Origin of the sequence: Sinorhizobium saheli (genome assembly GCF_001651875.1) — a bacterium.
Taxonomy (GTDB): domain Bacteria; phylum Pseudomonadota; class Alphaproteobacteria; order Rhizobiales; family Rhizobiaceae; genus Sinorhizobium; species Sinorhizobium saheli.
The window spans coordinates 57,672-150,903 of the sequence record NZ_LNQB01000082.1; the positions used below are offsets into that span (position 1 = coordinate 57,672).

The window sequence follows — 93,232 nt, forward strand, 5'->3', positions numbered from 1 at the left end:
CGTGTGCCCAACGCGGCAGGTCGTGCACGGCCCCGTCGAGCGTCGTGCGGTGCGTGACAAGGGCTTCGACCGGCACGAGCCCGTTGGCGATCGAGGCGATCACGTGATCGAAATCCTCGCGCGTCGCATTGCGGCTGGCGACGAGCGTCATCTCGCGCTTGTGGAACTCGGGATCGGAGAAGCGGATCTCCTCCTTGACGACGCTGACGAAGACCAGCGTGCCGCCATGGGCGACGTGGGAGAAGGACCGCTCCATCGAGGCGGCATTGCCGGTGGCGTCGAAGACCACGTCGAAACCCTCCCCGCCGGTCGCTGCCGCGACCGCCGTTTCGACCGCGCCATCGGCAAGGATGCCGCGGGCGAAGCCGAGCGCGCCCTCGGCGAAGGCGAGACGCTCGGCGCTCGTGTCGAGGAGCCGCACCTCGTGGCCGGCGATGCGCGAGAAGATCGCCGTTCCAAGGCCGATCGGCCCGGCGCCGATCACCAGCGAGCGGGCGCCGGCGGCAACGCCGGACCGCCGCACCGCATGGGCGCCGATCGCCAGGAACTCGACCGTCGCGGCCGCCTCGGGCGAGAGGTCGTCAGCCGGATAGAGGTTATTTTCCGGCATGACGATTTCCTCGCAAAAGGCGCCATCGGTATGGACGCCGAGGACCCTTATCGCCGTGCAGCAATTCGGCTTTCCCTGCCGGCAGGCGACGCAGCCGCCGCAGGAAATGTAGGGATTGACGACCACCAGCGTTCCCGGCGCCAGCCGCGTGTCCGGTCCGCCTTCGATCACCGTCGCCGAGATCTCGTGGCCCATCACGCGCGGATATTCGAGGAAGGGGTGCTTGCCCTCGAAGATGTGATAGTCGGTGCCGCAAATGCCGACCCGGCTGACGGTCAGGCGCACCCAGCCGGCGCCAGGGGTCGCCGGGCGTTCGCGGGCGACGAGTTCGAGGCGGCCCGGCTCCGGGCAGACGACGGTTTTCATGCGGCGCTCCGACGTTTCGTGGCGGTTTGATGCAAGCGACTCATCGCGCGCCACGGCGCCTGAGCTGGTCGAAATAGACGATGACGATGATCAGCAGGCCGGTGATGATGCGCTGCCAGAAGGAATTGACGTTCAAGAGGTTGGCACCGTTGTTGATCGTCGCGAGGATGAAGGCGCCGAGGAGCGGCCCGTGAACCGAGCCGACGGCGCCGAAGAGGCTCGTGCCGCCGATGACCGACGAGGCGATCGCCTGCAGCTCCCAGCCCTCGGCCTGCGTGGCATTGCCGATGCCGATGCGCGAGGCGAGCAGCAGGCCGACGAAGGCGGCGCAGGTCGAGGACAGGATATAGGCGAGATAGATCGTGCGGTTGACGTTCACCCCCGAGAGGCGGGCGGCCTCGCTGTTGGAGCCGACGGCGAAGAGATAGCGGCCGAAGCGGCTCAGATGCAGGAAGACGTAGGCAGGAACCGCAACGACGATGACCATCCAGAACAGGCTGGGGATGCCGAGGAAATCCGCGCGCGAGAAGGTGGTGAATGCCTCGTTGGTGATCGAGATGGTCGAGCCGTTGGTGATCAGGAGGCCGATGCCGCGCAGCGACGTCAGGGTCGCGAGCGTGATGATGAAGGGGGGGAGGCCCATGCGGACGATGCCAAAGGCATGGAAGACGCCGATCAGCACGCCCATCAGCAGCGTCGCGAGGAGCGCCAGCCACAGCGGCACGCCGGCGGCAAGGAGCCAGGCGACGACGACGCTGGAGAAGCCGACGACGGCGCCGACGGAGAGATCGATGCCCGCCGTGATGATCACGAAGGTCTGGCCGACGGCGAGGATCGCGGTCATCGCGCCCTGGCGCAGGAGGTTGCTGATGTTGTTGGGCGTCCAGAATGCGTTGGTCGCCAGGCCGAGAAGCAGCCAGAGCACGATCAGCAGCCCGAAGAGCGTCAGGCCGAACAGGATGCTGACGCCTTTCCGCGGTGCCGGCCCCGCACTCTCAATCGTTTCCACACTCATCGCTTTTCTCCCTGCATTCCTTGTTTCCAGTTGCGGCGTTCAGGCGTTGATCGCCTGCGCCAGCACTTCCTCATGACTTGCTGCGCGGTAGTCGTGGCTCGCAACCAGCCGCCCCTGCCGGAACACGTGCAGGCGGTCGGCGAGTTCGTAGACCTCCGGCAGGTAGGAGGAGATCAGGATGATCCCCGCCCCGTTTTCGAGCAGACGGGCGAAGAGCCGATAGATTTCCGCCTTGGTGCCGACGTCGACGCCGACGGTCGGCTCGTCGAAGATGAACAGTCTGGCGCCGTGGCTGAGCCACTTGCCGATGACGATCTTCTGCTGGTTGCCGCCGGACATGGCGGAGGCGAGCACGCGGCGCGACGGGGTCTTGATCTGCAGATCGCGGATCTGGCGGTCGGCATTGGCCGCCTCCTCGGCGCGATTGATCGTCAGGCCGCGCGTCATCCGCCGGAAGACCGGCAGATTGATATTGAGGCCGATCGGCAGGTTGAGGCAGAGGCCCTGGTCGCGGCGGCTCTCCGGCGCGAGCGCGATGCCCAGTTCCATCGCGGTGCGCTCATTGGCGATCGAGACCTTGCGGCCCTGCCAGTAAATCTCGCCGGCGGTCGTCGGATGACGGCCGTAGAGGCCGAGGGCGAACTCGCTGCGCCCGGCGCCGATCAGCCCGTATAGCCCGACGATCTCGCCGGCCCGGACGGTGAGCGACACGTCGCGGAAGCCCGGGCCCGAGAGGCCCCGCGTCTCGACGATCGTCTCACCCGGCGCGAAATGCTCCTTGTGGTAGATCTGCTCGATCGTGCGGTTGATCATCAGGGCGATCAGTTCGGCCTCGTTCGTCTCGGTGATCGGGCGCGTGCCGACATGGGTACCGTCGCGGAGCACCGAGACGCGGTCGGCGAGCTCGAACACTTCCTCGAGCCTGTGGCTGATATAGACGATCGTCACCCCCTGGCTCTGCAGCCTGCGGATGAGGCGGAAGAGCTGCGCGGACTCCTGCCCGGTGAGGTAGGCCGTGGGCTCGTCGAAGATCAGGAACTGCGTGCCGCGCATCGCCGCCCGCGCGGTGGCGACCAGTTGCTGCTGGCCGATCGTCAGGCTGCCGAGCTCGGCATTGGCGGGCAGGTTGAAGCCGAGGTCGTCGAGCACGGCCTGGGCGGCATCGGTCATGGCACGCTTGCGCATGAGGCCGCGGCTGTTCATCTCGTCGCCCAGGAACATATTGGCGGCAACGCTCAGATGCGGGCAAAGCACCACCTCCTGGTGGACCGCATTGATGCCGCGGGCGATCGCCTCGTTGGGGTTGGCGAGCGCGACGGGCGCGCCGCACCAGAGGATTTCCCCCGAGGTCCGCGGGATGACGCCGGTCAGAAGCTTGATCAGCGTCGACTTGCCGGCGCCGTTCTCGCCGACGATCGCGTGAATCTCACCGGAAAGGAAGGTCATGGTCGCAGGCTTCAGCGCCTCGACGGCACCGTAGTTCTTTTTCAGGACCTTGAGTTCCAGAATAGGTTCACCCTTGGGAACCGGATGCCCAACCGCCGTGATTTGCCCATCATGGCGTTGGGTGACCTCGCTAAGCCCTGTCATCATGCCCTCCTCGTCCTGTCTGGATGAGCGGCCGCCTCGAGGGCCGGCCGCTTACCGTGGTGTGCCGCGGCGGCCTTGCGGCCGCCGCGCGCTTTCGCTTCCTCAGTTGACCTTCGGGTTCAGCAGCGCGTCGATCTTCGGCTCGCTCATGTTGGCCTTGGTGACGAGGTTGGCGCCGGTGTCGACATTTGCCTCGACCTTCTCGCCTTTCGAGACCGCGAGCGCCGTCTTCACGCCATCATAGCCCATCCGGTAGGGGTCCTGCACGACGAGACCGGCGAGCACCCCTTCCTTGAGGAAGCCGACGGTCTTTTCGTCGCTGTCGAAGCCGATCACCTTGATCTTGTCGCCGAGCTTGTTCTCGGCGATCGCCTGGCCGACGCCTTGGGCCATGATCAGGTTGGAGGCGAAGACGCCGACGAGATTGGGGTTGGCGGTGATGAGGTCGGTCATGATGTTGAGGCCGGTCGTCGCCTGGCCGTCGGCATATTTGTCGGCAACGACCTTGAGGCCCGGATATTTCGTCTTGATCTGATCGAGGAAACCTTCGCGGCGCTGATCGAGCGATCCGACGCCGGGCAGGTTGGTGATGATCGCGACTTCGCCCTCTTCCTTGCCGGTCGCTTCCTTGATCGCCGCGGCGAGGCCGTCGGCGGCGATGCGGCCGCCCTGGACGTTGTCCGTCGTCAGGAACGACGAGAAGGCCTTCGAATCGGCGGCCGAATCGATACCGATGATCGGCACGGACTTGGCGGCTTCGTCGATCGGCTTGCCGAGCGCCTTGAATTCGGTCGGGGCGATGACGACCGCTGCCGGTGCGCCGGCGACGGCATTTTCAAGAATGCTGATCTGGCCGTTGATGTCGGATTCCGCCTGGGCGCCGAGCTCCGGCACGTTGACGCCGAGATCCTTGCCGGCCGCCCGCGCACCCGCAAGCACGATCTGCCAGTAGAAGGATGTCGTGTCCTTGACGATGATCGGGATGGTGACGTCCTGCGCAAAGGATGTCGCGGGCGCCATGGCCACCAGGAAGGCGGCGCCGGCCAGGGCGTTGAAGGCGCGGCGGGAAAGAATGCGTTTGGCTATGCTCATCGGGTTCTCCTCTCAAGTAACACCTTGTTGTTCCGTTGTGGGGGCCGGTCCGCCAGGTGCCTGCGGTCCGATCCTTATTGAAAAAAGCAGACGGCCGTCGGCGTCAGACCCGCACCGCATCCGCCCCGAGTTCGGGCGCGACGAGCGTGTAGGGCTCGAAGGCTGCGAAATCCTCCGGGGCGATCTTCCGTCCGGTCAGTTCCATGTTCCGCGCGAGGCTCGAAGGCTTGGCGGTGCCGAGCAGGACGGAGGCGACCTGGGGGTTGGCGAGCGGAAATTGCAGCGCCGGCGCGGCGAGCGGCATGCCGCGCTCCGCCGCGATCCGCTCCATCGCCGCCACCTTGGTGCGCACCTCCTCGGTCGCCGGCATGTAGTCGAAATGCGCGCCCTCCACCGGACCGGTCGCCAGGATGCCGGAATTGAACACGCCCCCGACGACGAGCGACGTCTCTTTGCTTGCGCAAAGCGGCAGCAGCTCGGCGACCGCCGAGCGGTCGAGCAGGGTGTAGCGGCCGGCAAGCAGGATGCAGTCGATGTCGGCCTGGCGCATGACGTCGAGGCAGACCGGCACCTCGTTGACGCCGAGGCCGTAGGCGGAAATGACGCCGCCCGACTTCAGCTCCTCCAGCGCCTTCAGGCCGGACTCGAGGAGCTGGCGCAGGTAGACGGCGTTCTTCGCCGCCCCATGGGTATAGCCGCCGATGTCGTGGACGTAGAGGATGTCGATGCGGTTGAGGCCGAGCCGGGCATAGCTCATCTCCACCGAGCGCATGATCCCGTCATAGCCATAGTCGTAGGTGGCATCGAAATTCAGTGCCTTGACGTAGGAATAGTCCGGAACCTCGTCCTCGGGCACCGGATGCAGGAGCCGGCCGACCTTGGTCGAGAGCACGAACGAGTCGCGCGGCTTGTCGCGCAGGAAATCGCCGACCCGCCGCTCGGCGAGTCCGAGCCCGTACCAGGGAGCGGTGTCGAAATAGCGGATCCCCGCCTCCCAGGCAGCATCGAGCGTCGCCATCGCCGCCTCGCGCGGGCATTCGCGATAGAGGCCGCCGAGCCCGGCGGTGCCGAAACTGTATTCGGTCACCGAAAGACTGGTCCGGCCGATCTTCCTCGTCTGCATTCCCTGTCTCCTCCCTGCAAGGATGCGCTTTCCTATTCTAATCGCCCCTCATCCGGCCTGCCGGCCACCTTCTCCCCGTTCTGACGGGGAGAAGGGGACTGGCGGCGCTGCCTCGATCCCTCTCCCCGCCTGCGGGGAAAGGGTCGGTCCCCGGGTTAAACCCGAGGAGAGGGGCAAAGTGACCGAGGCCGCCTGCCTCCGCTTACAAGGTCGCCCCCAGGTGCCAGGGGACGAACTCGTTGTCGCCGTAGCCGAAGAGCTCGCTCTTGGTCTTGCGGCCGGATGCCGTCTCGATGATGAGCTCGAAGATCTCGCGGCCGAGGCCGGCGATCGTCGCCTCGCCGGAGGCGATGACGCCGCAGTCGATGTCCATGTCCTCCTCCATGGCGCGATAGAGCGCCGTATTGCTGGTGAGCTTGATCGACGGTGCGGGTCGGCAGCCGAAGCAGCTGCCGCGTCCGGTGGTGAAGGCGATGACGTTCGCGCCGCCCGCGACCTGGCCGGTGGCCGAGACCGGGTCGTAGCCGGGCGTGTCCATGAAGACGAGGCCGTGCTCGCTCACCCGCTCAGCGTAATTATAGACGGCGGTCAGCGGCGAACGGCCGCCCTTGGCGACGGCACCGAGCGATTTTTCCAGGATCGTCGTCAGCCCGCCGCGTTTGTTGCCCGGCGAAGGATTGTTGTCGAGCGAGGCGCCATGCATCGCCGCATAGGCCTCCCACCAGGAGATCAGGCCGTCGAGCTTCGCCGCCACGCCCTCGCTGACGGCGCGGCTGCGCAAGAGATGCTCGGCGCCGTAGATCTCGGAGGTTTCGGACAGGATCGCCGTGCCGCCGGCGCCGGCGAGAATGTCGACGGCAGCCCCGAGCGCGGGGTTGGCGGTGACGCCGGAAAGCCCGTCGGAGCCGCCGCATTGCAGGCCGACGATGATCTCGCTCACCGGGATCGGCACGCGCCTGGCGGTCGCGACCTCCTGAGCGATCTCGTCGAGGATGCCGAGGGCGCGCTCGACCGAGCGGCGGGAACCGCCGGCCTCCTGGATATTGAAGTGCCGCTTCTCCGCCCCGGATGCGCTCTGGCCGTAGAGCGTCAGCTGATTGACCTCGCAGCCGAGGCCGACCATCAGCACGCCGCCGAAATTGGCATGCCGGGCATAGCCGGCGAGCGTGCGATGAAGGTTCTTAATCCCGTCGCCGGTCGAGGACATGCCGCAGCCCTGGTCGTGCACGATCGGCACGAAGCCGTCGATGCCCTCATAGTTCGGCAGAATGCGGCGGTTGGCCTCGTCGGCGATGGCGCGGCACACCGTGGTGGAACAGTTCACGCTGGCGATGATGCCGATGTAGTTGCGGGTCGCGGCGCGGCCGTCGGCCCGGCGATAGCCGAGAAAGGTGCGCGCCTTGTCGGCCGCGCTTGCGGCCTCCGGCGGAACGGCGGCGCCGACGCCAAGGCGATCCTGATCGAAGGCGAGATTGTGCGAGTGGACGTGCTCGCCGGGGGCGATGTCGGCGGTGGCGCGACCGATCGCCTGGCCATATTTCACCACCGGCTCGCCGGCCTTGATCGGCTTGATCGCCGCCTTGTGGCCGGCATCGATCCGGACTGCCGCCGGCACGCCGCCGGCCATCGGCTCGCCGGGCGCGATCGCCGCGGTGGCAACGACGACGTTGTCCTCAGGCGAAAGAAGGATGGACGACGGTGCCGGCACGGTGAAGCTCCCCCGGGTTGGTTCCCCTGCGCCGCTTGGCGCGATTTCTGTCTTTTATCTACAATAGACAGATGTTCGTCAATGGGTATTATGAAGTCGTCGAGGAGACAAACCGTCGCGATCGGGTTACTGCATGTCTTCGTCCTGAAATCGCGCTCGATCTTGAGGACGAAGACATGCAGTCATTCAAAGTGCTGCAGCGGCCTTTGCGCGTCCAATGAGACGCGCGGCGCTGCAGAAGACCATTGCGACCGGCGAAGCTCCGTCGGCGCCAGGATCAACAACCAACCGCCGGATCGGCCCATGGCGAAGCAGAACACCGTCTTCAAGGATGCCTTCAACCGCTGCCTCAAGCTGCTCGCAGAGACGTCGATGCTGCCTTCGGAGCCGGAACTCGGGCAGGCGCTCGGCGTCAGCCGGACGACCGTCCGCGCCATCCTGACGCGCTCGGAGGAGCTTGGGCTGATCAGCTGGGACAAGCGCCGCAAAACGGTGCTGAGAAGCCCCGGGCCGTCCGACTATTTCCCGACCGAGGAGACCGATTCGCTCGCCGAGAGGATCGAGCGCAGCTTCATGCGCCGGATTCTGGCGGGCGGCGCCGAGCCCGGAATGCAAATCAACGAGCTCGAGCTTGCCCGCGAGATCGGCACCGGGACGACCAGCGTGCGCGAGTTCCTGATCCGCTTCAGCCGGTTCGGCCTGATCGAGAAGCGGCCGAACAGCCATTGGGTGCTGAAGGGCTTCACGCGCGAGTTCGCGCTGGAGCTGACCGAGGTGAGGGAAATGTTCGAGCTGCGCTCGGCCGCCCGCTTCGTCGCGCTCCCTGACGAGGATCCGGCCTGGGACGAGCTCAAGGCGATCGAGGCGGTGCACCGGGCGATCCTCTCCGACATCGACAAGCGCTACAAGGAATTCTCCGAGCTCGACGAGCGCTTCCACCTCCTGGTGCACCGATCCTCGAGCAACCGTTTCATCATCGACTTCTACGACGTCATCGCCATCGTCTTCCACTATCACTACCAGTGGAACAAGGCGCATGCGCGCGAGCGCAATGCCCGCGCCCTGGAAGAGCACCTCGCCTATATCGCCGCCCTCCAGTCGCGCGATCCGCGGCAGGTGGAACAGGCCTGCCGGCGGCACCTGAAATCGGCACGCGAGACGCTGCTGCAGTCGATCCCCTGAAACAGGACGCGGCAGAAGCGGATGCTCTTTCGCCCTTGCTTCCCGTGCCTGTCACGGGCATGAGGCCCTACCGCAACGAAGCGATCAGTAGCCGGATTCCTTTCGCACCTGGCCGGCCTCTCCCAGAAATTCCCGACGCAAGTTTTCCGTTGCGCTGACGAGCAGCGTCACATCGGTGCCGATTGCCATGAAGTCGGCGCCGAGGTCGCGGTAGTCGCGGGCCTGGGCGAGGTCGAGGGTCATGATGCCGCGCGCCTTGCCGGCGCGGTGGATGCGCGCGAAGGCGTCGACGATGGCGGCCCGCACCTCCGGGTGGCCGGAGTTTCCGAGATGGCCCATGTCGGCGGCGAGGTCGGCCGGGCCGATGAACAGGCCGTCGACGCCGTCGAGCGCGGCGATCTCGTCGAGCGCGGCGAGGCCCGCCCGGCTTTCGATCTGCAGGAGGAGGCAGATCTCCTCGTTCGCGGTCTGGAGATAGTCGGCGATGCGGCTGAAGCGCGTGGCCCGCCCGAGCGCCGCACCGACGCCGCGAATGCCGTGCGGCGGGTAACGGACGGCACGGACGAGCTGGCGCGCCTGCTCGACGCCTTCGACCATCGGGATGAGCAAGGTCTGGACGCCGGTGTCGAGCACCTGCTTGATGAGCGCGGTGTCGCCGACGGGCAGGCGGACGATCGGATGGCTGCTGCCGCGCGCGATCGCACCATACTGGGCGGCCAGCAGCGGCAGGTCGTTCGGCGCATGCTCGCCGTCGATCAGCAGCCAGTCGTAACCGCTGTCGGCGACGATCTCGGCCGCATAGGGGCTGGCGAGCGCCACCCAAAGACCGAGCTGGAAGCGGTTTTCGCGGATCGCCGCTTTAAAGGGATTCTTCGGGGCGGGCATGGCGATTTTTCTCCTGAACGCTTGGATTTCGCGCCCGATTGCCCTCATCCGCCTGCCGGCGCCTTCTCCCCGCTCGCGGGGCGAAGAGACGATGCCGCGCTCTCCAAGTCCCCCTCGGCGATTGCAGAAGGAGGAGGAGGAGTGCGCCCCCGTCCCCTCCCTTGCGTGCGGGGAGAGGGCCAGGGTGAGGGGCAATCGCGCCTCAAATCAATCACTCGGCCAACTTCTTAGCCACAATAGAAAAAACCGGCCAGAACTTTCCGACCGGTTTCTTTGATCGCGCAGATGTCCGCTCTGCTCAGGCGATGCCGCCGAGGCAGACATATTTGATTTCCATGAACTCCTCGAGGCCGTATTTCGAGCCCTCGCGGCCGAGGCCGGAGAGTTTTACGCCGCCGAAGGGCGCTTCCGCCGTGGAGATCAGCCCGGTGTTGACGCCGACCATGCCGTATTCCAGCGCCTCGGCGACACGGAAGACCCGTGCCAGATCCTTGGCGTAGAAATAGGAGGCGAGGCCGAACTCGGTATCGTTCGCCTGGTGAATGACGTCCGCTTCATCCTTGAAGCGGAAGAGCGGCGCGACCGGACCGAAGGTTTCCTCGCGCGCCACCGCCATCGCCTGGGTCACGTCCGCGAGCACCGTCGCCTCGTAGAAGGTGCCGCCGAGCGCATGGCGACGGCCGCCCTGGACGACGCGGGCGCCCTTGGAAAGGGCGTCGGCCACATGCTCCTCGACCTTCGCAAGGGCCGGCTGGTCGATCAGCGGCCCGAGGATGACGCCCTCTTCCATGCCGTTGCCGGTCTTCAGCCGGGCGACGGCGGCGGCGAGCTTCTGAGAAAACGCCTCGTAGACGCCGTCCTGGACATAGATGCGGTTGGCGCAGACGCAGGTCTGGCCGTTGTTGCGGAACTTGGCGATCAGCGCACCCTCGACCGCCGCGTCGAGATCGGCATCGTCGAAGACGATGAACGGCGCGTTGCCGCCGAGTTCGAGACCGAGCTTCTTGATGGTCGCGGCGCTCTGGCGGTAGAGTTCGGCGCCGACCTCGGTGGAGCCGGTGAAGGTCAGCTTGCGTACGGTCGGGTTCGAGGTCATCTCGGCGCCGATCTCGCGCGCCGATCCGGTGATCACCGAAAAGAGGCCCTTCGGCATGCCGGCGCGCTCGGCAAGCACGGCAATGGCAATCGCCGAGAAGGGCGTCTGCGCGGCCGGCTTCAGCACCATGGCGCAGCCGGCGGCAAAGGCGGGTCCGGCCTTGCGGGTGATCATCGCGTTCGGGAAGTTCCACGGCGTGATGGCGGCGACGACGCCGATCGGCTGCTTCATCACCAGGATGCGCTTGTCCTTCTGGTGGCCGGGCATGAGGTCGCCATAGACGCGGCGCCCCTCTTCCGCGAACCATTCGATGAAGCTCGCCCCGTAGACGATCTCACCGGTCGCCTCGGCGAGCGGCTTGCCCTGCTCGATCGTCAGGATCTGGCCGAGATCGTCCTTGTTCTCGATCATCAACTCGAACCAGCGGCGGAGAATCGCCGCGCGTTCCTTGGCGGTCCTCGCCGCCCATTTCTTCTGAACCCGCGCGGCCGTCTCGATCGCAGCCTTCGTCTCGGCGGCCCCGAGCTTCGGCACCAGCCCGATCACCTCGCCGGTCGCCGGATTGTTCACCTCGATCGCATTCTTCGGGTCCGCTTCGATCCAGTTATCGCCGACGAGAGCGGCCTGGCGAAACAGCGACGGGTCCTTCAGATTCATGGCTGGGTCCTTCCTCGGGAAAAATCTACAGAACTTATACAACTTTTTTCTGAGACTCGACAATCGTCCCGACGATCATTTCTCATATTTAGAGCGGGAGGCGCTCACATGCACTCGCGCCACCGCCCAATCTGCTGTTTTGCCGCATTTCTACGACGCCAGGTCACTCCACCTGTCTGCAAAATGCTCCAGCACGGCGGGAAGGAAGCGTGCGCCCGGTAGAAAACGCCGCCCCTTCCGCTTCGTTCCGGTTGCCTGAGGCGGAGCCCGCAACGGCCGCTCATCACTTTTGAGAGAGCACGTTCCAAAGCCCTTTCACATTCTGTAGCGTCGCCCGCGAATCCGCGGCCAACCATCGATAGGCGACGCTCAAAGGATTCGCGCGCAAGATAAGGGACTTTCGTTCGTGACAGAAATCAACCACAGAAGAGCCGACCACCCGATTCATTCGATCTTCCTGGAGCGCTGGTCGCCGCGCGCCTTCACCGGCGAGGCGGTCAGCGAAGAGGAACTGCTCGCCCTTTTCGAGGCGGCGCGCTGGGCGCCCTCGGCAAGCAACCTTCAGCCCTGGCGCTTCGTCTATGCGCGCCGCGGCACCGAGCATTTCGCGAAGCTGCTCTCCACCCTGGACGAAGGCAACCAGCGCTGGGCGAAAAACGCGTCGGCACTCGTCATCATTCTCTCCCGGACGCACCGGGTCACGTCGACGGGCGAAATCAGGCCCGCCTATACCCATGCCTTCGACACGGGTGCCGCCTGGTTCGCGCTCGCGCTGCAGACGCAGCTTGCCGGATGGCACGCCCATGCCATGGCCGGCGTCGACAGGGAAAGGGCGATCGAGGTGCTCGGCGTGCCGGAGCACTATCGCGTCGAGGCAGCCGTCGCGATCGGCAGGATCGCCGACCCTTCCACGCTGCCGGATGATCTGCGCGCACGCGAAAAGCCGAGCCAGCGCAAGCCGATCGGCGAATTCGTCTTCGAAGGCGATTTCAAGGGCGAGTGACGCCTTCAACAGGCGAAGAGACGCACAAAGATCGCAGGGCGGGTTCCGCCCTGCCCTTGACGAGCCGGAAGCCGTTCACCGGCTTCCCCGTGCAGGCATCAGATATCGAGGTTGGCGACGCTCAGCGCGTTTTCCTGGATGAAATCGCGGCGCGGCTCCACCTCGTCGCCCATCAGGCGCGAGAACAGGCCGTCCGCATCGGTCGCATCGGAAACCTTGACCTGCAGCAGCGAGCGGACGTTCGGATCGAGCGTCGTCTCCCACAACTGCTCGGCGTTCATCTCGCCGAGGCCCTTGTAGCGCTGCATGGTGAGGCCCTTGCGGCCCGCGGCGAAGATCGCATCGAGGAGGGCGCGCGGGCCGCTGATCTCCTGCGTTCCGTCGCGACGGCGCAGCACCGGCGGTGCGGCGTAGACTTCCTTCAGTCGTGCCGTCATCTGGTCGATGTGGCGGGCGTCGGACGAACCGATCAGCGCCATGTCGAGCACGGAGACTTCCTTGACGCCGCGCACCATGCGCTCGAGCCTCAGGCCGCCCTCCGCCGTCACGGTCGCGGTCCAGCCGCGCTCGGTCTCCTCGGCGATGACGTCGAGCCGCCGGGCCACTTCGGCTGCGATCTTCTGGTATTCGTCGGGCTCGCCGTTGAGCTCGACGTTGAGTGCGCCGGCGATCGCCGCCTGTTCGACGACCGAGCGGTTGTAGCGCGAATGCAGCCCGTCGATCAGCGAACGCATGCGGAGCGCGTCGTTGATGACTTCGCGCAGGTCCTGTCCGGTCCTGACCTCGCCCGAGGCGAGTTCGAGCGACGCCTCCTCGAGGCCCATGGTGATCAGGTAGTCTTCGAGCGCCTTCTCGTCCTTCAGGTACTGCACCGACTTGCCGCGCGCCACCTTGTAGAGCGGCGGCTGGGCGATATAGAGGTGGCCGCGCTCGATGAGCTCCGGCATCTGCCGGAAGAAGAAGGTGAGCAGCAGCGTGCGGATATGGGCGCCGTCGACGTCGGCGTCCGTCATGATGATGATCTTGTGGTAGCGCAGCTTGTCGGCGTTGAACTCGTCCTTGCCGATCGAGGTGCCGAGCGCGGTGATCAGCGTGCCGATTTCCTGGCTCGACAGCATCTTGTCGAAGCGCGCGCGCTCGACGTTGAGGATCTTGCCGCGCAGCGGCAGGATCGCCTGGCTTTCGCGCGAACGGCCCTGCTTGGCCGAGCCGCCTGCCGAATCGCCCTCCACCAGGAAGAGCTCGGACTTGGCCGGATCGCGCTCGGAGCAATCGGCGAGCTTGCCCGGCAGCGACGAGATATCGAGCGCGCCCTTGCGGCGCGTCAGTTCACGCGCCTTGCGCGCCGCTTCGCGCGCCGCCGCCGCCTCGACCACCTTGCCGACGAGGACCTTCGCATCCGCGGGGTTTTCCTCGAGCCAGGTGCCCAGCGCCTCGTTGACGAGGCTTTCGACCACCGGCCGAACCTCGGACGACACCAGCTTGTCCTTGGTCTGGGACGAGAACTTCGGATCCGGCACCTTCACCGACAGCACGGCCGTCAGGCCCTCGCGGCAATCGTCGCCGGTCAGCGACACCTTTTCCTTCTTGGTGATGCCGGAGGTATCGGCATAGGAGGTGATCTGGCGGGTGAGCGCGCCGCGGAAGCCGGCCATGTGCGTGCCGCCGTCGCGCTGCGGGATGTTGTTGGTGAAGCAGAGCACGTTCTCGTGGTAGCTGTCGTTCCACCACATCGCCACCTCGACGGTGATCCCGTCCTTCTCGCCGCGGATCGAAACCGGCTTGTGGACGAGCGGCTTCTTCGCCCGGTCGAGATAGGCGACGAAGGCCTCGAGCCCGCCGTCATACATCATCTCGTCGCGGCGGATGTCCGAATGGCGCTTGTCGGTCAGCACGATGCGGACGCCGGAATTCAGGAAGGCGAGCTCGCGCAGGCGGTGCTCGAGCGTCGCGAAATCGAATTCGATGTTCGAGAAGGTCTGCTCGCTCGGCAGGAAAGTGACCTCGGTGCCCGTCTCGCCGCCGGCATCGCCGGTGATCGTCAGCGGCCCATCGGCGACGCCGTGGGTGAAGCTCATCTCATGCACCTTGCCGGCGCGGCGGATCTTGAGCTTCAACGAGGTCGAGAGCGCGTTGACGACGGAAACGCCGACGCCGTGCAGGCCGCCGGAGACCTTGTAGGAGTTCTGGTCGAATTTGCCGCCGGCGTGAAGCTGGGTCATGATGACTTCCGCCGCCGAGACGCCCTCTTCGCGGTGGATGTCCGTCGGAATGCCGCGGCCGTTGTCCGTCACCGTGCAGGAGCCGTCCGGATTGAGCGTCACGGTGACGAGATCGGCATGGCCGGCCAGAGCCTCGTCGATCGCGTTGTCGACGACCTCGTAGACCATGTGGTGCAGACCGGAGCCGTCATCGGTGTCGCCGATATACATGCCCGGCCGCTTGCGCACGGCATCGAGGCCCTTCAACACCTTGATGGAATCGGCGCCATACTCGGCGCTCACGCCGGCTTCGGTCTGAGAGATGTCGGTCATTCGGCTTCAGGTCTTTCCAGGTTTTTCGGACGTCGTGATTCGTCGCGAATCACAGCGCGAGAGGCCTCGCGGACTATAGAAAATTTGTCCACGGGTTCCAAATCCGGCGCGGAGCGGGTCTTCATCCCCTGTCCTTATCAGGAAATGTGGCTTTTTCCAAAACTTCTTCCAGGGCCCGGATCGTCTCCTCCGAAAGCCCGCGAATCTCGGCGCTCAGGCGATTGGCGAAGGCGGTATGGCCGGGTGGCAGGCCGGACGTGTCGAGCACGACCCGGGGGTCGGAAATATGGGCGATCCGCAGCAGTTCATCCGCCTCGTCCCAGATGACGTTGAAATAGCCGGCGACACGCTGGAGGAAATCGAAGCTCGGCGCGCCGCGCTTGCCGTGCTCGAGCGCCGAAAGATAGGCCGCGGAAACCCCGATCGCCGCCGCCATCTCCTTCTGCGAGACGCCCTTGCGGCGGCGGAGCCTGCGCACCGCCTCGCCGAAGGGGGTCATGTCGCGCTTCCCTTCGCCCGCGCCAGCCGCACATAGAGCGCGCCCTCGCCGCCATGGTTGCGGGCGGCCGGCTCATAGGAGGAGATCAGCGGCCGGAACTCCGGCAGCGAGAACCAGAGCGGCACCGCCCGCTTCAAGGCGCCGTCGCTGCCCATCGACGTTCCCTTGCCGGTGATGACCAGGACATGGCGCAAGCCGCGCTCATGCGCCTTCAAGAGAAACTGCAGGAGCAGGCCGTGCGCCTCGCTCTGGATCATCCCGTGCAGGTCGATCCGCGCTTCGAGCGCCAGCCGGCCCTTGGCGATCTTGCGCTTCACCGGCCGTTCCAGGGGATGATGGCGACGCTCGGCCTTGGCGGTCAGCGCGAAGCCCCGCTCCTGCTTTTCGGGGACGGCGGAGGCCGCGGCAGACGGCTCAGGTGCCGACGGCGCCTGCGGGTCTTCGGCCTGCGCGATCAGGTCCGCAAGGTCGCCGGCCCGCCCCGCCATGGGCCTGGTCGTGCGCGCGACCTTGCCCCAGAGAATGCGGTCCTCCGGCGAAAGCTTCCTGTCCCTAGTCATTTTCGGATCGGGGAGCAGATCGGGCGCCATATCGAGCCGCGGCGCCGCGGGGGATGAAGATGAAGAAATCGGCATCGTTGCGCACCGAACCGGCGCGGTTGCCGGCCTCGTCGCCGGAGCCCGTGAAGATGTCGCCGCGCGCCGGCCCGACGATCGCCGAGCCCGTGTCGAGCGCGAGCATCAGCCGCGCGAAAGGGCGGCCGCCGTCAAGATGGCTGAGGCTTTCGCTGGCGACAAAGAAGGGGACGCCGAAAGTGTGGATCAACCGGTCGACCGCGAGCGAGCGTCCGGGCTCCAGCGGCACCTTGGCGGCAGCCACCGGACCGAGCCCGTCGTCGTCGACCGGCGCCTCGCGGAAGAAGATGAAGGAGCGGTTGTGCCACAGCACCTCGTCCACCTTTTCCGGATGGGCCGCGAGCCAGCCGCGGATGCTCGCCATCGACACGGTCGCGGCATCGATCTTGCCGCGCTCGATCAGGAGCTTTCCGATCGCGGAAAAGCGATGCCCGGTCTTTGCCGCATAGGTGATGCGCCGGAGCGATCCGTCCGGATGGACGAGCCGCGCCGCACCCTGCACATGGATGAAGAAGACGTCGACCTTGGAACGGGCATAGGCGATCTCCAGGCCGCGGCCGGCAAGAAAGCCCTCTTCGATGGCGCGGCGGTCGGGATATTCCTCGATCCGGCCGTCCCGAAGGCGGCCGAAGGCGAAATAGGGATCCATCCCCTCCGGCCGGTTGGTGTCGTCTATATCGACGAGGTCGTCGGGGCGCCGGTAGAAGGGAAAGCGGAATTCGCCGTCCGGGGTCGGCCGGACCTCCACCTCCGGTTCGTAGAATGCGGTGACGAAGCCGGCCGGCCGGTCATCGGGCCGGATCCGGAACGGAACGAACCGTTCCTCGAAGAAGGCGCGGGCCTCCCTTTCGTCCGCGAAGCCGCCGCCCGCCGCCGCAAAAGCCGGCAGGAGGTCGTCCGTCGAAATGCCGAGAGAGCCGGTCCTGTACGGCTTCGCCGTCGTCACCTGCCGGTGACAGCGGCTTAGCGCGGCGATCACCGGCCTCGGATCGTCCGCGTGCCAGCCGGGCAGCTCGGCAAAGGTGACCGGCTCGAGATGAAAGCCCATGGCCGCCCGCTTCCCGGTCAGTTTTCAGATTCGGTGGCGATCAGCTTCCAGTTCGGGTCGCGCGAGCGCAGGTCGCGCGCGAAGGTCCAGAGATCGTTCACTTCGGCGACCGAGTCGGCATCGCCGTCGATGAGCTTGCCGGACTTCTCGTAGGTCGCGGAAATGAGCTGGCTGATGATCCTGACCGTGATGTTTTCCTCGTTGTCCTTGAGCTCCGCATGGACAATGTCGGCCTTCTCGATGCCGACGAAGGTGGATTTGACCACCTCGCCCCGGGCTTCGCGCTCGGTGATGGCCGCCTCGAAGCCTTCATAGACCTCGCGCGACAGCAGCCCCTTCAGCGTCTTGCGGTCGCCGTCGGCAAAGGCCATCACGATCATCTCGTAGGCCATCTTGGCGCCATTCAGGAATTCGCCCGGGTCGAAGCTCGGGTCGGCGTCGCTCAAGGCCCTGAGCTGGCCGTTCAGCGGCGTGCCCGCCTTGGCGAAAGTCTCGATGGCGGCGTAACGGGACTCGTCTTCCGCCGCGCTTTCGCGGCGGGGGAGCTGCACGACCTTGCCTTTATCGCCCGTCTCCGCCCCTTGCGCCACATCCCGCGGCGAATAGGGGTCGAAAGGCGGGCGCTCGTTGCCCGTCCTGCGGCCCAGAACGCTGCGCAACTGCAGGAAGATGACCACGGCGGCGATCAGGAAAAAAAACGTGATGAAGTCGAAAGAGCCCATTTCCACCCGGAACCGCTGCTAGAATTTCTCTTAACGTCCCATATAGTCCGCAAGGATAAACCATTCAAATGGCGATGTCGCACCCTTAAACCTTAGGCCGGGCGATTGCACGAATCTTCTTCCGAGCACCAACGATGCGTTACGTGATCCCGATCCTCATTCTCGGACTGCCGCTTGCGGAAATCGCCGGCTTCGTCGTCGTCGGCCGCGAGATCGGCGTCGCGGCCACTCTTTTGCTGGTATTCCTGAGCGCCATCGTCGGCATCGTGCTGTTGCGCATCCAGGGCTTCGAGGTCATGCGGCGCGTGCAGGAGGCGGCGCGGACGGGGAACGATCCGGGCCTCGACGTTCTCGGCGGCGCGCTGACCTTTCTCGCCGCGATCCTGCTGATCGTGCCCGGTTTCATCAGCGACACGATCGGTCTCCTCCTCTTCCTGCCGCCGCTGAGACGCGCCCTTGCGGATTTGCTGCGCCGGCGGATGACGATCCTGACCGGCGGATCCGGCTTTTACTATTCGGGCGGTGCCGGACGCGAGGCGCGCCGCGGGTCGGTCATCATCGATCTCGACGAGGATGAGTTCTCCAGAAAGCAAAAGGGCGAGGACAAGGACGATTCCTCGCCGCCGGGCCGCATTTCGCACTGATGCATTTCGCCCAAAAGTGTGAAGCGGTTTGGGATTACGGCACGCATGGAAACAAGAACGGAGAATCGCTCGGGGTTTTCCTGATTCCGGCTGCAATCGAGTCTATAATGCGCGTCCGAACGGATGGCCGGGCATCCTCTCCCGCCCGCAACGCCCTGGCTCCATGGGTTGTAAGCCCAGATGCGAAGTGCTAGATGGCGTCACCAATTCGAAGTCCGAGGAAACCCTTATGACGACTGATACCGCATCCAACGGCAACGGCGGCGCCCAGCAGAGCCCGTCGCTCAATATCCTGGCCCAGTATGTCAAGGATCTTTCCTTCGAGAACCCCGGTGCCCCGCGCTCGCTGCAGGCACGCGACCGCGCTCCGTCGATCAACATCAATGTCAACGTCAATGCCAATCCGCTCGCCGAGAACGACTTCGACGTCGTGCTGTCGTTGACTGCCCAGGCGATGGATGGCGACAAGGTCCTGTTCAACGTCGAGCTCGCCTATGGCGGCGTGTTCCGCGTTGCCGGTTTCCCGCAGGAGCACATGCTGCCGCTGCTTTTCATCGAGTGCCCGCGTCTCCTGTTCCCTTTCGCGCGCCAGATCGTCGCCGATGCCACCCGCAATGGCGGCTTCCCGCCGCTGATGATCGACCCGATCGATTTCGCACAGATGTTCGCGCAGCGCATGGCCGAGGAAAAGGTCCGCGCCCAGGTCGCCAACACCAACGACACGGCGAACTGACCCGGACGAACCGGTCATCCTGAGATGCTGAAAACCCGGCCTCGAGAGCCGGGTTTTTGTTTTCGTCGTCTTCCTGCTTTGCGGGATGCGGGCCGTCAGCCGCCGTATTTCGTCCAGATCGCCTTGGCGCCGATCTTCGAGATAAGGGCGGCATGCGCGGCGATCTCGATTTCGGTCAGCCGCGGCTGCAGCGGCCGCTCCCTGCGCATCACGATGATCGGGCCGTCATCGGCTTCGATCGAAAGCCCGCCCGTCTCCGTCATGACGAGGCCGAGCGCCGCCTGGCGGCCGCCGATCATCTCGATATAGACCTCGGCGAGCAGTTCGGAGTCGAGCAGCGCACCGTGCTTGGCGCGATGGGAGTTGTCGATGCCGTAGCGGCGGCAGAGGGCATCGAGCGAATTCGGACCCATCGGGTGCTTGCGCCGGGCAAGCGCCAGCGTGTCGATCACCCGGTCCATGCCGATCGGCGGCAGGCCGAGCCGCTCGAACTCCGCGTTGATGAAGCCGATGTCGAAGGTGGCGTTATGCGCGACCCAGCGCGCGTCGCCAAAGAAATCGACGATCTGCTCGACGACATCGGCGAAGGATGGCTTGTCCTTGAGAAACTCGTTGGTGATCCCGTGCACCGCCAGCGCATCGGGGTGGACCTTCCGCTCCCCGGGATTGATGTAGATATGAAGCGTGCGCCCCGTCGGAAACTGGTTCTCGAGCTCGACACCGCCGATTTCGATCACCCGGTCTTCTCGGCTGTCGAGACCGGTCGTTTCCGTATCGAAGATGATTTCACGCATGCGGGGTTCCTGGGCGAGGATTCACGACGAATCAATCCGAGCTGTTTCCGCGTTGTAATGGCATTTCGATTGCAGTTGAAGCGCGGAAGTTCGCGACCTGCCCTTCATGCCGCTGCCGCGACCTTCGCCCGCTTGCGGTCGGCAGGCGGGGGCAGTCGTCGGCTCTATCCCGCCGCCCGCAACTCATCGACGATCGCGCGAATCTGCTCCCGGGTGACGTCGAAGCTGTCGCTGGTGTCGATGATGTAATCGGCGCGGGCGCGCTTTTCGCTGTCGGGCACCTGGCGGGCGAGGATCATCGCGAATTTCTCGGCGGTCATGCCCGGCCGCTTCATCACCCGCTCGCGCTGTTTCTCCGGGTCGCAGGTCACGACGACGACGCGGTCGACGCGCGCTTCGGCCTTGGTCTCATAGAGCAGCGGGATGTCGAGGAGCACGAAGGGCGCGCCCGCCGCCTTTTGCTGCGCGAGGAACTGGCGCTCCCGCTCGCGCACGAGCGGATGGACGATCCGCTCCAGCTCGCCGAGCCGCTCGGGTGCGGCGACAAGCCGGCGCGACAGCTCCGCGCGATCGATGACGCCGTTCTTCGCCACCCCCGGAAAGGCCGCTTCGACCGGTGCCACCGCTTCGCCGCGATAAAGCTCGTGCACCACCTCATCGGCATCGTTCACCGGCACGCCGAGTTCCCGGAACATCCCGGCGGCGGTCGATTTTCCCATTCCGATGGAGCCCGTCAGCCCGACCACGATCATGGGTGTTTGTCCATGTCGCTGATGATGATCTGTCGAAGCGTTTCGTCGACGGCGGGCCGGCGGCCGAACCATTTCTCGAATCCGGGCACGGCCTGATGCAAGAGCATGCCGAGCCCGTCGACAATCAAGAAGCCCTGCTCTTCCGCCTGGCGCAACAGCGGCGTCTTCAGCGGTACATAGACGATATCGGTCACGACGGCATTCCGCGCCAGGGGCGAGAAATCGATCGCCGGCGCCGGCTCGCCGTCCATGCCGAGAGAGGTGGTGTTGACGAACAGTCCGGCGCCCGACATCACTTCGGCAAGCGCGGCAAGCGGGTGCGCATGCACGGCGGCACCAAAGCGGTCGGCCAGCTCCTGCGCCCGCTCCGGCGTGCGGTTCACCACGTGGATCGCCTTGACGCCGCGGTCGCGGATCGCCTGGATCACGGCGCGGCTGGCGCCGCCGGCCCCGAGGATTACCGCCGTCCCGATGCGGTCCCAGTCCTTCGCGCGCTCGTCGAGATTGGCGACGAAACCGCGGCCGTCGGTGTTCGTCGCGCAGATCTCGCCGTCCTCGAGCCACAGCGTATTGGCCGCCCCAAGCTCGGTGCTCAGCTCATCCGGCCGATCGGAGAGGCGAAAGGCGGCCTCCTTGTGGGGAATGGTGACATTGCCGCCGCAGAAGCCGCTGGAGCCGTCCTTCAACCGCCGCATGAAATCCGGGAAGGCTTCGGGCGTGACCTCATGGGCGCGATAACTCCCGGCAATGCCGAATTGCTTCAGCCAATGGCCGTGGATGAGCGGCGAGCGCGAATGCTTGACCGGATAGCCGGTGACGAAGGCATGGTTAACAAATGTTTCACGTGAATCACGCATCGATCGCACCCAGTTCGCGGAGCTTGGCAAGAAGCGGCAGCATCGGCAGGCCAAGAATGGTGAAATAATCGCCCTCGATCCTGTCAAAGAGCTGGATGCCCTCGCCTTCGAGCTGATAGGCGCCGACGCTTTGAAGCGCCTTCTCGCCCACCCTTTGGAGATGCCGCTCGACGAAGGCCGGGCTCAACGGGCGCACCGTCATCTGCGCCGTGGAGACGTGCCGCCAGACGACCTCGCCGTTGCTCATGAGAACCACGGCGCTGTTCAGGCTGTGCGTCTTGCCGGAGAGCGACAGGAGATGCGCGGCGGCCTCCGCCATGTCCTTCGGCTTGTGATAGACGCGGGGGCCGAGCGACATCGTCTGGTCGGAGCCGATCACCAGCGCCTCGGGAAAATGCCGCGCCACGTCCCCCGCCTTCGCCTCGGCAAGGGCGAGCGCCACGTCGACGGGCGACGCGCCCGATTCCTCGAGCGGCCGTTCGAGTGCCCGCTCGTCCACCTGCGCGGCCCGCGCCTCGAAGGCCAATCCGGCATTGGCGAGCAATGCGCGTCGAAAGGGGCTGGCCGATGCCAGCACGAGCGAGGGTGTCATTTACCGCTCCCGGGGTCGGAATCGCGACGATGTGCGGATTGCATCAACCCGGGCATCGCAATCGATCCTCCTTCAAGTCGAACACGCAGGCGGCGAAATGCCGGCGACAGAGCCTGAACATCTCCCTTCCCTTCGGACCCGCTCTATCTGAGCCGCGGGCGAAGGGCAACGATCGCCGCGGCAGTTTCCTCGATCGAGCGGCGTGTCACGTCGATCAACGGCCAGTTGTTCCGGGCGCAGAGCGTGCGGGCATATTTCAGCTCCTCGGCGATCGCCGCCCGATCCGTATATTCCTCGCCGTGGAAATTCTGGGTCGTTCCGAGCAGGCGATGCTGGCGCACCTGCGACAGGCGCTCGGCCGAGGCGATGAGGCCGACGACCAGCGGTTTCGTCGCCCTGACAAGGCCGTCCGGCAAGGGCACCCCCGGCACGATCGGGATGTTGGCGGTCTTGATGCCGCGATTGGCGAGATAGATGCTCGTCGGCGTCTTCGACGTGCGGCTGACCCCGACGAGGACGACATCGGCCTCGTTGAAATCGGCCGGCATCTGGCCGTCATCATGGTCCATCGTGAAATTCAGCGCCTCGATGCGGGCGAAATACTCGGCGTCCATGACATGCTGCGCACCCGAGCGGCGGCGCGACGGCGAGCCGAGATAGGACTGGAAGAGCTCGATGATCGGATCGAGCACCGAGACGCAGGGAACGCCGATCTCGCGGCACCTCTGGTCGATCAGCCCGGCGAGCTCCCGGTCGACGATCGTGTAGAGCACGATGCCCGGTGCGCCGTCGACCGCATCGAGAACCTGCATCAACTGCTTGCGATTGCGGATCAGCGGGTAGACGTGTTCGAGCGCGTGCGACGCCTGGAATTGCGCGGCCGCCGCGCGGCCGGCGGCGATCAGCGTCTCGCCGGTCGAATCGGAGATGAGGTGCAGGTGGAAGTAGTTTTTGCGGTTCTCCACGCAATTCTCCGCGGGTTGTTGATAAGCCGGGACACAGGACAGCTAACGGCGCCGCCGCCGGTGAGGCAAGTGGAAAAGCGCCGATTTATTCACATCCAGCCCCCAGCCGGAAATCGCCACGCCGCATATGTGGACAAGACTCATGGCGACGACATATTGTCACGCGGATCGACCGGCAATCCACAGGAAGCGCAGCTCCGACCAAGCCGCCAACGCGCTGAGTTCACGGCATTTTCCGGTCTTTCCACATTGCCCGGGCAGGGATGCCTCGTATTCTCCCGGCGTTTCGCCGCGGCTTGTGCATCGCTGAACCAACTGAGGATTGATTTTAATCCTTGATAGCCACCGACTCTAAGAAATAGAAACTCTTATCAATAGGTTTGATTTTAGATTGGGAAAGCGGCGAGTGACCGAAACGCATCGCAAAGTGCTTGAGGTGTTGAACGGCAAGAGCCTCACCCCTCCCCCCATCTGGCTGATGCGCCAGGCGGGACGCTACCTGCCGGAATATCGGGAGACGCGAGCGAAGGCCGGGAGCTTTCTCGATCTCTGCTACACGCCGGACCTCGCGGTGGAAGTGACGCTGCAGCCGATCCGGCGCTACGGCTTCGACGCGGCGATCCTTTTCTCCGACATCCTCGTCATTCCCGATGCCCTCCATCGCAATGTCCGCTTCGAAGAGGGGCTGGGGCCGCGCATGGATCCGATCGACGAGGACGGCATTGCCCGCCTCGGCGCCGATGGCGTGACCGACCACCTGGCCCCGGTCTTCGAGACGGTATCGCGGCTGAGACGGGAATTGCCGGCGGAAACGACGCTTCTCGGCTTCTGCGGCGCGCCCTGGACGGTCGCGACCTACATGATCGCCGGCAAGGGAACGCCGGACCAGGCGCCGGCCCGCCTCTTCGCCTACCGCAACCCCGCGGCTTTCGACCGGTTGCTGGCCCTTCTCGCCGACATCTCCGCCGACTATCTCGTCGAGCAGATCGACGCCGGGGCGGACGCGGTGCAGATCTTCGATTCCTGGGCGGGGGTGCTCGGCGAGGAGGAATTCGCCCGCTATGCGGTCGAGCCCGTCCGCCGGATGATCGCGTCGGTTCGCGCCCGCCGTCCGTCCGCCCGGATCATCGCCTTTGCCAAGGGCGCCGGCCTGCTGTTGAAAGATTACCGCCGCGCGACGGGCGCCGACGCAATCGGCCTCGACTGGTCGGTGCCGCTCTCCTTTGCCGCCGAACTGCAGAAGGACGGGCCCGTCCAGGGCAATCTCGATCCGATGCGGGTCGTCGCCGGCGGTGAGGCGATGGACAGCGCCATCGACCGCATCCTCGACGCGCTCGGCCAGGGACCGCTGATCTTCAATCTCGGCCACGGCATCACGCCTGACGCGGACCCGAAGCATGTCGCAGCACTCGTCGCCCGCGTTCGGACGCGGCGATGAAGGAGGAACGCCAGACCGGGAGCGGCCCCGGCCGGCGCGCGCGGCTTCGGGCCGTCATCGCGCTTTCGCTCTTCGCGGCGCTGCTGATCGGGCTGTTCGTCTGGCAGCCGGACGATCTCCATCTCTGGATCAAGGCGCTCCACATCATCGCGGTGATCTCGTGGATGGCGGCACTTTTCTATATGCCGCGCCTCTTCATCTATCACACCGATGCCGCACCGGGATCGGTGCAGTCGGAGACCTTCAAGGTCATGGAACGGCGCCTGCTCAAGGTGATCATGAATCCGGCGATGATGATCTCCTGGATGCTCGGCCTCTATCTTGCCTGGAGCGTCTATGGCTTCAGCGGCGGCTGGCTGCACGCCAAGCTCTTCTTCGTCGTGCTGCTGACGCTGGTGCATATGCATTTCAGCCGGGCCGTCCGCGCCTTCGAGCGGGACGAGAACCGGCGGGATGCACGCTACTGGAGGCTGATGAACGAGGCCCCGACGCTGCTGATGATCGTCATCGTCATCCTGGTGGTCGTGAAACCGTTTTGATTTCAATCGATTCGCAACTGCAATAGTTGTCGCTAATTTTCTTCGACCCCTTGCGGCGTTTCACGTGAATCGTTATTTTCCCTCATCTCCTTCTTCCCATGGCTTGTGACGAAGTTTTAGAGCCTGCCTCTTCCCCCCTCGCAGCTCCCTTACGAATCACGCCGATCCCCCATACAAAACATGGACCCTTCATGGCTGAAATGAAGCTACAAGAACTCAAGAACAAGACGCCGACCGATCTCCTCGCCTTTGCCGAAGAGCTCGAGGTGGAGAACGCCAGCACGATGCGCAAGCAGGAGCTGATGTTCGCGATCCTCAAAATGCTGGCGATGCAGGACATCGAGATCATCGGTGAAGGCGTCGTCGAAGTCCTCCAGGATGGATTCGGCTTCCTGCGCTCGGCGAACGCAAACTACCTTCCCGGTCCGGACGACATCTACATCTCTCCCTCGCAGATCCGACGCTTCTCGCTGAAGACGGGCGACACGGTCGAAGGACCAATCCGCGGGCCGAAGGAAGGCGAACGCTATTTTGCGCTTCTCAAGGTCAACACGATCAATTTCGACGACCCGGAAAAGATCCGCCACAAGGTTCACTTCGACAATCTGACGCCGCTCTATCCGAACGAACGGTTCAAGATGGAGCTCGAAGTTCCGACCTCGAAGGACCTGTCCGCGCGCGTCATCGATCTCGTCGCGCCGCTCGGCAAAGGCCAGCGCGGGCTGATCGTCGCGCCGCCGCGCACCGGTAAGACGGTGCTGCTGCAGAACATCGCGCATTCGATCACCGCCAACCATCCGGAGTGCTACCTGATCGTCCTCCTGATCGACGAGCGGCCGGAAGAAGTGACCGACATGCAGCGGTCGGTGAAGGGCGAGGTCGTCTCCTCGACCTTCGACGAGCCGGCAACGCGCCACGTCCAGGTGGCCGAAATGGTGATCGAGAAGGCCAAGCGCCTGGTCGAGCACGGGCGCGACGTCGTCATCCTTCTCGACTCGATCACCCGCCTCGGCCGCGCCTACAACACCGTCGTGCCCTCCTCGGGCAAGGTGCTGACCGGCGGTGTCGACGCCAATGCGCTGCAGCGGCCGAAGCGCTTCTTCGGTGCCGCCCGCAACATCGAGGAAGGCGGTTCGCTGACGATCATCGCAACGGCGCTGATCGACACCGGCAGCCGCATGGACGAAGTCATCTTCGAAGAGTTCAAGGGCACCGGCAACTCCGAAATCGTGCTCGACCGCAAGGTCGCCGACAAGCGTATCTTCCCGGCCATGGACATTCTAAAGTCCGGCACGCGCAAGGAGGACCTCCTGGTGCCGCGCCAGGATCTGCAGAAGATCTTCGTGCTGCGCCGCATCCTCGCGCCGATGGGCACGACGGACGCGATCGAGTTCCTGATCGACAAGCTGAAGCAGACGAAGACCAACGGCGACTTCTTCGATTCGATGAATACGTAAGGCGAAAGTGTCACGCAGTTCGGGGGGCCGGTGCCATTGGTGCCGGCCTTTTTTCGTGGAAGCCGCTGAACTGCCCGCAACGTTTGCCATGATTCACGTGAAACACCGGCGCCGCAACGTGCCACGGCGATCCCTTGCGTCGGACAGGGCGCGGTCCTGCCGAGCCAAGCCGTGTCCGGCACTTGAATTCACGGCGGGGCACGTGCATAAGACGCCGCTGCCAGCGCCTTCGATCATGCCCCGTCGACCGTATAACGAGACGGGGTGCGCCGCCGATCGGCGCGGCCTGGCCCTTAGAGCATTTTGCAGTCAGGTGGAATCGGCTGACGTCGCACAAATGCGGCAAAAACAGATGGATAGAGCGGGCGCGAACGCATGTGAGCGCATCCCGCTCCTAACAGAGAGACACGCGCCCCGCGCCTTTCCGCAACCCCGAAGCCCAAGGGACCTGGATGCTGTTCACGGATACGATCTATGCACTGTCTAGCGGCGCCCTGCCGGCCGGCGTCGCCGTGATCCGGCTCAGCGGCCCTGCGGCGGCGGCGGCGGTCGTGCGTCTTTGCGGCGTCTTGCCGCCCGCCCGGGTCGCGACGCTTAGAACGATTCGGACTCGAAACGGTGATCCGCTGGACAGCGGCCTCGTAGTATACTTCCCCGGGCCGGCGTCGTTCACCGGCGAAGATTGCTGCGAACTGCAGGTGCATGGCGGCCGTGCGGTGGTCACCGCAATCCTCAATGAGCTTGCCGATATGGAGGGGCTGCGGCATGCGGAGGCAGGCGAGTTCTCGCGGCGCGCCTTCCAGAACGGCAAGTTGGACCTGGTCGAGGTCGAGGGACTGGCGGACCTGATCGCGGCGGAGACGGAGATGCAGCGCCGCCTGGCGATCGAGCAGTCCGGCGGCGGCCAGTCGGCCCTTTACGCCGGCTGGGCGAAACGTCTCATCCATGCGCGGGCGATGATCGAGGCGGAGCTCGACTTTGCCGACGAGGACGACATTCCCGGCGCCGTCAGCGCCTCGATCTGGCCGGACATGGAAAGGCTGCGCCTGGAGATTGAGGACCATGTCGCCAGGGCCGGCCTCGCCGAGATCATTCGCGATGGCCTGAAGATCGTCATTGCAGGCGAACCCAATGCGGGTAAGTCGAGCCTGCTCAATGCGCTTGCGAAAAGGGACGTCGCCATCGTCACGGAAATTGCCGGGACAACCCGCGACGTTCTCTCCGTCGACCTTTCCTTAGCCGGATTCTCCGTCAAACTGTTCGATACGGCCGGTCTGCGCGAGACGGAGGAAAGGGTCGAACGCGAGGGTATTCGGCGGGCGCGCGAAGTCATCGCCAATGCCGATCTTGTCCTTCTATTATCGGAAAAACCGGAGGGCTTCCATATCGACGAGGCTTTGCCAGAGAAGGCGCCGGTGATCCGGGTCGCAACGAAGCTCGACCGGCCGGCGGCAGACTGGCAACCTCAGGACGCGGACATCTTTCTTTCGACCAGGACGGGAGAAGGCATGACTGAGCTGCTCGAAGTGCTGCAGTCGCAGCTTCCGGATCTGGCCGGAAACACCTCTCTGTCGATGCCGTCGCGGCGTCGGCACGTTGACTGCCTCAGACAGGCGAGCGCCGCGCTGGAGCGAAGCCTTGCGGCCGAAGGCCTGGAGATCCGGGCGGAGCAACTGCGTCTGGCGAGCGATGCGCTGGGCAGGATCACCGGGCGCGTCGATGTCGAGAACCTGCTCGACGTGATATTCTCCGAGTTCTGCATCGGCAAGTGAGCATAGGGCCGGTGAAAGCAACCGGTCGGCATCGTTGCCGCGTTTCGGGGAAATACAACGCTGGCGAGTCGGAGGACACGTTTCACGTGAAACGTTCTTGACTCCGAGCACGGAATTGAGAATCAAGGCGCGAGAAAGCTGGAAGATGTCCATGACGAATTATGATGTCATCGTGATCGGCGGCGGCCATGCCGGCTGCGAAGCCGCTTCGGCCTCGGCCCGGCTCGGCGCGCGCACGGCGCTGGTCACCCATAAGAAGGAAACGATCGGCGTGATGTCCTGTAACCCGGCCATTGGCGGCCTGGGCAAAGGCCATCTGGTGCGGGAGATCGACGCGCTCGACGGTCTGATGGGACGCGTCGCCGACGCCGCCGGCATTCAGTTCCGGCTCCTCAACCGCCGCAAGGGTCCGGCGGTGCGGGGTCCGCGGACGCAGGCGGACCGCAAGCTCTACCGGGAGGCGATGCAGCGCGAGATCGAGGCGATCGACAACCTTACCGTGATCGAAGGCGACGCCTTCGATCTGCTGCTCGAGAGCGAGACGGTGTGCGGCGTCATCATGAAGGACGGCCGGGCCATTCGCGCCGGCGCCGTCGTTCTCACCACCGGCACCTTCCTCAAGGGCCTCATCCACATCGGCGACCGCAAGATACCGGCGGGCCGCGTCGGCGAGGAGCCGTCGCTCGGTCTCTCCGAAACGTTGCGGCGTGCCGGCCTTCGCCTGGGAAGGCTGAAGACCGGCACGCCGGCGCGCCTTGACGGCCGCACGATCGACTGGGCTCGCGTCGGCCGGCAGGGCCCTGACGAGGATCCGGTGCCCTTCTCCTTCATGACCGATGCGATCGTGAACCGGCAGATCGACTGCGGCGTGACGCGAACGACGGAGGCGACGCACAAGATCATCGCCGACAATATCCATCGCTCGGCCATGTATTCGGGTCAGATCGAGGGGGTCGGGCCGCGCTATTGCCCATCGATCGAGGACAAGATCGTGCGCTTCGGTGAGCGCGACGGGCATCAGATCTTCCTGGAGCCGGAAGGTCTGGATGACGATACCGTCTATCCCAACGGCATCTCGACCTCGCTCCCGGAAGAGGTCCAGGACGCCTTCATCCGCACGATCCCCGGCCTCGAGGCGGTGACGATCCTGCAGCCGGGTTATGCGATCGAGTATGACCATGTCGATCCACGAGAGCTGGAGCTCTCGTTGGCGGTGCGGAAAGTGCCTGGCCTCTTTCTTGCGGGGCAGATCAACGGCACCACCGGCTATGAGGAGGCGGGCGCTCAGGGGCTCGTCGCCGGGCTGAACGCGGCCTTGACGGCGATGGGCCGCGAGCCCTTCGTCTTCAGCCGCACCGATTCCTATATCGGCGTGATGATCGATGACCTCACCTCCAGGGGCATCACCGAGCCTTATCGCATGTTCACCTCGCGCGCGGAGTACCGGCTGTCATTGCGCGCCGATAATGCCGACATGCGGCTGACGCCGGGAGGCATCGCTCTCGGGTGCTTGGGCGAGGCTCGTCGCCAGCGCTTCGGGGCATGGAGGGCCAGCTATCAGGCCGGGCGCCAGCTCCTCCAGTCGCTGGCGATCACCCCCAGCGAAGGCAAGCGTTTCGGCTTGCGGCTCAATCAGGATGGCCAGCGGCGCTCGGCTTTCGAGATTCTCTCCTACCCGGATCAGTCGATCGCGGCGCTGACGTCGCTCTGGCCCGAGCTTGAAAAGATCGACCGCAAGGTCGTCGAGGCGCTGGAGATCGACGCCGCCTATGCCGTCTATATGGAGCGTCAGGCGGCGGACATCGCCGGTATGCGTCGGGAGGAAGAGACCGTCATTCCGGTCGACTTCGACTACAGCCTCCTGCCGGGGCTTTCAAACGAGTTGAAGCAGAAGCTGGCGCAGCAGAAGCCCCGCAGTCTCGCCCAGGCGATCAAGGTCGACGGCATGACGCCGGCAGCGGTATCGTTGATCCTGACCTGGTTGCGGCGGCAGGAACGTGGCACGCAGCGTGTGGCGGGATGAAGTTGCAATGAAAACGAGTCTCGTCCAACGGTCTAGCGGATTGCGTGTTTCACGTGAAACGGTCGAAAAACTCGAGCACTTCGCCAGGCTTTTTCAGAAATGGGCAAAGTCGATCAACCTGGTGGCGCCTTCGACGCTCGACGATCTTTGGCAGCGCCACATCGTCGACAGCCTGCAGATCTACCAAATCTCGCCATCGCCGAAGACCTGGGTCGACCTCGGCAGCGGCGGCGGCTTTCCCGGTGTCATAACCGCCATTTGCCTCGCCGAAGCTGCCGACGGCTGGGTGCACCTGGTCGAGAGCAACAACAAGAAGGCGGCCTTTCTTCGTGTCGCCTTGAACGAGACGGGTGCACGCGGTTCCGTTCATCCGATTCGTATAGAGGCGGCACCGTCTCTGATTCCCACCTGCGACGCGATTTCCGCCCGGGCACTCGCGGATCTGAGCCAGTTGCTGGACTATTGCGCGCCTTGGATGCTTGCCGACGGGTCCAAAGCCGTCGCCTATCTTCACAAAGGGCGGGATTATCAACCGGAAATCGATAAAGCCGTTAGCCGCTTTCAATTCGATCTGATAAAACATGCAAGTGTCGTCGAGCCGGATTCGGTTGTGCTCGAGATTGCAAATCTTTCACGTCGGATGAAGTGATAGGCGAGCGAAGCATGTTTGGCCCAAGAAATCGGATCATTACCATTGCCAACCAGAAGGGCGGCGTCGGCAAGACGACGACAGCGATCAACCTTGCGACGGCCTTGGCGGCCATCGGCGAGAAGGTGCTGATCATCGATCTCGATCCGCAGGGAAATGCGAGTACCGGGCTAGGAATCCAGCGCCGCAACCGGCATTTGTCGTCCTATGAGCTGATGATGGGGTCCCATTCGATCGCCGAGATCGCCCAGGACACGGCGGTGCCGAACCTTGCCATCGTCCCCTCGACCATGGACCTGCTCGGCGTCGAGATGGAGATATCGCGTGAGTCTGACCGGGTCTTTCGGCTGCGCAGGGCGCTGGCGGCTGCCGAGGCGCTCGCCTATTCCTACGTCCTGGTCGACTGCCCGCCATCGTTCAACCTGTTGACCATGAACGCCATGGCGGCCGCCCATTCGGTTCTCGTTCCGCTGCAATGTGAGTTCTTTGCGCTGGAAGGCCTCAGCCAATTACTGGAGACGGTCGATCAGGTGCGCCGGACGGTCAATCCGAGCCTCGACATCCAGGGCATTGTTCTCACCATGTTCGACTCGCGCAACAATCTGGCGCAGCAGGTCGTCAGCGATGTTCGCACGCATCTGGGGGACAAGGTCTATCATACCTTGATCCCGCGCAACGTGCGCGTTTCCGAGGCGCCGTCGCATGGCAAACCGGCGATTCTCTATGATTTGAAATGCGCCGGAAGCCAGGCCTACCTGCAATTGGCTTCCGAGGTGATCCAAAGGGAACGGCAGCGCAAGGCGGCCTAGAGCATTCTGCAGTCCGGTGGAGCACCGGACATGGCGGAAAACAAACAGGTAGACGGCGGCGCAGTGCATAGGGCGCGCAACTGTTTCGGTGGCGTAACTAATTGGGTGTGAGATGAACGACGACAGCTCCAAGAGACGTCTTGGTCGCGGCCTGGCGGCCTTGATCGGCGAGATGGATCAGCCATTGCAGACCGGCGCCACGGCCGCCGCCGCGGTCAACCCGGATCGGCGGGTGCCGATCGAATTCGTCTCACGCAATCCACGCAACCCGCGCCGGCAGTTCGATGAAGCGGAACTGCAGGATCTCGCGAGCTCCATCCGCCAGCACGGGATCGTCCAGCCCGTCGTGGTGCGAACAGCCGGCGCCGACCGTTACGAGATCATCGCCGGCGAAAGGCGCTGGCGGGCGGCGCAGCTCGCCGGCTTCACCGAAATTCCGGTGATCGTGCGGGACGTCGACGATCGGACGGCCCTGGAGATCGCCATTGTCGAGAACGTGCAGCGCTCCGACCTCAATCCGCTCGAAGAGGCGCTCGGCTACGAGCAGCTCATCGCGGAGCACGGCTACACCCAGAACGACCTCGGCGACATTATCGGCAAGAGCCGCAGCCATGTCGCCAACAGCCTGCGTCTCCTGAAGCTGCCCGAGCCGGTCCGCGACATGCTCTCCGACGGCAGCCTGTCGGCAGGCCATGCCCGCGCGCTGATTCCCACCTCCGATCCGGTGGCTTTGGCCCGCACGGTGGTCGCCAAGGGACTGTCGGTGCGCGAGGCGGAGCGGCTGGCGCAGAACGACATCAAGGCGCAGAACGACCCCAATTACGCCCAAGGCCGCCGCCGCGAGGAAAAGGACGCCGACACGCTGGCGTTGGAGCGCACGCTGTCGGACAGCCTCGGGCTCGAGGTCACGGTCAGCCACAAGGCCAACGGCGGCCATCTCCGGATCGCCTATAAGACGCTCGATCAGCTGGAGGAGATTTGCCGGCTTCTCGAGCGGCGCTGAGCGATCGTCGGCGTCGCCGAGCGGAAATTGCCCCTCATCCCGCTGCCGCGACCTTCTCCCCGCAGACGGGGCGAAGGGGTTATGCCGCGCCCTCCCGGTCCCCCACTGCCGGCGCCGGGCGAGTGGACCAGCCCCCTCTCCCCGCGTGCGATAAGTGAAGAGGTCGGGGCTTCGCCGCTTGTCGCCCCGCCTGCGGGGCGAAGGTGCCGGCAGGCGGATGAGGCGCAGCGCGGGCTGTGAGGGTCCGTGCCTATATCAACGCCGCGCCGACTGGATCGTGATCGCCAGCAGGTTCTGGATGACCAGGCTTTCTTCAAGGCTCTGGCGGTTGCGGCTTTGGTAAATGGTGGCCTGTAGCCGGCTCAGTTCTTGCCGGATCGCCGGAGCGGTCCAATGTTTCAGGGCGGCTTCGACCACGGGCTTGCGACGGAAATGCAGGCCGCGTCCGAGGCTTGCGACCACCTGGGCGGCCGGCTGGCGGCTTGCGTCCATCTCGGCGCGCATCACGTCAAGTTGCTGAAACTGTCGCAAGCAGGCCTGAAGGACGAGAAACGGCGGCGTCTTCGACGTGGTGATCTTCTTCATGGCGCTGAGCAGCGCGTCGGCGTCGCCCTTCAGCACGGCGTCGACGGCATCGTCGACCGAGATCGCGCTGGCATCGCCGACGATCGCCAGCACGTCTTCCTCGTCGACGACATCCTTGCCGCGGCAGTAGAGGGCGAGCTTGCGGATCTCGTTGCGCGAGGCGATGCGGTCGCCGCCGAGCGCTTCGATGAGGCGTTCGCGCGCCGCAGGGCTAATGCGCAGGCCCGCCTCGGAAAGCTCCTTGTCGACGAGCGCATGCAGGCTGCGGGCGTCGTCGCTGTAGCAGGCAATGGAAGCGACGGCGCGCGACGATTCGCCGACCTTTCTGAGCGCCGCACCCTTTTTGAGGTCGCCCGCCTCGATGATGAGGCGGCTCCCCGTCGGCGGTTCGGCGGAAAGAATCTGCAGCGCTTCGGTAAGCCCCTTCTCGGCGGACGCACCGCGCACCCAGACGAGCTTTTCACCGCCGAAAAGGCCGACGGCATTGACCTCATCGAGCACGCCGCCGGCTCCCTGGAGCGCCGAGGCATCGAGCTTGACGACGGCAAAGGGATCGTCGAGAGGCATGCCGAAGCTATCGGCGAGTGCCGCCGCCCGCTCGGACACGAGGCCCCGATCGGGACCATAGAGCAGGAAAAGCCGGTAGTTCGCCGCAGATCGCTGCAGAAAATTGTCGAACTCGTGCGACTTGACCTCGCTCATCCCACCAACCGGGTCAGCGGCCGAGTGCGGCGGCGATGTCGGCGCCGATGATCTCCGCCAACTCCTTCGCGGCGCGATTTTGCGCGTCGCGGACGGCGCGCACCTTGGCGAACTCCTGGTCCGGGAAGTCGGCGAGCGCGACGGCCGTGCGGGTGCCCGACGCAACGGTCTCACCGGTTGCGGTCTTCGTCAGATTGTAGTCGGCCTTGACGACGGTGCGGCCGGCGCCAGGCTGATCGTCGTCATCGTCGTCGGTCTGGTCAAAGAGCACGCCCATCGTCCTGTGCGAGACGTTGAGCGCCAGGTGGTAGAGCGGGTTGACCGGCTCGCCCGCGCCGCGCGAGGTGATGAAGACGAGAGCGTTGCGCACCTCCTGCTCGACGCGGTCGTCGGGTTCGGAGATCTCGATCGAGGCGAGTGCCGCCGCCGTCGAGCCCGTGGGCCCGTCGGAGTAAAGCGGGCGGACCTGGCAGCCGGAAAGCGCCGTCAGCAGCACCGCACCGGCGACGACGGGCAGGGACCGGAAACGGGGGCCAGCTCTATCAGACGACGACATTGACGATCCTCTGGGGCACGACGATGATTTTTTTCGGGCGGCCGCCGTTGAGCGCCGTCTTCACGGCGTCGAGTGCCAGCACGGCGCTTTCGATCGCACTCTGATCTGCGTCGCGCGCGATTGTCAAATCGGCGCGCTTCTTGCCGTTGATCTGCACCGGCAGCGTGATCTCGTTCTCGACGACGAGGGCGGCGTCGAATTTCGGCCACGGCCTTTCGGCGATGAGGCCTTCGCCGCCGATCGCCCGCCAGCATTCCTCCGCCAGATGCGGCATCATCGGCGCGATCAGGTCGATCAGTATCACGGTTGCGTCCTTGACCGCGGCGGCCACGGCCGGATCGGCCCTGCCGCCGGCCACCTGCGTCAGCGGCGCCGCCAGCGTGTTCACCAGCTCATAGATCCGCGCGACCGCCTTGTTGAAGGCGAGCTTGTCGTAATCGGCCTCGACCGCTTTCAGCGTGCGGTGCGCGGCCTGCGAGACGGCAAGCCCCTCGCCTTCCTTAGCCGGCTTTGCTTCGATGCCCCGCAGGTTCTCCGCCGCCTCGGCGACCAGGCGCCAGACACGCTGGACGAAACGGTGGGCGCCCTCGACGCCGGCCTCCGACCAGATGACGTCGCGATCCGGGGGCGAATCGGACAGAACGAAGAAGCGCGCCGTGTCGGCGCCGTAGGAGCCGATGATGTCATCCGGGTCGACGACGTTCTTCTTCGACTTCGACATCTTCTCGATCGAGCCGATGGCGATCTCCTCGCCCGTCTCGATGTGGACGGCGCGGCGCTGGCCTTCGACTTCCTCGATGCGGATCTCGGCCGGGGTGATCCATTCCCGCTGTGCACCTTCGCCGCGGCTATAGGTCTCGTGCACGACCATGCCCTGCGTGAAGAGGCCCTTGAAGGGCTCGTCCAGCGCCACATGGCCGGCGGCCTTCATCGCCCGGGTGAAGAAGCGCGAATAGAGCAGGTGCAGGATCGCGTGCTCGATGCCGCCGATATACTGGTCGACGGGCAGCCAGTGGTTGGCAGCCTTAGGGTCGGTCGGATTGTCCTCCCAGGGCGCGGTGAAGCGCGCGAAATACCAGGAGGAATCGACGAAGGTGTCCATCGTGTCGGTTTCCCGGCGCGCGTCCTTGCCGCATTGCGGGCAGGCGACGTGCCGCCAGGTCGGGTGCCGGTCGAGCGGATTGCCCGGCTTGTCGAAGGTCACGTCCGGCGGCAGCAGCACCGGCAGGTCGGCCTTCGGCACCGGCAGGACGCCGCAGTCGTCGCAATGGATGACCGGGATCGGGCAGCCCCAGTAGCGCTGGCGGGAGATGCCCCAGTCGCGCAGGCGGAAATTAACCTTGCGTTCGCCGCGCGGCGCGCCGGCGAGCATGTCCCCCTCGAGCCGCGAAGCAACCGCCTCGAAGGCGGCCTCGGTCGAAAGCCCGTCGAGAAAGCGCGATTTGATCATCACCCCGTCGCCGTCATAGGCCTCGTCGCCAATCGTGAAGGTCGCCGCATCGGCGTCCTTCGGCATCACCACCGGAATGACCGGCAGGCCGTATTTGCGGGCGAAATCGAGGTCGCGCTGGTCGCCGGAGGGGCAGCCGAAGATGGCGCCCGTGCCGTATTCCATCAGCACGAAATTGGCGACATAGACCGGCAGCTCCCAGCTGGGATCAAAGGGATGCCTGGCGCGGATGCCGGTGTCGATGCCCTTCTTCTCGGCCGTTTCGAGCGCGGCGAGCGAGGTGCCGGCGCGGCGGCATTCTTCGCAGAAAGCCTCGATCGCGGCATTCTTGGCGGCGGCTTCCCTGGCCAGCGGATGATCGGCCGAAATCGCCAGGAAGGAAGCGCCGAAGAGCGTGTCCGGGCGCGTCGTATAGACGGTCAGCTCGGCCGTTTCGCCGGGCACGGTCGCCGGGTCGAGCTCCCACCGGAGCGACAGGCCCTCGGAGCGGCCGATCCAGTTCTTCTGCATCAGCCGCACCTTTTCCGGCCACTGATCCAGCGTGTCGAGCGCGTCGAGCAGCTCCTGGCTGAAATCGGTGATGCGGAAGAACCATTGCGTCAGTTCGCGCTGTTCCACCAGCGCGCCGGAACGCCAGCCGCGGCCGTCGATCACCTGCTCGTTTGCGAGCACCGTGTTGTCGACCGGGTCCCAGTTGACCTTCGACTGCTTGCGGTAGACGAGGCCCTTTTCCAGGAAATCCAGGAAGAGGTGCTGCTGGCGCTGGTAATAGGCCGGGTCGCAGGTCGCGAATTCGCGGCTCCAGTCGAGCGACAGGCCCATGACCTTGAGCTGCGCCTTCATCGAGGCGATGTTCTGGTAGGTCCAGCCGGCCGGGTGCACGCCGCGTTCCATGGCGGCATTTTCCGCCGGCATGCCGAAAGCGTCCCAGCCCATCGGATGCAGCACGTTGAAGCCGCGCGCACGCTTGTAGCGGGCGACGACGTCGCCCATCGTGTAGTTGCGGACATGGCCCATGTGGATCCGGCCCGACGGATAAGGGAACATCTCCAGCACGTAATATTTTTCGCGCGGGTCGTCGTTCTTGGTCTCGAAGACCTTGCGCGTTTCCCATTCCTGTTGCCAGCGCGGTTCGGCATCACGCGGATTATATCGTTCGGTCGCCATGTCTTTATCGATGTTCCGGAAAATCTGCGGGGGCGCAGCGCACCCTCATGATAGCTGGCGTGACCTTCATCACGAAACGCCCCAAGCGTCAAGTTTTGAAGGACTTGGCGGCAAACTTTGGCGCATTCGCGGCCCTTCGCGCCGCACAGGCTTGGCAAGCATCGCAAGTTTGAATAATCCGCGTGGTGAGTTTGTCGCGAGACGGGAGACGAAGATGGAAGTTGAGGAACGGCTGAATGATGTCTTGAGCCGGATTCGCCTGGGCGAGAAATCGGCGAACCGTCCTGAGCGCGCGGTCAGCCTGGTCGCCGTTTCCAAGACCTTCGATGCCGAGGCGATCCGGCCGGTGATAGCGGCGGGCCAGCGGCTCTTCGGCGAAAATCGCGTGCAGGAGGCGCAGGGCAAGTGGCCCGAACTTAAGCGCGAGACGCCCGACATCGAACTGCATCTGATCGGCCCGCTGCAATCGAACAAGGCCGCCGACGCGGTGGCGCTCTTCGATGTCATCGAGACGATCGACCGGGAAAAGATCGCCCGCGCCGTTGCTGCCGAGATGACGCGCCAGGGTCGCAGGCTCCGCCTCTATGTGCAGGTCAATACCGGGCTGGAGGCGCAGAAGGCGGGCATCGCGCCGGAAGAGGCGGTCGCTTTCGTGACATTCTGCCGCGACGAGCTCAGCCTGGAGATCGAAGGGCTGATGTGCATACCGCCCTTCGACGAAAATCCGGGTCCGCATTTTGCGCTGCTTGCGAAAATCGCCCGCCAATGCGGTCTCGAAAGGCTGTCCATGGGCATGTCGGGCGACTTCGAAACGGCGATCGCCTTCGGCGCCACCAGCGTCCGGGTGGGGTCGGCAATCTTCGGGTCGCGCTGAGCGTTCGCCCGGCTTGCGTCATTACTCTTTCGTCGGGGTTCCACTTTGCCGCCACCGGCCTATCCTCCTTTGCCGAGGAGCCGGGTTTGACCCGGATGGTCAGCGCGGGATGAGGAAGTGCGCGCGGCTTTACCCGCCCGCACCCCGCTCGCTTCTTGGAAGCGATCATGATGATTCCGGGTCGATCCCGGCGAAAATCCTCGTGATCCAGGGAGGAGAACGGATATGGCGAGCCGCTATTCCGAAGTGTATGCCGCATGGAAATCGGATCCGCACGGATTCTGGGCCGAGGCCGCAGCGGCGATAGACTGGTTCGAAAGCCCCCGGCGCATTTTCGAGCCGGAGCGCGGCACCTATGGGCACTGGTTCCCCGATGGCGTCACCAATACCTGCCATAATTGCCTCGACCGGCATGTCGAAGCCGGCCGCGGCGAGCAGGCGGCGTTCATCTACGACAGCCCCGTCACCGGCCGCATCGAGAAGATTTCCTATGCCGCGCTGCTTGCCGACGTCAAGGCAACGGCCGCGGTCTACCGCAAGCTCGGCGTCGGCAAGGGCGACCGCGTCATTATCTACATGCCGATGGTCCCGCAGGCGGTGATCGCGATGCTCGCTGCGGCGCGAATCGGCGCCGTGCATTCGGTCGTCTTCGGCGGCTTCGCGGCCAGCGAGCTCGCGGTGCGCATCGACGATTGCCAGGCGAAACTCGTCGTCTCGGCGAGCTGCGGGCTGGAACCCGGCCGGACCGTCGCCTACAAGCCGCTGCTCGACCAGGCGATCGCGATCGCCAGCCACAAGCCGGCCCATTGCCTGATCTTCCAGCGCGACATGCTCGCCGCCGAGATGGTCCCCGGCCGCGACATCGATTTCGCCGAGGTGCTGGCCGCCGCGAAGGCGGAGGGCGAGGAGGTGCCATGCACGCCGGTTCTCTCCACCGACCCGCTCTATGTGCTCTATACCTCGGGGACCACGGGCCAGCCGAAGGGCGTCGTCCGCGACAATGGCGGCCACATGGTCGCGCTCAAATGGTCGATGGAGCATTTCTTCGGGGTCCGGCCGGGCGAGGTCTTCTGGGCGGCCTCCGACATCGGCTGGGTGGTCGGCCACTCCTATATCGTCTACGGACCGCTCATCAACGGCAACACCTCGATCCTGTTCGAAGGCAAGCCGGTCGGGACGCCCGATCCCGGAACCTACTGGCGGATCATCGCCGAACACGGCGTCGCCGTGATGTTCACGGCACCGACGGCGCTGAGGGCGATCCGCAAGGAGAATCCCGGGGCCGCCTATGTCGCGCCTTACGATCTGTCACGGTTCCGCGCCCTCTATCTTGCCGGCGAGCGCGCCGACCCGGACACGATCCGCTGGGCGGAACAGGCGCTCGGCGTGCCGGTCATCGATCACTGGTGGCAGACGGAAACCGGCTGGCCCGTCGCCGGCAATCCCATGGGCCTCGGGCTCCTCCCGGTGAAATACGGGTCTCCGGCGGTTCCGCTGCCCGGCTACCAGGTGGAGGTAGTCGACGATGGCGGTAATCCGGTCGCGGCGGGGACGCTCGGCAATGTGGTGATCAGGCTGCCGCTTCCGCCCGGGTGCCTGCCGACGCTCTGGAACGCGGACCAGCGCTTCCAGGCGGCCTATCTCGAGGAATACTCCGGCTACTACAAGACGGCAGACGCCGGCTATGTCGACGAGGACGGCTACATCTTCATCATGGCCCGCACCGACGACATCATCAACGTCGCCGGGCACCGGCTGTCGACGGGCGCGATGGAAGAGGTCTGCGCCAGCCATCCGGACGTCGCCGAATGCGCGGTGATCGGCATCGCCGACCCGCTGAAAGGCCAGACGCCGGCCGGCTTCCTGGTCATCAACTCCAACGTTTCCCGTGAAACATCGGAGATCGAGAGGGAGGTCATCGGTCTCGTGCGGGAGCGCATCGGCCCGGTCGCCGCCTTCAGAACGGCAATCTGCGTCCGGCGGCTGCCGAAGACGCGGTCGGGCAAGATCCTGCGTTCGACGATCCAGAAGATCGCCGACCGCCAGCCCTGGAAGATGCCGGCGACGATCGACGATCCGGCCATCCTCGACGAGATCGCCGAGGCGCTTCGCGCCAAGGGGATTGGGATTTAAGCAACCATTTCGAACGGATCACCGGCCCCTCAACCGGCCTGCCGGCCACCTTCTCCCCGCCTGCGGGGCGAAGGGGCAAGCGGCGCCCGCTCAGTTCCTCGCCGTCACCCGCTCGCGGGGAGAGGGTCGTCCTCGGGTTTTGACCCGAGGAGAAAGGCGGTTCGAACCCTCCGGAACCTGGGCCACAGGCAATAAAAAACCCGGATCTCGCGATCCGGGCTTTCGCATCTCTGTGCCGACGCGCCGATCAGTAGTCGTCGTCCTCGTCGTCCTTGCGGTCCGATTTCAGCGACTTCAGCTTGGCGAAGACGGCGTCGGCGTCGATTTCCTTTTCCTCTTCGCGCTCGTAGCCGTAGTCGAGCTTCTCGGTCTCCTGCGCGGATTCGAGCGTCGCCCCCAACTCGGCGGCCGTGGGCAGCGGGCGGCTCTTGGCGGCGCGCTCGACTTCCATGTCGAGGTCGATCTGCGAGCACAGGCCGAGCGTCACTGGGTCCATCGGCGTGAGGTTCGCCGAGTTCCAGTGGGTGCGCTCGCGAATCTGCTCGATCGTCGACTTGGTCGTGCCGACGAGCCGCGAGATCTGCGCGTCCTTCAGTTCCGGATGGTTGCGCACAAGCCAGAGAATGGCATTCGGACGGTCCTGACGCTTGGAGACGGGCGTGTAGCGCGGCCCCTTGCGCTTCGAATCCGGAACGCGAACCTTCGGTTCCGAGAGCTTGAGCTTGTGGTTCGGATTTGCCTCGCCGCGGGCGATCTCGTCGCGCGAAAGCTGACCGGTGGCAATGGGGTCGAGGCCCTTGATGCCCTGCGCCGATTCACCGTCGGCGATCGCCTTGACCTCGAGCGGGTGCAGCTTGCAGAACTGCGCGATCTGGTCGAACGACAGCGCGGTGTTGTCAACGAGCCAGACGGCCGTTGCCTTGGGCATAAGCAGTTGCTGAGCCATGGATATAGTCCTTTTGTCCGTCCGCGCCGGTGTCGCGGGCCGTGGAGTCTACCACTGATTTCCGGGAATTGGGGGTTCTATACCGTTCTTGTCTCGAAATTGCAATTCTTCACTTCCAAATGTGCTTTTGTCTAATTGCGGCGATGCTTTGACCTGTTATGAATCGTCCAAAGGGGGCGGCTGAAGTGCCGTCTCGGCCAGAATGCTCAGGGAGGAAGAACATGGACATCAAGACCTACCCGGTCCTGGAAGCGGCCAAGAAACGCGCGCTCATCGACAACGAGACCTATCTGAAATGGTACCGGGAGAGTGTTGCCGATCCGGAGAAGTTCTGGGGCGAGCACGGCAAGCGGATCGACTGGTTCGAGCCCTTTACCAAGGTCAAGAACACCTCGTTCGAGGGCGATGTCTCGATAAAGTGGTTCGAAGACGGGCTGACCAACGTCTCCTACAATTGCATCGACCGTCATCTGAAGACGCATGGCGACAAGACGGCGATCATCTGGGAAGGTGACAATCCCTATATCGACAAGAAGATCACCTATAACGAGCTTTACGACAAGGTCTGCCGGCTTGCCAACGTCTTGAAGAAGCATGGCGTCAAGAAGGGCGACCGCGTCACCATCTACATGCCGATGATCCCGGAAGCCGCCTATGCGATGCTTGCCTGCGCACGCGTCGGCGCCATCCACTCGGTCGTTTTCGGCGGCTTTTCGCCGGAGGCTCTGGCCGGCCGCATCGTCGATTGCGAATCAACCTTCGTCATCACTTGCGACGAGGGCCTGCGCGGCGGCAAGCCGGTGCCGCTCAAGGAAAACACCGAGAAGGCGATCGATATTGCCGCCCGGCAGCATGTCATGGTCAACAAGGTTCTGGTCGTGCGCCGCACCGGCGGCAAGGTGCCTTGGGCGCCGGGTCGCGACGTCTGGTTCCACCAGGAGATCGTCACCGTCGACGGGCATTGCCCGCCGGAGAAGATGAATGCCGAAGACCCGCTGTTCATCCTCTACACCTCGGGTTCGACCGGCAAGCCGAAGGGTGTCTTGCACACGACGGGCGGTTATCTCGTCTACGCCGCGATGACCCACCAATATGTCTTCGATTACCACGACGGCGACATCTACTGGTGCACGGCCGATGTCGGCTGGGTCACGGGCCACTCCTATATCGTCTACGGGCCGCTCGCCAACGCGGCGACGACGCTGATGTTCGAGGGCGTGCCGAACTTCCCGGATGCCGGCCGCTTCTGGGAAGTGATCGACAAGCACAAGGTCAATATCTTCTACACGGCGCCGACGGCGATTCGCTCGCTGATGGGCGCCGGCGACGACTTCGTCAAGCGTTCGTCGCGTTCGTCCCTGCGGCTGCTCGGCACGGTCGGCGAGCCGATCAATCCGGAAGCCTGGGAATGGTACTACCATGTCGTCGGAGAGGAGCGCTCGCCGATCGTCGACACCTGGTGGCAGACGGAAACGGGCGGCATCCTGATCACGCCGCTGCCGGGTGCGACCGACCTGAAGCCCGGTTCGGCGACCCGGCCCTTCTTCGGCGTCCAGCCGCAGATCGTCGACAGTGAAGGCAATGTCATCGAAGGCGCGGCCGACGGCAATCTCTGCATCATCGACAGCTGGCCGGGGCAGATGCGCACCGTTTATGGCGACCACGAGCGCTTCATCCAGACCTATTTCTCCACCTACAAGGGCAAGTACTTCACCGGCGACGGCTGCCGCCGCGACGAGGACGGCTACTACTGGATCACCGGCCGCGTCGACGACGTGCTGAACGTCTCGGGCCACCGCCTCGGCACGGCGGAAGTCGAATCGGCGCTGGTCTCCCACCACCTCGTTTCCGAAGCCGCGGTCGTCGGTTATCCGCATCCGATCAAGGGACAGGGCATCTACTGCTATGTGTCGCTGATGGCGGGTGAGACCGGCAATGACGAGCTTCGCCAGGAGCTGGTCAAGCATGTGCGCTCGGAGATCGGGCCGATCGCCACGCCGGACAAGATCCAGTTCGCGCCCGGCCTGCCGAAGACGCGCTCCGGCAAGATCATGCGCCGGATTCTGAGGAAGATCGCCGAAGACGATTTCGGCTCGCTCGGCGACACCTCGACGCTCGCCGATCCGGCGGTCGTCGACGACCTGATCGCCAACCGCCAGAACCGCGCGTAAGACGAGGCTCGACGGCGCCGCAGCGCCGTCCCCCTCATCGCCTGCCGGCACCTTCTCCTCTTCTCTCCCCGGGCGCGATCCGCGCGCGGGGAGAAGGGGCTCGCAGCACCCCCGAGCCCCGCCCTCCTGCGAAGGCGCATTGATTCGCTACCGAAACAAGGCCTCTGCCGCCGGCAGCCTCTCAGAAATCGATCGCCCGACCCTTGATCTCCCAGTCGCCGAAACGCGCCGGGTCGAGACCGCCGCGCCCGCCGAGTTCCGTCGGCATGTCTTGCGGCTGCTCGGCGCGCCGCCGCTCCTCCGCTTCCTTGAGCGCGCGAAGGGCGGCCGGAGGCAGCGGGCGCTTGGGGCGATCGGGGGAATTGTCGTTGTCGTTCTGCATCTGGAAGCTGCCGGTTTATGGTGACAATATTGAAGCGGGGACTGTTTATCCCCATCATATAAGTGCTTCCGTGCGAACGGAAAACCTGATTCACGTGAAACGTTTCCGGCGAGACGGGCGGAACAGAAGGCAGTCGCGCCTGGTTTTCCACCGGATCGCCTAAGGGACGACGATACGAACATGGCTGGAGCCCATTCATGAACCTCGTGCGCACCGCAATGCTGCTCGCCTTCATGACCGTCCTCTTCATGGCCGTCGGTTTTGTCATCGGCGGCCGGGGCGGCATGATGATCGCCCTTGTCATCGCCGCGGCGATGAATTTCTTCTCCTACTGGAACGCCGATCGCATGGTGCTCGCCATGTACCGGGCGCAGGAGGTGGATGAGCGGAGCGCCCCGGAATATTACGGCATCGTCCGCGACCTGGCGAAGAATGCCGGCCTGCCGATGCCGCGCGTCTATGTCATCGACAGCCCGCAGCCGAATGCCTTCGCAACCGGCCGCAATCCGGAGAATGCCGCGGTCGCGGCTTCCACCGGTCTCCTGAATTCGCTCTCCTACGAGGAGGTCGCCGGCGTCATGGCGCACGAACTCGCGCATATCCAGCATCGCGATACGCTGACCATGACGATCACGGCGACGCTGGCCGGTGCCATTTCGATGCTCGGCAATTTCGCCTTCTTCTTCGGCGGCAATCGCGACAACAACAATCCGCTCGGCTTCGTCGGCGTGCTGGTCGCGATGATCGTCGCGCCGCTTGCGGCCGCGCTCGTGCAGATGGCGATCAGCCGCACACGCGAATATTCGGCCGACCGGCGCGGGGCCGAGATCTGCGGCAACCCGCTCTGGCTCGCCTCGGCGCTGCGCAAGATCGCCGGCGCCGCCCATGTCGTTCCGAACTATGACGCCGAGCGCAATCCGGCGACTGCGCATATGTTCATCATCAACCCGCTCTCCGGCGAGCGGATGGACAATCTCTTTTCTACCCATCCGAACACCGACAACCGTATCGCGGCGCTGGAGAGAATGGCGGGCGAGATGGCCATGGGCTCGACGGCGCCGGTCCGTCCTGATAATGCCGTGCGCAAATCGCGCTCTGTCCCGAGAACCGGCTGGGGTCGCGGTGGTTCCGAACCGCCGAAAGGCCCCTGGTCCTGATGCCCGAAGACAGAAACGATTCACATCCGAAACGAGCCCGCACACACAAGCCTTCCCGCAGGGGAGGCCAGCGGCCCGCCGCGGCCGGCGCGGCGAAGCCCGGCCTGAAGAGCCGCCAGGCGGCCGCCAAGATCCTCGGCGCCGTCGTCGACCGCAGGACGCCGCTCGACGGAATGCTCGACCAGGAGCATGGCAACCCCGCCTATCGCGAACTCGGCGACGCCGACCGGGCGCTGGTGCGCGCCATCCTCAACTCCGCGCTCCGGCACCTGCCGCGCATCCGCACGGCGATCGATTCACTCCTGCAGACGCCGCTGCCGGAAGGGGCGCGCGCGCTCGAACACGTGCTGACCGTCGCCGCGGCGCAGATCCTCTATCTCGACGTTCCGGACCATTCCGCCGTCGACCTTGCGGTCGAGCAGGCGCAGGCGGACCCGCGCAACCGGCGCTTCGCTAGTCTCGTCAATGCCGTCCTGCGGCGGCTCTCGCGCGAGAAGGAGGCCATTCTCGAGAAGGTCGGCGGCGTTCCGGCGATACCGGCTTGGTTCTTTGAAAGGCTCGTCGCCCATTACGGCCGCGCCGAGGCCGGGCGCATGGCGGAAGCGCAGCTCGTTCCCGCCGCGATCGACCTTTCGGTGAAGTCCGATCCCGGCCACTGGGCCGAGCGCCTCGGCGGCAAGGTCCTGCCGACCGGCTCCGTCCGGCTCGGGGACTTTTCCGGCGCGATTCCGTCGTTGCCGGGCTTTTCCGAAGGCGCGTGGTGGGTGCAGGACGCGGCAGCCTCGATTCCGGCGCGTCTCTTCGGCGATCTCGCCGGCAAGACCGTGGTCGATCTCTGCGCCGCACCTGGCGGCAAGACGGCCCAGCTCGTGCTTTCCGGGGCAAAGGTCACGGCGCTCGATCAGTCGTCGAGCCGGCTGAGGCGGCTCAAAGCCAATCTCGAGCGCCTCGGCCTCGAAGCCCGCACGAAAGAGATCGACATGGCCGATTTCCGGCCGGACGAACTCTTCGACGCGGCGCTGCTCGATGCGCCCTGCTCCTCGACGGGAACGACGCGGCGTCACCCGGACGTGCTCTGGACCAAGGGTCCGGACGATGTCAAGAAGCTTGCGCGGCTGCAGCAGCGGCTGCTCAGCCATGCGCTCTCCGTCGTGAAACCCGGCGGCCTTGTCGTCTTCTCCAATTGCTCGCTCGATCCGCGCGAGGGAGAGGAGGTCGTCGCCCGTATCGTCGCGGGCGGCGGATGCGAGCGCGTCGCGATCGCCGCGGCCGACTGGCCGGGCCTCGAAGGGGCGATCACGCCCCTCGGCGAGTTCCGCACGACGCCGGCCATGCTGCCGCTCGACCCGCCGTTTTCGGGCGGGCTCGACGGTTTTTATGCGGCCGTCCTTCGCCGCCGGTGAACAATCCGCATCGCCTTGCGCGTTTGACGAGAGCGCGACGCGCCCCCGAGTCCTGTCAACAGGCTGTTTTGTCGGGACAATTGACGCTTCCGGGCCGCCGGCCTATCAATGGTGGTAAGGATTGATAGAAGTTTAACAATTTTTCAGGCACGATTCCGGCGCAGCCCGGGCGGTGCCGCTCAAGCGCCTTCAAGGCTCGTTGCAGCGATGAGGAAACCGACGGGCGCCGATGCTGTTTTCCCGTAAACGAAGGCTGCTCTACCTGTACCTGCGCGAAGGCTGGCGCCGCTTTGCGCGCCGGCTTTCGCTCGGCCGGATGACGGCGCTGCGCTTTACCGGCTCGACGCCCGATCGCCTGATCGTCGCCCCAACGGATCTCAGGGCCGTCGACCCCTTTGCCGCCGAGGAGATCCTCGCCGGCCGCTATCCGCTGGCCGGCCGGGTGCTCGATACCGAAGGCGATTCGCCCTTCGAGATCGACTTGCCGTCGCACGAATTCGCCATCCGGCTCCATTCCTTCGGCTGGCTGCGCCACATGCGGGCGATCCATGACGAAGCCGGTCACGTGCGGCTGCGCCAGATCATCGACGACTGGATGGGCGTCCATGGCCGCAGCATAGGCGGCATTCCCTGGGAGGCGGACGTGATCGCCCAGCGCATCATCGCCTGGCTGTCGCATTCGCCGGTGGTGCTGCGCAACGCCGAGCACGGCTTCTATCGCCGCTTCCTCAAGAACCTGGCCTTCCAGGTTCGCTATCTGCGGCACATCGCCGAGACCGTCGCGGACGGGGAGGCGCGGCTGCGGGTCCGCATCGCGCTCGCCATGGCGTCGGTGTCGATGCCGGTCTCGGATTCGGTGATCCGCAACGCGGCGCGTCGCCTCGACCTGGAGCTCGACCGCCAGATCCTGCCGGATGGCGGCCATTTCTCGCGCAGCCCGCGGGCCGGTCTCGAGTTGCTGCTCGATCTGCTGCCGCTGCGCCAGACCTATGTCAATCTCGGTCACGACGTCCCCTCGCGACTGATCTCCTGCATCGACCGGATGTATCCGGCGTTGCGCTTCTTCCGGCACCAGGGCGGCGAGCTTGCGCTCTTCAACGGCGCGACGTCGGTGCCGGCGCACGAGCTCGCCTCGGTGCTGCGCTATGACGAAACGGCGGGCGAGCCGTTCCGCTCGCTGCCGCATGCGCTTTACGAGCGCCTGTCGCTCGGCGACAGCGTCGTCATCATGGATACGGGCAGGCCGCTTTCCGTCGACCTGTCGCGCAGCGCCCATGCGGGCTGCCTCTCCTTCGAGATGTCCTCTGGCAGAAACCGCTTCGTCATCAATTCCGGCGCGCCGAAATTCGCCGGCGAACGATTCCGCCAGATGGCGCGGCTGACGGCCGCCCATTCCACGGTCACCGTCGACGATACCTCCTCCTGCCGCTTCTCGCAGTCGCGCTTCCTCGGGGCGATCATGACGGAGGGCGTCACGCGGGTCGAGGTCGAGAGAAAGGACGATCCCGGCCGCTTCGAATTCGTCAAGGCGAGCCATGACGGCTATCTCGGTGCCTTCGGGCTGATCCATGAGCGTGACCTCGCGATCCTCAACGCCGGCCGGCTGATCCGCGGCCGCGACCGCCTGGCGCGGGCGGACGGCAGCGATGCCGGTCCAGAAAATCCCGCGGTTGCCGTCGCGCGTTTTCACATTCATCCGGCGATCGGCATGCGCCAGCACAGCGCCAGCGAGATCCATCTCAGCGCCCCCGACGGCGAAGCCTGGCTCTTCGCCTGCCGCGATGGCGACGTGGCGATCGAGGAGGACATCTTCTTCGCCGACCCCTCCGGCGTCCGGGCCTCATCGCAGATCACCGTGACCTTTGCCCTTGCCACGCAGCCGGAAATCCAATGGACATTTACGCGCGAGGGGTGAACGCGTGTCGTTCAGAGACTGCTTGAGTTGAACGCCTTAAAAGCCCCTCATCCGCCTGCCGGCACCTTCTCCCCGTTTTGACGGGGAGAAGGCTATGCCGCGCCGCCCAAAGTCCCTCTCCCCGCATGCGGAGAGAGGGCTAGGGTGAGGGGCAGGGGCGGTCACCTGATGCACGGCAGTCGCTGGGTGCCTCCCGGATTGATCAGCGGCCCCCCAAGCCTATTTTCGACGCCCTGCAACGCCCGACGGTTCCTTCCCGGAACAAGCTATGCTAACGGGCAGCCATCCCAATCGCCGGAACCATCTCCCTCAAGCGTCCGGCGCCGCCAAAGGAGCAAGGTCGATGGCTGTCGCCTCCAAGAAAATCCCCGCCCCGGACGAGGTCCGGATTGAAACCGCCCTCCTCTCGGTCTCCGACAAGACCGGCATCGTCGAGCTTGCCCGTGCCCTGCACGAGAAGGGTGTGCGGCTGGTCTCGACCGGCGGTACGCACAAGGCGCTTTCCGACGCCGGCCTTCCGGTCAGCGACGTTTCCGAGCTGACGGGCTTTCCGGAGGTGATGGACGGCCGCGTCAAGACGCTGCACCCCGGCGTCCATGGCGGCCTTCTCGCGATCCGCGACGATAGCGAGCACGTCGCGGCGATGAGCGAACACGGGATTACCGCCATCGATCTCGCCGTCATCAATCTCTATCCGTTCGAAGAGGTCCGCGCCAAGGGCGGCGACTATCCGACGACGGTCGAGAACATCGACATCGGCGGCCCGGCGATGATCCGCGCATCGGCGAAGAACCATGCCTATGTGACGATCGTCACCGATCCGGCCGACTATGCGCTGCTCATCGATGAAATCGCCAATGGCACGACCCGCTACGCCTTCCGCCAGAAGATGGCGGCCAAGGCCTATGCCCGCACGGCGGCCTATGACGCGGCGATCTCCAACTGGTTCGCCGAGGCGCTGGACACGCCGATGCCGCGCCACCGCGTGATCGGCGGGGTGCTCAAGGAAGAGATGCGCTACGGCGAGAACCCGCACCAGAAGGCCGCCTTCTACGTGACCGGCGAGAAGCGGCCGGGCGTTGCGACGGCGACGCTCATCCAGGGCAAGCAGCTCTCCTACAACAACATCAACGATACCGACGCGGCCTATGAGCTTGTGGCCGAGTTCCTGCCGGCAAAGGCACCCGCCTGCGCGATCATCAAGCACGCCAACCCTTGCGGCGTCGCAACCGCGCCGTCTCTCGCGGAAGCCTACCGCCGGGCGCTCGCCTGCGATTCCACCTCCGCCTTCGGCGGCATCATCGCGCTCAACCAGGAGCTCGATGGGGAAACGGCCGAAGAGATCGTCAAGCTCTTCACCGAAGTCATCATCGCGCCTTCCGTCAGCGACGAGGCGAAGGCGATCATCGCCCGCAAGCCGAACCTGCGGCTGCTTGCGGCCGGCGGCCTGCCCGACCCGCGCACGCCCGGCCTCACCGCCAAGACGGTCGCCGGCGGCCTGCTCGTCCAGACGCGCGACAACGGCATGGTAGAGGACCTGGAACTGAAGGTGGTCACGAAGCGGGCGCCGAGCGCGCAGGAACTCGAGGACATGAAGTTCGCCTTCAAGGTGGCGAAGCACGTCAAGTCGAATGCGGTCGTCTATGCCAAGGACGGCCAGACGGCGGGTATCGGCGCCGGCCAGATGAGCCGCGTCGATTCCGCCCGCATCGCCGCCATCAAGGCGGAGGAAGCGGCCAAGGCCCTGGGCCTTGCCGAGCCGCTGACGCGCGGCTCGGCGGTGGCGTCCGAGGCCTTCCTGCCCTTTGCCGACGGTCTCCTCTCGGCTATCGCCGCCGGCGCCACCGCGGTCATCCAGCCGGGCGGCTCGATGCGCGACGACGAGGTGATCGCCGCCGCAAACGAGCACAATGTCGCGATGGTGTTTACCGGGATGCGGCACTTCCGGCACTGAGGGGGACGACGCGTTCCGTTACGCCAGGGGGCTCAAGCGTGTTTCGCCGAGCCCTCCCCTCCTTGGAGCGGGACCGCATTTGTGCGACGTCAGGTGATTCCACCTTGCTGCAGATGCCTTAGTCATCCTCGGGCTTGATCGGTCAAGCCCGAGGATGACGATCGAGCGGGGATGCGGGCGGGATGAACGCTTGCGCCTTTTCCTCCCGGCCAACAGGGCCAGCACACGTGCCTTCCCGAGCCCACCGCGAATCCCGCCCGTGCGCCCCTCACTCCGGCCGGTGCGCCGGATAGGGCGTGCGGAGCAGCAGGACGAGCCCGGCCGCGAGGAAGACGACCAGCGCCAGCATGCCGATCCGGGCGGATCCGGTCATCAGCGTGATCGTCGCGACCGAGGCCGGGGCGAGGAAAGCGGTGGCGCGGCCGGAAAGCGCGTAGAGGCCGAAATAGCGCCCCGCTTCGTCGAGCGAGACGCTGCGCGCGAGATAGGATCGCGACGAGGCCTGGACCGGGCCGAAGGCGATGCCGACCAGCAGGCCGTAGAGGATGTAGGCGCGTTCGGCGGCGGTGCCGAACAGTCCGTTCGAGTCCGTCGTCGGCAGCGACACGAGCCCGAACAGCGTGAAGCCGGGGCCGGTCGAGACGATGCCGAGGGTTGCGGCCGTCAGGCAGACGAGGCTCGCGATGACGATCTTCTTCGAGCCGACATGAGCGTCGAGCCAGCTTGCATAGAGGCAGCCGAAGATCGCAACGACGTTGAGGATGATGCCGTAGAGCCCGAGCTCCAGCGTCTGCCAGCCGAACATGCCGGCGGCGAAGGTGCCGCCGAGCGCGAGCAGCCCGTTGACGCCGTCCTGGTAGATCATCCGGGCGATCAGGAAGCGCAGGATGCCCGCCCTCACCCTCAGCTCCCCAAGCGTGCCCTTGAGTTCCCGAAGGCCCCTTGCGGTCGCCTTGTTGAGCGACGTCGTCGCCCTGCCCGCATCGGGCGTGAAGAGGAACATCGGCAGGATGAAGACGAGATACCACAGGGCGGAGAGCGGCCCGGTGATACGGGCGTCCTCGCCCGTTGCCGGATCGAGGCCGAAAAGGGGGGAAAGGCCGAGCGCCGTCTTGCCGGTCTGCGGGTTGCCGGAAAGCAATGCGACGACGGCTACGAGCACGATCATGCCGCCGAGATAGCCGAGCCCCCAGGCGATGTTGGAGATCCGCCCGACCTCCTTCTCGCCGACGAGCCGGGGCATCATCGAATCGTTGAAGACGATCGAGAATTCGGCGGCAATCGTCGCGAGCGCCAGGAAGATCGCCGGATAGATCAGCGGCGAACCCGGCACGGCGAACCAGAGCATGGCGAGCGAGACGATCTTGATGACGGCGAAGAAGGCGATCCAGGGCTTGCGGGGCCCGGTGGCGTCGGCAACGGCGCCGAGGACCGGCGAAAGCAGCGCGATGACGATGCCGGAGACGGTCAGCGTATAGCCCCAGGCGGCCTGGCCCTGCACCGGGTCGGCGGTCAGCCGGGAAACGAAATAGGGGGCGAAGATGAAGGTGGTGATGACCGTGAAGAAGGGCTGCGCCGCCCAGTCGAACAGCATCCAGGCGGCAATGCCGAGGCGGGACGTCCTCGGCTGTTCCTCCGCTCGCCCGGCCGTGATCTCCAAGGTCCCCTCCCGGAAAATGCCTGCCCGCCAGGGGCGGGCAAGCTGTTGAAATCGCGCCGGGAACGGGAATCACTCCGTCCGCGACGGGCGCGGCCGGAGGGACTGTGTCATTTCACCCTGCCGCGCGCAAGGTCGCCGAGGAGGCCGGCGGCGACGGTGACCTTGGCAAGCGTCGTCTCGCCCTTTTCGGTCAGGAGCTTCAACTGCTCGCCCATGCGTGACAGGCGGTCGCGGTCGCTTTCGTGCCAGGCGAGAACCGGATTGCGCTCGCCCTTCTGCTCGACGAGCGCCGCGATGGTGATGTCGCGCCGGGCGGAGACGATGTCCGCGACCGCGCGCGACAGCGCCATGGCCTCGAACTGCTCGGTCGCCGGAACACGGTCGGCCGCGGCCAAAAGCCGGTTGATCATCAGCTTCTCGGTCACCGCGAAATAGGCCTGCGCCGTGCGGTTCAGCGGCTCGGCCGTCTCGGCGGCGATCTGCATGATCTCCGGCACGAGGGTCATGAGCGAGAGCTCGGCGATCTCCTCGGCAAGCTTCCGCGGCACGCCGCTGTCGGCAAAGGCGGCCGCTCTGAGGCGCGCCTCCTCGGCGCCTTCGGCGGAAATCGCCGCGCGCATCGGGCCGCGCAGCTTCTGCAGCCCGTCGCGCAGCCGGAGAACCGCCTCAGCCACGGGACCGGTAGAGGCGCGGGTGCGCAGGGCCCGTTCGGTGACGAAGGTGAAGATGCGGCCGACCTCGTGGTAGAGCGCGTTCTGGATCTGTCCGCCGATCCTGTTGTCGAGCGCATCGATCTCGGCATAGATGCGCGGCAGGTCGAAACCGTCGAGGGCGAGCACGGCCGCCTTGACCACGTCGGCGGAAAGGAAGCCGGTGGAATCGGTGAGGGTCGAGACGAAAGCCGGGCCGCCGCGATTGATCGTCTCGTTGGCAAGCACAGTGGCGATGATCTCGCGGCGCAGCCGGTGCCCGTGAATATCCGCCGCATAGGTCTTGCGCATCTTCGCCGGGAAATAGCGCTCCAGCGTCGCGGTGAAATAGGGATCGTCCGGGAGCGTGCCCTGGATCAGCTCGTCGAACAGCACCAGCTTGGCATAGGAGAGCAGCACGCCGATCTCCGGCCGCGTCAACGGCTTGCCGGCCTGGTAGCGTTCGCTCATCGCAAGCTCCGTCGGCAGCGTCTCGACCTTCCGGTTGAGATGGCCTTCGGCCTCCAGCCGCGCCATCAGCCTTGCCAGCGGCGTGCGGTTGGCGAGGCCTTGCATCTCGGTCAGCGAGATCGCCAGCGACTGCTGGTAGTTGTTGCGCAGAACGAGATGCGCGACTTCGTCCGTCATCGAGGCGAGCAGCGTGTTGCGCTTCGGCCGGGTCAGACGGCCGTCGCGCATCGCCGAGGCGAGCGCGATCTTGATGTTGACCTCGACGTCCGAGGAGTTGACGCCGGCCGAATTGTCGATGGCGTCGGAATTGCAGCGCCCGCCGGCGAGCGAGTAGCCGATGCGGCCCTTCTGGGTGACGCCGAGATTGGCGCCCTCGCCGATCACCCGGGCGCGCACTTCCTCCGCCGTCACCCGGATCGCGTCATTGGCACGGTCACCGACTTCCGCGTCCGTCTCGTTGCTGCCGCGCACATAGGTGCCGATGCCGCCGAACCAGAGGAGGTCGACCTCGCTCTTCAGGATGGCGTTCATGATCTCGAAGGGGGTCGCCTTCGGTTTTTCGATGCCGATCGCGGCCATTGCCTCCGGCGTCAGCGTTACCAGCTTCTCGGCCCGCGAGATGATCATCGCGCCCGGCGAGAGCGTGCTGCGGTCATAGTCCTGCCAGCTCGAGCGCGGCAGCGCGAACATGCGCTTGCGCTCGGCAAAGGAGAGATCGATATCCGGATTCGGATCGATGAAGATGTCGCGATGGTCGAAGGCGGCGATGAGCCGAATCTTCTCCGACAGGAGCATGCCGTTGCCGAAGACGTCGCCCGACATGTCGCCGACGCCGGCGACCGTGAAGGGCGTCGTCTGGATGTCGATGTCCATTTCGCGGAAGTGCCGCTTGACGGCTTCCCAGGCGCCCCGGGCGGTGATGCCCATCTTCTTGTGGTCGTAACCGGCCGAGCCGCCGGAGGCGAAGGCATCATCGAGCCAGAAGTCGGCTTCCTGGGCGAGCGCGTTCGCCGTATCCGAGAAGGTCGCCGTGCCCTTGTCGGCCGCGACCACGAAATAGGGGTCGTCGCCGTCGAGGCGGAGGGTGGCCGCGGGAGGCACGACCTCCTGGCCGACGATGTTGTCGGTCACCGACAGCAGCGTGCGGACATAGGTCTTGTAGGCCTCGGTGCCGGCCCTGAAGATCTCGTCGCGGCTGCCGCCGACCGGCAGCTGCTTCGGATAGAAGCCGCCCTTGGCGCCCACGGGGACGATCACGGCATTCTTCACCTGCTGCGCCTTGACGAGGCCCAGCACCTCGGTGCGGTAGTCCTGCGCCCGGTCGGACCAGCGAAGCCCGCCGCGCGCCACCTTGCCGAAGCGCAGGTGCACGCCTTCGACTTCGGTGCCGTAGACGAAGATCTCGCGGAACGGCCGCGGTTCGGGCAGGCCGTCGAGCTGCTTCGGATCGAGCTTGAAGGCGAGCACCGCGCGCGGACTGCCGTCGGCCTCCTTCTGGAAATAATTCGTCCGGAGCGTCGACTGGATGGCGTTGACGTAGCGGCGCAGGATCCGGTCCTCGTCGAGGCTCGGCACGGCCGAAAGCGCCTCCTCGATGCCCGCGAGCAGGGCGTTGGCCTTCTTCGTCCGCGCCTTTGCCTCCGTCTTCGGGTCCATGCGCGTGGCGAAGAGGCGGAAGATGTCGGCGGCGATCGCCGGATATTTGTTCAGGGTATCGGCGATATAGCCTTGCGAATAGGTGATCCCCGCCTGGCGCAGATAGCGCGCATAGGCGCGAAGCACCGTCACCTCGCGCGCGGTCAGGCCGGCAAGCAGCACCAGCCGGTTGAAGTTGTCATCCTCGGTGGTGCCGCTCCAGGCGGCGAGGAAGGCTTCCTCGAGCGCGGCCCCGGTCCTGGCGAGGTTGGGCGCATGCCCGTCGCGGTGGATGAGTTCCATGTCGTGGAGCACGACGTCGCGCGGTTCCTCGCCATTGACGCGGACGCCGATATCGTAGGTCTGCTCGCTGATGACGCGGAAGCCGAGATTTTCGAGAAGCGGCACGCGGCGGGAGAGGGAAACGGGCGTGGCGGCGTGAAAGATCTTCAGCTCCAGCGTGTCCGGCCGTCCCTGATGCCGCCGATAGAAGCTGATGCGGATCGGGTCGTCGGCCTTGCAGGCGGCGATGTCTCCGAGGTCCGCATAGGCCTCGGCGGGCGTGAAGGCCGCCTGGTAGGCGTCGCCGACCGAAATCTCGACGCCGTCCTTGCGGGCGAGCAGGTTGAAGCGGTCGGTCCAGCGGGTGACGATGTCGCGCACCGCCTCCTCGAGCTTTGCCTGGGGGATGCGCGGCGTCTTGCCGGCGGTGCGGCCGATAATGAAATGAACGCGCGCCAGCCCGCCTTCGGGAAAGGCGGGGTAATAGGCGGAAACGCGACCGTCATAGACCGTCTTCAAGTAGTTGCCGATCTTCTCGCGCACATCGGAATCATATTGCTCGCGCGGCACGAAGACGAGGACCGAGACGAAGCGGTCGAAATGGTCGATGCGCGGCAGAACCCGGACGCGCGGCCGATCGCCGAGCTCATTGATCTGCTCGCAGAAGGCGGCAAGCAGCCCGACGTCGATCTGGAAGAGATCGTCGCGCGGATAGGATTCCAGCGTGTTCGCCAGGGTCTTGCCCGAATGGCTCTGCGGATCGTAGCCGAAATGATCGATGATCTTCTCGATCTTGTGCCGGAGCAGCGGGATCTCCGCCGCCTGCCGCGTGTAGGCGGTCGAGGTGAAGAGGCCGACGATGCGCAGCTCCCCGACGACGTTGCCGGCCGCATCGAAGCGCTTGACGCCGACGTAATCCATATAGGCGCGCCGGTGGACGACCGATTTCGCGTTGGCCTTGGTGACGATCAGGAAATCCGGTCCTTCGAGGAAGGCGAGGATTTCCGGCGTCGTCAGCACGGCATCCTTGCCCTGCCGCAGCACGCGCACATCGGGATTGGAGAGAATGCCCAGCCCCCTGCCCTTGCCGCGTTCGACGGCCGCGTTCTCGCCCTTGCCGGAATAGGTGTATTCGCGCATGCCGAGGAAGGTGAAATTGTTGTCCCTTAGCCAGCGAAGGAAAGCCAGCGCCTCATCGCGGTCGCTCTTCTTGCGCGACGCGTTGTAATCCTCCAGCTCGCGCATGACCTGGTCGAGCAGGGCGGTCATCGCCGGCCAGTCGTGCACCGTCTGGTGGACCTGTTCGAGGACGTCGGCAATGCGTTTGCCGAGCTGGCGCGCCTCGAGCGGCGTCAGCTTGCTCAGGTGAATCTGAATGTGGCTCACCCGTTGTGCCGGATCGCTCTCCTCGTCGGGGTCGAAAAGCTTGACGGGCTCGCCGGGCCCCATCACCAGGATGGGATGGATCGCCAGGTGGATGTCGCGGTGGGTGCTCGTCACCTCGCCCATGATCGAATCATAGAGGAAGGGCATGTTGCGCTCGGTGATGGCGATGATCGAGACCTCCGTGCCGCCCGGCGCGACGCCCGGCAAGGTCTCGATCGTGACCCGCGGCTTGCCACCGTCCCAGCCCTGAAGCTCGTCGCGTGCATGCGCCGCGATCTGCGCAAGCATATCCGCGCTGTAGAAATCGAGGTCGTCATTGCTCGCACCGCCGAAGAGGATTTCGGGGGGCAGGGTCTCAGCCCCGATTTTAGTGACGGCCGCCCGTGCCGCGTCGATGTGCCGATCCCGCTTCGGATTGTATTTCACGCCCATGAACTCGCTCCCCACTCATGATAGATGAACCTATCAGAACCATGGCCAATGGCGACCGTTTTATGATGGTTTTCCGCAAAATCGAGCTTAATTTTGAAGAGAATCGCGTTTTTTTGGCTTAAATCCATTTAAAACCAGGGCAATTTTGCGAAAATCGCTCCAAAAACTGTAAAAACGGACGAAAAAGCCGGAATTCGCATGGAGCCGGAATTTGGCCGCCATCGTCGCTCGGGCGCGCTTGCCTGCAGCGGATGATCGGGACACAGGGGTGACGGCGAATCATAATCGTGCTCGCATCTCGGCGTGCTCCATTCTAAGGAGTTGAGGCAGAGGATACGGGATCTTTCATCCCGGCCGTTGCATGGCTCCTTGAATCGGCATCGATTTGAGCGAAGAAATCATGCAGCAATTCAAAGCGCTCTACCGACCCCTGCGCGCTCCGATCGCGCACGCTGCCGTAGAACAGAAGGATGGGATTGCCGATGTCCGAATCAGCCGCGGCTCATGGCGCCGTGATCGTCATCTCCAGCCACGTGGTGCGCGGGGCGGTCGGCAATCGCGCCGCCGTCTTCGCGCTGGAAGTCCTCGGTCATCGCGTCTGGGCGCTGCCGACGGTCATCCTTCCGTGGCATCCGGGGCACGGCCGGTCGACGCGGGTGACGATGCCTGATGCGGAGTTCCGCTCGATCGTCGACGACCTCATCGATGCACCCTGGATCGGCGAGGTGCGCGCCGTGCTTTCCGGCTATCTCGGCTCCGCCGGGCAGGCCGCGGCTGTCGCCCGGCTGGTGACGGCGCTGAGGCAGCGCAATCCGGAACTCCTCTACGCCTGCGATCCGGTCATCGGCGACGCGAACGGCCTTTACGTGCCGGCCGAGATCGCTGCCGCCATCCGCGACACGCTGCTGCCGCTCGCGACACTGGCAACGCCCAACCGCTTCGAGCTGTCCTGGCTCGCCGGCGCCGCGCTCGAGACGAATTCGGCGATCCTCGACGCGGCGCTCGCGCTCGGCCCGTCACGCGTGCTGGTGACGTCGGCTATCCCGATGATGAGCGGCGGCACCGGCAATCTCTATCTTTCCGGGCGCAGTGCGCTCCTCGCCGAGCACCGGCTGATCGACGATCCGCCGAGCGGCACGGGAGACCTGCTTGCGGCCGTGTTTCTGGCGCGCCTTCTCGAGGGGCTTTCGGAAGAGCGCGCGCTGCAGATGGCGACCGCCAGCGTCTACGAGATCATCGCGCGCAGCCGCAAGCGCGGCGCCGACGAGCTGACGCTCGAACAGGATGCGTCGAGTCTCGCGACGCCGATGGCAATGGTGCAGATGCGCCGCCTCATGCATCCGAGCCAGTCGCGCAAGAAATAGCGGCTGATAGGAAAGAAATGGCTCATAAGCGTTCCCGGCTCTTCCAGCCGAGCCAAGGTCGCTGTAACACTTCGGCGCTCCATGGCTTGCTGCAGCGGCGCGCGCAGACGCGCAAAGGTCGCCGCAGCATTTGAACTGCTGCCGTTTCTATCCTTAAATCGGATCGGAACATGCACCAGGAGCGATGCAGCAGCGAATGAGTGGATGACGCGGGGTTACCGATGGATATGCAGGGCTTTCCGGAACATCTTCTGACCGGCTACCGCAATTTCATGAGCGGTCGTTTCAACGAGCAGCAGCAACGCTACAGGACGCTGGCCGAGAGCGGACAGAAACCGAAGACAATGGTCGTTGCCTGTTGCGATTCGCGCGCCGCACCCGAAACGATCTTCGATGCCGGCCCGGGCGAGCTCTTCGTCGTCCGCAACGTCGCCAACATGATGCCGCCCTACGAGCCGGACGGGCACTATCACTCGACCTCGGCCGCACTCGAATTCGCGGTCCAGTCCCTGCGGGTCAGCGACATTGTCGTGATGGGCCACGGACGCTGCGGCGGCATCAAGGCCGCGCTCGACCCGGATGCCGAGCCCCTCTCCCCCGGCGACTTCATCGGCCGCTGGATGAACCTTCTGAAGCCGGCCGCGGAACAGATCCAGAGCAACGAACTCATGACCCAGGCGGAGCGCCAGCGGGCGCTCGAGCGCGTGTCGATCCGCAATTCGCTCGCCAATCTCCGGACGTTCCCCTGCGTGCAGGTCCTCGAGTCGAAGGGAAAGCTGAAACTGCACGGCGCCTGGTTCGACATCTCCACCGGCGAGCTCTGGGTGATGGACGCGAAGACCGGCGACTTCGTCCGGCCGGGGACGTGATCGATAAGCGGAAAGGCGCGCCCGGTTTCGATCGCGCCTTGTTGCTTGCGGTGAGATTTGCCCCTCACCCCCACTCCGCAGGCGGGGAGAGGAGACGGGTCACCGAACGCTCACAGATTGAGGTGCCGACAGCGCCGCCGCGAGTCCCTTCGCCCCGCCTGCGGGGAGAAGGTGGCCGGCAGGCCGGATGAGGGGCATATCGCCGTCGTGGCTTGTTTTCAATCGCCGTCGATTTCGGCGCCGATGATGGCGATTGCCTGCTGGTAGACGCTGGCGGCGTTCCAGCCCTGGATCGCGGCGAAGTTGACGTCGCCGGGCTGATAGCCGCCGCCCGGCTGCCAGCCGTGGCCGCGCAGGAAGTTCGCGGTCGAGGCAAGCGCGTCGGCCTTGGAGCGGACCATGTCGATATGGCCGTTGCCGTCGCCGTCGACGCCGAATTTCAGGACGTTCAGCGGCAGGAACTGGGTCTGGCCGATCTCGCCATGGGCGGCGCCGCGGGCGGCCGGGCTCAGATCGCCGCGTTCGACGAGTTGAAGCGCGGCATAGAGCTGGTCGGTGAAATAGGCGGAGCGGCGGCAGTCATAGGCAAGCGTCGAAACGGCGGAAAGCGTGTGCTCCTTGCCCATGAAGGAGCCGAAGCCGGTCTCCATGCCCCAGATCGCGATCAGCGGTCCGGCCGGGACGCCGAAGCGCTGCTCGATGCTGGCGAAAAGCTTTGCGTTCTGCGCCCGGAGCTTCCTGCCGCGCGAGATGATCGCCTGGCCGCCGCGCTTCTGCATGAACTGGTCGAGCGACAGCTTGAAACTCTTCTGGCCGCGGTCGGCGCGGATCGTCGCCCTGCTGTAGGCGACATCGCCGAGCGCCTGGTCGACGACCGAGGCGCTGATGCCGTTGCCGGCGGCCTCACGCTTGAATTCGCTCACCCAGGCGGCAAAGCCGCTGCCGTCATTGCCGCATTGCGCCGCGACCGCCGTCGCGGGAAGAACGACAGTTGAGATGAGGGCCGCAAGGCCTGCGGCTGCGCACTTCGCCATGTGCATGGAATACCCCGTCATTGCCCGAATATGTTGCCTTCAAAATGCCGGCTGACCGCGATCCGGTGATTGTTTCACGTGAATCCGCGTCCGCCGGAACCAATCAGAAACCCCGCCGGTCCTCAAGGTTCCGCGGGGTTCTGCTGGCAATCGATTTCGCCGCTCAGGCCGCCTGCTTGCGCGGCTTGACGAGGCCGCGGTTGACCAGAAGCTCGGCGATCTGCACGGCGTTGAGCGCCGCACCCTTGCGCAGGTTGTCGGAGACGATCCACATGTTGAGGCCGTTCTCGACGGTCGCGTCCTCGCGGATGCGCGAGATATAGGTCGCGTCCTCGCCGGCGCATTCATAGGGCGTCACGTAGCCGCCGTTCTCGTGCTTGTCGACCACCAGGCAGCCCGGGGCCTCGCGCAGGATCTCGCGGGCCTCGTCGGCGGTGAGCTCGTTCTCGAATTCGATGTTGACCGATTCGGAATGGCCGATGAAGACCGGAACGCGCACGGCGGTGCAGGTCAGCTTGATCTTCGGATCGAGCATCTTCTTGGTTTCGGCGAGCACCTTCCACTCTTCCTTGGTGTAGCCGTCCTCCATGAAGACGTCGATGTGCGGAATGACGTTGAAGGCGATGCGCTTGGTGAACTTCTTGCTCTCGATCGGATCGGCGACGAAGACGGCGCGCGTCTGGTTGAAGAGCTCGTCCATGCCGTCCTTGCCGGCGCCGGAGACCGACTGGTAGGTGGAAACGACGACGCGCTTGATCCCGGCGCGGTCGTGCAGCGGCTTCAGCGCGACGACGAGCTGCGCGGTCGAGCAATTCGGGTTGGCGATGATGTTCTTCCTGGAGAACTGCGAAATCGCATCCGGGTTGACTTCCGGCACGATCAGCGGCACGTCGGCGTCGTAGCGCCAGGCCGACGAGTTGTCGATGACGACGCAACCCTGCTGGCCGATCTTCAGCGAATACTTCAAGGAGACCGCGCCGCCCGCGGACATCAGGCAGATGTCGGTATCGGAAAAGTCATAGGTTTCGAGGTTGGAGACCTTGAGCGTCTTGTCGCCGTAGGAGACCTCGGTGCCGACGGAGCGGGAGGAGGCGAGCGCCACCACCTCGTCTGCCGGAAAACCGCGCTCCGAAAGAATGTTCAGCATCTCCCGGCCGACATTGCCGGTGGCGCCTGCGACAGCAATCTTGAAACCCATGATCTAAGCTCTCTTTCTGTCTCTCCTCGTCTGGTGGAGGCGGAAGCCGCGCGGACCGCCCGCGAGGTTCCTGTCCCCGGCCGGACCGGGGAGAGAGCGGAGGGCCAGAGACGTCAGACGGTTTTCGTCGTCGTTTTGGCCGTGGTTTTGCTAATGAACGAGAATTGGCGAAGCGGCCCGGCGGCGTGGCCCGGCAGAATCGGCGCAGCAATGGACGGACCGTTCGGTCGCATGGCGTTTCCTCGTTCGCCGCTGCTCTTACCGGCTTTTCGGCAAGAGTCAAGCAGTCGCACGTCTCTCGTGTCCCGCGCCGGCCGGTTCGCCGCCGGCGATGCTCCACACTTTTGCGTGACCCGACCTCGGCACCGCGCCCGCTCGCGGCATTAGACGAAAGTCATAAGTCGAAAGCATCCCTGCCTCGGCACCCGCTTTTCTGACATCTTTTCACCAAGCACCCCGTCCGTAGGCCCAAGGGAGGAAACCGGGCCGACGAAAGAACGGGTGCTCGCAAGCCGATTTTGAAGTGGAGGATATCAAAATGGCGAATGTCGCAACTGCGGACGGCGTAAGAGCCGGCCCGATGACCGCCGAGGAGAAGAAGGTCATCTTCGCCTCGTCGCTCGGTACCGTCTTCGAATGGTATGATTTCTATCTCTACGGTTCGCTTGCCCTCTACATCGGCGCGACCTTCTTCAGCCAGTATCCGCCGACCACCCAGGCGATCTTCGCCCTGCTTGCCTTTGCCGCCGGCTTCCTGGTCCGCCCCTTCGGCGCGCTGGTCTTCGGCCGCCTCGGCGATCTCGTCGGCCGCAAATACACCTTCCTCATCACCATTCTGATCATGGGTCTGTCGACCTTCCTCGTCGGCGTGCTGCCGGGCTCCGCTTCGATCGGCATCACGGCGCCGATCATCCTGATCGGCCTGCGGCTCCTGCAAGGGCTGGCGCTCGGCGGCGAGTATGGCGGTGCCGCGACCTATGTCGCCGAGCATGCGCCGCACGGCCGCCGCGGTTACTTCACCTCGTGGATCCAGACGACGGCGACGCTCGGCCTGTTCCTGTCGCTGATCGTGATCCTGCTCGTCCAGTACCTGGTCGGCAAAGAGGCCTTCGCCGCCTGGGGCTGGCGCATTCCCTTCCTGCTATCCTGCGTGCTTCTCGGCGTGTCGGTGTGGATCCGCCTGAAGATGAACGAATCGCCTGCCTTCAAGCGGATGAAGGAAGAGGGCAAGGTCTCGAAGGCGCCGCTGAAGGAGGCCTTCGGCCAATGGAAGAACGCCAAGATCGCGCTGCTGGCGCTCCTCGGCGCCGTCGTCGGCCAGGCGGTCGTCTGGTATTCCGGCCAGTTCTATGCGCTCTTCTTCCTGACCGGCGTCCTGAAGGTGGATGCCCAGTCGGCCAACCTCATGGTTGCCGCCTCGCTCGTGCTCGGCACCGGCTTCTTCGTCGTCTTCGGCTGGCTGTCGGACAAGATCGGCCGCAAGCCGATCATCATGGCCGGCCTGCTGCTTGCGATGCTCACCTACTTCCCGCTGTTCAAGGCCATGACCTGGGCCGGCAACCCGGCTCTTGCCGAAGCGCAGCAGAATGTCCGCGCGACGGTGACCGCCGCCCCGGGCGACTGCAATTTCCAGTTCAACCCGACGGGCGTGCAGAAATTCACCACCTCGTGCGACATCGCAACCGCGTATCTCACGAAAAACTCCGTCCCCTATGACGTCGTCACGACGGCAGCCGCCGGAACGCCGGCGACGATCAAGGTCGGCGACGCGACGATCACCAGCTATGACGCCGCTGCCGCCGGCGACAACGCCAAGGCCGCGGACGCCGCCTTCGGCAAACAGGTCAACATGGCGCTGCAGGCCTCCGGCTACCCGCTTGTGCGCGGTGCGGCCAAGGTACCGGAAACGAAGCTCGACGCCTTCGTCGCAGCCAATCCGGAGCTCGGCCTCGATGCGGCTGCGGTCCGCGCCGGCGAAAAAACCATGGTGCCGGCCGATAAGCTGATCGCCGACAAGCTGCTCACCAAGGAGGAGGTCGGCAGCGCGACCGAAATGGCGGTCTACTCCATCGACAAGGGCGGCGCCTTCACGATGGTGGCGGATCCTGCCCGCGTCAACTGGACGATGATCATCGCCATCCTGACCGTGCTCGTGATCTATGTGACGATGGTCTACGGCCCGATCGCGGCCCTGCTCGTCGAGCTCTTCCCGACCCGCATCCGCTATACCGGCATGTCGCTGCCCTATCATATCGGCAACGGCTGGTTCGGCGGCCTGCTGCCGGCGACGGCCTTCGCGATGAGCGCGGCCAAGGGCGATATCTACTACGGCCTTTGGTACCCGATCGTCTTCGCCGGCATCACGCTGGTCATCGGCATGCTATTCCTGCCGGAAACCAAGGACCGGGACATCCATACGCTCGACTGAGCGGCTGCCCGATGCGCGGGACAAAGGGGGCAAAGCCTCGCATGGTTCCCGCGGAAGCAAGCTCTCTCCTGACTCCGGCGCGGCCTTCCGCGCCGACTTTTTATTTGTCCTCCTGTTGGCGGCCGGCGGCTTTCGGTGCTGGCCAGCCGGCAGCGTCGAGACGGAAGACCCAGCCCTCGCGGGCAAACAGAAAGGCCATCATCATCGCCGCCCAGAGGCCGAGGAGCAGGCCGGCGGCGACGTCGCTCGGGTAATGGGCGCCGACGACGACGCGCGAGATGCCGATCATCAGCGCCAGTATCAGGAACAGCGGCCGCAATTGCGGCGTCAGCATCGCGAAGGCGCCGAAGAAGGCGCCGGCCGCCGTCGAATGGCCGGAGGGGAAGCTTTCAAACAGGTTGTCGCCGGTGAAGGGGGTGAGGCTGTAGGCTCCGTATTCGGCGAGAAGGTCCGGGCGGGCGCGGCCGATCACGAGCTTCAGCCCGTGCACCAGCACGCTCGCCGTGCCGATCGTCAGCAGGAAATAGGCGGAAAGATTGCGCGCGGTTCGCGCCCTTTGGCGCACCGTAGCGCGCCCGCTCGCGCGCTGGACGACGAAGGCGATCAGGAGCAGGGTCGCGGAGGCGTAGATCATCCAGGCAAAAGTGCCGAAGTCGGTGATCGCCCGGTTGAAATCGACGACCTCGTCCGGCAGGGCCCGCGCCCATTCCGACACCTGCGGATCGAAGGGAATCAGTGCCACGACGAGAACGCCCGTCGTCAGCAGGATCCAGCCGGTGGAGGCAAGCGGTTGGTTCATTGTCGTCCTTCCTGTCGCTCCCCTGCATGTGAAATCGAACGAGGAAAAATCAAGGGATTCCAACGAAAAACACCTCCGGACGGGTGTCCGGAGGTGCCTGTCTATTTCCGTGGAAGGGGTTTCGGCGGGCCGATCAGGCCACGAGCGCCTTGAACTCGGCGAGAATGGCGTCGCCCATCTCGGCGGTGCCGACCTTGCGGCAGGCTTCCGCCATGATGTCGCCGGTGCGGATGCCCTTGTCGAGCACGTTGGCGATCGCCTTTTCCAGATTGTCGGCTTCCTTCACCAGGTTGAAGGAATAGCGCAGGCACATGGCGAACGAAGCGATCATGGCGATCGGATTGGCGATGCCCTGGCCGGCGATGTCCGGCGCCGAGCCGTGGACCGGCTCGTAGAGCGCCTTGCGCTTGCCGGTCTTGGCGTCGGGCGCGCCGAGCGAGGCGGAGGGCAGCATGCCGAGCGAACCGGTCAGCATCGCCGCGACGTCCGAGAGCATGTCGCCGAACAGGTTGTCGGTGACGATCACGTCGAACTGCTTCGGCTGGCGCACGAGCTGCATGCCGCCGGCGTCGGCCAGCATGTGCTCGAGCTGCACGTCGGAATATTTCGCCTTGTGCGTCTCGGTCACCACCTGGTTCCAGAGCACGCCGGACTTCATGACGTTGCGCTTTTCCATCGAGCAGACGCGGTTCTTGCGGGTGCGCGCCAGCTCGAAGGCAACGCCGGCGATGCGCTCGATCTCGTAGGTGTCGTAGACCTGCGTGTCGATGCCGCGCTTCTGGCCGTTGCCGAGGTCGATGATCTCCTTCGGCTCGCCGAAATAGACGCCGCCGGTCAGCTCGCGCACGATCAGGATGTCGAGGCCCTCGACCAGCTCCGGCTTCAGCGAGGAGGCATTGGCGAGCGCCGGATAGCAGATCGCGGGCCTCAGATTGGCGAAAAGTTCGAGATCCTTGCGCAGGCGCAACAGCCCCGCCTCCGGCCGCACCTCGTAGGGGACCGCATCCCATTTCGGTCCGCCGACGGCGCCGAACAGCACCGCATCGGCGGCAAGTGCCTTCGCCATGTCCGCTTCCGAGATCGCCGCGCCATGGGCGTCATAGGCGCAGCCGCCGACGAGCCCCTCGTCCGTCACGAAACCGGCGTCGAGCTCGGCATTCATGTAAGCGATGATTTTGCGGACTTCCGCCATGGCTTCCGGGCCGATGCCGTCGCCGGGCAGAAGGAAGAGATTGCGCACAGTCATGGAACGTCCTTCCAAAGGGGGAAAACTCGCGCGCGTTCTAGCGCAACTTCGTTTCGAGGGAAATTGCATCGGCGAAAGTTTTGTGCGCTACCCGCCGTTCCATTTCCGCTTGACGCAATCGCCTGCCGCATTTCTCCTTGAAGCGACCTCGATTCAAGGACAAAGACATGCAGCAATTCAAAGCGCTACGGCGACCTTTGCGCGTCTGAACAAGACGCGCGGCGCCGTAGCGGCGCTCGAATGCCGCCCTCAACCGGGATGCCCGAAATGTCCGAGACGCTTCTTGTCGGTGCCTTTTTCGCAGCGCTGTCCTATACGCTGATCCCCGGGCCCGCCTTCCTGGCGCTTCTCGGCATCGGCGCCGGCCAGGGCCGAAAGGCCGGCGCGCTGTTCATGGGCGGCCACCTCGCCGGCGACGTTCTCTGGTCGACCCTGGCGCTCGTCGCGATCGTCGGCGCCCGGTCGATCGGCACGGCACTCTTCGACGTGCTCGGCCTCGTCTGCGGCGCCTATCTCGCCTGGCTTGGCTGGACGGCGCTCACCGCCCGGCCGAAGGGCGAAAACCGGGCGCTGCTGACGCTCGAGCGGCCGCTGAGGCGCGGACTCATCTTCGGGCTCACCAATCCCAAGGGCTATCCGGTGGCGCTTGCGACCTTCACCGCGCTTCTCACCGGATCGGCCAGTGCGCTGGAGTTCGACGCGCTGCCGATGCTGCTCGCCGTGTCGCTGGTCGGCTTCCTGCTCGCCGACGTGCTCCTCATCGCGATCATCGGCGCCTCGGTCGTGCGCCGCTTCTATCGCCGCCACGAGCTCACCATCGTCCGGTTGTCGGGACTTCTCTTCATCGGCTTCGCGGCGCAGGCGATCTGGCACGCGGCGCCCGGGCTTTTTGGCCTGCGCAAGCCTTGACGGCCTCGCGTCCATCAACCACTTCAAGCATCTTCCCCGGCCGAGCGCGCAAGGCGCACCGGTCCCGCCATGTGAAAGGAACCCTCATGACCGCTTCGCTCAATCCCGCTCTCGTCGACTGGACCGGACACGAGGGTCTGCCGCGCTTCGAAGCGATAAGAGACGAGGATTTCGCACCCGCCTTCGATGCCGCGCTCGCGCGCCACGAGGCGGAGATCGACGCGATTGCCGGCAATCCGGAGCCGCCGACCTTCGAAAACACCATCGTCGCGCTCGAAATCGCCGGGGACGAGCTGTCGCGTGTCTCGGCGCTCTTCTGGAACAAGGCGGGAGCCCATACCAACGAGACGATCCAGGCGCTCGAACGCGAGATCGCGCCGAAGATGTCGCGGCATTATTCGAAGATCGGCACCAATCCCGTTCTGTTCCGCCGCATCGACACGCTCTGGGAAAAGCGCGGGGAACTCGGCCTCGACGTCGAGGCGACGCGGGTTCTCGAACGCCACTGGAAGGGCTTCGTCAAGTCCGGTGCCAGGCTCGACAAGCCCGAGCAGGAGCGCCTCGCGGCGATCAACGAGAAGCTCGCAGGGCTTGGCGCCAGGTTCGGCCAGAACGTGCTTGCCGACGAAAAGGGCTGGGTGTTGATGCTTTCGAGCGAAGACGAGCTCGCGGGCCTGCCGGACTTCCTGAAGGATGCGATGGCAGCCGTGGCGCGGGACCGCGGTGCGGAGGGCCGGTATGCGGTGACGCTGTCGCGCTCTATCATCGAGCCGTTCCTGACCTTCTCGGAGAACCGTGAGCTGCGCGAGCAGGCCTTCAGGGCCTGGACGGCGCGCGGCGAAAACGGCGGCGAGACCGACAATCGCGGCATCATCGCCGAGACGCTGGCGCTTAGGGCCGAGAAGGCAAGGCTGCTCGGCTACGCGAATTATGCGAGCCTGAAGCTCGACGACACGATGGCGAAGACGCCGGAGGCCGTGAATGACCTGTTGATGCAGGTCTGGGAAAAGGCGGTGGTCCGCGCCCGCGAAGAGGAGGCCGATCTCGCCGGACTGATCGCCGAGGAAGGCTGCAACCACGAGGTGATGCCCTGGGATTGGCGCCACTATGCGGAAAGGCTCAGGGCGCGGAAGTTCAGCTTCTCGGAAAGCGAATTGAAGCCCTATCTGCAGCTCGAGAAGATCGTCGACGCATGCTTCGACGTGGCCAATCGCCTCTTCGGCATCACCGCGGCGGAGAAGAAGGGTATTTCCGGCTACCATCCGGACGTCCGCGTCTTCGAGATCCGCGACGCTTCCGGCAGGCTCGTGGCGCTCTTCCTCGGCGATTATTTCGCGCGGCCCTCAAAGCGTTCCGGCGCCTGGATGAGCTCCTTCCAGTCGCAGCACAAGCTCACGCTCAAGAACGGCGCGGCCGGCGAAATCCCGATCGTCTACAATGTCTGCAACTTCGCAAAGCCCGCCGACGGCAAGCCGGCGCTGCTGTCGATCGACGACGCCCGCACCCTCTTCCACGAGTTCGGCCATGCGCTGCACGGCATGCTCTCCGACGTCACCTACCCGTCCGTCTCCGGTACCGGCGTCTCTCGCGACTTCGTCGAACTGCCGTCGCAGCTCTACGAACACTGGCTGACGGTGCCTGACATCCTGAGAAAATACGCGGTGCACTACAAGACCGGCGAGCCGATGCCGCAGGCGCTTCTCGACAAGGTGCTGGCCGCCCGAACCTTCAATTCCGGCTTCGCCACCGTCGAGTTCACCGCCTCGGCCCTCGTCGACATGGCCTATCATACCGCGGCAGGCATCGATGATCCGATGGCACTGGAGGCGGCAACGCTTGCGAAGATCGGCATGCCGAACTCGATCGTCATGCGCCACCGCAGTCCGCATTTCCTGCACGTCTTCTCGGGCGACGGCTATTCCGCCGGCTACTATTCCTACATGTGGTCGGAAGTGCTCGACGCCGATGCCTTCGCCGCCTTCGAGGAGACCGGCAATCCTTTCGATCCGGCGATGGCCGGCAGGCTCAAGGACAATATCTATTCGGTCGGCGGCTCGCTCGATCCGGAAGACGCCTACAGGGCCTTCCGCGGCAAGCTGCCGAGCCCGGACGCGATGCTGGCGAAGAAGGGACTGGTGGCGCCGGTTCTCTGAAGGAGCGCCGAGGCGGCGGCAGAGGGTCGAGAAAAGACCCCTCCCCAACCCCTCCCCACAGGTGACCACAGGTGGGAGGGGCTTAACCTGCCGCGACGGTCCGTTCGACCTCAACGGATCAGCGAGCTCGGATGTTGCAGATGTCGTTGGGCGTGCCCCAGGCACCTGGCCCCTCCGACCGGCCGGGCTTGGATCGACCTCACTCGGAGATGATCTTCACCTTGTCGCCGGGCCTGACCGATGAGGTTATCTGCATGGCGTTGATGAGGCGGAAGAGGTCGAGCTTCCGGTCGGTTCCCATCATGCGTGCCGCAAGGGTTGCGATCGTCTCGCCGGGCCTGACGGTGACGACCCGGATGCGCAAGGGCTTCAGCGACTGGACTTCGGCCGACGTCATGCGGCGGAAGGAGGCGCGCAACTGGCTTGCCGTCGGCTCGAGCGCGGCCGAGCCTTTCGGCACGGCGGTCAGGAAGCGGTAGATGCGCTCGTCGATCCTGATCACCGTGACGTCGAAATCCCAGCGGTCGGCCGAGGCGCGCGCGGTGGCGGCCTCGAGGCCGTTGACGGCGATGGGGCGGATCGTGTCGGGCTGCAGGCCCGTCACCCAGCCGCTGCCGATGTAGTCGGTGAGGCTGCGCCGCGCCGTGTCGGAAATCCCGTCGAAGCGGATCGCGACCTCGCCGGGGCCGGTGGCGAGCACGGCTTCGGCCTTGTTGTCGATCTGGAAGCCCGCCGGCACGTCGAAGCGTATGCCGAGCTGGCCATGCAGGAAGGTCTGGCCGCGGACATAGCCTTCCTGCGGGCTGTCGCCGTAGAGAAGCCCGTCGATGCCGGCGAGATAATAGTCACGGCCGCGGTCGCCGCTCGTTCCTTCGGGGCCGAAGGCGCGCGCATGCCGGCGCGCGAGCTCGACGCGCTGCGGCGCGTTCGGATGGCTGGACAGGAAGTCGAGGCTCTGGTCCGCTTCCGGGTCGACGGCGCTGAAGCGGCTGTAGGCGGCCATCGAATCGAGGAAGCGCGCGGCCGCATAGGGGTCGTAGCCGGCCTCGCCGAGCATGCGGACGCCGATCACGTCGGCCTGCAGTTCCTGATTGCGCGAGAAGGCGGCGAGCCTCAGCTTGCCGCGCGCCAGCGCCTGCTTGCCCGCGAGGTTGGAGGAGAGGACTTCCGAGACGACGCGGCTTGCGATCACCTCGGCCTCCTCGCGCTGCTGGCGCTGGATGCCGTGGTTGGCGGTGACGTGCGCCATCTCGTGCGAGAGCACGGCGGCGACTTCCGAGGCGTCGTTGGCAAGCGCCAGCAGGCCGCGGGTGACATAGAGATAGCCGCCCGGCAGCGCGAAGGCGTTGATCGCCGGCGAATTGAGAATGGTGATGCGGTAGGACTGCTGCGGATTTTCCGAGACGGCGGTGAGCGCGCCGGTGATGCGGGCGACCAGCCGTTCGGTCTTCGCATCCTTGTATTCGCCGCCGTAGCTCGCGACGATGCGCGGATGCTCGCGCGCGCCGAGCTGGGCACGCGGGTCGTTCTTCTGCACTTCCTCGACGATCTGCGGATTGGCCGAAGGCGAGACGGTCGGCTCATAGGCTTGCTCGATCACCGACTGGCAGGCGGCGAGAAGCGTGGTGGCGGTGAGTACAACCATCGCTCGTACACGTCCGCCGCCGCGTCGCGTCGGAAACCAGCCATCCATGACTGCCTGCCTCATCATGCCTCAGCCCAATCCCATCCGCCGGCGCGACCCGGCTTCGGTGCCACCCATCGCGAGCGTCGAAAAAAATCCTACTTTTTCAGCCGCATACCGCATGCCGGCCCGGGTATTTCAGCCGGGACTTTGCTGTATCCGATTTCATCGCCGTCTGCCTAGCCGATCCCGGCAGAAATAGTTGCCCCGTGGTATCGCAGCAACGGATGCGCGAGTATCGCGATCCAGCGCCTGCCTCTCACCCCGCGCGTCGCACGCCGCGGCGGTCAAATTGTGGCGAAGGGGCGAATTAATCTCTCCGACGGGGCAGATCGATTCCGGCTGGGCATCTCAATCATTGCCGAGGAACCGGTTGATCGCCGCCAGATCGCGCCGCTCGAGAAAGCGAGCGATGTCGTCATGGGCGACGATGCGGCCCTGGTGGAGAAAGATGACGCTGTCGGCGAGCAGCTTCACGTCGTCGGCATGGTGCGTGATCATCAGGATGGTGTTGCCCTCCTCTCGATGCAGTTGGCCGATGAGGTCGCGCATTTCCGCGCGCATGCCGGGATCGAGGGCCGCGAAGGGCTCGTCGAGCAGGAGCAGCGGACGGTGCCGGACGAGCGCCCGGGCGAGCGCCACCCGCTGGCGTTCGCCGCCGGAAAGGGTCGGCGGCAGCCGCTTGCCGAACCCGGCGAGGCCAACCCGGGCGAGCGCCTCGTCGATCGCCCTCCGGTCGGAGCTGCCGAGCCTCAGTGACGGGCTGATGCCGAGCCCGACATTGGTGGCAACGTCGAGATGGGCGAAGAGGTTGTTTTCCTGAAAGATGACCGATACGGGCCGTTCCGCCGGCAGTCGCCCGGCCATATCCTCGCCGAGGATGCGGACCTCGCCCAGTTCCGGCGGCTCGAAACCGGCGACGACGTTGAAGAGCGTCGACTTGCCCGAGCCGGAAGCGCCGGCGACCGCGACGAGCCGGCCCGCCGGAACCGTGCAATCGAAGCGGAGCGTCGCCGTGTCGAAGCGCACCTCCACGCCTTCGAGGGTGAGGGCGGCGGCACTCATGCGCCGCGTCCTTCGGGCGACTTCTCCTCCCCCCCCGTGCCGAGCACGGTCAGGACCAGGCAGATCAGCCCGAGCAGCAGGGCGATCCCGGCCGCATCGGCGGTGCGATAGCTCCCCATCCGGCTGTAGAGCAGCAGCGGCAGCGTCACCATGTCCTGCGAGCCGAAGAGCGCGACGGCGCCGAGATCGCCGAGCGACAGGGCCATGGCGAAGGAGAAGGCCATCAGAAGCGGCTTGCGGAGCGCCGGCCAGTCGATCCAGCGCAGGCGATGAAAACCGCTGACGCCGAGGCTCGCGGCGAGGCGCTCCGTGCGCGTCGCATGGGTCGACATGGCGGGGGCGAGCACCCGGTGGACGAAGGGAAGCGCCATCAGCGCATTGATCGCGACGACGACCGCGGGGGCGAAACGGGCGACATCACCGAGCGGCCTGAGGAGCAGGAACCATCCGGCGCCGAGCACCACGGGCGGCACCAGCAGGATGAAGGAGGTGCTCGCGCCGATCGCGCCTGCGAACAGGCCTGCCGCCATCCCGGGGCGCCGCGGCGTGAGCGCGAGGCGCTGGGTACGGATCAAGAGCGCCGTCACCGTGACCGAGATCATGGCGGCGAGGAAGGCTATCGCCACGCTCATGGCGAGCGCCTGGTGGAAGGCCGCTTCGCCGACAAGGCGGGGAAGATCCGCCCTCGCCCCGGAATTGGCAATCGCCGCGAAGGGCAGGCCGACGAAGGCAATCGCGACGATCAGCCAGGTGCGGTCGACGAAGCGCGGCAGCCCGGCCGCGCCGTCGAAGCGCCGGGTCGCCCTGCCGGTGGTCTCTCCCTCCCGCGGCGGCGGCGCGATGAATTTCAGGACGAGGAGCAGCGCGGCCGTGAGCATGATCTGCAGGCCGGAGAGGGCGATCGCCCGCGGCGGGTCGAAATCGAACCGCAGCGCCTGGTAGATCGCCACCTCGATCGTGCTCGCGGCCGGCCCGCCGCCAAGCGTCAGGACAAGGGTGAAGCTGGTGGCGCAGAGCATGAAGACGAGCCCGGCAATGCCCGGAAGCAGGCCGCGGATCACCGGCCATTCGATGAAGCGGAAAATGGCGGAGGACCCCATGCCAAGATTGGCGGCGGTGCGCCAGTACTCGGCCGGAATGCGCTCGATGCCGGCGAGCATCAGCCGCGCCGCCAGCGGCATGTTGAAGAAGACATGGGCAATCAGGATGCCGAAGAGCCCGTAGATGCTGACCGGCTGGGAGAGGCCGGCGGCGGCGAGGGCGGTGTTCAGGAGCCCCTGCCGGCCCCAGACCTCGATAAGGCCCAGGGCGCCGACGAGGGCGGGCAGACCGAGCGGCAGCGCCAGCAGCCGCAGCACCCAGAGACGGCCGGGGAAGGAGGCCTGCCGGGCGAGCGCCCGCGCAACCGGGATCGCAAAGACCACCGACAGAAGCGTCGAGAGGCTTGCCTGCAGGAGCGTGAAGCGCGTGACGCGCCAGATATAGGCGTCGAACAGCGGCCCGGCCGCGCCGACGCCGCCGGACTGGGCCAGGAGCGCCGCCGCAGCGAGGCCGACGAACAGCAGAATGCCGCCGAGGCCGAAAAGCCCGGCGGCAATCGTCATCCTGTTCTCGGCGGCGCCAGACAAGCGAGCCTCAGTTCTTGCTCATCGCCGCCAGCCATTCGTCGATCCAGGCCTTGCGGTTGGCGGCAACCTCTTCCGGGGACATCAGGAAGGTCTTCTGAGGATCGACGAGCTTGCCGAAGGCTTCCGGCAGCGGTTCCTTGGTCGCCCCGACCGGCATCATCCAGTTGGTGGTCGGGATGATCGACTGGAATTCGGGCCCGGTCATGAAGGTGAGGAACTTCCGCGAAAGCTCCGCTTCCCCGGTGTTCTTCGTCATGCCGGCCACCTCGATCTGGATGTAGTGCCCCTCGGCGAAGGAGGCCGCCTGGTAGCGCTCGGTGTTTTCCGCCACCATGTGATAGGCGGGCGAGGTCGTATAGGAGAGCACCATCGGCGCCTCGCCCTTGGTGAAGAGGCCGTAGGCTTCGGACCAGCCGGGGGTGACGGTCAGCACGCGGTCCTTGAGCTTCGCCCAGGCCTCGCCGGCCTTGTCGCCATAGACGGACTTGACCCAGAGCAGAAGCCCGAGACCCGGGGTCGAGGTGCGCGGATCCTCGATCACGATCTTCTGCGACGCGTCGCCCTCGACCAGTTCCTTCAGGCTCTTCGGCGGGTTCTTCAGCGTCTCGGTGTCATAGATCACGGCGAAATGGCCGTAGTCATAGGGGATGAAGGTGTCGTCGGAAAAGCCGCCCGGGACTTTCAGGCCGGCGGTATCGAGCCCGTGCGGGGCGAAGAGTTCGGTCGCCTTGGCCTCGGCGACGAGATTGGTATCGAGGCCGAGCACGATATCGGCCTTCGAGCCTTCGCCTTCGAGCTTCAGCCGCGTCAGAAGCTCGACGCCGTCGGCGACGCCGACATATTCGACCTTGCAGCCGCAGGTCTTCTCGAAGGCGGCGGCGACCTTGGCGCCGGGGCCCCATTCGCTGATGAAGCTCTCATAGGTGTAGATCGTCAGCGTCTCTTCCGCCGCGGCGGCACTCGCGGAAAAGGCCACGACGGTAGCACCGGCAATTGCAAGCCGGCTAAGGATCTTCTGGAGTGTACTGGACATGTCTGGGCACCTCTCCCTGTTGTTGATGCTGCACGGGAAAAGCGCGTATCGGTCCGATCGCTTCTAATCCCTCCGCCGGTATGAACCGGATCAGGTTCCGCGGGTTGGCTCGAAGCCTCTCAGCCATCGGTCGGAAACGGACCGCAGGCACCCCGTTAGAGCAGCAAAGATTTAGCTTTCGGCGGCATCGAAGGCAAGCGGAGTTTCAGCCGTTTGCCGGTCCCGCCGCGCGCATGTTTCGTGCTACAGGTCCTTTGCGCGTCTGATAAGACGGGCGGCGCTGTAAGGCGCGCTAACGAGGTCAAACCGTTCTCGGCGCAGTTTGTTCGCCAAGGGGAGAGATTTCCATGCCAGACATGCTCGTCCGCCTTTATGACTTGCCCGAGAGCCGGGTTTCCCGGCTCGGGCCCGACATCGGCATTCGCCGCGCGCTGGCGCCCGAACGGCGGACCGTCGTCTCCTGGATCGAAGAGCGGTTCGGGGCGGGCTGGGCCGGCGAGGCGGAGGCAGCCTTCTCCTCGACGCCGACCCGAATCCATATCGCCCTTTTCGCGGGGCGGCTCGTCGGCTTCGCCTGCCACGACGTCACCGCGCTCGGCTTCTTCGGGCCGACCGGCGTGGACGAGGCGATGCGTGGCAAGGGCATCGGCGAGGCGCTGCTCATCGAAAGCCTGGCGGCCATGCGCGCCGCCGGCTACGCCTATGCGATCATCGGCGGCGCCGGCCCGACGCAATTCTACGCCCGCGCCGTCGGCGCGGTTGAGATCCCGGGTTCGACGCCCGGCATCTATGCGGGCATGCTTTCGCCTGTTGAGCCTTCGGGAACCTGATCCGCGCAGCCGGCGTTGGCGAAACGTCGACCGGAAACCGCATTCGGCCTTTTCCTGCAACGCCGCTTTGCGCTATGGGCTTCTGCCATGACCCGATCACCCTTCACCATCCTGCTCGGCGGCGCTCTGACGCTGACGGACCGGCTTGCCGGGCAGCTCGACGGCAGCCGCTTCATCGCGGCGGACGGCGGGATGCGCCACGCGAAGACGCTCGACATCGTTCCGGAGCTATGGGTCGGCGACTTCGATTCGGCGGACGACATGCTGCTTGCGGCCTTCGCCGCGGTGCCGAAGGAAGCCTATCCCGCCGCCAAGGCCGCGACCGACGGCGAGATCGCCGTCGAGGCGGCGCTTCAGCGCGGTGCGACGTCGCTCATCTTCGCCGGCGCGCTCGGCGGCACGCGCAGCGATCACGCCTTCCTGCACCTGACGAGGATCGTCGCTCTCGCAGACAGCGGGCTTTCGGTGATGATGACGTCCGGCGAAGAGGAGGCCTATCCGTTGCTGCCCGGCGCGTCGGTGATCGACCTGCCGAAGGGCAGCCTCTTCTCGATCCTCGGCCTCACCGAGCTCACCGGGCTCTCGATCGGGAACGCCCGCTATCCGCTGGACGATTTCCTGTTGCCCTTCGGCTCGTCCCGGACGATCTCCAACATCGCCGAGGGGCCGGTCCGCCTTTCCCTGAAATCCGGCCGGGCGGTCGTTCTCGCCCGACCCTATGATCTTTCCGGAGCCTGACGCCTTGGCGCCCCCCATCCTGAAGCTTGACGATATCTTCTTGACCTTCGGCGGCACGCCGCTTCTCGCCGGCGCCAACCTGCAGGTGGAGGCCGGCGACCGCATCTGCCTCGTCGGTCGCAACGGCTCGGGCAAGTCGACGCTGATGAAGATCGCCGCCGGGCTTGCCGAGCCGCAATCGGGCGAGATCTTCCGCCATCCCTCGGTGACCATCCGCTACCTGCACCAGGCGCCGGATTTCGAGGGCTTCGACACGGTGCAGGCCTATGCGGAGGCCGGGCTCGGCCCGGGCGACGATCCCTATCGCGTCGCCTACCTGCTGCAGCATCTGGGGCTGACCGGGGAGGAGGATCCGAGGCGCCTTTCCGGCGGCGAGGCGCGGCGAGCGGCGCTTGCCCGCGTGCTGGCGCCGGAGCCGGACATCCTGCTCCTCGACGAGCCGACCAACCATCTCGACCTGCCGACGATCGAATGGCTGGAGGACGAGCTCGTCCGCAGCCGCTCCGCACTGGTGCTGATCTCGCACGACCGGCGCTTCCTCGAAAAGGTCTCGACCGCGACCGTCTGGCTCGACCGCGGCCAGTCGCGCCGCCTCGACCGCGGCTTTGCCCATTTCGAGGCCTGGCGCGACGAGGTGCTGGAGGCGGAGGAGCTCGAACAGCACAAGCTCGGCAAGGCGATCGAGCGCGAAGAGCACTGGCTGCGCTACGGCGTCACCGCAAGGCGCAAGCGCAACATGCGCCGGCTCGGCGAGCTGCAGGACATGCGGGCGCGTTATCGCGGCCACAAGGGACCGCAGGGCACCGTCCAGGCGACGGTGGCCGATGCAAGGGAGTCCGGCAAGCTGGTCATCGAGGCGGAAAAGATCGTCAAGGCCTATGGCGAGCGCATGATCGTCGCGCCCTTCTCGATCCGCATCCATCGCGGCGACCGCATCGGCCTCGTCGGGCCGAACGGCGCCGGCAAGACGACGCTGTTGAAGCTCTTGACCGGCCAGATCGAGCCGGATTCCGGCACCATCCGTCTCGGCACGAACCTGGAGATCGCCACCCTCGACCAGAAGCGAGAGGATCTGAACCTCGACGAGACGCTGGCGCATTACCTGACCGACGGCCGCGGCGAGACCCTCCTCGTCAATGGCGAGCAGCGTCACGTCACCGGCTATATGAAGGATTTCCTCTTCCAGCCGGAACAGGCACGCACGCCGATCCGCGAGCTCTCCGGCGGCGAGCGCGCGCGGCTGATGCTGGCGCGCATCCTGGCGCGGCCCACCAATCTTTTGATCCTCGACGAGCCGACCAACGACCTAGACATCGAGACGCTCGACCTCTTGCAGGAGATCGTCGCCGGCTTTGCCGGCACGGTGATCCTCGTCAGCCACGACCGCGACTTCCTCGACCGCACCGTGACCTCGACCATCGCTCCCGCCAACCCGGAAGCGCCGGACGGCCGCTGGATCGAGTATGCCGGCGGCTATTCCGACATGATGGCGCAGCGCAAGGGTGCGATCGAGGAACGGCGGAAGGCGGAGAAGGTCGAAAAGGCGAAGCCAAGCGACAGCGCTCAAGAGGCGACGGAGCCGCAGAAGGGCAGGGCGAAGCTCTCCTACAAGCAGAAATTCGCGCTCGAGAACCTGCCGAAGGAGATCGCCAAGGCCGAAGCGGAGATCGCCGGGCGCGAGGAGAAGATGGCCGATCCGAACTTCTTCGGTCGCGACCCGAACGGCTTCTCCAGGCTCGCCGGCGAACTCGAAAAGCTGAAGGAGGCGCTCGCGCGCATGGAGGAGGAGTGGCTGGAACTCGAGATGCTGCGCGAGGAGCTCGAGGGCTGAGGGTCTGCCACAAGGCCCTCCTGGAAAACTCCTCCCCAACCCCTCCCCACAAGGGGGAGGGGCTCTCTCGGCCGCACCGGCTCCGCCTTATGTCGGCCTTTGCGTGCAACGTTACGCTTGGAATCACGAGACGCTGCGGTGCTGCCATCCGCAGGACCACAAAATCGGGTGAGGGCGCGGCATCGGAAGCCCCTCCACCCTTGTGGGCCCTTGTGGGGCCCTTGGAGGGGGCTTCTGACATGCGCTTCCGCTCCGGCCCGCGTTGAACCGCCTCGAAGGATATGATAAGGAAAACTTATTATCTTCATCCAGAACGTTCAGATGCCCAGAAAACTCGAATCCGATACCATCGGGTTGCTTCTCACCGATGTCTCCCGGCTGTTGCGCGGCGCCTTCGATCGCAAGGTGAATGCGATGGAGCTCGGGATCACGCCCGGGGAGGCACGTACGCTGATCCAGGTCGCCGTCACCGAGGGCATCAAGCAGGCCGAGATCGCCACCCGCATGGGCATCGAGCCGATGACGCTTTCGGCCTATCTCGACCGCCTCGAGGCGCTGGGGCTCGTCGCACGCGTGCCCGATCCGGCCGATCGGCGGGCCAAGAACGTCGTTGTCACCGACAGGGCCGACCCGCTCATCGCCGAGCTGGTGGCGGGCCTGCGCGAGATGATGAATGCCTATACCGAGGGCCTGGGCGAGGAGGGGCGGGAGCTCCTGCGCAACAATCTGAGGATCCTCCGCGACAATCTCCGCCGCCTCGATCCCTGCCTTGCCGGCAAGGGGAAGGGAGCGGCGGAATGACGCTCCGGATGAGCGAGCGGCGTACCAGCGTCATCGGCGCCTTCCTGGTGGCGCTCGGGCCCGTTTCGATGGCGCTCTATACGCCGGCAATGCCGGAGCTCGTGCGTGCCTTCGCCTCCAGCGAGGCGGCGATCAAGATGACGCTGTCGCTCTATTTCGGCGGCTTTGCCTTCGCCCAACTCGTCTCGGGCACGTTGTCGGACGTCATCGGCCGGCGCAAAGCGACCCTGATCTTCATGGCGATCTATCTCGCCGGCAGCCTGATGGCGGCCTTCGCGCCCTCGGTCGCGATATTGCTCCTCGGAAGGCTCGTGCAGGGAATCGGCGCCTCCGTCGGCATGACCGTCGCGCGTGCGATCGTGCGCGACCAGTTCACCGGCACCACGGCGGCGCGCATCATGAACATGATCGGCATGATGCTGGCGCTCGGGCCGGCGGTGTCGCCGACGCTCGGCGGCATCGCGCTCGGCCTCTTCGGCTGGCGGTCGATCTTCTTCCTGATGGTCGGCTTCGCGCTGATGGCCTGCTTCACCGTGCAGTTCTTCATGGCCGAGACGGTGACGCCGGACCGCAGCAAGGGGCATCTCAAGCCGATCCTCGCGGCCTATCGCGAGCTCTCGGCGGACAGCCGCTTCCTCTCCTCGACTCTGGTGATCGCCGGTGCGGTCGGAGCGCTTTATGCCTGGGCGACCATGCTGCCCTTCGTGCTGATCAGCCAGGTCGGCCTGACCCCGACCGAATTCGGCGTCGGCATGCTGATGCAGTCGGGCTTCTTCTTTTCCGGCACGGTGACGGTGCGGCTCCTGATGCGGCGCTTCACGCCGCAGGCGCTGGTGCCCGCCGGCCTCTCTTTCATCGGGGCGGCGAGCCTCGTCCTCGCCTTCACCATGCATCTCATGGAGCCGACCTTCCTCGCCGTGATGGCGCCGATCGGCATCTATACCTTCGGCATCGCCTTCGTCATGCCCTACATGATGACGGCCTGCATGGTGCCCTTCCCGCATATTGCCGGCACCGCCTCGGCGGTGATGGGCTTCATCCAGATGGGCTCCGGACTTCTCGGCGGCGCGCTCGCCGCCCTCGTCGGCGCCCCGGCGCTGGCGCTCGGAACGATCATCCCGGGCTTCGGCGTGATCTCCATCGCAAGCTATTTCTGGTATCGCAGAAGCGTGCGCCTGAGACCGCTCGTCGTTCCGGCAGCCGTCGAAGCGCCAGTCCCCGACGCGGCGGAATAGAGCAGTTTCCGCCACGACGCCCGCTTTGGACACGAAAAAGCCGCGACGGATCGCTCCGCCGCGGCTTGTATCCAATAACCGGCCTTAGCGGTTGCGCGCGGCGAGCGTGCGCAGGCGCAGCGCATTGAGCTTGATGAAGCCGGCGGCGTCCTTCTGGTCGTAGGCGCCCTGGTCGTCCTCGAAGGTGACGAGCTTGTCCGAATAGAGCGACTTGTCGCTCTCGCGGCCGATAACCATGACATTGCCCTTGTAGAGCTTCAGCGTCACTTCGCCTTCGACATGCTCCTGGCTCTTGTCGATCGCCGCCTGCAGCATCTCGCGTTCCGGCGAGAACCAGAAGCCGTAATAGATGAGCTCGGCATAGCGCGGCATCAGCTCGTCCTTGAGGTGTGCGGCGCCGCGGTCGAGGGTGATGCTCTCCATCGCCCGGTGGGCGGCAAGCAGGATCGTGCCGCCGGGGGTCTCGTAGACGCCGCGCGACTTCATGCCGACGAAGCGGTTCTCGACGAGGTCGAGGCGGCCGATGCCGTTGTCGCGGCCGTATTCGTTCAGCTTGGCGAGCAGCGTCGCCGGCGACAGACGCACGCCGTTGATCGAGACGGCATTGCCGCGCTCGAAGCCGATCTTGATGACGGTCGCCTGATCCGGTGCGGCCTCCGGCGAGATCGTGCGCATGTGGACGTATTCTGGCGCTTCCTGGGCCGGGTCTTCCAGCACCTTGCCCTCGGAGGAGGAGTGCAGCAGGTTGGCGTCGACGGAGAAGGGGGCCTCGCCCTTCTTGTCCTTGGCGACCGGGATCTGGTGCTTCTCGGCGAATTCGAGCAGCTCGGTGCGGCTCTTGAACGACCAGTCGCGCCAGGGGGCGATGATCTTGATGTCGGGGTTCAAGGCATAGGCCGAGAGCTCGAAGCGGACCTGGTCGTTGCCCTTGCCGGTCGCGCCGTGGGCGATAGCGTCGGCACCGGTCTTCCTGGCGATGTCGATCAGGTGCTTGGAGATCAGCGGCCGGGCGATCGAGGTGCCGAGCAGGTAGACGCCCTCATAGACCGCATTGGCGCGGAACATCGGGAAGACGAAGTCACGCACGAATTCCTCGCGGACGTCCTCGATATAGATCTCCTTGATGCCGAGCATCTCCGCCTTCTTGCGCGCCGGCTCCAGTTCCTCGCCCTGGCCGAGGTCGGCGGTGAAGGTCACCACCTCGGCGCCGAGTTCCGTCTGCAGCCATTTGAGGATGATCGAGGTGTCGAGACCGCCGGAATAGGCGAGAACGACCTTTTTCACGTCTTTATGCGAAGCCATGGTTTTGATCCGTCTGCTCTCAAGGGGGCGATGCTGCCCATGCAAAATCTGCGGCACTTTAGCCAGAACTCGAAGCGATACAAGCGGAACCGGCGGCATTCGGACGAATCTGCTGGCAAAAGCCGGTGAGCTTCAGTATCAGCGGAGACCAGCTTCCCGAGGAACGTGCCATGGACTTCGTACCGAGCCTGTCGACTCTCTTCATGTTTGCCGGCGCCAGCCTGCTTCTCGCCGCAACGCCGGGCCCGGACATGACGCTGTCGATCAGCCGGGCGCTGGCGCAGGGCAGGAAGGCGGCGCTCCTCGTCGTGGTCGGAACCGGGCTCGGCATCGTCGTCCACACGCTGCTCGTCGCCTTCGGCGTCTCGGCGCTGATCACCGCATCGCCGACCGCCTTCCTGGTCCTGAAGACCGGCGGCGCCGCCTATCTCCTGTGGCTGGCGATCCAGGCGATCCGTTTTGGTTCCAGCCTGACGGTCACGAAGGTGACCGAGGCCAGGGGCGGCGCGCTGTCGAACGTCGCGACCGGCTTCTCGGTGAACATCCTGAACCCCAAGGTCGTGATCTTCTTCATGACCTTCCTGCCGCAATTCGTCAGCGCCGACGATCCGGCGGTGACCGGCAAGCTCTTGTTCCTCGGCTTCTTCTTCATCCTCATCGGCATGCCGGTCAATGCCCTGGTGGTGCTTGCCGCCGACTGGCTTGCGGCCTGGCTGCAGCGCAACAGGCGCGTGATGCGGGCGATCGACTACAGCTTTGCCGGCGTCTTTTCCGTCTTTGCGGTAAAGATTTTTCTGACGCAGGCGCGGTGAGATCAACGAAGTTTGCCCCTCATCCGCCTGCCGGCACCTTCTCCCCGTGAAACGGGGCGAAGGGGGGTGCGGTGCGCCCTCAATCCGCTCCCCCTTGCTGGCGGTAGGGTGCGCCGCCGCGGCTTGCGCTCTTCTCCCCGTTTCAACGGGGAGAAGATGCCGGCAGGCAGATGAGGGGCGCCACCCCTCCGCCGCGCCCGAATCCTTTTTCGTTGACCGCGCGGCACGCGCCGCGCTATCAAGCATTCTCGTGGTGATTTGGCCGGCCGGCTTGCAGCCACGTTAAAGAAATCGCTAAAGGGCCGAGGAAAAACGGATTTCCGAGGACCGGTCGCGATCATTGTCGCCGCCGGTTTTTTTGTATTTGATCGAGTGGAGCCATGCCCATCAAGATTCCCGATACGCTGCCCGCCTTCGAAACTCTCGTCCACGAGGGTGTGCGGGTGATGACCGAGACCGTGGCGATCCGTCAGGACATCCGCCCGCTTCAGATCGGGCTCCTGAACCTCATGCCGAACAAGATCAAGACCGAGATCCAGATGGCGCGGCTGATCGGCGCGACGCCGCTGCAGGTCGAGCTGACGCTGGTGCGCGTCAACGGCCACCGGCCGAAGAACACGCCCGAGGAACACCTCCTCGCCTTCTACGAAACCTGGGAGGAGGTGAAGGGCCGCAAGTTCGACGGCTTCATCATCACCGGCGCGCCGGTCGAGACGCTCGAATATGAAGAGGTCACCTACTGGAAGGAGTTGCAGCGCATCTTCGACTGGACCACGACGAACGTCCATTCGACGATGAACGTCTGCTGGGGCGCGATGGCGGCGATCTATCATTTCCACGGCGTTCCGAAATACCCGCTGAAGGAAAAGGCCTTCGGCGTCTACCGCCACCAGAACCTGAAACCCTCCTCGGTCTACCTGAACGGCTTCTCCGACGATTTCGCCGTGCCGGTCTCGCGCTGGACCGAGGTGCGCCGCGCCGACATCGACCGGGTGCCGGACCTCGAGATCCTGATGGAATCGAAGGAAATGGGCGTCTGCCTGGTGCACGAGAAGAAGGGCAACCGGCTCTACATGTTCAACCACGTCGAATATGACTCGACCTCGCTGTCGGACGAATATTTCCGCGACGTGGACGCCGGCGTGCCGATCAAGCTGCCGCACGACTACTTCCCGCACAACGATGCCGCGCTGCCGCCGCAGAACCGCTGGCGCAGCCACGCGCATCTCTTCTTCGGCAACTGGATCAACGAGATCTATCAGACGACGCCCTATCAGCTGGAAGAGATCGGCAGCCGGGCCTGATGCCGCCCCCTGCAGCGCCTGCTGCACCTCTTTGTCCCTGACAGGGGTCGGTTCAAGGAGACACGCAGGACCCGGCGGAAAAGTATGACTTTATGGTTGCCGCGCCGGGGGAAATGACGCAGTTTGTCACCGGTTCGATCAAAGTTCTGCGGCGGGACGCGCGCGCCTGCATGCCGCGACAGGGAGAGAAGATGAGCGCTGAAACGGAAATCTTCGGCCGCCTGCCCTCGGGCGAGCCGGTCCATCGGGTAACGCTTCGCGGCGGCGGCCTGACGGCGAAGGTGATCACCTGGGGCTCGGTCATCCAGGACCTGCGGCTCGAGGGCCACGCACCGCCGCTGGTGCTCGGCTTCGAGGACTTCGACAGCTATCCCGCCCATTCCGCCTATTTCGGCGCCACGCCCGGACGCAACGCCAACCGCATCGGCGGCGGGCGGTTCACGCTCGACGGCAAGGCCTACCAACTCGAGCTCAACGAGAACGGCGTTACCCATCTCCACGGCGGCAGCGACAATATCGGCAAGCGCAACTGGACGACCGTCGCGCGGACGGAAGACAGCGTCACGCTCAGGATCACCGACCCGGACGGCCGCGCCGGCTATCCGGGCAATTGCACGGTCACCTGCACCTACCGGCTGAAGCCGGGCGGCGTCTTGAACGTCGTCTACGAATCCGAGACCGATGCACCGACGCTCGCCAATGTCTGCCAGCACAGCTATTTCAATCTCGACGGCGGCGAGGACGCGCGCGGCCACGACATCATGATCGCCGCCGACCATTACCTGCCGACGGACGAACGGCTGATCCCGACCGGCGAGATCCGCCCCGTCGCCGGCACCGCCTTCGACCTGCGTGAGATGACCTCGCTGCGCCGTCAGATGGAGGGCGAGAAGATCGCCTATGACCACAATTTCTGCCTCTCGCCGGAGCGGGCCCAGAAGCGCTCGGTGGCGCTTGCCCGCAGCATCAATTCCGGCGTCTCGCTCGAAGTGCTGACCACGGAACCCGGCGTCCAGCTCTATACCGGCGGCAAGCTCAAGGTCCCGGTCCCGGGTCTCGGCGGGCGCCGCTACGGTCCCTTCGCCGGCTTCTGCCTCGAGACGCAGGTCTGGCCCGACGCGGTGAACCACGACGGGTTCCCGACGGCGGTGCTCCGGCCGGGCGAAACGCTGCGGCAGGAGACGGACTACGTTTTCGCGAAGAACTGAGCGCCGGGCGCGGTCATTTCCCCGGCGAGCGGCCGGGCCATGCGGGCGCGGATCTCCTCCGCAGGCAGCCCTTCCGCGATCAGCACATGGAGCTTCGCAAAGGCGGCCTCCAGCGTCATGTCGCCCCCCGAAACGACGCCGATGCGGGCGAGCGCCGCCCCGGTGGCATAGGTGTCCTGCGCCACGGCGCCGATCACGCATTGCGTGGTATTGACCACGGTGACGCCCCGCGCCACCGCCTGGCCGATGGCGCCGACGAGCCGCGCGTCGGCCTCCGGCACATTGCCGACGCCATAGCTGCGCAGCACCACGCCGCGCAGATCGGCAGAGGCGAGCACCGCCTCGAAGACGCGCGGCGAAAGACCCGGGTGGATGGTCAGCACCGCCACCGCCTCCGGTTCGAAATGCTCCGGCTGAAGGAACGCCCTGGGCTCCGCGCCGAGGAGCAACGCGCCGTGCAGCACGATGTTGATGCCCGCTTCGGCGATCGGCGGATAGTTGGGCGAATCGAAGGCGTCGAAACGGTCGGTGGCGATCTTGCGGCTGCGGTTGCCCCTGAGCAGCTTGCGGCCGAAGCAGAGGCCCACCTCGCGGATCGCAGGCTGCGCCGCAAGGATGAGCGCCATCTCGAGATTTTCCAGGGCGTCGCTGCGCGGCGCCGCGAGCGGAATCTGCGCGCCGGTGAGGATCACCGGCTTGTCGAGTCCGCGCAGCATGAAGGAGAGCGCGGAGGCCGTCCAGGCCATGGTGTCGGTGCCGTGGAGGACGACGAAGCCGTCATAGGCGTCCCAGCGGCGCACCAGTTCGCCGGCAATGGCCGGCCACTGTGCCGGCTGCAGATTGGCGCTGTCGATCAGGCGGTCGAGTTCGACGATGTCGCAACCGGGCAGCGGCGTGGCCGAGGCCGTTTCGCCCAGCCGGCGCTTGAGCAGCGCGCCGAAACCCGGCATCGGCCTGAGCCCGCCGGGAGAGGGCTCCATGCCGATGGTGCCGCCGGTGTGGAGGATGAGGATGCGGGGTGTCATGCGCGTTTTGCTCCGGTAGCGTGATCTCCTGCGGGACGTTGGCCGATCGGCGATTCTCGTTCGGTGCGCATGTCGTCGCTCTCGCAAACTAACCGTTTCGGGAGGCCGGCCCGCTTGGCGTAAAATCCACGTCTCGCCTTTCCTGCCATTGAAATCAATGCCGGCTGGTGGAATTCCCCGATAGAGGATCGCAGCGTCGTATCGCGACCGAGCGCAACCGCAGCCGGTCGGAACGAGCCGAGCGCATGGCGCAGATTTTGGCTAAGTCGCTTGATTTTCTTGAAGAAACTGGAGCGGGCGAAGGGATTCGAACCCTCGACCCCAACCTTGGCAAGGTTGTGCTCTACCCCTGAGCTACACCCGCTCATCAGACCCAGGCCCGGGGTAGTCGGTGGACCTTGGGTGCCGCCCCGTGTTGCGGCGACGGGCGCTATATGGCCTAAGCCTTTTTCAAATGCAACAGGGAAATGACGCGAAATGCGAAGATTTTTTTCGCGGCGCATCGCAAGCCCGCGAAATGCCGGGGTTCCGCGTGTATGCCGCTCCGCTGTATAGGCATCGTCGCGGTTGAGATTGCACAGTCGGTCCCTTCTTCGTAAAGCAGGCGAGAATATTCAGGATCGCAGAAAGGATTGACCGATGAGCGAGGGACCGCCGAAGACCGCGGAGGAGCTGTTCCGCTTTCTCGACACGCTCGGGATCGAACATAAGACGACGCGGCATCAGCCGGTCTTCACCGTCGCCGAATCGGTGGCGCTGCGCGACGAAATACCCGGCGGACATACAAAAAACCTGTTCCTGAAGGACAAAAAGGACAATTATTTCCTTCTGACGGTCGAGGAGAACGCGACGGTGGACCTGAAGACTGTCCACCAGCTCATCGGCGCCGCCAGCAAGGTGTCCTTCGGCAAGCCGGACAAGCTGATGGAATATCTCGGCGTGATCCCGGGCGCGGTCACCGCCTTCGGCGCGATCAACGACAAGGAAGGCAAGGTGAAGTTCGTCCTGGACGAGGCGCTGATGGCATTCGAGACGATCAACTGCCATCCGCTCTCGAACGACCAGACGACCTCGATCGCATCGAAGGACATGCTGCGTTTCATGCAAGCGACCGGGCACGAGCCGCTTGTCTTGAAAGTGACGGCCTGACATACGATCTTTGGCGCTGAAATCATGAAGTCGGGCGGCAAGTCCGCGAGGAGAGAAGAATGGGCGGTAGCGACAATCCCTATGCAGGATCCTTTGGCAACCAGATGACGGGTTCGGCCTCGTTCGGCGGCCAGCCGGGATCGAATGCCGCGGGGGCGCCGGGCGACCTCGTCACGGACACGACAACCGCCACCTTCTCTCGGGATGTGCTCGAGGCATCGCGCCAGCAGCCGGTGCTGGTCGATTTCTGGGCCCCCTGGTGCGGGCCGTGCAAGCAATTGACCCCGGTGATCGAGAAGGTCGTACGGGAGGCGGCGGGCCGCGTGAAGCTCGTCAAGATGAACATCGACGACCACCCCTCGATCGCCGGACAGCTCGGCATCCAGTCGATCCCGGCCGTCATCGCCTTCGTCGGGGGACGTCCGGTCGACGGATTCATGGGCGCCGTGCCCGAGAGCCAGATCCGCCAGTTCATCGACCGCATCGGCGGCCCGGCCGTCGATGACGGCAAGGGCGAGATCGAGGCGGTGCTCGCCGAGGCGAAGGCGCTTCTCGACGCCGGCGACGCGCAGAGTGCCGCCGGCCTCTACGGCGCGGTGCTGCAGGCCGAACCGGAAAATACGGCGGCGATCGCCGGCATGGTCGAGTGCATGATCGCGCTCGGCGAGCTCGGCGAGGCGCGCCAGGCGCTGTCCGGCCTGCCCGAGGCGCTCGCCAAGGACGCGGCCGTCACCGCCGTCTCGAAGAAGCTCGACCAGATCGAAGAGGCGCGCAAGCTCGGCGATCCGGCCGCGCTCGAACATCAGCTGGCGCTCGATCCGGACGACCATGCGGCAAGGCTGAAGCTCGCCAAGATTCGCAATGTCGAAGGCGACAGGACCGCCGCAGCCGATCATCTCCTGATGATCATGAAGCGCGACCGCAGCTTCGAGGACGACGGCGCCCGCCGGGAACTCCTGGCCTTCTTCGAGGTATGGGGGCCGAAGGACCCGGCAACGATCGCCGCCCGGCGCAAGCTCTCCTCGATCCTTTTCTCGTAAGTTCGCGATGAGGTCGGGAGGACAAGGCGGGACGATGTCCGCGGCGCCGAAAAGGGCTGCCTGATTTTTTTGCCGGCATCGGCTGTGTTCGCGCGTCTCGTCTCTTGAGATTTTGCCGGGGCGCACCATTTTTCTGATCGTGCCGGCGCTTTTGCATCAGGGCGGCGGGCCGCCATCTGCAGGGTCTATCGGAATGCATGTCGGAAATGCGCGCTATCTCGGTCCGCAGGACTTGCCGGAGATTCTTCCGGTGTTTCCGTTGACGGGCGCGCTCCTGCTTCCCGGCGCACAGCTTCCGCTCAATATCTTCGAACCGCGCTACCTTGCGATGTTCGACGATGCGCTCGCCGGCAACCGGCTGATCGGCATCGTCCAGCCCTCCTTTGCCGAGGGGCGCAACGACATCGACGTCTCCGCCGTGCCGGCGCTCTGCCAGGTCGGCTGCATCGGCCGGATCACCTCCTTCGCCGAGACCGGGGACGGCCGTTACATCACCTCGCTCACGGGCGTGTGCCGCTTCCGCCTCTTCGCCGAGGTCGCCGGCGACCGCGGCTATCGGCGCTTCCGCATCGGCCCCTTCGCCAGCGATCTCGACAATCCCGACGACGAGGGCCTCGTCGACCGCCAAGCGCTGCTCGCCGCCTTCCGCGCCTATCTCGACGCCAACAAGCTGGAGGCCGACTGGGAAAGCGTCGAACGGGCGAACAACCGCACGCTCGTCAATTCCATGGCGATGATGTCTCCCTACGGGCCGGCGGAAAAACAGGCGCTGCTGGAGGCCCCGGATCTCAAGACCCGTGCCGAAACGCTGATCGCGATCACCGAGATCGTGCTCGCCCGAAATTTCGGCGACCTCGACAACATCCTGCAGTGAACCGAACCATGGACGTCAACGCCAGCAGGGTCGACCCGAAGCTTCTCGAGCTGCTTGTCTGTCCCTTGACCAAGGGGCGGCTCAGCTACGACGCCGAAGCCAACGAACTGATCTCGGAAAAGGCCCGTCTCGCCTATCCGATCCGCGACGGCGTGCCGATCATGCTGGTGTCGGAGGCGCGGAAGATCGAGGAGTGAAGCGGGTCCGCACCTCTCTGCACCGGATTACTCCTCCCGACGCATTATCCCTCCCAACCACTTCCCACAAGGGCCCACAAGGGGGAGGGGCTTGTCCGCCGCACCGTCGCCGCCTTTCCTCGGCGCGTAACATAACTGGTTGAGCAACCTGGTTTTCTGGCTGGCGTATGAACCCGACGCTGCGGGCATACGTTTCAATGCGGGCAGCCGGTTGCAACGGGCATGATCCCCTCACCTTGTGGGGAGGATTGGGGAGGGGTCTCGCCTACCAGAGTAGATGCAGCAGCGCTCAGATCGGCTCGCCGGCCAGCAACCGCGGATCGCCGCGGCCGGCGACGCCGGCGGCCTGGCGGATGAAGAAATTCTTGAGCGAGGGCAGGCGGTCGACGAGGCCGAGGCCGACGTCGCGGATGACCCTGACCGGGGTGATGTCGTTGGAGAAGAGCCGGTTGAGGACGTCGGTGGTCACCCCCATCCGGAAGGTGTCGAAGCGCCGCCAGGTCTGGTAGCGCTCGAGCACCGCGAGCGAGCCGATGTCGAGGCCGAGGCGATCGGCCTCGACGATGGTTTCGGCGAGTGCCGCCACGTCCTTGAAGCCGAGGTTCAGCCCCTGGCCGGAAATGGGATGGATGCCGTGCGCCGCGTCGCCGGCGAGCGCAAAGCGCGGGGCGACGAAATCGCGGGCAAGCGTCAGGCCGAGCGGAAAGGCCCGGCGGCCGCCGACGACCTTGAGACGGCCGAGCTTGTGGCCGAAACGGCGCTCCAGTTCCTCCTCGAAGAGAAAGTCGTCGCCGCTGACGAGGCGTTCGGCGTCATATGTGTTCTCGGTCCAGACGAGCGACGAGCGGTTGTTCCCGAGCGGCAGGGTCGCGAAGGGGCCGGCCGGGAGGAAATGCTCCTCCGCCGTGCCGCCGTGCGGGCGTTCATGCTCGACGGTCGTGACGATGCCCGATTGGCCGTAGTCGAATTCCACCACCTTTATGCCGGCCGCCTCGCGCAGCCTCGAGCGTACGCCGTCGCAGGCGACGAGGAGGCGCGCCTCCAGCGCCTCACCGCTCGCAAGCGTCACGGCGACCGCGTGCTCGCCGCTCTTGAAGCTTTCGACCATCGTCGATTGCCGGATCGCAACGCCGGCTTCCTCGCAGGCGCGGCGCAGCGCGCCGACGAGCGCCGTGTTCGGCACCATGTGGGCAAAGGGGCGGCCATCGCCGCCGTCGCCCTCGAAGGTGAGGAAGACCGGGCGGACGGGATCGGCCGTCCGCGAATCGGTGATCACCATCTTCAGGATCGGTTCGGCCTCCGGCGCGATCGCGGCCCAGACGCCGAGGACGTCGAGCATCCGCTCGGCCGCCGCGGCCACCGCCGAGGCCCGCTCGTCCCTCTTCCAGGCGCCTTCCGGCGCGCCGTCAGCGACCACGACGTCAAGATGGGGGGCCGCCTTCTTGAGCGACACGGCAAGCGACAGGCCGACATAGCCGCCCCCGGCAATCAACACATCGATCATCCGCCTCGTCTCCCGTCGCTCTTGAGCATCGTCTTCTGCCTATATAGATCAATGCCATCGCCGTTCCTACCATTGGAGATCGCCGAAAAATGTCGCGCCCCACCGAGACCGCCACGCCCATGGACGCGCTTCTCGCGATCCTCGACCTCGAAAAGCTGGAGGAGAACCTTTTCCGGGGCCTGAGCCCGCAGGTGGGCTGGCAGCGGGTCTTCGGCGGCCAGGTGATCGGGCAGGCGCTGGTCGCCGCCCAGCGCACCGTCGACGCGGGCCGCTACGTCCATTCCCTGCATGCCTATTTCATGCGGCCCGGCGATCCGTCGGTGCCGATCGTCTACGACGTGGACCGCATCCGCGACGGCTCGAGCTTCGCGACGCGGCGGGTGGTGGCGATCCAGCACGGCAAGGCGATCTTCGCCATGTCGGCCTCCTTCCAGTATGACGAGGACGGCTTCGAGCATCAGTTCGACATGCCGGCCGTGCCGATGCCGGAAACGCTGCCGGGCGAGCGGGAACTGAGGGAGAAGTTCCTCGTCCACGCGCCGGAGGCGATACGCCGCTACTGGGAACGGCCGCGGCCGATCGAAATCCGGCCGGTATCGGTCGAGCACTATTTCTCGCGCGACAAGCTGCCGCCGACCCAGGACGTCTGGGTGAAAGCCGTCGGGCAGGTGCCGGACGAGCGCCATCTACAGGCGGCCGTCCTTGCCTATCTTTCCGACATGACGCTTCTCGACACCTCGCTCTATGCGCACGGCACCTCGGTGTTCGACCGCAACCTGCAGGTCGCGAGCCTCGACCACGCCATGTGGTTCCACCGCCCGTGCCGGATGGATGACTGGCTGCTCTACAGCCAGGACAGTCCGAGCGCGCACGGCGCCCGCGGCATGACGCGGGGCAGCCTGTTCGATCGCTCGGGCCTGCTGATTGCCTCGGTGGCGCAGGAAGGACTGATTCGTAAAAAGGCAATTGCGTAAAACATGTGCAATTTTTAAAAATTGCTCATTCTTTAATCGTTTGAACTGGCGTTTTTTTAGCATTTTGCCATGCATCCGCGGCAGAATGCGATTTTCCCCTGTCTTTTCCTAGGCTTAGCCTCTCTCCTCGAATCTGGCACGCCCCTTGAATGTAGTTTTCCGGTTGCCCGGCGCTGGAGGCGCTTGAAGCAGCAAGGAGAGACGGCCTCCGATGGAGGCAGACAAGGATGGGAAACCGATGAAAATTGTGATGGCCATTATCAAGCCGTTCAAGCTCGATGAGGTCCGTGAAGCCCTCACTGCCGTAGGCATCCAGGGTTTGACCGTGACCGAAGTGAAGGGCTACGGCCGCCAGAAGGGGCACACCGAAATCTATCGTGGCACCGAATATGCCGTGAGCTTCCTGCCGAAACTGAAGATCGAGGTCGCGGTTCCGACGGAGATCGTCGACAAGGCCGTCGAGGCCATCGCCTCGGCCGCCAAGACCGGCCAGATCGGCGACGGCAAGATCTTCGTCTATTCGATTGACCACGCCGTGCGCATCCGCACCGGCGAAACCGATTCAGAAGCGCTGTAAGCAGCGCCGATCAGGGAGCATTTTTCGATGTCGTCATTCAATCTTTCCCTCTCTCTTCGACGCGTGGGCGCCACCGCTGCCGCCTTGCTCGCGCCGGTCGTCGCCTTCGCCCAGGAAGCGGCGCCCGCCGCTGCCGAGGCCGTTGCGGCAACGCCGGTTCCGGACAAGGGCGACACCACCTGGATGCTGCTGTCTACCATCCTCGTCCTGCTGATGACCCTTCCCGGCCTCGCGCTCTTCTATGGCGGCCTGGTGCGCGCCAAGAACATGCTGTCGGTGCTGATGCAGGTCCTGATGATCACGGCCGTCGTGATGATCATCTGGGTGACCTACGGCTATTCGCTGACCTTCACGGATGGCGGCTCGCTCAACTCCTTCATCGGCGGCTTCTCGAAAATGTTCCTGGCGGGTGTCGACACGACGACCCTGGCGGAAAGCTTCTCGAAGGGCGTCTTCATCCCCGAATACGTCTTCGTCGTCTTCCAGATGACCTTCGCCTGCATCACGCCGGCCCTGATCGTCGGCGCCTTCGCCGAGCGCATCAAGTTCTCGGCCGTCATGCTGTTCGTCATCCTGTGGGTGACCTTCGTCTACTTCCCGATCGCCCACATGGTCTGGTTCTGGGGTGGCCCGAGCGCCTATACGGCACCGACCGGCCTGATCTTCTCCTTCGGCGCGATCGACTTCGCCGGCGGCACCGTCGTCCACATCAATGCCGGCATTGCGGGCCTCGTCGGCGCGATCATGCTCGGCAAGCGCACGGGCTACAAGCGCGAGATCATGGCTCCGCACTCGATGACGCTCACCATGGTCGGCGCCTCGCTGCTGTGGGTCGGCTGGTTCGGCTTCAATGCCGGCTCGAACCTCGAAGCCAATGCCTATGCGGCCCTCGCAATGATCAACACCTTCCTGGCGACCGCCGCCGCGATCGTCTCCTGGGCGGTCGTTGAAACGCTCGTTCGCGGCAAGGCCTCGATGCTCGGCGCCGCCTCGGGTGCCGTTGCCGGTCTGGTTGCGGTCACCCCGGCCGCCGGCTTTGCCGGGCCGATGGGCGCGATCGTGCTCGGCCTCGCCGTCTCGCCGGTCTGCTACTTCTTCGTCGACGTGGTAAAGAACAAGTTCCACTATGACGACAGCCTCGACGTGTTCGGCATCCACGGCGTCGGCGGCATCCTCGGCGCGATCGCAACCGGCATCCTCGTGAACCCGGCGCTCGGCGGCGCAGGCATCGTCGACTATTCGACCGCCGACTTCGCCGCTGGCTACGCCGGCACGGCAACGCAGGTCTTGGCGCAGCTCAAGGGCGTGCTCGTCACCGTCGTCTGGTCCGGCATCGGTTCGGCCATCCTCTTCAAGGTTGTCGATGCGATCGTCGGCCTGCGCGTTTCGGTCGAAGCGGAGCGCGAAGGTCTCGACCTCTCCTCCCATGGCGAGGCTGCCTATCACGCCAGCTAAGCGAATCGCGGCGCCGGCAGACCGGCGCCGCCAAAAGTCCCGTCGCGATCCGCATTTTTCGCGGATCGCCCTTTCGCCCGGATCCTTGCGATCCGGGCTTTTTTTGTGATCTGTAGGCAGCGTCCGGATCCCTATGTCGACCGCCCCTCACATGAGGCTTTCGCCGTCAAGCCCCTGCGTATGAGGAGTTCCTCCTTGTTCGCCGGGTTCGGTCTTGCTCCTCG

75 protein-coding genes, 1 tRNA gene and 2 riboswitches (1 of these 78 running past the window's edge) are annotated in these 93,232 nt (G+C 65.3%); of the genes, 39 read left to right on the plus strand and 37 right to left on the minus strand.

The annotated features are described in order from the left end of the window. The 6 genes from ATB98_RS19555 to ATB98_RS19580 form a co-directional block, all read right to left on the minus strand. On the minus strand, positions 1-976 hold the 5' portion of the coding sequence (locus ATB98_RS19555; RefSeq protein ID WP_066876493.1) for a zinc-binding alcohol dehydrogenase family protein. It extends 47 nt beyond the left edge of the window; only the first 976 of its 1,023 coding nucleotides appear in the window; its start codon is at positions 974-976; its stop codon lies off the left edge, out of view. Between the two features lie 40 nt (positions 977-1,016). Next, a complete protein-coding gene (locus tag ATB98_RS19560) occupies positions 1,017-1,991 on the minus strand; it encodes an ABC transporter permease (protein WP_066876495.1) in 975 nt (324 codons plus the stop codon). Between the two features lie 39 nt (positions 1,992-2,030). After that, the gene (locus ATB98_RS19565; protein ID WP_066876499.1) at positions 2,031-3,581 is read right to left on the minus strand and encodes a sugar ABC transporter ATP-binding protein; all 1,551 of its coding nucleotides are present in this window, start codon (positions 3,579-3,581) and stop codon (positions 2,031-2,033) included. A 102-nt stretch (positions 3,582-3,683) separates the two neighbouring features. Beyond that, positions 3,684-4,673, minus strand: a complete 990-nt coding sequence (locus ATB98_RS19570) for an ABC transporter substrate-binding protein (RefSeq protein WP_066876501.1) — start codon at positions 4,671-4,673, stop codon at positions 3,684-3,686. A 103-nt stretch (positions 4,674-4,776) separates the two neighbouring features. Further along, the gene (locus ATB98_RS19575) at positions 4,777-5,796 is read right to left on the minus strand and encodes an aldo/keto reductase (RefSeq protein WP_066876503.1); all 1,020 of its coding nucleotides are present in this window, start codon (positions 5,794-5,796) and stop codon (positions 4,777-4,779) included. 202 nt (positions 5,797-5,998) lie between these two features. Then, complete coding sequence (locus tag ATB98_RS19580) at positions 5,999-7,504, minus strand: UxaA family hydrolase (protein ID WP_066876505.1); 1,506 nt, start codon at positions 7,502-7,504, stop codon at positions 5,999-6,001. 303 nt (positions 7,505-7,807) lie between these two features. Here ATB98_RS19580 and ATB98_RS19585 point away from each other — a divergent pair, with 303 nt between their 5' ends. Further along, a complete protein-coding gene (locus tag ATB98_RS19585) occupies positions 7,808-8,686 on the plus strand; it encodes a GntR family transcriptional regulator (RefSeq protein WP_066876508.1) in 879 nt (292 codons plus the stop codon). Between the two features lie 84 nt (positions 8,687-8,770). On the opposite strand, the gene hpaI is transcribed toward ATB98_RS19585, so the two are convergent. After that, positions 8,771-9,571 carry a 4-hydroxy-2-oxoheptanedioate aldolase gene (hpaI, locus tag ATB98_RS19590; protein WP_066876509.1) on the minus strand — a complete coding sequence of 267 codons (801 nt, stop codon included), beginning with the start codon at positions 9,569-9,571 and terminating at the stop codon, positions 8,771-8,773. Between the two features lie 298 nt (positions 9,572-9,869). Beyond that, on the minus strand, positions 9,870-11,324 hold the full coding sequence (gene gabD, locus ATB98_RS19595) for an NADP-dependent succinate-semialdehyde dehydrogenase (protein WP_066876511.1): 1,455 nt from the start codon (positions 11,322-11,324) through the stop codon (positions 9,870-9,872). Positions 11,325-11,730: 406 nt separating this feature from the next. Here gabD and ATB98_RS19600 point away from each other — a divergent pair, with 406 nt between their 5' ends. Beyond that, on the plus strand, positions 11,731-12,327 hold the full coding sequence (locus tag ATB98_RS19600; protein WP_066876513.1) for a nitroreductase family protein: 597 nt from the start codon (positions 11,731-11,733) through the stop codon (positions 12,325-12,327). A 98-nt stretch (positions 12,328-12,425) separates the two neighbouring features. On the opposite strand, the gene gyrB is transcribed toward ATB98_RS19600, so the two are convergent. From gyrB to ATB98_RS19625, 5 genes are all read right to left on the minus strand, one after another. Continuing rightward, the gene (gene gyrB / locus ATB98_RS19605) at positions 12,426-14,861 is read right to left on the minus strand and encodes a DNA topoisomerase (ATP-hydrolyzing) subunit B (RefSeq protein ID WP_066876515.1); all 2,436 of its coding nucleotides are present in this window, start codon (positions 14,859-14,861) and stop codon (positions 12,426-12,428) included. A 121-nt stretch (positions 14,862-14,982) separates the two neighbouring features. After that, entirely contained in the window at positions 14,983-15,360 is a 378-nt protein-coding gene (locus ATB98_RS19610; RefSeq protein WP_066876517.1) for a helix-turn-helix domain-containing protein, read from the minus strand. After that, entirely contained in the window at positions 15,357-15,920 is a 564-nt protein-coding gene (locus ATB98_RS19615; protein WP_066876653.1) for a Smr/MutS family protein, read from the minus strand. The genes ATB98_RS19610 and ATB98_RS19615 overlap by 4 nt, the downstream gene beginning before the upstream one ends. Next, positions 15,913-17,043, minus strand: a complete 1,131-nt coding sequence (gene mltA, locus ATB98_RS19620; RefSeq protein ID WP_066876520.1) for a murein transglycosylase A — start codon at positions 17,041-17,043, stop codon at positions 15,913-15,915. Before mltA ends, ATB98_RS19615 begins: the two co-directional genes overlap by 8 nt. Positions 17,044-17,060: 17 nt before the next feature. Further along, on the minus strand, positions 17,061-17,765 hold the full coding sequence (locus ATB98_RS19625; protein ID WP_066876522.1) for a Tim44/TimA family putative adaptor protein: 705 nt from the start codon (positions 17,763-17,765) through the stop codon (positions 17,061-17,063). A 134-nt stretch (positions 17,766-17,899) separates the two neighbouring features. Here ATB98_RS19625 and ATB98_RS19630 point away from each other — a divergent pair, with 134 nt between their 5' ends. Then, the gene (locus tag ATB98_RS19630) at positions 17,900-18,409 is read left to right on the plus strand and encodes an FxsA family protein (RefSeq protein ID WP_066876524.1); all 510 of its coding nucleotides are present in this window, start codon (positions 17,900-17,902) and stop codon (positions 18,407-18,409) included. Between the two features lie 229 nt (positions 18,410-18,638). Continuing rightward, positions 18,639-19,142: a protein-export chaperone SecB gene (secB, locus tag ATB98_RS19635; protein WP_066876526.1), complete on the plus strand. Its 504-nt coding sequence runs from the start codon at positions 18,639-18,641 to the stop codon at positions 19,140-19,142. A gap of 95 nt (positions 19,143-19,237) precedes the next feature. Here secB and dnaQ read toward each other — a convergent pair whose 3' ends face one another. The 5 genes from dnaQ to ATB98_RS19660 all read right to left on the minus strand — a co-directional run bounded on the left by dnaQ (position 19,238) and on the right by ATB98_RS19660 (position 23,102). Further along, on the minus strand, positions 19,238-19,936 hold the full coding sequence (gene dnaQ / locus ATB98_RS19640) for a DNA polymerase III subunit epsilon (RefSeq protein ID WP_066876529.1): 699 nt from the start codon (positions 19,934-19,936) through the stop codon (positions 19,238-19,240). Positions 19,937-20,100: 164 nt separating this feature from the next. Beyond that, the gene (gene coaE / locus ATB98_RS19645; protein ID WP_066876531.1) at positions 20,101-20,688 is read right to left on the minus strand and encodes a dephospho-CoA kinase; all 588 of its coding nucleotides are present in this window, start codon (positions 20,686-20,688) and stop codon (positions 20,101-20,103) included. Continuing rightward, positions 20,685-21,545: a shikimate dehydrogenase gene (locus tag ATB98_RS19650; protein WP_066876533.1), complete on the minus strand. Its 861-nt coding sequence runs from the start codon at positions 21,543-21,545 to the stop codon at positions 20,685-20,687. Before ATB98_RS19650 ends, coaE begins: the two co-directional genes overlap by 4 nt. Further along, a complete protein-coding gene (locus ATB98_RS19655; protein ID WP_066876535.1) occupies positions 21,538-22,137 on the minus strand; it encodes a Maf-like protein in 600 nt (199 codons plus the stop codon). The genes ATB98_RS19650 and ATB98_RS19655 overlap by 8 nt, the downstream gene beginning before the upstream one ends. 143 nt (positions 22,138-22,280) lie before the next feature. Beyond that, on the minus strand, positions 22,281-23,102 hold the full coding sequence (locus ATB98_RS19660) for a pyruvate, water dikinase regulatory protein (protein WP_066876537.1): 822 nt from the start codon (positions 23,100-23,102) through the stop codon (positions 22,281-22,283). 406 nt (positions 23,103-23,508) lie between these two features. On the opposite strand from ATB98_RS19660, the gene hemE reads away from it, so the two are divergent. The 8 genes from hemE (at position 23,509) to ATB98_RS19700 (ending at position 32,792) form a co-directional block, all read left to right on the plus strand. Continuing rightward, positions 23,509-24,540 carry a uroporphyrinogen decarboxylase gene (hemE, locus tag ATB98_RS19665; protein ID WP_066876539.1) on the plus strand — a complete coding sequence of 344 codons (1,032 nt, stop codon included), beginning with the start codon at positions 23,509-23,511 and terminating at the stop codon, positions 24,538-24,540. After that, positions 24,537-25,079, plus strand: coding sequence for a protoporphyrinogen oxidase HemJ (gene hemJ, locus ATB98_RS19670; protein WP_066876541.1), 543 nt, complete (start codon positions 24,537-24,539; stop codon positions 25,077-25,079). Before hemE ends, hemJ begins: the two co-directional genes overlap by 4 nt. Before the next feature lie 191 nt (positions 25,080-25,270). Continuing rightward, a complete protein-coding gene (gene rho / locus ATB98_RS19675) occupies positions 25,271-26,536 on the plus strand; it encodes a transcription termination factor Rho (RefSeq protein WP_153435920.1) in 1,266 nt (421 codons plus the stop codon). Positions 26,537-26,988: 452 nt separating this feature from the next. Beyond that, entirely contained in the window at positions 26,989-28,308 is a 1,320-nt protein-coding gene (mnmE, locus tag ATB98_RS19680; RefSeq protein WP_066876543.1) for a tRNA uridine-5-carboxymethylaminomethyl(34) synthesis GTPase MnmE, read from the plus strand. A 151-nt stretch (positions 28,309-28,459) separates the two neighbouring features. After that, positions 28,460-30,331, plus strand: coding sequence for a tRNA uridine-5-carboxymethylaminomethyl(34) synthesis enzyme MnmG (mnmG, locus tag ATB98_RS19685; protein ID WP_084435609.1), 1,872 nt, complete (start codon positions 28,460-28,462; stop codon positions 30,329-30,331). Positions 30,332-30,338: 7 nt separating this feature from the next. Continuing rightward, a complete protein-coding gene (rsmG, locus tag ATB98_RS19690) occupies positions 30,339-30,980 on the plus strand; it encodes a 16S rRNA (guanine(527)-N(7))-methyltransferase RsmG (RefSeq protein ID WP_066876547.1) in 642 nt (213 codons plus the stop codon). Between the two features lie 14 nt (positions 30,981-30,994). Beyond that, positions 30,995-31,789: a ParA family protein gene (locus ATB98_RS19695; RefSeq protein ID WP_066876549.1), complete on the plus strand. Its 795-nt coding sequence runs from the start codon at positions 30,995-30,997 to the stop codon at positions 31,787-31,789. Positions 31,790-31,901: 112 nt separating this feature from the next. After that, positions 31,902-32,792 carry a ParB/RepB/Spo0J family partition protein gene (locus tag ATB98_RS19700; RefSeq protein ID WP_066876551.1) on the plus strand — a complete coding sequence of 297 codons (891 nt, stop codon included), beginning with the start codon at positions 31,902-31,904 and terminating at the stop codon, positions 32,790-32,792. A gap of 255 nt (positions 32,793-33,047) precedes the next feature. Here ATB98_RS19700 and holA read toward each other — a convergent pair whose 3' ends face one another. The 3 genes from holA to leuS are packed head-to-tail and all read right to left on the minus strand — an operon-like array spanning position 33,048 to position 37,252. Further along, on the minus strand, positions 33,048-34,079 hold the full coding sequence (gene holA / locus ATB98_RS19705) for a DNA polymerase III subunit delta (RefSeq protein ID WP_066876552.1): 1,032 nt from the start codon (positions 34,077-34,079) through the stop codon (positions 33,048-33,050). 13 nt (positions 34,080-34,092) lie between these two features. Beyond that, positions 34,093-34,635, minus strand: a complete 543-nt coding sequence (locus ATB98_RS19710; RefSeq protein ID WP_066876554.1) for a hypothetical protein — start codon at positions 34,633-34,635, stop codon at positions 34,093-34,095. After that, the gene (leuS, locus tag ATB98_RS19715; protein WP_066876556.1) at positions 34,622-37,252 is read right to left on the minus strand and encodes a leucine--tRNA ligase; all 2,631 of its coding nucleotides are present in this window, start codon (positions 37,250-37,252) and stop codon (positions 34,622-34,624) included. Before leuS ends, ATB98_RS19710 begins: the two co-directional genes overlap by 14 nt. A gap of 214 nt (positions 37,253-37,466) precedes the next feature. Here leuS and ATB98_RS19720 point away from each other — a divergent pair, with 214 nt between their 5' ends. Together ATB98_RS19720 and ATB98_RS19725 are read left to right on the plus strand one after the other, a co-directional pair. After that, positions 37,467-38,126 (plus strand): YggS family pyridoxal phosphate-dependent enzyme, encoded by a 660-nt coding sequence (locus ATB98_RS19720; protein ID WP_066876558.1) that lies wholly within the window; start codon positions 37,467-37,469, stop codon positions 38,124-38,126. A 225-nt stretch (positions 38,127-38,351) separates the two neighbouring features. Continuing rightward, positions 38,352-40,259, plus strand: a complete 1,908-nt coding sequence (locus ATB98_RS19725; RefSeq protein ID WP_066876560.1) for a propionyl-CoA synthetase — start codon at positions 38,352-38,354, stop codon at positions 40,257-40,259. A gap of 247 nt (positions 40,260-40,506) precedes the next feature. Here ATB98_RS19725 and ATB98_RS19730 read toward each other — a convergent pair whose 3' ends face one another. Continuing rightward, positions 40,507-41,205: a DUF1013 domain-containing protein gene (locus ATB98_RS19730; protein ID WP_066876562.1), complete on the minus strand. Its 699-nt coding sequence runs from the start codon at positions 41,203-41,205 to the stop codon at positions 40,507-40,509. 221 nt (positions 41,206-41,426) lie between these two features. On the opposite strand from ATB98_RS19730, the gene acs reads away from it, so the two are divergent. Then, positions 41,427-43,376: an acetate--CoA ligase gene (gene acs, locus ATB98_RS19735; protein ID WP_066876564.1), complete on the plus strand. Its 1,950-nt coding sequence runs from the start codon at positions 41,427-41,429 to the stop codon at positions 43,374-43,376. A gap of 181 nt (positions 43,377-43,557) precedes the next feature. Here acs and ATB98_RS19740 read toward each other — a convergent pair whose 3' ends face one another. After that, positions 43,558-43,758: a DUF1674 domain-containing protein gene (locus tag ATB98_RS19740; RefSeq protein ID WP_066876566.1), complete on the minus strand. Its 201-nt coding sequence runs from the start codon at positions 43,756-43,758 to the stop codon at positions 43,558-43,560. Positions 43,759-43,955: 197 nt separating this feature from the next. On the opposite strand from ATB98_RS19740, the gene htpX reads away from it, so the two are divergent. The 4 genes from htpX (at position 43,956) to purH (ending at position 50,187) form a co-directional block, all read left to right on the plus strand. Continuing rightward, positions 43,956-44,915: a zinc metalloprotease HtpX gene (htpX, locus tag ATB98_RS19745; protein ID WP_066876568.1), complete on the plus strand. Its 960-nt coding sequence runs from the start codon at positions 43,956-43,958 to the stop codon at positions 44,913-44,915. Next, entirely contained in the window at positions 44,915-46,318 is a 1,404-nt protein-coding gene (locus tag ATB98_RS19750; RefSeq protein ID WP_066876570.1) for an RsmB/NOP family class I SAM-dependent RNA methyltransferase, read from the plus strand. The genes htpX and ATB98_RS19750 overlap by 1 nt, the downstream gene beginning before the upstream one ends. Positions 46,319-46,547: 229 nt before the next feature. Continuing rightward, the gene (locus ATB98_RS19755) at positions 46,548-48,233 is read left to right on the plus strand and encodes a heparinase II/III family protein (RefSeq protein WP_066876572.1); all 1,686 of its coding nucleotides are present in this window, start codon (positions 46,548-46,550) and stop codon (positions 48,231-48,233) included. A 343-nt stretch (positions 48,234-48,576) separates the two neighbouring features. Next, the gene (gene purH / locus ATB98_RS19760) at positions 48,577-50,187 is read left to right on the plus strand and encodes a bifunctional phosphoribosylaminoimidazolecarboxamide formyltransferase/IMP cyclohydrolase (protein WP_066876574.1); all 1,611 of its coding nucleotides are present in this window, start codon (positions 48,577-48,579) and stop codon (positions 50,185-50,187) included. A 268-nt stretch (positions 50,188-50,455) separates the two neighbouring features. On the opposite strand, the gene ATB98_RS19765 is transcribed toward purH, so the two are convergent. Together ATB98_RS19765 and ATB98_RS19770 are read right to left on the minus strand one after the other, a co-directional pair. After that, a complete protein-coding gene (locus ATB98_RS19765; RefSeq protein WP_066876576.1) occupies positions 50,456-51,847 on the minus strand; it encodes an MFS transporter in 1,392 nt (463 codons plus the stop codon). A 107-nt stretch (positions 51,848-51,954) separates the two neighbouring features. Then, positions 51,955-56,742, minus strand: coding sequence for an NAD-glutamate dehydrogenase (locus ATB98_RS19770; protein ID WP_066876578.1), 4,788 nt, complete (start codon positions 56,740-56,742; stop codon positions 51,955-51,957). A 482-nt stretch (positions 56,743-57,224) separates the two neighbouring features. Here ATB98_RS19770 and pdxY point away from each other — a divergent pair, with 482 nt between their 5' ends. Further along, positions 57,225-58,106, plus strand: a complete 882-nt coding sequence (pdxY, locus tag ATB98_RS19775) for a pyridoxal kinase PdxY (RefSeq protein ID WP_066876580.1) — start codon at positions 57,225-57,227, stop codon at positions 58,104-58,106. 221 nt (positions 58,107-58,327) lie between these two features. Next, positions 58,328-58,975: a carbonic anhydrase gene (locus ATB98_RS19780; protein WP_153435995.1), complete on the plus strand. Its 648-nt coding sequence runs from the start codon at positions 58,328-58,330 to the stop codon at positions 58,973-58,975. A 218-nt stretch (positions 58,976-59,193) separates the two neighbouring features. Here the strand turns inward: ATB98_RS19780 and ATB98_RS19785 are convergent, their stop codons facing one another. Further along, positions 59,194-60,015 (minus strand): lytic murein transglycosylase, encoded by an 822-nt coding sequence (locus tag ATB98_RS19785; RefSeq protein ID WP_066876582.1) that lies wholly within the window; start codon positions 60,013-60,015, stop codon positions 59,194-59,196. Between the two features lie 157 nt (positions 60,016-60,172). Then, a complete protein-coding gene (locus ATB98_RS19790; protein WP_066876584.1) occupies positions 60,173-61,207 on the minus strand; it encodes an aspartate-semialdehyde dehydrogenase in 1,035 nt (344 codons plus the stop codon). Between the two features lie 538 nt (positions 61,208-61,745). Here ATB98_RS19790 and ATB98_RS19795 point away from each other — a divergent pair. Next, positions 61,746-63,635, plus strand: a complete 1,890-nt coding sequence (locus tag ATB98_RS19795; protein ID WP_066876586.1) for an MFS transporter — start codon at positions 61,746-61,748, stop codon at positions 63,633-63,635. A 100-nt stretch (positions 63,636-63,735) separates the two neighbouring features. Here the strand turns inward: ATB98_RS19795 and ATB98_RS19800 are convergent, their stop codons facing one another. Both ATB98_RS19800 and leuB read right to left on the minus strand, forming a co-directional pair. Next, entirely contained in the window at positions 63,736-64,434 is a 699-nt protein-coding gene (locus ATB98_RS19800) for a phosphatase PAP2 family protein (protein WP_066876587.1), read from the minus strand. Positions 64,435-64,567: 133 nt separating this feature from the next. Beyond that, the gene (gene leuB / locus ATB98_RS19805; protein ID WP_066876589.1) at positions 64,568-65,680 is read right to left on the minus strand and encodes a 3-isopropylmalate dehydrogenase; all 1,113 of its coding nucleotides are present in this window, start codon (positions 65,678-65,680) and stop codon (positions 64,568-64,570) included. 267 nt (positions 65,681-65,947) lie between these two features. On the opposite strand from leuB, the gene ATB98_RS19810 reads away from it, so the two are divergent. Both ATB98_RS19810 and ATB98_RS19815 read left to right on the plus strand, forming a co-directional pair. Continuing rightward, positions 65,948-66,589, plus strand: coding sequence for a LysE family translocator (locus tag ATB98_RS19810; protein WP_066876591.1), 642 nt, complete (start codon positions 65,948-65,950; stop codon positions 66,587-66,589). Between the two features lie 86 nt (positions 66,590-66,675). Then, positions 66,676-68,742: a M3 family metallopeptidase gene (locus ATB98_RS19815; protein WP_066876593.1), complete on the plus strand. Its 2,067-nt coding sequence runs from the start codon at positions 66,676-66,678 to the stop codon at positions 68,740-68,742. Positions 68,743-68,941: 199 nt separating this feature from the next. On the opposite strand, the gene ATB98_RS19820 is transcribed toward ATB98_RS19815, so the two are convergent. The 4 genes from ATB98_RS19820 to thiB all read right to left on the minus strand — a co-directional run bounded on the left by ATB98_RS19820 (position 68,942) and on the right by thiB (position 74,152). Then, a complete protein-coding gene (locus ATB98_RS19820; protein ID WP_066876595.1) occupies positions 68,942-70,453 on the minus strand; it encodes a M48 family metalloprotease in 1,512 nt (503 codons plus the stop codon). Positions 70,454-70,777: 324 nt separating this feature from the next. Beyond that, positions 70,778-71,491, minus strand: a complete 714-nt coding sequence (locus tag ATB98_RS19825) for a thiamine ABC transporter ATP-binding protein (protein ID WP_066876599.1) — start codon at positions 71,489-71,491, stop codon at positions 70,778-70,780. Further along, complete coding sequence (thiP, locus tag ATB98_RS19830; RefSeq protein ID WP_066876601.1) at positions 71,488-73,095, minus strand: thiamine/thiamine pyrophosphate ABC transporter permease ThiP; 1,608 nt, start codon at positions 73,093-73,095, stop codon at positions 71,488-71,490. Before thiP ends, ATB98_RS19825 begins: the two co-directional genes overlap by 4 nt. Before the next feature lie 31 nt (positions 73,096-73,126). Next, positions 73,127-74,152: a thiamine ABC transporter substrate binding subunit gene (thiB, locus tag ATB98_RS19835; protein ID WP_066876603.1), complete on the minus strand. Its 1,026-nt coding sequence runs from the start codon at positions 74,150-74,152 to the stop codon at positions 73,127-73,129. Positions 74,153-74,202: 50 nt separating this feature from the next. Further along, positions 74,203-74,317, minus strand: a riboswitch (TPP riboswitch). Between the two features lie 182 nt (positions 74,318-74,499). On the opposite strand from thiB, the gene ATB98_RS19840 reads away from it, so the two are divergent. From ATB98_RS19840 to ATB98_RS19860, 5 genes are all read left to right on the plus strand, one after another. Further along, positions 74,500-74,982, plus strand: a complete 483-nt coding sequence (locus ATB98_RS19840) for a GNAT family N-acetyltransferase (RefSeq protein ID WP_066876604.1) — start codon at positions 74,500-74,502, stop codon at positions 74,980-74,982. Positions 74,983-75,069: 87 nt separating this feature from the next. Further along, on the plus strand, positions 75,070-75,720 hold the full coding sequence (locus ATB98_RS19845; RefSeq protein WP_066876606.1) for a thiamine diphosphokinase: 651 nt from the start codon (positions 75,070-75,072) through the stop codon (positions 75,718-75,720). Between the two features lie 4 nt (positions 75,721-75,724). Continuing rightward, positions 75,725-77,551, plus strand: coding sequence for an ABC-F family ATP-binding cassette domain-containing protein (locus ATB98_RS19850; RefSeq protein ID WP_066876659.1), 1,827 nt, complete (start codon positions 75,725-75,727; stop codon positions 77,549-77,551). Between the two features lie 321 nt (positions 77,552-77,872). Next, positions 77,873-78,352, plus strand: coding sequence for a MarR family winged helix-turn-helix transcriptional regulator (locus tag ATB98_RS19855; RefSeq protein ID WP_066876608.1), 480 nt, complete (start codon positions 77,873-77,875; stop codon positions 78,350-78,352). Further along, complete coding sequence (locus tag ATB98_RS19860; protein ID WP_066876610.1) at positions 78,349-79,587, plus strand: multidrug effflux MFS transporter; 1,239 nt, start codon at positions 78,349-78,351, stop codon at positions 79,585-79,587. The genes ATB98_RS19855 and ATB98_RS19860 overlap by 4 nt, the downstream gene beginning before the upstream one ends. An 84-nt stretch (positions 79,588-79,671) precedes the next feature. On the opposite strand, the gene ATB98_RS19865 is transcribed toward ATB98_RS19860, so the two are convergent. Further along, complete coding sequence (locus ATB98_RS19865; protein ID WP_066876613.1) at positions 79,672-80,889, minus strand: argininosuccinate synthase; 1,218 nt, start codon at positions 80,887-80,889, stop codon at positions 79,672-79,674. A 170-nt stretch (positions 80,890-81,059) separates the two neighbouring features. Between ATB98_RS19865 and ATB98_RS19870 the strand changes: the two genes are divergently transcribed. From ATB98_RS19870 to ATB98_RS19880, 3 genes are all read left to right on the plus strand, one after another. Beyond that, the gene (locus ATB98_RS19870) at positions 81,060-81,701 is read left to right on the plus strand and encodes a LysE family translocator (protein WP_066876617.1); all 642 of its coding nucleotides are present in this window, start codon (positions 81,060-81,062) and stop codon (positions 81,699-81,701) included. A gap of 240 nt (positions 81,702-81,941) precedes the next feature. Beyond that, positions 81,942-82,019, plus strand: a riboswitch (SAM riboswitch). 62 nt (positions 82,020-82,081) lie between these two features. Continuing rightward, entirely contained in the window at positions 82,082-83,005 is a 924-nt protein-coding gene (metA, locus tag ATB98_RS19875; protein WP_066876625.1) for a homoserine O-acetyltransferase MetA, read from the plus strand. A 191-nt stretch (positions 83,006-83,196) separates the two neighbouring features. Further along, the gene (locus tag ATB98_RS19880) at positions 83,197-84,213 is read left to right on the plus strand and encodes an aldose epimerase family protein (RefSeq protein WP_066876661.1); all 1,017 of its coding nucleotides are present in this window, start codon (positions 83,197-83,199) and stop codon (positions 84,211-84,213) included. On the opposite strand, the gene ATB98_RS19885 is transcribed toward ATB98_RS19880, so the two are convergent. Together ATB98_RS19885 and ATB98_RS19890 are read right to left on the minus strand one after the other, a co-directional pair. After that, complete coding sequence (locus tag ATB98_RS19885; protein ID WP_066876629.1) at positions 84,192-85,238, minus strand: type I asparaginase; 1,047 nt, start codon at positions 85,236-85,238, stop codon at positions 84,192-84,194. The two genes, ATB98_RS19880 and ATB98_RS19885, sit on opposite strands and share 22 nt — an antisense overlap. 289 nt (positions 85,239-85,527) lie before the next feature. Next, positions 85,528-85,602, minus strand: a tRNA-Gly gene (locus ATB98_RS19890). A 275-nt stretch (positions 85,603-85,877) separates the two neighbouring features. On the opposite strand from ATB98_RS19890, the gene ATB98_RS19895 reads away from it, so the two are divergent. From ATB98_RS19895 to ATB98_RS19910, 4 genes are all read left to right on the plus strand, one after another. Next, positions 85,878-86,387: a prolyl-tRNA synthetase associated domain-containing protein gene (locus ATB98_RS19895; protein WP_066876631.1), complete on the plus strand. Its 510-nt coding sequence runs from the start codon at positions 85,878-85,880 to the stop codon at positions 86,385-86,387. 59 nt (positions 86,388-86,446) lie between these two features. Further along, entirely contained in the window at positions 86,447-87,427 is a 981-nt protein-coding gene (gene trxA, locus ATB98_RS19900; protein WP_066876633.1) for a thioredoxin, read from the plus strand. A 193-nt stretch (positions 87,428-87,620) separates the two neighbouring features. Then, the gene (locus tag ATB98_RS19905) at positions 87,621-88,301 is read left to right on the plus strand and encodes an LON peptidase substrate-binding domain-containing protein (protein WP_066876635.1); all 681 of its coding nucleotides are present in this window, start codon (positions 87,621-87,623) and stop codon (positions 88,299-88,301) included. 8 nt (positions 88,302-88,309) lie between these two features. Next, the gene (locus ATB98_RS19910) at positions 88,310-88,498 is read left to right on the plus strand and encodes a Trm112 family protein (RefSeq protein ID WP_066876637.1); all 189 of its coding nucleotides are present in this window, start codon (positions 88,310-88,312) and stop codon (positions 88,496-88,498) included. A gap of 289 nt (positions 88,499-88,787) precedes the next feature. Here the strand turns inward: ATB98_RS19910 and ATB98_RS19915 are convergent, their stop codons facing one another. Beyond that, positions 88,788-90,002, minus strand: a complete 1,215-nt coding sequence (locus tag ATB98_RS19915) for a ubiquinone biosynthesis hydroxylase (RefSeq protein ID WP_066876639.1) — start codon at positions 90,000-90,002, stop codon at positions 88,788-88,790. 89 nt (positions 90,003-90,091) lie between these two features. On the opposite strand from ATB98_RS19915, the gene tesB reads away from it, so the two are divergent. From tesB to ATB98_RS19930, 3 genes are all read left to right on the plus strand, one after another. Further along, a complete protein-coding gene (tesB, locus tag ATB98_RS19920; protein WP_066876641.1) occupies positions 90,092-90,976 on the plus strand; it encodes an acyl-CoA thioesterase II in 885 nt (294 codons plus the stop codon). Positions 90,977-91,214: 238 nt separating this feature from the next. Beyond that, positions 91,215-91,553: a P-II family nitrogen regulator gene (locus ATB98_RS19925; RefSeq protein ID WP_066876662.1), complete on the plus strand. Its 339-nt coding sequence runs from the start codon at positions 91,215-91,217 to the stop codon at positions 91,551-91,553. 27 nt (positions 91,554-91,580) lie between these two features. After that, complete coding sequence (locus ATB98_RS19930) at positions 91,581-93,008, plus strand: ammonium transporter (RefSeq protein ID WP_066876643.1); 1,428 nt, start codon at positions 91,581-91,583, stop codon at positions 93,006-93,008. Positions 93,009-93,232: the final 224 nt, after the last annotated feature.

Coding starts and splice junctions, on each gene's coding strand:
- ATB98_RS19740 (WP_066876566.1), bottom strand. CDS start 43,758: ATGCAGAACGACAACGACAATTCCCCCGATCGCCCCAAGCGCCCGCTG.
- ATB98_RS19895 (WP_066876631.1), top strand. CDS start 85,878: ATGAGCGAGGGACCGCCGAAGACCGCGGAGGAGCTGTTCCGCTTTCTC.
- ATB98_RS19855 (WP_066876608.1), top strand. CDS start 77,873: ATGCCCAGAAAACTCGAATCCGATACCATCGGGTTGCTTCTCACCGAT.
- ATB98_RS19870 (WP_066876617.1), top strand. CDS start 81,060: ATGGACTTCGTACCGAGCCTGTCGACTCTCTTCATGTTTGCCGGCGCC.
- acs (WP_066876564.1), top strand. CDS start 41,427: ATGGACATCAAGACCTACCCGGTCCTGGAAGCGGCCAAGAAACGCGCG.
- holA (WP_066876552.1), bottom strand. CDS start 34,079: ATGAGCGAGGTCAAGTCGCACGAGTTCGACAATTTTCTGCAGCGATCT.
- hpaI (WP_066876509.1), bottom strand. CDS start 9,571: ATGCCCGCCCCGAAGAATCCCTTTAAAGCGGCGATCCGCGAAAACCGC.
- ATB98_RS19885 (WP_066876629.1), bottom strand. CDS start 85,238: ATGACACCCCGCATCCTCATCCTCCACACCGGCGGCACCATCGGCATG.
- thiP (WP_066876601.1), bottom strand. CDS start 73,095: ATGACGATTGCCGCCGGGCTTTTCGGCCTCGGCGGCATTCTGCTGTTC.
- trxA (WP_066876633.1), top strand. CDS start 86,447: ATGGGCGGTAGCGACAATCCCTATGCAGGATCCTTTGGCAACCAGATG.
- pdxY (WP_066876580.1), top strand. CDS start 57,225: ATGTCCGAATCAGCCGCGGCTCATGGCGCCGTGATCGTCATCTCCAGC.
- ATB98_RS19575 (WP_066876503.1), bottom strand. CDS start 5,796: ATGCAGACGAGGAAGATCGGCCGGACCAGTCTTTCGGTGACCGAATAC.
- ATB98_RS19700 (WP_066876551.1), top strand. CDS start 31,902: ATGAACGACGACAGCTCCAAGAGACGTCTTGGTCGCGGCCTGGCGGCC.
- coaE (WP_066876531.1), bottom strand. CDS start 20,688: ATGATCGTGGTCGGGCTGACGGGCTCCATCGGAATGGGAAAATCGACC.
- mnmE (WP_066876543.1), top strand. CDS start 26,989: ATGCTGTTCACGGATACGATCTATGCACTGTCTAGCGGCGCCCTGCCG.
- ATB98_RS19570 (WP_066876501.1), bottom strand. CDS start 4,673: ATGAGCATAGCCAAACGCATTCTTTCCCGCCGCGCCTTCAACGCCCTG.
- ATB98_RS19780 (WP_153435995.1), top strand. CDS start 58,328: ATGGATATGCAGGGCTTTCCGGAACATCTTCTGACCGGCTACCGCAAT.
- ATB98_RS19610 (WP_066876517.1), bottom strand. CDS start 15,360: ATGACCCCCTTCGGCGAGGCGGTGCGCAGGCTCCGCCGCCGCAAGGGC.
- ATB98_RS19650 (WP_066876533.1), bottom strand. CDS start 21,545: ATGCGTGATTCACGTGAAACATTTGTTAACCATGCCTTCGTCACCGGC.
- ATB98_RS19585 (WP_066876508.1), top strand. CDS start 7,808: ATGGCGAAGCAGAACACCGTCTTCAAGGATGCCTTCAACCGCTGCCTC.
- ATB98_RS19865 (WP_066876613.1), bottom strand. CDS start 80,889: ATGGCTTCGCATAAAGACGTGAAAAAGGTCGTTCTCGCCTATTCCGGC.
- ATB98_RS19785 (WP_066876582.1), bottom strand. CDS start 60,015: ATGCACATGGCGAAGTGCGCAGCCGCAGGCCTTGCGGCCCTCATCTCA.
- tesB (WP_066876641.1), top strand. CDS start 90,092: ATGTCGCGCCCCACCGAGACCGCCACGCCCATGGACGCGCTTCTCGCG.
- ATB98_RS19750 (WP_066876570.1), top strand. CDS start 44,915: ATGCCCGAAGACAGAAACGATTCACATCCGAAACGAGCCCGCACACAC.
- leuS (WP_066876556.1), bottom strand. CDS start 37,252: ATGGCGACCGAACGATATAATCCGCGTGATGCCGAACCGCGCTGGCAA.
- ATB98_RS19725 (WP_066876560.1), top strand. CDS start 38,352: ATGGCGAGCCGCTATTCCGAAGTGTATGCCGCATGGAAATCGGATCCG.
- ATB98_RS19905 (WP_066876635.1), top strand. CDS start 87,621: ATGCATGTCGGAAATGCGCGCTATCTCGGTCCGCAGGACTTGCCGGAG.
- ATB98_RS19845 (WP_066876606.1), top strand. CDS start 75,070: ATGACCCGATCACCCTTCACCATCCTGCTCGGCGGCGCTCTGACGCTG.
- ATB98_RS19910 (WP_066876637.1), top strand. CDS start 88,310: ATGGACGTCAACGCCAGCAGGGTCGACCCGAAGCTTCTCGAGCTGCTT.
- ATB98_RS19770 (WP_066876578.1), bottom strand. CDS start 56,742: ATGGGCGTGAAATACAATCCGAAGCGGGATCGGCACATCGACGCGGCA.
- ATB98_RS19710 (WP_066876554.1), bottom strand. CDS start 34,635: ATGTCGTCGTCTGATAGAGCTGGCCCCCGTTTCCGGTCCCTGCCCGTC.
- ATB98_RS19820 (WP_066876595.1), bottom strand. CDS start 70,453: ATGATGAGGCAGGCAGTCATGGATGGCTGGTTTCCGACGCGACGCGGC.
- mnmG (WP_084435609.1), top strand. CDS start 28,460: ATGACGAATTATGATGTCATCGTGATCGGCGGCGGCCATGCCGGCTGC.
- metA (WP_066876625.1), top strand. CDS start 82,082: ATGCCCATCAAGATTCCCGATACGCTGCCCGCCTTCGAAACTCTCGTC.
- ATB98_RS19790 (WP_066876584.1), bottom strand. CDS start 61,207: ATGGGTTTCAAGATTGCTGTCGCAGGCGCCACCGGCAATGTCGGCCGG.
- gabD (WP_066876511.1), bottom strand. CDS start 11,324: ATGAATCTGAAGGACCCGTCGCTGTTTCGCCAGGCCGCTCTCGTCGGC.
- rsmG (WP_066876547.1), top strand. CDS start 30,339: ATGAAAACGAGTCTCGTCCAACGGTCTAGCGGATTGCGTGTTTCACGT.
- ATB98_RS19925 (WP_066876662.1), top strand. CDS start 91,215: ATGAAAATTGTGATGGCCATTATCAAGCCGTTCAAGCTCGATGAGGTC.
- ATB98_RS19655 (WP_066876535.1), bottom strand. CDS start 22,137: ATGACACCCTCGCTCGTGCTGGCATCGGCCAGCCCCTTTCGACGCGCA.
- ATB98_RS19615 (WP_066876653.1), bottom strand. CDS start 15,920: ATGACTAGGGACAGGAAGCTTTCGCCGGAGGACCGCATTCTCTGGGGC.
- ATB98_RS19825 (WP_066876599.1), bottom strand. CDS start 71,491: ATGAGTGCCGCCGCCCTCACCCTCGAAGGCGTGGAGGTGCGCTTCGAC.
- ATB98_RS19630 (WP_066876524.1), top strand. CDS start 17,900: ATGCGTTACGTGATCCCGATCCTCATTCTCGGACTGCCGCTTGCGGAA.
- ATB98_RS19815 (WP_066876593.1), top strand. CDS start 66,676: ATGACCGCTTCGCTCAATCCCGCTCTCGTCGACTGGACCGGACACGAG.
- ATB98_RS19810 (WP_066876591.1), top strand. CDS start 65,948: ATGTCCGAGACGCTTCTTGTCGGTGCCTTTTTCGCAGCGCTGTCCTAT.
- htpX (WP_066876568.1), top strand. CDS start 43,956: ATGAACCTCGTGCGCACCGCAATGCTGCTCGCCTTCATGACCGTCCTC.
- ATB98_RS19860 (WP_066876610.1), top strand. CDS start 78,349: ATGACGCTCCGGATGAGCGAGCGGCGTACCAGCGTCATCGGCGCCTTC.
- leuB (WP_066876589.1), bottom strand. CDS start 65,680: ATGACTGTGCGCAATCTCTTCCTTCTGCCCGGCGACGGCATCGGCCCG.
- mltA (WP_066876520.1), bottom strand. CDS start 17,043: ATGGGCTTTCATCTCGAGCCGGTCACCTTTGCCGAGCTGCCCGGCTGG.
- ATB98_RS19930 (WP_066876643.1), top strand. CDS start 91,581: ATGTCGTCATTCAATCTTTCCCTCTCTCTTCGACGCGTGGGCGCCACC.
- purH (WP_066876574.1), top strand. CDS start 48,577: ATGGCTGTCGCCTCCAAGAAAATCCCCGCCCCGGACGAGGTCCGGATT.
- ATB98_RS19880 (WP_066876661.1), top strand. CDS start 83,197: ATGAGCGCTGAAACGGAAATCTTCGGCCGCCTGCCCTCGGGCGAGCCG.
- gyrB (WP_066876515.1), bottom strand. CDS start 14,861: ATGACCGACATCTCTCAGACCGAAGCCGGCGTGAGCGCCGAGTATGGC.
- ATB98_RS19695 (WP_066876549.1), top strand. CDS start 30,995: ATGTTTGGCCCAAGAAATCGGATCATTACCATTGCCAACCAGAAGGGC.
- ATB98_RS19840 (WP_066876604.1), top strand. CDS start 74,500: ATGCCAGACATGCTCGTCCGCCTTTATGACTTGCCCGAGAGCCGGGTT.
- secB (WP_066876526.1), top strand. CDS start 18,639: ATGACGACTGATACCGCATCCAACGGCAACGGCGGCGCCCAGCAGAGC.
- ATB98_RS19565 (WP_066876499.1), bottom strand. CDS start 3,581: ATGACAGGGCTTAGCGAGGTCACCCAACGCCATGATGGGCAAATCACG.
- ATB98_RS19915 (WP_066876639.1), bottom strand. CDS start 90,002: ATGATCGATGTGTTGATTGCCGGGGGCGGCTATGTCGGCCTGTCGCTT.
- ATB98_RS19625 (WP_066876522.1), bottom strand. CDS start 17,765: ATGGGCTCTTTCGACTTCATCACGTTTTTTTTCCTGATCGCCGCCGTG.
- ATB98_RS19800 (WP_066876587.1), bottom strand. CDS start 64,434: ATGAACCAACCGCTTGCCTCCACCGGCTGGATCCTGCTGACGACGGGC.
- ATB98_RS19755 (WP_066876572.1), top strand. CDS start 46,548: ATGCTGTTTTCCCGTAAACGAAGGCTGCTCTACCTGTACCTGCGCGAA.
- ATB98_RS19560 (WP_066876495.1), bottom strand. CDS start 1,991: ATGAGTGTGGAAACGATTGAGAGTGCGGGGCCGGCACCGCGGAAAGGC.
- dnaQ (WP_066876529.1), bottom strand. CDS start 19,936: ATGCGTGAAATCATCTTCGATACGGAAACGACCGGTCTCGACAGCCGA.
- ATB98_RS19720 (WP_066876558.1), top strand. CDS start 37,467: ATGGAAGTTGAGGAACGGCTGAATGATGTCTTGAGCCGGATTCGCCTG.
- rho (WP_153435920.1), top strand. CDS start 25,271: ATGGCTGAAATGAAGCTACAAGAACTCAAGAACAAGACGCCGACCGAT.
- ATB98_RS19795 (WP_066876586.1), top strand. CDS start 61,746: ATGGCGAATGTCGCAACTGCGGACGGCGTAAGAGCCGGCCCGATGACC.
- hemJ (WP_066876541.1), top strand. CDS start 24,537: ATGAAGGAGGAACGCCAGACCGGGAGCGGCCCCGGCCGGCGCGCGCGG.
- ATB98_RS19730 (WP_066876562.1), bottom strand. CDS start 41,205: ATGGCTCAGCAACTGCTTATGCCCAAGGCAACGGCCGTCTGGCTCGTT.
- thiB (WP_066876603.1), bottom strand. CDS start 74,152: ATGTCCAGTACACTCCAGAAGATCCTTAGCCGGCTTGCAATTGCCGGT.